Raw genomic sequence first — 115,343 nt, forward strand, 5'->3', positions numbered from 1 at the left:
ATTCAGGTGAAGCTGGTGATAACGTAGGTTTATTATTAAGAGGTATCGATAAAACAGATATCAAAAGAGGACAAGTAATCTGTAAACCAGGTTCAATTACACCACACACTGAGTTCAAAGCAGAAGTTTACGTATTAAGCAAAGAAGAAGGTGGTCGTCACACTCCATTCTTTAACAAATATCGTCCACAATTCTATATGAGAACAACAGACGTTACTGGTGAAGTTTCATTACCAGAAGGTGTTGAAATGGTTATGCCAGGTGATAACGTAACAATTACAGTAAAATTAATCTATCCAGTAGCAATTGAAAAAGGTTTGAAATTCGCTATCCGTGAAGGTGGTAGAACTGTAGGTGCGGGTCAAGTAACAGAAATTATTAAATAATTATATAACCGTCATTAGTCATTAGTCATTAGAGCTAATGACTAATGATTTAATAGACGGGCATAGTTCAATGGTAGAATAGCGGTCTCCAAAACCGTTGATCAGGGTTCGAATCCTTGTGCCCGTGCAAATAAAATGAATGAAATATGGACAAGCTAATAACATTTATCAAAGCATCTTATGATGAACTTTTAAATAAAGTTACTTGGCCAACTTGGAAAGAGTTGCAGGCTAATGCTATAATCGTTATTATTGCATCTTTCCTCATTGCGTTTTTAGTATTAGTAATGGATAAAGCTTCAATGTTTGCATTAAGTAATGTAATATATAATATTTTAGGCTAAAAACACTTAATCATAATAAAATGATAGCAGAAGACAAGAATTGGTACGTATTAAGAGTAATTAGCGGAAAAGAAAAAATGCTCCGTGAATATATAGAGAAAGAAGTAAAAATCTCTAAATGGGATCATATTATTACTCAAATAGTAGTGCCAACTGAAAAAGTGTATAAGCTAAAAGGTGGAAAAAAAGTAATTCATGAAAAAAACTTTTTCCCAGGTTATATTATGATCGAAGCAGACACTAAAAAATTTAATGGAGATATCGTTCAACATATTCAAAATATGACAAACGTTATTTCATTTATTGAAAGAAATAAACCAATTCCACTTAAAAAAGCAGAAGTTAATAGAATCTTAGGAAAAGTAGATGAGTTAGAAGAAGCTGGTGGAACAACAAATGAACCATTCTTAGTAGGTGAGTCTGTTAAGGTAATAGATGGTCCATTTAATGATTTTACAGGAACTGTAGAAGAAGTAATAGAAGATAAAAAGAAACTTCGTGTTACAGTAAAAATATTTGGAAGAAAAACTCCAGTGGAGTTGAATTTTATGCAAGTAGAAAAAATATAATAAAATGGCAAAAGAAATAGAAACTTTTATAAAGTTACAAGTTAAAGGTGGTCAAGCTAATCCAGCACCTCCAATTGGTCCTGCTTTAGGTTCAAAAGGTGTAAACATCATGGAGTTCTGCAAACAATTTAATGCAGCTACACAAGATAAACAAGGGAAAATTCTTCCAGTAGTAATTACTGTGTTTAAAGATAAATCTTTTACTTTCGTAATCAAAACACCTCCTGCTTCCGCATTATTACTAGAAGCAAGCAAAGCCAAAGCTGGTTCTGCTCAGCCACACGGTAATAAAATAGGAGCTGTTTCATGGGATCAAGTAAAAGAAATTGCAACGCTGAAAATGCCAGATTTAAATTGCTTTACTGTAGAGTCAGCAATGAAAATGGTAGCAGGTACTGCAAGAAGTATGGGTATTACCGTGAATGGTGATGCACCATGGAAAGCATAATTCGTTTGTTTTTGTTACGCATACGAAAAATGCAGAGAGAGTTTTGTGAAATTCAAAACGATATTATCTCACTAAAAATTAATTAAAAATGAAAGTATCAAAAAAAAGAAAAGCAGTAGACGAAAAATTTGACAAAGACAAAGTCTATTCTTTGGAAGAAGCAACTAATGTAATCAAATCACTGAACACGACAAAATTTAATTCTTCTGTCGATGTACACATTAGATTAGGTGTAGATCCAAGAAAACCAGATCAAGCATTAAGAGGCACAGTAAGCCTTCCACATGGAACAGGAAAATCTAAAACAGTATTAGTTTTATGCCCAGCTGAGAAAGAAAATGAAGCTAAGGAAGCAGGCGCAGACTATGTTGGATTAGATGAATATCTTGATAAAATAAATGGTGGATGGACTGATGTTGATGTTATTATTTCAACACCAAGTGTTATGCCAAAACTAGGTAGATTAGGTAAAATACTTGGACCAAGAAACTTGATGCCAAATCCAAAATCAGGTACTGTAACAGAAAATGTAGGTGACGCAGTAAGAGAAGTGAAAAAAGGTAAAATTGCATTCAAAATTGATAAATTTGGTATTATTCATACATCTATAGGTAGAATATCTTTCGATCCTACTCAGATTTCTGATAATGCTAAAGAGATGATTGGAACAATTTCAAAAATGAAACCATCTTCAGCTAAAGGTATTTACTTCAAAAGTATATATTTAGCTACTACCATGAGTCCTGCACTACAAATTGATGTGAAAAGTATTCCTGGAATTTAATTTTAACAGCTAAATTTATAAAAAGTATGACAAGAGCTGAAAAACAAGCAACGATAGATAGTTTAAAAGATACATTTGCATCAAATACATATTTCTATTTTACAGATACATCTGGACTTAATGTTGAAGATATAAGTAAACTAAGAAGAATATGTTTTGAGAAAGGTATTCAAATACAAGTTGCAAAAAACACATTTATTAAGAAAGCATTAGATGCATGTGGTAAATACACAGATGAGTATGAGCCAGTTTTACATGGTACTACAGCATTAATGTTTAGCGAAACTGGAAATCTTCCGGCAAAAGTATTGAAAGATTTTAGAGGAGATAAAGATAAACCAGTGCTTAAAGCAGCAAGTATTGATTCTGCACTATTTATTGGTGATAATCAACTAGCAGCATTAGTAGCATTGAAATCTAAAAACGAATTAATTGGTGATGTAATAGGATTATTACAATCTCCAGCTAAAAACGTAATCTCTGCATTAAAATCTAGCAGTAACAAAATTGCTGGTCTAGTTAAAGCATTAGAAGAAAGAAATAACTAATTTTAAACAATTTAAATTTTAATTAAAATGGCTGATATTAAAGCATTAGCAGAACAACTGGTAAACTTAACAGTTAAAGAAGTAAATGAACTTGCAGACGTTCTAAAATCTGAGTATGGTATTGAACCAGCAGCAGCAGCTGTAGCTGTAGCAGCAGCACCAGCAGGTGGTGGAGCAGCAGCAGCAGAAGAGAAAACATCTTTTGATGTAATCTTAAAAGATGGTGGCGCACAAAAATTAGGAGTAGTTAAAGTTGTAAAAGAACTTACAGGACTAGGACTAAAAGAAGCTAAAGAATTAGTGGATGGCGCACCTAAAGCTGTGAAAGAAGGTGTTTCTAAAGACGAAGCAGAATCTGTAAAAGCTAAGTTAGAAGAAGCTGGAGCAACTGTAGAGTTAAAATAATTCTTAACCTACCCAATATATGTGTCTGGCAGTCTTAGTACTGCCATGACGCATTTTAAATAATTGTTTCTTATTTCAAATATTTACGCATCGTATGTCTAAAATCCAAAAAGCACAAAACTTAACGCCAAGCGGTAGAATAAACTTTGGTAAAATTAATAACCAATTTGATTTTCCAAATTTGCTTGATATACAAATAAAGTCATATCAAGACTTTTTACAATTGGAAACAACTGCAGACAATAGAAAGAATGAAGGTCTTTATAATGTGTTTGCTGAAAATTTCCCAATTACAGATATAAGAAACATATTCTTATTAGAATTTTTAGATTATTATGTAGATCCACCTCGTTATACAGTAGAAGAATGTATAGAAAGAGGTCTAACATATAGTGTTCCTTTAAAAGCAAAACTTAGATTATCTTGTAATGATGAAGAGCATATAGATTTTCAAACAATAGTACAAGATGTATTCTTAGGAAACATTCCGTATATGACGGATAAAGGCACATTTATTATAAATGGTGCAGAACGTGTTGTTGTTTCTCAATTACACCGTTCTCCAGGCGTTTTCTTTGGTATGAGTTATCATCCAAATAGTACAAAAATTTACTCAGCAAGAGTAATTCCTTTTAAAGGTGCTTGGATGGAATTTGCAACAGACATCAATAATGTAATGTATGCATATATTGATAGAAAGAAAAAATTCCCTGTTACAACATTACTTCGTGCAATTGGTTTTGATACAGACAAAGATATATTGAATTTGTTTGGTCTTGCTGATGAAGTACAAGTAAATAAAAAGAATTTAGAAAAAAATATAGGCAAAAAATTAGCTGCTCGTGTCTTAAAATCTTGGATGGAAGATTTCGTAGATGAAGACACAGGAGAAGTTGTATCTATTGAAAGAAACGAAATTATCTTAGAAAGAGATACTTTCTTAGATGAAGATAATATCCAATTAATCTTAGATACAGATGTAAAAACAATCATCTTACAGAAAGATACTGAAGAAGAAGATTATTCTATCATATTCAATACTTTACAAAAAGATACTTCAAATTCAGAATTAGAAGCCTTACAACATATATATAAACAACTTAGAGGTACTGAGCCACCAGATGAAGACACAGCAAGAGGTATAATTGAAAAATTATTTTTCTCTGATAAGAGATATGATTTAGGCTTTGTAGGTAGATATAAAATCAATAAAAAGCTAGAGCTAAATATTAGTGATAAAACTATCGTTTTAACCAAAGAAGATATTGTATCGATAGTAAAATATCTAATCAAATTAGTAAATCAAAAAGCTGAGATTGATGATATTGACCATTTAAGCAACAGAAGAGTAAAAACAGTTGGTGAGCAATTATATGCACAGTTTGGTGTAGGATTGGCACGTATGGCACGTACTATTAGAGAACGTATGAACGTTAGAGATAATGAGGTGTTTACACCAATCGACTTAATTAACGCGCGTACATTATCATCAGTTATTAATTCATTCTTTGGTACATCACAGTTATCACAATTCTTAGACCAAACAAATCCATTGTCAGAAATTACGCACAAAAGACGTATTTCTGCACTAGGGCCAGGTGGTTTATCAAGAGAAAGAGCTGGTTTCGAGGTAAGGGACGTTCACTATTCTCACTATGGTAGATTATGTACAATTGAAACGCCTGAAGGACCAAATATCGGTTTGATTTCCACACTTTGTGTACACGCAAAAATAAATGATATGGGTTTTATTCAAACGCCATATCGTAAAATAAAAGACGGAAAACAATTAAATAGCGTAGAATTCTTAACAGCTGAAGAAGAAGATGAAAACATCATTGCACAATCTAATATTCATGTAAATGATAAAGGAGAATTTGTTGATAAGAAAATTAGATGTCGTTATCAAGGTGATTTCCCAATCATAGATAGTGAAGATGAAGATATGAACAACATATCTTACATGGATGTTGCACCAAATCAGATTGTAGGTGTGTCTGCTTCATTAATTCCATTCTTAGAAAACGATGATGCGAACCGTGCATTGATGGGCTCAAACATGCAACGTCAAGCTGTTCCATTAATTAGAACAGAAGCACCAATAGTTGGAACTGGATTAGAAGCAAAAGTAGCTCAAGATTCTAGAGTATTAATTAATGCTGAAAGAAGTGGTATTGTTGAATATGTAGATGCAAACGAAATCAGAATTAGATATGATAGAACTGAGAATGAGAAATTAGTAAGTTTTGATGATGATGTGAAAGTGTACAAACTAATTAAATTCTCTAGAACAAACCAAGCAACTTGTATCAACTTAATTCCAATTGTAAGAAAAGGCGATAAAGTAAAAGCAGGACAAGTACTTTGTGAAGGTTATGCTACACAAAATGGTGAGTTGGCTTTAGGTAAAAACTTATTAGTTGCATTCATGCCATGGAAAGGTTATAACTTTGAGGATGCTATCGTTATTAATGAAAAAGTAGTTAGAGAAGATATATTTACGTCAATACATATTGAAGAATATGAGTTAGATGTAAGAGATACAAAATTAGGTGAAGAAGAATTTACAAATGATATTCCAAATATTAGTGAAGATATTACAAGAAACTTAGATGAAGATGGAATTATCAGAGTTGGTGCTAAAATTAAAGAAGGTGATATCTTAATTGGTAAAATCACTCCAAAAGGAGAAACTGACCCAACGCCAGAAGAAAAATTATTAAGAGCAATATTTGGTGATAAAGCTGGTGATGTAAAAGATGCATCATACAAAGCACCACCATCAACAGAAGGTATTGTAATTAATACAAAACTTTTCAAAAAAGCTAAAAAAGATAAAAACTCTAAAATCAAAGAGAAAACTGAGCTTGAAAAAGCTGAGAAAGTACATTTACAAAATTTAGAAGAAATCAAACGTGCTTTAGTTGAGAAATTGATGAAATTAGTTGGTGGAAAAACTACTAATGGTATCAAAAATATTTTTGGAGAAGAAGCTGTTCCCAAAGGTGTTAAATTCTCGGAGAAATTATTTGGTGGATTAAATTATCAAAATCTAGACACTTCTAATTGGACTAAAGAAGAAGAAACAAATGATTTGATAAAACGTTTAATACACAATTACCTTATCAAACATAATGAAGAAAAAGGTAGATTTTTAAGAGATAAATATGCAATTACAGTAGGTGATGAATTACCAACAGGTGTCTTAAAACTAGCTAAAGTTTATGTTGCACAAAAACGTAAATTAAAAGTTGGTGATAAAATGGCTGGTCGTCACGGAAATAAAGGTATCGTTGCTAAGATAGTACGCGAAGAAGATATGCCATTCTTAGAAGATGGAACACCTGTTGATATTGTATTGAATCCATTAGGTGTACCTTCTCGTATGAACATCGGACAGATTTATGAAACCGTTTTAGGTTTAGCAGGAAAAGAATTAGGATTGCGTTTCGCAACACCAATCTTTGATGGTGCAACAGTTGATGAAATTGAAGAGTATATTGAAGATGCTAAATTACCAAGATTAGGACATACGTATTTATACGATGGAGAAACTGGAGATCGTTTTGACCAAAAAACTACCGTTGGTGTTATCTATGTAATCAAACTAGCACATATGGTTGATGATAAAATGCATGCTCGTTCAATCCAATATATTCATTAATTACGCAACAGCCATTAGGCGGTAAAGCACAATTTGGTGGTCAGCGTTTAGGTGAAATGGAGGTTTGGGCATTAGAAGCATACGGTGCATCTAGTATCTTACAAGAATTATTGACTATCAAATCTGATGATATACAAGGTAGAGCTAAAGCTTATGAAGCAATAGTAAAAGGTGATAATTTGCCAGAACCAGGAATTCCAGAATCATTCAATGTATTAGTACATGAATTAAGAGGCTTAGCATTATATTTAGATTTTGAATAATCTTATGTAGACTTTTAAGTCATCAGTAAATATAAAATAGGCTACCAATTTGGTAGCCTATTTTAGTTATGTATTAAATCTATGTATATTTTTATAATTCAGAAAATATACTTATTTTAGATAAAAACCATCTAATGTATAAAACTTTATTCATCTGCATTTTGCTATTATTCTTTCATTGTAATCTAAAAGCACAGCTGGTAGATTATAAATTAATAATGGACTCTTTAAATATTGCTTTAAAAAAGCTAAAGTAGATACTATTAAGGTAGAGATTTATTTGGAAATGGGCTACCAAACTGCAATGAATGGCAATAATGATAAAAGTCTATTATTTGTAGATACTGCAGAAAATATTGCTAAAAAAGCAAAATGGAATATAGGCATAATTAATGCTTATAGATATAAAGCAAATATGTATATGGCAAAAGGCGATAATGTAAATGCATTGAAGTTTTTTAAACTGTCATTAAAAGAAAGTGAAAGGAATAAAGATACACTTGGTAAAATCTTAGCCAATTATAATATTGGTAATATTTATCAACGTGAAAATAACCTAAATAAGGCATCGGAATATTATTTTAATGGAATAAATATAGCTCAAAAAGTTAATGATACTGATCAGACTGCGTTGGGATATTACTATGTAGCTATCATTTTTTTTATGCAATTTGCTTTGAATAAATCTAAAGAATATGCATATAAATCATTAGCATTTTTAAATAAAAAAAAAGATGCTGATTATGTATATTGGAAGGCACAAGTTTATGAAATAAAAGGTGCTGTGTATTCTAAAGAGAAAAAAAATGATTCAGCAATTTATTGTTTTACTAAATCTCTTGAAAAAAATAAAGCTGTAAATAGTTTAGAAGGCATTGGCAAATTGAATGTACAACTTACATCAGCTTATGAAAACAATCCAAAAATACAACTACAATACATAGAAGAAGCAACCAAAATTTTTGAAGCATATGGTGATAATCTTTATAAAATATATAATGATGGTAATCGTGGCTTGGTTTATAAAAATCTATACTTTCATCCAGAATTAATTAAAACATTGCCAGATAGCCTACAACTGTCAAAATCAGAATTTGGTTCAAAAGCAGATTATTATTTAAACTATGCTATCAATAAATCGAGAGAACTAAAATACTCAGACCTTGAAATACAATTTCTAAAACCTTACGCGAAATTGTTGGCAGACCAAAAAAAGTATGCAAAAGCTATTGAATATTATGAAGCATTTATTACACTGAATGATTCTGTTTATTCGCAAGATCTGAAAAACCAAATTGCTGGTTTATAAAGTAAAAGAGAAATAGAAACACGCGACAAACAATTACAAATTAATCAACTACAATTAGACAAAAATAGAAGTGAACGCATTATCCTTTTTTGTGGACTTGCTGCCTTATTAATTATTGGAACTCTATTGTATTATCAAAATAGAACCAGAAAAAAAACAAACGATACTTTGCGAAAGTTGAATGCCGAATTAGATAAAGCTAACCAACTAAAAGCAAGATTCTTTGGTATTCTCAGTCACGATTTGCGAAGTCCGATTGCTAGCTTAGTCAATTATTTGCAACTACAAGAAAGTAGTACAGAAAATTTGCCTGCTGAAATTAGAAATGAATGTAATCTACAAATAAAAAACTCTGCCAACGATTTGCTCAACAATATGGAATCATTGCTCACGTGGAGTAAATCGCAGATGCAAAATTTCAATCCAAAGAAAAAGCAAGTTTCAGTAGATGATTTATATGCATACATTCAAAAGTTTTATTCAGAAAGCAATATAAATCATATAAAAATACATTATCAAAATGTAGAAAACATTACAATAAATACAGACGAAAATTATCTGCAAACTATTATGTACAATCTTACAGCCAATGCAGTAAAAGCATTAAAGAATATAGAAAATGCGGAAATTATTTGGAATGCAAAAATAGAGCACAACCAAATTGTATTGTCAATAACAGACAATGGTAGTGGAATAAAGAGCGAACAAGTAGAAAATTTATATACAGAAAAAACAACAGCCAACACCAAAACAGGATTTGGTTTACACATTATACGTGATTTAGCCAATGCCATACAATGTAAAATTGTTCATGAAAACAATATACCTAATGGAACTATTTTTAAATTGTATTTGTAAAATATTTTATTTCTGAATGACTAAAGTATTCAGCCATTTTATCCATTGTTTTTGTATGGTTAATAGCTCTTTTTCTTTTAAACCTGGTTTTATAATTCCAAATTCATTTTTAGATAATCTTTTTAGAATCCAACTTGCTCTACCAGCCACAGTATAAATATCATCATCAATTTGATAATTGAGCGGATTGTGTGTCATTTGTCCAGTTTTTAGTCTTGCCCAAATAGTCACATCAGAAGCGTTAGTTAAGCCAATATAAGTTGTGTCTGTTAGTTTCAATATCAATTCAGGAATATACTTTGCATATCTTGCACTGTCCATTGCTATCCAAAATGGTATTCTAAAAATATATTCATAGTCTTTATTTTTATAAAGAAATTGGTCTATTTGCTCTGGCTTATAATTTCTGATGTCACGCATGGTAGAATCTAAACGCATACCATATGCCACTTGAAATTCTTTATTTACTAAATTAATTTGTTTTTTAAAAGGTAATGGCAACAAATTTTTAGGCAAAAAAGGCTTGGAACTTGGTTGTGCATTAGCATAACTTATAGAAATACATACAATAAAAAATAATATAATACTACTCTTTATTTTTAGGCTTTCTAAAGTTTGGCTTATTCTTTTGATTTTTGTTATGTCTGCGTTTTTTGTCATTTCGTTCTAAACTTGATAAAGAAATTTGTCCTACTAATTCTACAAAATTATCTTCTGTTTCTTTTACTGGAACACTTTCAGATAATTCGTTTAAGTCTGCTGGTTTCTTTCCTTCTTGGTTTAATGCAATTACTTTTTTTACATTCTCAAATGTTAGCATATAAAACTTACTTTGTTCTTTTACTTCGTAATGCATTATGCCTTTTAATACGTCAGTTTTTACCAATCTTGCTGTTCCAGTTTCAGTTTCTAAGAAGTCAGATTTTTTAGGCACATCTCTCAATGCATCTAAATAAGTATCTAATTCATAGTTTAAACAACATTTTAATCTACCACACTGACCAGAAAGCTTAGTTTGGTTGATGGATAAATTCTGATATCTTGCTGCTGTTGTATTCACTGACTTAAAACTTGTAAGCCAAGTAGAACAACACAATTCTCTACCACACGAACCAATACCACCAACAATGCCAGCTTCTTGCCTTGCACCAATCTGACGCATTTCTATCTTTATTTTAAATTCAGATGCTAATACTTTAATTAGTTCTCTGAAATCTACTCTGCCATCAGCAAAGTAATAAAAAGTAGCTTTTTTGCCATCAGCTTGGTATTCTACAGCACCTAGCTTCATATCTAATCCCAAATCACGTGCCAAAATACGTGCCTTTAGCATAGTTTCTTTCTCCAAATCTCTTACCTTGTCTAGTAATTGGAGTTCATGCTCTTTTGCCAAACGTATAATGTTTTTAAACTCGTAAGTTTTCTCATTGATTTTTTTCTTACGCATTTGTAGTTTTACCAATTCGCCTTTTAAGCTAATTGTGCCTATGTCGTAACCTTGTGTAGCTTCTACCAAAACTTGGTCGCCAATAAACAAGTCTAAATTCTTTTCTAATTTATAAAAGCCTTTGCGTGAGCCATTTTTGAAATTGATTTCAAAAATATTGTATGTTGTAAAATTATCTAAAGATATATCTGCTAACCAATCATATACTTCTAATCTAGAACAACCACCACTCGCACAATGCCCATTGCTTTTACAGCCTTTTGGTGTAGCAGCACTGCATCCTGAACATCCCATAATTGTTTTTTTATCAAAAATAAAGAAATTTTATCGAAATGTATAAAGTTTGTATCCATTTAACTAATTTTACTTTTTTAATGATATAAATTAATAGTGATGGAACAAAACACAAATACGAATAACACACAGCCAAGTACTTATGAAAAAGGAAAGAAGACAGTAAAAGGTTTCTTTTTGAAATTATTCTTAGTCTTGATTTTAATTGGAATTTTGGGTTTACTTGGGTTTATTGGTTATAGTAGTTTTACCTATAGTGATGGCAATAGAGCAGGTATTTTAATTAAGTTTTCTAAAAAAGGATATGTTTTTAAAACCTATGAAGGTGAAATGAATTTAGGTGGCATTAATCCTATGCCTGGAAATACAATTGCAAACAATTATTGGCAATTTTCAGTTGTTAATGATGATGTGGCATTAGCATTGGATACCTTGCAAGGAAAAAAGTTGCGTTTGCATTATAAAGAAAAGAAAGGTCATTTGTTTTGGCGTGGCGAAACCAATTATTTGGTAGATGAGGTGGTTGTAATTCCATAGTTGTGTTGTGTAAAAAAACATAGCCTTGCATGAAATGCAAGGCTATTGCTAACTAAAACTACTTGTGTATAATTCTGCGAAGCAGAATATATTTTATAAACCTGTGGTTATGCTATTTAATTGGTATTTGCCATTTGAAATGTTTGCTTGAACATTGTAACTTCCATTTATAATCCCTGCTTTGTCCTCGTATTTTATCCAAAAATATATGTATTCATTGCCTTTAGCTTCTTTCTTTCTAAAAACTATATAGCCTTTGTTTTGTATGGTAAATTCAAAGAGATCAGATGGGTAAATAAAGTATGTGTTATTAGAACTTATAATGTTTTCATCCCAATTATCATCAGTTGCCCAAATATTATTATCATCAATAGAAATATTATCATGTAGAATAAGATTATTTGAAAGATATGGGTTGTTGTAATTTAAAAATTCTAATTGAACTCCTTTGCCGTCTATACTGAAGCAAGTTAGACCAATAACTGTTTCTCTATAACCGAAGGTTCCCAAACGTGAAGTTAAATTTATATTGATTCTATCACCATCATATAGAATGATGTTTTTATCAACCGTAGATAGAAATAATTCTTGATTTAACACAGGATAATTTGTTTTCATATTTAATGTAAATTTCCCATTTTTTATATTTCCACCACCTGGTGTTGGAACAACACAGCCCGTAAAAATTGTTGCTGCAAAGGCTATGATAGCTGCTATCATTAATCCTTTTGTTTTGTTTGTTGTGTTCATTTTTATATTGTTTTAATTATTTCTGACCAGCTAATAATATTTCGTTCGGATTTTTACTAACAGCAGTTTCTAAAATTTTTGCAGTAATATCTGTAGTTACATTAGGAATGTGCAAACCAACTATTTGGTATTTTATCCAACCATAGAAATAGTTGCCATCTTTTAAAATTCTAAGCCCAGAAAATGCTGTTCCATCTGTATTTGTTTTTAGTTTATAATTTGCTATTTGTGAATTATATGTATATATATCTGTAAATTTAGCTGATGCCACTATTCCAGCACTCTCTCCTAAACTATTCGACCATAAAATATTAGGTAAAATAATTGACTTGTTTAGTTCAACATAATAACTTTTATTTTCAAACGTACTATTGTTTTTATTTAATAAACTATCAAATGCAAATTCAATATTATTACCTTCTGCATATATATAGTTACCTTTAAATATAACATAATGTTCTTGAGTCCATCTTTTGCAAATAAATTTAATATCAATAATGCTATCATTGTTAATATCAAGATTGTAGTTGTATGTAGTATCATTCCAGTTTAATTTTGAATTAATACTTAGATTCCATGTTTTGTGAATGATGTTTGGATTTGTTCCGCCGCCACCTGGTGTAGGTACACAAGCTGTAAAAATTGTTGCTGCAAAGGCAATAATACTTGCTATTATTAATCCTTTTGTTTTGTTTCTTGTATTCATTTTTATATTATTTTTTAGTTTAAAAGTTATTTCTACTATGCAAACTTATTACTAAAAAAATAAAATTATGAATATAAAAAAACGTCTTTGTCAATAAAAAATGGAAATATTTTTATTAATAAATTGGCTAGCTCTATGTTTATTATTTATTAAAACCTAATAAAAATATATTGTAATTGGTTCGTTTTGTGAAAATAAAAATACTTATTTGTCAATACTCAACTAATATTGGCAGATTTTTTGTGAAAAAAAATAATATTTCTATAGTAGATTTTTATGCAAATTCACTCAATTCTAACCAACGTAGTTCTTTGCCATCTAAGGTTTGAATGATTTGTTCTAGTTCAGTTGCAATTTCTTGTATGGCATCATGGCTAAGACTACCTGAGCTAAGTTTTTCTGTCAATTGTATTTTGAGTTGTTGTAGTGTGTCAATGTCTTTTTCTAATTGCAAGAATTCTTGTTGTTCTTTGAAGCTTAATTTTCGTTTGTCTTTTACAATATCTTTTTTTGTTTCTGTTTTGTTTTTTTCTGCTATGGCTAAATTCTCTTTTTCTATTCTTAGTTGTTCTTTCAAATCATCTCTATATTCTTTGTAGTTGCCTAAGAATGTTTTTATCTTTCCATTGCCTTCAAACACAAATAACCAATCTGTCAGTTTATCCAAAAAATATCTATCGTGTGATACAATGATTAAACAACCTTTGTATTCCAATAAAAAGTTTTCTAATACATTTAATGTTAGAATATCTAAATCGTTGGTTGGCTCATCTAAGATTAAAAAATTTGGCAGTTAGAATCCTTTTAATATTCTAATAAGTGTAGATTTGCCAGAACCATTTTTTGCTATGATGGCAATTTTCTGACCTTTGTCTTTTAGGAAAGTAATACTGCAGAACAACAAGCGTTCGCCGTAGTATTTAGAAAGATTCTGAACTGAACGGTAATTCGTAAAAAAAAATGAAAAATTTGAATGTTGCTAAGGTAATAATTAGTTGTATTAACAAAGAAGCCTTGCAGTTTTGCAAGGCTTCTTTGTGGTATTAAAATTTAGAAAGATTATTATTTCCCTGTGACTATACTATTTAATTGTTGTTTACCTTCGTAACAAGTTGTTTCTAACGACATATATTTTTTAACAGTATTTGTGCTTTGGTCAGTATACGATTTTACAACACTTTTTGAACCAATTCTTATCCAACAATATAAATATTCATTAGGTCCTTTGTATTTTCTAAACACAAAATATTTTGTAATAGTTCGAGGGACTAAGTTTACGGTATTTGTTATATATTTTTCTGCATATATATCATGCCAGTCATATTCATCAGGATATGCATCATTAGGATATGTAGTACTATTAACAGTTTTATCAGCAGCTAGCATACTTGTATTAGTAGCACCCTGCAATTGTTGCAAAAATATCATCAGCATAACTAGGTATATATAATGCTTGATAATTTCCTGCACCTTCTCCATTTATATTATTAATATTTACAATTGATACCATTTGCCCTTTTATTGAAAAATAATTACCTGGAACATACCCATCCATAGACGTTATTTTAATTTCTATGGAGTCTCCATCGAAAAGAAAAGTTTTTTTGCTGTTCTCGATGCAGAACAAGAATATGGACACATTAAACTTGAATATTCCCATACAGTATCTAAATTTACTGAAAATCCAATATTAAAAGCATCAGTAGGAAAAAATTGTTGCTGTAAAGGAAATAACAGCTGCTATTATCAATCCTTTTGTTTTGTTTTTTGTCTTCATTTTTTTATTTTATGATTTGTAATTTATTTCTTATAATGTAAAAATAATACTAAAACAATAAAAAGTAAAGTATAAAATACAAAAAAATGGAAATATTTCTATGAATAATACGATTGGTAGATTTTTTTGTTAGAAAAATAATATTTCTATAGTAGATTTTTATGCAAATTCACTCAATTCTAACCAACGTAGTTCTTTGTCATCTAAGGTTTGAATGATTTGTTCTAATTCAGTTGCAATTTCTTGTATGGCATCATGGCTAAGATTACCAGAACTAAGTTTTTCTGTCAATTGTATTTTGAGTTGTTGTAGTGTGTCAATGTCTTTTTCTAATTGCAAGAATTCTTGTTGTTCTTTAAAACTTAATTTTCGTTTTTCCTTTACAATATCTTTTTTTGTTTCTGTTTTGTTTTTTTTCTGCTAAGGCTAAATTCTCTTTTTCTATTCTTAGTTGCTCTTTCAAATCATCTCTATATTCTTTGTAGTTGCCTAAGAATGTTTTTATCTTTCCATTGCCTTCAAACACAAATAACCAATCTGTTAGTTTGTCCAAAAAGTATCTATCGTGTGATACAATGATTAAACAACCTTTGTATTCCAATAAAAAGTTTTCTAATACATTTAATGTTAGAATGTCTAAATCGTTGGTAGGCTCATCTAAGATTAAAAAATTTGGATTTTGCATTAAAATTGTTAGTAAATACAATCTGCGTTTTTCGCCGCCACTCAAAGTTGATACATAATTATATTGTTGGTCTGGTGTAAATAAAAATCTTTCTAACATTTGCGAAGCAGAAATCTGTCCGCCAGCTACTGGAATATATTCTGCAATGTCTTTAATAACTTCAATGACGCGCTTACCATCTTTGAGTTGCATGCCTTTTTGGTTGTAGTATCCAAATACCATTGTTTCGCCAAGTACAATATTGCCTTCGTCTGGTTTTTGGTTGCCTACAATAATATTTAGTAAGGTAGACTTTCCGCAACCATTTCTGCCTACTATACCAACGCGTTCGCCACGCTGAAATTTGTAAGAAAACTTGTCTAATAATATTTTGTTGTCGTATTTTTTGCTGATGTTGTGTAGCTCTACAATTTTGCCACCCATTCTGCTCATTTTTATTTCTATCTCTACTTTTTTGTCATCTATTTTTTTAGTAGCAGCATTTTGTACATTTTCAAAATTATCTTCTCTTGATTTGGCTTTGGTTGTTCTTGCTTTAGGTTGTCTACGCATCCATTCTAGTTCTTTTCTAAATACATTCTGCGCTTTCTCAAGATTTGAGCGTTGGTGTTCTTCTCTAATTTCTTTATTTTCTAAATATTTGCTGTAGTTACCACGATGTTTGTATAATTGATTGTCTTCAAGCTCAAGAATATCTGTACATATATTTTCTAAAAAATACCTATCGTGCGTAATCATTAATAGTGTGATATTGTCTTTAGATAAATAGCCTTCAAGCCATTCTATCATATCTAAATCCAAGTGGTTAGTAGGCTCATCTAAAATTAATAAATCTGGTTGTTGTAATAGTAAAATTGCAAGTGCCAAACGTTTGATTTGTCCACCAGAAAATGTGCTTACTTTTTGCTCTAAATCATCTATTAAAAAACGAGAAAGAATCTGTTTGATTTGTTGTTCATAATCCCAAGCTTGCAGTTTTTCCATTTCTTCCATTGCTTGGTTGATGTCGCCATGTCCAGCAATCGCTTTTTCATAGTTCAAACAAGCTTTAAGCATTGGATTGTCAGCATTCAAAATAGTATCATATACTGTTTTGTTGCCATCAAAAATTGGATCTTGAATTAAGTAACCAACTCTAATATCTTTATGGAATTTTACTTCACCAGATTCTGGTGGTTCTAATCCTTGTAATATTCTAATGAGTGTAGATTTGCCAGAACCATTTTTTGCTATGATGGCAATTTTCTGACCTTTGTCTATAAAAAAGGTAATATCGCTGAATAATAAGCGTTCGCCGTAGTATTTAGAAAGATTTTGAACTGTAAGGTAATTCATAAAAAGGAAAAATTTGAATGTTGCAAAGGTAAGGAAATAAACTTAGTTGTTAAGTGTCTACTCGCTTTCTACCCAAAATAGATTTTCTGTAATGTAGTCGCAGAATAGTCTTCCATTGTTGGTTAAAGTATATATGTTTTGGTTTTGCACTACCCAACTATTATCTATAAATGATTTGATTTCAAATTCAAAATGTTTTTTAAACTCATTGCCAAATTGTTTGTCAATATGATTTGTGTCAACGCCCCAAATTGTTCTTAGTTTTGTCATTATATATTCATTATACATATCAATGTTGCTTAGTGTTTCGCAACTTTGTGCCAATTGATGATGGTTAATTTGTTTGATGTATAATGCATTGTTATTGATGTTCCAGTATCTGTTTTTCCCATCAAATGAATGTGCAGATGGCCCTAACCCTAAATATTTACTGCCTTTCCAATAGTTGGTATTGTGTATGGCATATTGTTTATTGGTACAAAAGTTAGATATTTCATATTGTTCATATCCATGAGTTGCGCAAACATCTTGTAAAATAGAAAATTGTTCTGCAATCTTTTGTTCATCTATTTCAGAAATTATATTCTTTTGTATTTGATGGTGTAAAATGGTTTTTTCTTCAACTGTAATTGCATAGCAAGAAAAATGTTGGATATTATGATTGATGAGATACAATATATTTTCTTTCCATTGCTCATTACTAAGTGTAGGTGTACCATAAATTAAATCGCAAGTAATGTTGTTGAAGCCAATTTTTTGTGCAAGTTGTATGGCTGTTTTTCCTTCAGATGCATTGTGCGCTCTATGCATAAATTTCAAATCTTCATCAAAAAAAGACTGAATTCCAATAGATAAACGATTGATTGGTGTGTATTGTTTTAATTGTGTTAGATATTCTTCTGTTAAATCATCTGGATTGCATTCTATGGTAATTTCTGCTTTTGGTGTTACTGTGAATGTATTATATATTTTCTCTAATATTTTTAGAATATGATTGATGTCTATAAAACTTGGTGTGCCACCACCAAAATATATACTTTGAATGGTGGTTTCTTTCTGAAAGAAATTATTTTGTAGTTCTATTTCAATAATGATAGCTTGCACCATCTTTTCTATATAATCTGTTTGTGTAGAAAAATGGAAATTGCAATAGTTACATGCCTGTTTGCAAAATGGAATGTGTATGTAGATGCCTGCCATATTTTATGCAAATTAAAACAAATCCTTAATTATTGATATATTTGAAATACTTTTTATGTGCCAACTGAAAAAAATATATTTTTTAGTGTTGATTTTTGTTGCCTTGTATTCAAAATCAGAAATAATATTAACTATTAAATATGCTTCTGCTAAGAAAACAAAACAATTGAAATACAAGAATGTTGAAGATGCACAAAAGTATTTAGAACAATTAAAACAAGATAAAATAAAACAAGGCTATTGGCAGTTTTCAATAGATAGTTTTTATTGTGTTGATAATAATTGCCAAGCATATATACATACTGGAACTAAATATTATTTGCAACAATTAGAAATAGGCAATAAAAAATGGAATTATAATGATATTCAAAATATAAAGAATATTCCAGAGTCAATATTGAAAGCAAGAGAAGAAACTGGTTATCCTTTTGCAAATGTGGAAATGGATAGTTTAAATCTTCAAAATGATACCCTATATGTCAATTATAAAGTAAATAAAGCACAATTAGTTACCATTGATAGTTTTATTAATCATCAAAATGCGAAAATCTCAAAATCTTTTATAGAAAATTATACAGGAATAAAAAAAGGAAAACCATATGCTGAAAGTAAAATTCTGAATATTGATAATTTATTAAACAAGTTGCCTTACACAGAACTTACACAACCAACTGGAATAAATTTTAGAGGTGATAAGGCAGATATTCATTTATACTTAAAAAAGAGAAAGGTAAATAAGTTTGATTTTGTGATAGGATTTCTACCCAATAATTCAATTGCAGGAAAGTTTTTGATAACTGGTGAAGCAAGAATTCATTTGCAAAATGCATTTAAAAGAGGCGAGGAGCTATTCTTTGAATGGGTGCGTCTAAGACCAAACCAACAACGATTAAATATAAAATTTGCTTATCCATATTTATTTAAAACTCCTTTAGGTGTTAATACATCTTTCTTTTTAGACAAAAGAGATTCATCGTCATTAGATTTAAACATACAAGTAGGATTGCCATATTTTATTAAGACCAATAATTATATCAAAGGTTTTTACAAATATGCTCAGACAATAGTTTTACAAGCAGACACGCTTTATGCAAAAAATTATAAGCAATTACCTAATAATTTAGATGCAACATACAATCAATATGGAATAGAAATGTACTATGAAAATTTAGATTATCTATTTAATCCAAGAAAAGGTTTTGATATAAAGTTTTCAGCATCAGCAGGAATCAAGAAAATTAAACCAAATAATCAAATCATTACATTGCAATCAAATGATGGATTCGATTATGGTACATTGTATGATAGTATCAATAGAAAAAGTATAAAAGGTGATTTGTTTTGGCAAATTAATTATTATTTACCATTAGACAAACGCAATGTGCTAAAATTTAGCAACAGTGGAGGCAGTGTTTTAAATAATAATTTACTCAGAAATGAATTAATAAGAATTGGTGGCAGTAAATTGCTCAGAGGATTTGATGAAGAATCAATTTTAGTTAGCACGTATCTATTAAATATTTTAGAGTACAGATTTATATTGCAACGCAATTCTTATTTGGCAGTATTTTATGATTTTGCCTATGTGAGAAGAAAATTTAATAACGAATTAATTCAGAATTATCCATTTGGCTTTGGCGTAGGTATAAATATTGAAACAAAAATTGGTATTTTTGGACTTTCCTATGCACTCGGACATCAAAAAACAAATCCAATCAATTTTAGAAATTCAAAAATTCATTTTGGATACGTTATTCAATTTTAAAATCTGGATACTTGTTTTATTGCTTGGCAGTAATGTTGGTGTATTTGCAAAGCAAAGCAAAATATACAACCCAATTTGGGTAGATTCAATATTATCACACAAAAAAGATAGTGTGCAATTTGCCAAATTGTTGAGCAAAGTAGAAATTACAACAGAAAAAACCACGATAAATTTACCACAACCAATAAGGAATAGTAGTGTCCAATATACTTACTTAGCTATAGTTGCAGTAATATTTTTTCTTTTAGGTATATTGTTTTTCTTTTTTGATGATTTTATACAAACAATCATACAAAGCTTATACAATACAAAAAATATAATATATATTATACAGCACATAGATTAGACAATATATTCTTAAATCTAGTTTTTCTAATAATAAAAATGTCAATTATTGCTTATAGTACTTTGATGCTATTGCAACACATGCAAAATCATAAGCTTGAATTTAGTATAAATAACACAATTCATATTTTCGCATTAGTATTCATATTTTTAAGTGTAAAATACCTAATTGAGAATATAATAGTTTGGCTTGCCGCACAGCAGAAATTATACAGATTCTTAAATATTTATAAATTATACTACGACTTGTATTTAGGATTAATATTTATATTTGTTTCAATAGTAATATTGTATAATAGGGCAAACATATTATATACATATTTTTTGATATTTTCTGCCTTATATGTAATTATTTTATTATATAAGATAATTCAATTACAGCAATTTGTAAAAATTCATCATAAGATTTATTTTATTTTGTATATTTGCACCTTTAAAATTTTGCCTCTATTATTATTGACAAAATATTTGTGGTATAATTATAAAATAAACATTTATGGCTAAAAAAGAAGTAGCTAAAACTATCACAACAAAGAAAAGCAAAAGCACTGAAGGTGTTGATGCAAAATCTAAAGAAAAATCAAAACAAACAAGCAAAAATGCAGCAGTTACAACTACAAAAAAAACAATTGTAAAGAAAACCAAAACTGAAACTGTAGCTCCAAAGAAAGCAAAAACAGAAGTAAAGAAAAATGCTGAGACTACTTCTAGTAAAAAAGAAACTCAAACTACAAAGAAAAGTGCTGCAACAGCAAAAAAAGTAATTGCTAAAACTATTCAAGCACCAAAATCAATCCAAAAAGAAAAAAAATCTGAAGTTGATACTGAAAAAATTACTAAACGTAATAACTTAGCTAAAGATACTATCACACAAAAATCGCCAATAAAGGAAAAAAGAAAATACACCAAGAAAGAAGATAAAAAAGAAAACAAACCTATTGAGGTAGTATCGAAAAAAGTAGAAGTTGTAATTTCTGATGACAAGCCAAGAGCAGTAAAATCTATTTTAATTTCTTTGCCCAAACCAGAAACAGGAAAATCACCATATATTGATATTGCCAACCAATTTAAAATTAAATTAGATTGGAGACCATTTACTGAAGTACAACCAATAAAAATAATTGACTTTAGACTTCAAAAAATATATATAGAACAGTATAAAAATATAATTTTTTCAAGTAAAACTTCTGTAGAACAATATTTTAGAATCTTACAAGAGTCAAGACAAAAAATATCAGAAGAAAATAAATATTTTTGTATCAACGAAGCAATCGCATTATATCTTCAGAAATTCATCAACTATAGAAAGAGAAAAGTGTTTTTTGGTGATGGTAAGTTGCCAAAACTAATGGAAGTTATCATAAAAAACAGAGATAAAAATGGTAATTCCATGCACTTAATACCAAGCTCTGAAACAAAAGATAAAGCACTTACAGACACACTAAAAAAGTACAATATAGAATACAAAGAAGCCGTATTATATAGAACAATACCAAGCAATCTAGAAGATTTAAAAGATGTAAAATATGATATGTTGGTATTCTTCAATTCAATAGCAATAGACTCACTGTATAGCAATTTCCCAGATTTTGTACAAGACAAAACAAGATTGGCAATTTATGGAAATTCTACAGCAGAAACAGTCATGAAGCATAAATTAAGAATTGATGTATTTGCTCCAACGCCAACAATGCCATCACTTGCAGATGCAATTAAAAAATACATAACATTAGGCAATAAAAAATAATTAAGTTCAAATTAATATTTTTTAATACCTTTATCAAACAATGATAAAATTCATTAGAAGTATATTATTGATTACACTATTTGTATCAGGCATACAATTGCAACTCAATGCACAAGTAAAGCAAATATCAACGCATTTTAATGATCTAAAAGAATGGTACAATCCAGCATTTTACGGTATAGAGAAACAATACAAATTTGTTGCAAACTATAGAACACAATGGACAAAACTAGATGGAGTACCACAAACTATTAATTTTTTATCCAGTTTTGCATTGCCAAAAATTAAAAGTGGAATTGGTATTAATATCACACACGATAGAATTGGAGCAATACAAACAACTACATTACAAGCAGGATACAATTATATAATTCCAATTAAAGACAAACTAAAAATTGGCATTGGCGCACAGGCAGGATTCGAGTTTTCAAATTTAGATGGTTCAAAACTAATTACACCAAATGGTAATTATAGCTCAGGTATAAATCATAATGATGATGTCATTAATCAAGCAACTAATAAAACATTCAGACCATTATTAAATGTTGGCATAAGCTTAAATTCAAAACATATAAATGTAGGCGTTGCATATCTAAATGCAATAAACAATAAACTAAATTTTGATGGAACAGTTAGAAGTTTAAGTACACAACTTGGAAGTGTATTGCAAACAAGCATTAATTCTGAAATAAAACTACCTAAAGAATTTAAACTTATTCCAGTAATTGTTATTAATACAGACTTTGTAAATGTTCAAACAGATGTCCAAATATTAGCAGGCTACAAATATTTTGGAGCATTAGGTGTAAATGTTCGTGGCTACAACAAAAAATCTATAGAATCAGTTTCGCCAATTATCAAAATAACACCAATAAAAAATATAGGATTAGGATTTATTTATAGCTACGATGTAAATATAAATGCATTAAAAATTGCAAATAGCAATACACATGAAATTACAATTTTTTATAATATGAATTCAAAGAATATTTCTAAACATCTCAAGTTTATTAATAATCCGAGATTTCTGTGAAAAAATTGCTAAAAAATACCAAAAAACAATTAAAAAATTAGGTAGTTAAAATAAATTTATTATTTTTACGATGAATAAGAATATAAATTACATAAAAATGAAAAGAACTAGCTTCTCGTTATTGTTATTTTTTGCTATTATCCTAAGTGGATGTAAAGGTGGAAAAACAAATGATGGTCAATTAATAGGTTCTCAAGATAGACCAGAGTGGGATAACAACCTAATGCCTTATGGCATGGTGTATGTACCATCTGGTGTTATTCACATAGGACCATCTGATCAGGATATCAACTATTCATTCAATTCCAAAATGAAACAAATTTCTATTGTAGGATTTTACATGGATGAAACCGAAATTACCAACAACGAGTATCGTCAGTTCGTAGAATGGGTAAGAGATTCAATTGCACACAAAATGTTAGGTGGAGATCACTTAATCGAAGGTGAAAGTGGTGGTCAAGGAATTAATTGGGATATGCCTATCGATTGGTCTGGAGCAACAGAAGATGCAGAGCAGTTGGAGTCACTGTACTACACTGAAGCAGATAGAATTAATGGAAAAAAAGAATATGACCCAAGAAAATTGGTATATGAATATACTTGGTTCAGATGGAAAGAAGCTGCAGCTAGAGAGAATAAAGATAAACCAAGAAGCTCTTTCATGGATAAAAAACAAATATCTATCTATCCTGATGAATTAGTATGGATTAGAGACTTCTCATATTCTTATAACGAACCAATGACACGTGCATATTTTTCACATCCAGCATATGATGATTATCCAGTTGTTGGTGTAACTTGGGATCAATCTAATGCATTCTGTGTTTGGAGAACTAGACTTTGGAATGATTATAGACAAGATGAAGGGTTAGCACCAGTAGAAGAATTTAGATTGCCAACAGAATATGAGTGGGAATATGCTGCACGTGGAGGAAGAACATTATCGCCATATCCTTGGGGCGGACCATACATTAGAAATACAAAAGGATGTTTGTTAGCAAATTTCAAACCAGGAAGAGGAAACTATCCTGAAGATGGAGGTTTATATACAGTTGATGCAAAATCATACTGGCCAAATGACTATGGCTTATACAATATGGCAGGAAATGTTGCAGAATGGACATTAACAGCATATGATGATGCATCAGTGATGTTTATTCATGATAAACAACCAGATTATAGATATGATGCAAAAGCTGATGATGCTTCAGTAATGAAAAGAAAAGTAATTAGAGGTGGTTCTTGGAAAGATATAGCATTCTATTTGCAAAATGGTACAAGAGCATCAGAGTATCAAGATTCAGCTAAATCTTATATTGGATTCCGTACTTTATTACCTTTCTTAGGTAGAGGTTTAGAAGATTTCGGGAAATAATATATCATTTAACATTTTTTTTAAAATATTCCAAAACAATAAACGTATTTAAACTAAACAAAAAAAATAATTATGGCAAAGTTACTTAAAACCAAAGGATTTAAAAGACTCAAAAACGCTATTTTCGGTGTTGGAGCATCAGTAGTAATTTTAGGAGCATTATTCAAATTAATGCATTGGCCTTTTGCAAGTGAATTGTTAATACTAGGTATGTCAGTAGAAGCATTATTATTTGCATTCTCAGGTTTAATTCCACCAGAGCCAGACTACTATTGGGAAAAATTATATCCAGGTCTAGATATTTATGATGAAGACATGGAAATTGAGTCAGAAAAATTTGGACATACAAAAATTGCTATTAGCAATACTTCAGCAGTTTCTGATAAAAAAAGTTTAGCAGGTGAATTAGATAAAATGATGGAAGCCGCGAAATTAGATCAAAACTTAGTAAATAGATTTGGAGATAACTTAAAAGGTTTCTCTGATAATGTATCAAAATTAGGAAACTTAGCAGATGCTACTGTAGCTTCTAATGATTTCGCATCTTCTGCAAAATCTGCCGCAACGGCATTAAATGGTGTAAAAGACTCATTTTCAAGCGCTGCTGATGGTATGAGCAAATTAGCTGCTGCATCTGGTGATGCTTCTAAATACCACGAGCAAGTACAAGCTGCTTCTAAAAATTTAGCTGCTTTAAATGCTGTTTATGAGATGGAATTACAGGATACTAATAATCATTTAAAAACAATGAATAAATTTATCGGAAACTTAGGAACAGCTATGGCTAATCTTGAGACATCAATCTCTGATACTGATAAATTTAAAAATCAAATGAGTGGTTTAGCTAATAATTTAGAGAAGTTAAACAGCATTTATGGAAACATGCTTTCTGCAATGAAATCATAACATTTGTTGAACGAAGAGAAGGAAATAATTAGTAAAAATCAAAAGTAAAAAATTATGGCAATTCCTAAGGAGAACCGTCAGCAGATGATTAATATGATGTATTTAGTATTGACAGCGTTACTAGCATTAAACGTGTCAAGAGAAATACTTATCGCATTTCAAACAATAAATAAAAGTTTAGAAAACTCTAAAAAAATAGCAGACACTAATATTTCTACGACATATAATGGTTTTGCGTTGAAAAGAGCTAAAGAGCCAGCTAATACGGATGTCCAAAAATATCAATCAATGGCTGACCAAGCAAAAGGTATTTCAAAAGAATTATTAGATTATATTGCAAACCTTAAGTCTGAAATTGTAAAAAAAGCTGATGGACCAGATACAGAAGATGCAGATGGCATTATGGCTAAAAAAGATGATTTAGAAATAGGTAATGCATTTATGGTAGGTGAAGGCAAAGGAGAAGGTTACAAACTAAAAACTAAAGTTGATGAAACTATAAATAAGTTTTTAGGATTAGTTGATCCAGCGTTGAAAGATAAAATGACAGAACAACTGGGAATTACTACAAAACCTAATAAAGAAAAAGGTGATTGGGTAAGAGAGCAATTTTATCAAATGCCTGCAATAGCTGTATATTCTATGCTTACTAAGTTAGAAAATGATACGAAAAATGCAGAAAACCAAATGATTGCATATTTATATAGCAGAATTGGTGATGCAAAAGAATTAGAGCCAGAAGAAATTGTATTAGACCAATTCTCAGCTCAAATTTCTTCTCCAAGTGCCTATGTATTACAAGGAGAACCATTTGAAGCATATGTGTCTTTAGCAGCAGGTAGTTCTGAAAGTTCAGTTACTGTAACAGTAAATGGTAAATCAGTTCCAGTAAAAGATGGAGTTGGTAAATTTACAACAGGTACTGGTGGTGTTGGAGAGTTTCCTGTTAGTGGTGTTGTTTCTGTTAAAAATAATAGAACAGGTAAAGTAAATACATATAAAACTGCACCATTCTCTTATACAGTTGCTCCACCTTTTGCTTCTGTAGCAGCTGATAAAATGAATGTGTTTTATATTGGTGTAGATAATCCAGTTACAGTTTCTGCTGCTGGTGTATCTCCTCAAAAATTAAATGTTGGTATGACTGGTGGTAGTATTTCTGGTTCAGGTGGAAAATATACTGTAAAAGTATCACAACAAGGAAAAGCTTATGTTACAGTTTCTGCAAATGGAAAACAATATGCAAATGCTGAATTCCGTGTGAAAATGATTCCAGATCCACAAGCTGAAGTTGGTGGAAAACCAGGTGGTAGAATGCCAGCTGCACAATTTAAAGCACAAAATGGTGTGATAGCAGCATTGAAAAACTTTGATTTTGATGCAAGATTCCAAGTAATAAGTTATCAATTGTTTTACCAACCTAAAATGGCTGATCCAGCTATTATTCCAAATAATGGACCAACATTTGGAGGTGTCGCACAACAAGCTGTAAGCAAAGCAAAACCAGGTGATGTATATTATTTTGAAGAAATTAGAGTACAAGGACCAGATGGATCAAATAGAAAGATACCTGGTATCGCATTTAAAATAGATTAGTATAATATTATTTAGTATGAAATATATATTTGTTTTTATTTTCTCACTTTCATTTGCAAACTCAATATTTGCTGCAGACGGTGAAGTTAAGACTGAAATCCAAAAATTACCTTGGGAACAAGAAATTTCTGGTAAAAGAGTACCTATGGAAGACGTTTTTGTCCGCGAATCAGATGTGATGTGGTACAAAAATGTATGGCGTGTAATGGATTGTAGAGAGAAATTAAATCTACATTTTAAATGGCCAAAAAAACCTTTTATTGGGATACTTTTGGATGCAATCAAGTCTGGTAATGTTCCAGTATATTCTGGTTTAGATGAAGATTTTACTTCTCCAATTACTGCTGAAGAAGCATTAAGTGTAGCTGGAGGTAGTACAGATTCTATCTTAGTCCCAGATGCTGCAAACCCAGATGTAATGGTGTGGAAAGTAATTACAAATGAAGTGAATTGGGATAATGTGAACAAATATCGTATTAAAGAAGTATGGTATTTTGATAAACAACACTCTACAATGAAAGTTAGAATCATGGGAATTTGTCCATTGATAGATAACTACGACCCAACTACGGGTGATTTTAGAGCTGAAGTTCCTGTATTTTGGACGTATTTTCCTTCTATGAGAAGTACTTTAGTAAATAGTGAGGCTTTCAATCCATTTCCTGATGGTGTTAGATTAAACTGGGATCAAGTATTTCAACTTAGATTATTTACGAGCTATATTTACAAAGTAGATAATGTACAAGATATGCGTATTAAAGATTACAAATCAGGTATTGATATCTTATATGAATCAGAAGCACAGAAACAAAAATTGTTTCAATTTGAACATGATTTATGGGAATATTAATATCAAAACTTTTAAATATTTTAAATCGGATAAGTTTACTTATCCGATTTTTTTTTGTAATAATTTATTATATTTCTTGCATTTTTTTGTCCAACAATTTTTTCAATTTCATGCTCTAGTGCATGTGCTATCTTTTCAACAGATCCAAAATGCTGCAACAGCTTAGTCGCCGTTTTTTCACCTATGCCATCAATTTGTGTTAGCTCAGTTTGTAGCGTTTTCTTATCTCTTGTTTTTCTATGAAAGGTAATTCCAAATCTATGTGCTTCATCACGTAATTGCTGTATGATTTTTAGTGTTTCAGATTTTCTACTAAGGTGCAATGGTATTTCATCATTTGGATAATATATTTCTTCTAGTCGTTTTGCAATAGAAATTAGTTGAATTTTATCTTGCAATCCTAATTCTTTTATACTACTCATGGCTGCACTTAGTTGACCTTTGCCACCATCAATAACTACTAATTGTGGTAATGGTTCATTTTCTTCTAATTGCCTTTTGTATCTTCTATACACAGCTTCTTTCATGGTATCAAAATCATTTGGGCCAACAACCGTTTTTACATGGAAGTGCCTGTAGTCTTTTTTACTTGGCTTTGCATTTTTAAATACGACACATGCCGAAACTGGATTTGTACCTTGGAAATTTGAGTTATCAAAACATTCAATATGAAATGGTAAGACGTTTAGCTTTAGCTCTTTTTTCATAAGCTCTAAAATACGTTCATACTTTGGTCGTTTTTCATGCAATGATGATTTGTGCATTTGTATAAATGCATTTTTATTTGCTAAGTCAAGGATTTTTTTTCGTTCGCCAATTTTTGGAACAATTAAATTGAGTTCATCTATACTAAATTCTATGTCGAATGGAATTAATGCTGTTGTTTTTTTGTCTACATTGCCCAAAATTTCTACTAATGCAATACATAAGATATCTTCTTTTTCTTCCTCTATATTTTTCTGTATAAAAATATTTTTGGTTTTAACTATACTGCCATCGTATATGTATAAATAATTAATATATGATTTGTTTTCGTTTTCAGCATATCCAAAAATATGGCATTCTTTTATGTCTAAGTTGGTTACAATTGAATTTTCTATATATTCATTAATTGCATCAAATTGTATTTTTAGTTTTGCTGCATCTTCAAATTTTAATTCAGATACACAATTTTCTATTTCTTTTTTTATAATATCACGTACAGTTTTTGTTTTTCCACCTAAGATATTTCTGATTTGTTCTATATTGGCATCATAATTTTCTTTAGATTGTAATGCAACACATGGTGCTAAGCAATTGCCAATATGGTATTCTAAACAAACTTTAAATTTATTTTTCTGTATGCTTTCTTTTGTAAGGTTTAAAGAACAAGTACGAATAGGATACATTTTTCTGAATAATTCAAAAATATATCGAACATTATTTACAGATGTATATGGTCCAAAATATTCTGAGTTATCATTGATTTTATTTCTCGTAAAACTTATTCTTGGAAAATTTTCGTTGAATATTTTTATGTAAGGATAGCTTTTATCATCTTTTAGATTGATATTGTATTTAGGTTGTAATTCTTTAATTAACGAATTTTCTAATAGTAATGCATCTTTCTCATTATTGACAATAGTAAATTCTATTGAATGGATTTTTTTTACAAGTAATTTAGTTTTTGCATTGTGGTCGTCTTTTTGGAAATAACTATTTACTCGCTTCTTTAAATTCTTTGCTTTGCCAACATATAGTATATGATGATTGCTATCAAAATATTTATAGATACCAGGTAAGTTTGGTATTTCGTTTATGGTATTTTTTAGATTTATATTTATATCCAATATATTATTTCTTATATAATTCTGAATAATACTTGTAGAAATAAGGTATGGTTTCTATCCCTTTGAAATAATTGAATAGTCCATAATGTTCGTTTGGTGAATGTATGGCATCACTATCTAATCCAAAGCCCATTAAGACTGTTTTTAGTTCTAATATTTTTTCAAATAATGCAACAATAGGAATGCTTGCACCGTTTCTAACTGCAATTGGTTTTTTGCCAAATGTAGTTTCCATAGCTTTTTCTGCTGCTTTGAAAGCAATTGAATCTATTGGTGTTACATAAGGTTCGCCACCATGGTGTTCTGTTACTTTTACATGTACAGTATTAGGTGCTATTTTTTCAAAATATTCTTGAAATAATTTTGCAATATGATGTGGTGTTTGGTTTGGAACTAAACGCATGCTTATTTTTGCTTGTGCTTTTGCTGGCAATACTGTTTTTGCACCTTCGCCAATGTATCCGCCCCAAATTCCGTTTACATCTAAAGTTGGTCTTATGCTAAGTTGTTCTTGTAAAGTATATCCTTTTTCGCCGAAAGATTTTTTTAAACCAATACTATCTTCAAATTCTTTTTGATGTATAGGCACAGAATTTATTTGTTTTTTTTCTTCTTCTGATAATTCAATTACATCATCATAAAAATGGTCGATAAGTATTCTTCCATCTTCATCTTTCAATTTCGCTATTAATTGACATAATACATTTAATGGATTATCTACGCCACCACCATAAATACCTGAATGCAAATCTCTATTTGGACCAATGATTTCTACTTCCATGTAGCAAAGTCCACGCAAACCATTGCAAATACTAGGTGTTTCATTGTTGATGATGCCTGTATCTGAAACTAAAATAACATCAGCTTGTAGTTTCTCTTTATACTGAGTTAAAAATTCTTCTAAGTTAGATGAGCCGATTTCTTCTTCGCCTTCAATGATGACTTTTACATTACATGGTAATGCATTTTCTTTAAGCATAATTTCTAATGCTTTTACATGCATATACACTTGCCCTTTATCGTCGCAAGCACCACGTGCAAAAATGGCACCATCAGGATGTATTTCAGTATTTTTTATTACTGGTTCAAATGGTGGACTAGTCCAAAGTTCGTAAGGATCTGCTGGCTGGACATCATAATGTCCATATACTAAAATAGTAGGCAGCGTTTTATCTATGATTTTTTCAGCATATACCACAGGATAACCTTTGGTTGGCAACAGCTCCACATTTTCTAAGTTGATGTTTTTAAATTGTTGTGCTAAATATTCAGCAGCTCTTAATACATCATCTTTAAAGTTTTTATCAGCAGATACAGAAGGTATTTTTAACCATTCAATAAGTTCATTTAGATATCTTTCTTTATTAATTTCTATTACTTGTTTGATATTTTCCATATATAAAATTGAATTGTAAAAATAATACTTGTTGATGAACTAAAACTACTTTTATGGTTTTTTTAGAATTGAGTAAAATAAAAAAGCCTCACAAGGATGTGAGGCTCAAAAAGGGTAAAATGTTTGTATTACATCATGCCACCCATTCCGCCACCTGGCATTGGAGGCATAGCTGCTTCTTCTCTTGGTTTTTCAACGATAGCACACTCAGTAGTTAAAATCATGCTTGCAATTGATGCTGCATTTTCTAATGCTACACGAGTAACTTTTGTTGGATCGATTACACCTGCTTTGTATAAGTTTTCATAAACTTCTGTTTTTGCATTGTAGCCATAATCTTTCTTGCCATTTTTTACATTAAATACTACGATAGAACCTTCTACACCTGCATTTTCTGATATTTGACGTAATGGTGCTTCTAAAGCAATTTTTACTATTTCAATTCCAGTTTGCTCATCTTCGTTGCTTCCTTTTAGTTTTTCTAATGCACTTTGACAACGAATTAATGCAACACCACCACCAGGTACAATTCCTTCTTCAACAGCAGCTCTAGTTGCATGTAATGCATCATCAACTCTATCTTTTTTCTCTTTCATTTCTACTTCAGATGGTGCACCTACGTATAATACTGCAACACCACCAGCTAATTTTGCTAATCTTTCTTGAAGTTTTTCTCTATCGTAATCAGATGTTGTTGTTTCTATTTGTGCTTTGATTTGATTTACTCTTGCAGTGATGTCTGCTTTTTTTCCAGCACCATTAATAATTGTAGTATTGTCTTTGTCAATGACTACTTTTTCTGCTACACCTAATTGTGTAAGTTGAGCATCTTCTAATTTTAGTCCAATTTCTTCTGCAATTACTTCGCCACCAGTAAGTATTGCGATGTCTTGTAGCATGGCTTTTCTTCTGTCGCCAAAACCTGGAGCTTTTACAGCAGCAATTTTTAACGAACCTCTTAATCTATTAACAACTAATGTTGCTAATGCTTCACTTTCTACATCTTCTGCAATGATTAATAAACCTCTTCCTGTTTGTACAACTTTTTCTAGGATAGGCAACAAGTCTTTCATTGAAGAAACTTTTTTGTCATAGATTAAAATGTAAGGTTTTTCCATTTCACATTCCATGCTATCAGCATTAGTTACAAAATATGGAGAAATATATCCTCTGTCAAATTGCATACCTTCTACAACATCTACATAAGTTTCAGTTCCTTTAGCTTCTTCAACTGTAATCACACCTTCTGTTGTCACTTTTTCCATTGCTTGAGCAATTAAAGCACCAATTTCTTCATCGTTGTTTGCTGAAATTGTACCTACTTGTTTTATTTTACTGTAATCTTTACCTACTTTTTCAGATAATGATTTTAATTCAGCTACTACAGTTTGTACTGCTTTGTCAATTCCTCTTTTTAAATCCATTGGGTTTGCACCAGCAGTTATAGATTTTAAACCTGGCGCAATAATAGCTTGTGCTAATACTGTTGCTGTAGTAGTACCATCACCAGCAACATCATTAGTTTTTGATGCTACATCTTTTACTAATTGTGCACCCATGTTTTCAAATGGATCTTCTAATTCTACTTCTTTAGCCACAGTAACACCATCTTTTGTAATGTGTGGTGCACCGAATTTTTTCTCAATGATTACGTTTCTTCCTTTTGGTCCTAATGTTACTTTTACTGCATTTGCTAATGCATCTACACCAGCTTTCAATTTGTCTCTCGACTCTGTACTATAATTTATAATTTTTGCACTCATTTTTTGTTGTTTTTATTTTTATTTTTATTTATTATTTGTGACAATTTTTTAGATAATGGCTAAAATGTCAGATTCTCTCATGATTAAATAGTCGTTTCCATCAATATTTATTTCAGTTCCTGAGTATTTGCCATATAAAACTGTATCACCAACTTTTACAGTAGTTGGTTCGTCTTTTTTGCCTGGTCCAGCTGCAACTATTTCGCCTCTTTGTGGTTTTTCTTTTGCAGTATCTGGAATAATGATGCCTGATTTTGTTACTTGTTCTGCTTCTGCTGCTTTAACCACTACTCTATCTGCTAATGGTTGGATGTTTAATTTTGTTTTTGCCATAAAATATTTAGATTTAAATCGTTAATTAAATTATACCTCATTTATTACATAAGTTGTGCCAAGCATTTTTTGCTGACAAAATGACAAGGTTTGGTTGTGATAATAAAAAAGCCTAACAGAATTTGTTAGGCTATAGAAATTATCAAAGAATATTGATTTATTTTTTAAATAAATTGCCAAGGATACCTGCACCCATTTTAAGTGCATCATCCATCATGCTACCATCATTATTTTTATCAAATAATTGAGTTAAAATATCGTTGGCTTTTGAGTTTTGTTGCTTTTCTGTTGCCACAGTTTTTGTAAGCATTCCTGCTAAGTCTGATACATCAAAACCTTGTTGTTTTTGTTGTCCACCTAATGCATTTAAAACTATTGGAGCAAGTATTTGTAGTACTTGTGCTATTTGTGCGCCACCAATTCCTGAATTTTGAGAAATAGTTGATTCTACTTGTTGCTGTTGTCCGCCAAAAATATGACCAAGTATTTTTGCACCTTCGCCACCTAAGCCTAATTGTGCTAAGCCAGCAAGATTACCTAAGCCTGAGCCATCATGTTTATTTGTAATTGCATTAAATAATGATGCTGCACCATCATGTGTTGATGTGTTTTTTGCTAATGCATTAATTAGTGTAGGTAGTGCTAAACTTACAGCTTCACTAGCTTGTTGTTGGTCTAATCCTAATTGTTGTGCAACTACTTGTTGTGCTTGATTGCCTAAGGCACCATTTATTAAATCTTGAAGTTCCATTTTTTATTTTTATTTAGTGTAATCTAAGATAGTGAATATTATTTAGATATGATTACTTTATTTCGCAATGCAATATTTTTTGCTCGCAAATATAGCCTTCTAAAATATCGCCAACTTTTATTGATCCAACACCTTTTGGTGTGCCTGTGTATATTAAATCTCCTTGTTGTAGTGTAAAAAATTGTGATATATAACTTACAATTTTATCAAAAGAGAATAATAGCATTTGTGTATTGCCTTCTTGTACTATTTTATTATTTTTTTTGATAATAAATTCTATGTCGTGTTCTTTATTTAATTCTAAAAAGCTACCAATACATGCTGAGCTATCAAAGCCTTTTGCTATTTCCCATGGCCAACCTTTTTTCTTGTGTTCAGCTTGTATGTCTCTTGCTGTGAAATCAAATCCAAGTGTAAAGCTATCGTAATATTTATGTGCAAATTTTTCTTGAATTTTCTTTCCATTTTTACATACTCTCAATACAATTTCGCCTTCGTAATGTACATCTTTTGAGAATTCTGGATAGTAGAATGGTTGATTGTCTTTGAGTAATGCTGTAGGTGGTTTCATGAAAATTACAGGCTCTTCAGGATATGCAAAATGCTTCATTTCCTCAATGTGTTCTTTGTAATTTAGTCCGACGCAAAATATTTTCATTGTTATTTTGTTTGCTTTTGTGTTTTGTTTGGTAAGAAATATACTTCCGAAAAATCTCTATATTCCATTGAGTTTTGAGGACAGTTTTTGACATTTGGTTGTAGTATTCTAAAATCTATATCATAGTAATTTGGCAAAACTACTGCATCATCAATTGCTTGTTGGTCGGCTTTTGCATACATGGTATTTCTTTCATCAACATCAGTTATTGTAATTGCTTTGTCAAATAATGCATCAAATTCTGCGCTTTTGTATCTATATGAATTGATATAAGTTTTTTCTGTTGGATCTGATGGAACGTGTTTGCTGTGAAATAAATTTAAAAAACTTTCAGGATCTGGATAATCTGCAATCCAACCCAATCTGAAAAAATCTGATTTTGCAGCTTCTACTGCTTCTGTATGTTGTGCCCAAGGAATCATCAATAATTCAATTTTTACATTGAGTGTTTCCTCAATCATTTTTTTGATTGCTTCTGCTACTTGTGTATTTCTTGAACCACCACTGTTTAGTTGTAATGTAACTTTTGGGAAATTTTTTCCATTTGGATATCCTGCTTCTGCTAGAAGTGTTCTTGCTTTTTCTGGTTGGTAGGTGTAACCTTTAACTAATTTTGGGTTGTAAGTTCCTGTGCCTGGTGGCACCATGCCATAGATTGCTGGGAAACCTGAATTTCTTAAGGTGTATTTGCATAACTTTTCTCTATCTACAGCATAGCAAAATGCTTGTCTGACTTTTTTATCGTGAAATATTTTCCCTTGATGTAAAAAACCATAATATTGTAAAGACATAGATGGCATGTATTGTAATTGAAATTTTTGATATGCTGGTTTTAGGTTTGTGTTGATATCAATAATTTCATCTATCATTTCTAATGGAAATTTGTAGACTAAGTCTGATTTGCCAGCTGCAAATTCTTGAAGTTCTGTTTTCTTCTCGTGTATAAATGTAACTTTGATATTATCTAAAAAAGGTAATTTATTTCCATATTCATCTTTTGCCCAATATTTGTTATTCTTTGTAAGGAAAATAACTTGATTGTCTAATATTTTTTTGATATAAAATGGTCCTGTGCCTACACAATGTATTCTCATATCTGAGCCATATTTGTCAAATGCTTCTTTTGGATATACTTTTGCAAAGGTTAATCCAAGTCTTGCAAGAAATACAGCATATGGTTGTGTTAATTCTACTTGTAAAGTAGTGTCATTGATTGCTTTTACTCCACTAACGCCAGATACATCATTTTTATTTTTTTCTGTAATAGCATAGTATTCATTTGCACCTTTTACGATGTCTTTGAATATCCAAAAGCCTTGATTTTCTGAAGGATGGTTAAAGCAAACTTTGTCAAAGCAATATTTAAAGTCTTGTGCTGTTACTTTTCTACCTTTTCCGTCATTAAAACATTCATCGTCATGAAAAAAGACATCATTTCTTATGTGAAAAGTATATGTAAGTCCATCAGATGAAATGTCCCAAGATTTAGCAATGCTAGAAACAACTGCTAAAGTACTGTCATCGAATTTTACAAGACCTTCGTAAATTTGTTCTGCAATTCGATGTGCCGTTACTTCTGTAATATTAAGTGGATATAATGATTTTAAATATTCTTCTTCATTGTATCTAAATGTGCCACCATAATATCTTCCTCCTTTTGCCTCGGTAAAGACAAATTCTTTTTTCTTTGATTGACAGGAAAAAGCAATTATCGATAATATAATAATGATGTATTTGAATCTCATATTTTTATTTTTAATAATACAGGACAATGGTCTGAATGTACTATATTCATCAGTATTTTAGCATCTAATATATTCTCTTTCAATCTTTCAGATACATTAATATAATCTATACGCCAGCCTTTATTTCTACTTCTTGCACCAGCTCTAAAACTCCACCAAGAATATTGGTCTTTTAAATCTTGATGTACTTGCCTAAATGAATCTACAAATCCAGTATTAAAAAAATCTGTCATCCATTGTCTTTCTTCGGGCAAAAATCCTGATGAGTTTTTATTGCCTTTTGGATCGTGTATATCTATTTCTGTATGGCAAATGTTGTAGTCGCCTGCAATAATAATCTTGTCTTTTTCTTTTTTTAAATTGTCCAAATGAACTAGATAATCTGCTAAAAAATTCATTTTTATGGCTTGTCTTTCTTCTCCACTTGATCCTGATGGGAAATAAGTATTGATGATTGTTATGTCATTGATATCAAATTGAATGTATCTTCCTTCAAAATCATAACTTGGAATGCCTATGCCTAATTTAGTATTTTGTAACTCTAGATTATTTTTATACACAACACCAACGCCACTATAGCCTTTTTTCTGAGCTGGAAACCACATGTATTTATATTCAATTTCATCAAAGTATTCAGTTGGAATAGATAAAATATCAGCTTTTATTTCTTGAAAAAGATAAATATCATAACTTGTTTCTTTTATCCAGTCGATTAGTCCTTTACTAATTGCAGAACGAATTCCATTCAAATTATAAGAAATAATGTTTAATTCTTTTTGTACCATACAACTTTTTATATCAAAATTTCAACTTACTATGTATCTTCACAAGATAAATGTTTTCTACAAAAAAAAATATTTTTATTGCTACATTTTTGAGCATTTTGGGTTTTGCTTTGCATGCACAGCAATATATTGTAGAAGGTATTGTGCTTGATAAAGCAACAAAAGAGAGAATATTTTATGCTGATGTATATATAAAAGGTACGACAATTGGCACATCTTCTGATGATACTGGCTATTTTAAAATAATTTTAGATCAATATTATGATTCAATAGCTGTTTCTTTCTTAGGTTATAATGATAATAGCCAGAAGTTATTAAAACAAACAAGGCAATATATAAGTTTTGAGTTAGAAACTGCATCAAACGAACTTTTTGAAACAGTAATTTATGCTAATAGAGAATCGATAGAAGATTTTTTACTAAAAAAAATTCAGCAATATAAACCTAAGAATGATTTAAGAAGTCTACAGAATTATGCCTACAAAACTTATTCAAAAGTTGAGATTGATATAAAAAATATTTCTGAAAAAACTCAAGGTAGAAAAGTATTAAAACCATTTGCGTTTATTTTTAATAATATAGATAGCACATCTGAAGAAGAACCATTTTTGCCTATGATGATTGCAGAAACTATTTCTGATGTGTACTATTCGAAATCCCAAAATAAGCTTAGAGAAGAAATAATTGCCTCGAAAATATCTGGACTAGAAGATGAAAGTTTTTCTGAGTTTCTTGGTGCTACAGCTACTCAATATAATATTTATGATAATTCATATAATATTATGAATAAAGAATTTATAAGTCCAATAGCCCCAAATGGAAAAATGTTTTATGAATATAAAGTAATAGATACAATTTTATTGCAAAATATTATTCATTACAAAATGCAATTTAAGCCAAAAGGAGAAAGTTCTAATACATTTTTTGGCAGCTTAATAGTTTCAGAACACAATTTTGCTATTAAGCAAATGAATCTAAGTATGGCAAAACATGTGAATATTAATTTTATTAAAAGGATAGAATTAAAACAAAATTATGAGTTTGCAAATCAAAAATTTTGGATGCTGAGTGATGATTATATTGCAGTAGAGTTTATGCCATTAGAAAAAAAACCATCATTCATTATAAGAAGAAATACCACTCACAAAGATTTCCAAATAGAAGAAAGTCATATTGATGCGAAAGTTAAAAGTATGAAAGAAGATGTGGTGTATAATGAAGATCTAAAAAAGGATAACGCATTTTGGGATAGCACAAGATTTACACCACTCTCAAAAAACGAAGCTGCTGTTTATTATATGATAGATACACTTCAATCATTAAAACCATATAAGACGATATCATATTTCATGAATTTATTGATTAATGGGTATATAAAAGCCGGTCCAGTTTCATTTGGTCCAGTATTTAATGCAATTAGTTACAATCAACTCGAAGGTTGGCGATTTAGATTAGGCATGAAGACAAATGATAAACTGAGCAAAAGATTTGTGTTTGAAGGATTTGGTGCATATGGATTAAGAGACAAAGATTGGAAATACGGATTGTCTGGAGATTTTTTGCTAATGAAATATCCACGACAAGTACTGTCATTATCATATATAAAAGATGTAAGTAAACTAAGAAGAACACAAGAAGTAATATCAACAGATAATTTATTAAGTCAAGCGATTTTAAGAAATAGGAATATGAAATTGCTATTAGCAGAAGAAGCAAAAATAAGATATAATATTGAATGGAAAAAAGGACAAAGCCAGAGCATCACATTTCAGAATAGAAGAATACATCCCAAATTAGTACCATTTGTATATGCAAAAAATGATAATGAAATTCTGAATAACCAAGATATAATAAATACGACAGAAATAATATTGAATACTAGGGTAGCATTTGGCGAGAAATTTCTTTTTAGTAATGAAATATTTAGAAGTAGTATAAATCGTACATCAATTCCAGTATTGAACTTTGAATACGTAATTGGCATCAAAGATATTTTTAAGAGTCAATATAATTATCAGAAAATCACACTATCATTTGCACATCTAATTCCAATAAGACCAATAGGAAAATTAGAAATTAAATTGCAAACAGGAAAAGTATTTGGTAAGGTTCCATTTATTTTGTCTGAAGTACATGATGGTAATCAGACTTTTGGTTATAATAGCAATGCATTTAATTTAATGAATGATTATGAGTTTTATAGTGACCAATATTTTCAATGGATTTTGATACATCATTTTGAAGGATTCTTTTTAAACAAAATTCCAGGCGTTAGAAAATTAAAGTTAAGAGAATATGTAGATTTTAGAGGTGTTTGGGGTAATGCAAATGCTGCAAATAGAATTGCAAATTCAGAAAGTGGAATTAAAGAAATAGGAAAAACACCATATCTTGAAATTGGATTTGGCTTAGAAAATGTACTCAAGTTTTTTAAATTAGGAGCAGCTTGTAGATTAACACACAGAACACCAGATGCACCCAAATGGAGTTTTCTTTTTGGCTTGGATTTTGATTTCTAATCATTTCATGTTACTTTTAAACATAAAATATTAATGTGGTAGCAAAATCTTGTATTGAATATGAAATTCCATTATTGTATAATTACCATACTATTGGTGATGCAATAGATTGGTGTGAGCAATTCAATAGTAAATATGTATACATTGCAGATGAAAATAAATTATTATTAGGATATGCACCAACCAATCTTTTATATGAATTAAATGATGAAAATTTATTGTCTAATATAGAGCTACAGGAATTTAACTACGATTGTTTTGAATATTTGCATTTGTTTGAATTTTTAAAGGTTGCATCAAATATTGATACTTATATTTTGCCAATAATTGATAAACAAAATATATTACAAGGATTTAGTTCGCCAGAAAAAATATTACAAAACTATCTACAACAGAATCAAATTCTATCAGAAGGTGGCGTTTTAGTTTTGTCAATAGATCCAAAAGATTATTCATTATCAGAAATTTCAAGAATAATTGAAAATGATGGAGCAAATATTTTAAATGTTTCTATTGTACATAATGCTCAGACAAATACAATAGAAGCAATAATAAAAATCAATAAAACAGATTTAAAAGCTATAGAAGCTAGTTTTGAACGATATAATTATACCATATTACAACTTATTCATCAATCAGAAATAGAAATAGATTTGCAAAATAGGATAGATAATCTTATGAAATATTTACAGGTATAGATGGATAAACTATTTACACATTTGCAATCAAAATGGATTCAGGATATACTATTCATGAATGATATATATCTTGGAATTCCATTTCTTATTATTGTACATTTTATTTTAAAAAATCGAATAAAAAAATCGAATTCTGAAATACATAAAAAGTACTTAATGAGTGCTTGGTATGTAAGAGTATTTGGCGCAATCATGTCAGCATTAATGTACCAATATTATTATGGTGGTGGAGATACCACATCATATTTTAAGCTAGTGCTGACATTACAAAAAAGTATGTTTAGTGATTTTTCTAATTTTATTAGTGTATTTACAACTCCAGAGGACTCAAAAGATTACTTTAATATTATATATTCTATATTTGGAGGTTATTACACTTATTTTGCTGAAGAAGGTACGCGTAGTGTAATACTAATTTCATATTTCCTTAGTTTTTTTGCAGTTAATACATATATTATTATTTCTTTTTGTTTCTCAATGTTTGCTTTGTATGGATGTTGGAAAATATTTGAATTATTTTATGAGTTGTATCCTCATTTAGAAAAAGAACTTGCAATAGCATGTTTGTATGTGCCATCAGTATTCTTTTGGGGAACTGGATTGATGAAAGACCCACTTTGCTTGGGTGCGCTTGGTGTGCTACATTATTCTGTTTATCAAATTTTTCATAAAAGAAAAAATATATTTAAAAATGTAGTATTAATAATGTTATCTGTCTATATGATAAAAACTATTAAGGTGTATATTATATTAGCATTTGCACCAGCAATTGCAGTTTGGTTGTTTGCAAGGTATTCTGCAACAATACAAAATAAGTTTGTAAAAGTTGTGTCATTCCCAATATTAGTTGCTATTGGTCTTGGTTTTGGTGTGTTAATACTTAGTCAAATGGCGCAGTAGCCAATAGGTATAGTTTTGAGAATATGATGCGTACAGCGCAAGATACTCAAAACTGGTTAGTATATTCATCACAACAGCAAGGAGGCTCTTTTTATACTTTAGGAGATATAGAATATAGTGCGTTTGGTTTGCTAAAGGTTTTTCCTAAAGCTGTTAATGTATCTTTATTTCGGCCATATATTTGGGAAGCATTAAAGCCAACTCTGTTTTTAGCAGCAATTGAGGCAATAGTTACATTGTATCTTACAGTTATTTTATTTTTTAAATTCAGATTCAATATATTTAAGTTGTTTTCAAAAATAATTGGCAATACAGATATTCTTTTTTGTATAATATTCTCAATTATATTTGCATTTGCGGTAGGATTTACTTCTTTTAATTTTGGAGCGTTAGCTAGATATAAGCTTCCACTTATTCCATATTATTTTATAGGATTAGCTTTGTTATTCGATAGCATAAAACCAAAGAAAATACTATAATATTTTTATCTTTGTAAAAAAACAATATAATGAAAATAGCAGTTGTAGGTACAGGTTATGTTGGGTTGGTTTCTGGGACATGTTTGTCTGAAACAGGCAATCATGTGATATGCGTAGATATTGACCAACGAAAAGTAGAAAAACTACAAAATGGAGAAATAACAATCTATGAACCAGGACTAGATAATTTGTTTCATAGAAATATCAAAGAAGGAAGACTTAAGTTTACCACAAATCTTCAAGAGGCAATAGAGAATGCAGTTTTAATTTTTCTTGCATTGCCAACGCCACCAGGCGAAGATGGCTCAGCAGATTTGTCATATGTGCTTGGTGTAGCCGAGCAACTTGGTAAGATGATAAAAGACTATAAAGTTATTATTAATAAAAGTACAGTGCCTGTTGGTACAGCAGATAAAGTAAGAGCAGCTGTGTTAAAAAATGCAACTTGTGAATTCGATGTGATATCAAACCCAGAATTTTTAAGAGAAGGTGTAGCAGTAGATGATTTTATGAAGCCAGATAGGGTAGTGATTGGAACAAGTTCTGAAAGAGCAAAAAAACTAATGGAAGAATTGTATAAGCCATTTGTAAGACAAGGAAATCCAATTATTTTTATGGATGAAAAAAGTTCTGAGTTAACTAAATATGCCGCAAATTCTTACTTAGCAACAAGAATATCGTTTATGAATGAACTTTCATTACTAGCAGAAAAACTAGGCGCAGATATAGATAATGTGAGAATTGGTATGGGAAGTGATAATAGAATTGGGAAAAGATTTTTGTTTCCAGGAATTGGATATGGCGGAAGTTGTTTTCCAAAAGATGTTCAGGCATTAGTAAAAACTGCTGAAGAAAATCAATATCAATTTAGAATATTAAATGCTGTGACAACAGTAAATGAGAAACAAAAGCATGTGTTGTCAGAGAAAATATTTAACTATTATGGAACTGATCTAAGTAATGTAAAGATTGCAATTTGGGGACTTGCATTCAAACCCAATACTGACGATATTAGAGAAGCTCCAGCATTATACATTATACAAGATTTATTAGAGGCAGGCGCAAAAATTGTAGCATACGACCCAGAAGCAACATTAAATGTAAAAGCATACTTCGGTAAAGTAGTTACAAAAAATATTGACAATTTATCTTTTGTTGAGAAAAATATGGATGCATTAGAAAATGCTGATGCATTAGCAATTCTTACAGAATGGTCTGAGTTTAGAGGTGCTGATTTAAGTGAAATTAAAAGTAATTTGAAACAACCTGTTATTTTTGACGGAAGAAATATATATGATTTGGAAGTATTGGAACAAGCAGGATTTTATTACAACAGTATTGGTAGAAAAACAATTAACAAAATATAAATGAAGAGAATATTAATTACAGGTGCAGCAGGATTCTTAGGTTCGCATTTATCAGATAGATTTATAAAAGAAGGCTATCATGTGATAGCAATGGATAATTTAAGCACAGGAAATATAAATAATATTGAACATCTGTTTCCAAATAAAAATTTTGAATATTATCATCATGATGTAACAAAGTTTGTACATATCTCAGGAAAATTAGATTATATACTGCATTTTGCATCACCAGCATCTCCAATTGATTATTTAAAAATGCCTATCCAAACATTAAAAGTTGGAGCAATGGGTACATATAATTTATTAGGTTTAGCAAAAGAAAAAAATGCAAGAATCTTAGTTGCTTCAACATCAGAAGTATATGGTGATCCAGAAATACATCCGCAAACTGAAGAGTATTGGGGTAATGTAAATCCTGTTGGACCACGTGGTGTGTATGATGAGGCTAAAAGATACATGGAAGCAATCACAATGGCGTATCATAATTTTCATCAAGTAGATACAAGAATAATTAGAATATTTAATACTTATGGTCCACGCATGCGTTTAGATGATGGACGTGCATTGCCACAGTTTATGGCTCAAGCATTAAGAGGCGAAGATATTACAGTTTTTGGCGATGGCTCACAAACTCGTTCTTTTTGTTATGTTGATGATTTAGTAGAAGGTATTTATAGATTGTTATTGTCAGATTATCATCTTCCTGTAAATATTGGTAATCCTGATGAAATAAGTTTATTAGACTTTGCTAAAGAAATTCAAGCATTAACCAATACATCATCTAAAATTATTTTCAAAGAATTACCAAAAGATGATCCAAAACAAAGACAACCTAATATTACAAAAGCAAAAGAAATATTAGGATGGCAACCTAAAGTTGATAGAAGCGAAGGTTTGAAAATTACATTAGAGTACTTTAAAAACAAAGTAACCTATTAATTAAAATAAAAAAGCCATTGCAATTTTGAAACAATGGCTTTCTATAAAATTTGATTATATTATTCTATAATATATCTATCTGTCCGTTTGTAATTACTACAGAATCGGTTTGCAAAAGATTGTATAATACACCAGAAAAAGTACCTTCTACAAGTCTCATATTATCTGATGCACTACCAGCAATACTTGTGATGGTAAATGTAAGATGAGATTTTGCTGTACTTAATGAGCTGTATAATGCATCACCATCTTCCCATTGTGCAAAATTTAATGCTCCACCTATTCCAACTATATTGTAAGTTCCTGTTCCAGAAATTGCATCATAATTGATAGAAAAATCTTTTGTGCTAATGCAAGATCTAACTGAAATCTAGTCTCATTTCTTATATGAGCATCTGCTTCTTCTACATCAGTTCCGCCTGTGGTAACTGAATAGGAAACTCCATCTACATTGCATGAAATTTGTTGTTTTGTAGCAGTTGAATCAGAGTCATCTTTATTGCAAGAAATAAAAAATATTGCAGCGCAAATAATAAATGTCAGATTTAAAAATATTGATTTCATAGTTTTTGATTTTTAAATATTTTATATAATTATTGTGCAGTTAATAATGCTTTTTTCAAGTTTGCATCAATTGGATTGTCGCCTAACCAAATACCAAATAATGCTTTTTTAAAATCTTCGCCTTCTACAGTTGTAACAATTTTATTGTTTTTAGATGTTTTTACACCAACACCAGGTACATAATCTAAGATAAATACGTCACCTTCTTTTATATCTTCAGTAGAAAAAGCTGCGATAAAAGCATCTATTTTCCCTTTTAGTGGAGCAGTATTTCCATTCATAGATTTTTCAAAACCTTCTCTTATAGCTTCAGACATGTTACCACTGTTCACTACAGAAGATGTAATTTGTAGTCTGATAATTACTTCTTCATTTTTGTTGAGTATTGCTTTTGCGTCTTTTGTTTTTGCATTTGTATATAAGCCTAATACATATACTTTAAATACAGCTTTTTTTCTGATTCCAGCACCATTTAGTACTAGTTCGGATTTTGTTCCTTTAAATTTGTTTGGTAGTGTAACTCCATTTACAACTTGTTGTGCAAATGTTTGTAATGATGCAATAATTGCAATTAAAAAGAGTACTTTTTTCATTTTGAATATTTTTTGTGTTAAGTAAATTTAGACAATATTTTAAATAAATGTCTAAAAATATTAAACAAAAACTATGCTACTTTTTAATTTTTGCGGGTTTCTTAAAGTTAAATTGAGTAGTAATGCCAATTTGGAAAGACTTAGGTGTATTCTTTTTTAATGCAGTACCAAATCCTAGTCTAGAACCAACTGTCATATAAAAGTTTTTTGTCATAAATAAGTCAAAATCAACGCCACCATACAATCCAAATTCTCCTTTGTTGTATGCAGATTTGAAATCTTCTTTTTTATCATTGATTGTCGTTTTTTACTCAATAATAAATTGACTTGTGGTCCGAATAAGAAATTTACAATTACTGGTTTTGAATTATAGTTGTTGATGAAGTTGATTTTATATTTTACCATCAATGGTGCTCTTAAATATACCAAATCTAATTCTTTATTGACTTTCTGATTGTTGCTTGTAGTTTCTGTATATTTTTGTACTTGTTCGTTGTATGCAATCTCAGTTTGAATGCCCCATCTTGATGTATAATCAAAACCCAAATTAACACCAAAAGATTTTCCAAAATCTACTTTGTATTTTATTTGGTTGTTGTTTGATTCTTTATTTGAGTTTTTTGAGGTAAGCCAGTTGTTGTGTATACTTAACAAAACACCAGCATGGAATCCTTTTGTAACATCGACACCAGCAAATTCTTTTAGGTTTTTTAATTGTTTTTCTTTTTGTTTTTCGTATTCAGTTAGTGCGGCACCTTCATCAAGCGAAAAGTCTTTTTCTGGATAGAATGATTGTAGAATTTCTGCAGTAGTTTGTCTTGGTGTATTAATATTTGATGCTGGAATAACATCAATTGAAGCTATTAGATTTTCAGCATTTTGTTTGTTTAAATTATTTTCATAAGCTTGCATTGTTGAATTCAATACATCATCTTGAGTAATGTTATCCAAGTTTGCATTGTTTTCTGTAACAGTGTTCTTGTTTTTTACTTGTTTATTAGTTTTATTTGAATCATAATTTGTTGCAACAGCATCAGACTTGGTATTATTGATTTTTCCCTTCTGTTTTTTTGTCTTGTTATTGCTAGCTAAGTATTCAGTGTTGATATTGTTGTTTGAATTAGATGCTTTTTCAGTACTAATTGTTTGTGGTGTTTTGTATTGGTTAGTTGTTTTTTCTTTTTTAGCTGTAATATATTTCGATTTGTCATTCAACTCATTTGATTGAGTATTGTTTTTGTTTTTAGTATTTATGACTGAAAGTTGATTGTTGTTATTATTAGTTTTATTAGAAATAATTTTTGCTGAAGATTGGTTGTCTAATTGTGTTTTATTTTGAATGTTATTGCTATTATTATCTTTTTTTTCTGTTGAAGCAAGATTTTTTCTTTCAATTGTAGACTTCTCAAATTTTAAGATGTTATCTCTCAAAAAGCTTTCATATACGAATACACTTCCTGTTGAACTTGAGATAAATAATAACAACAGTAATAAATATTTGTATTTATTCTTCGGAGATGCTTGCTTTGGTAATTGCGCTTCAATCTTATTCCACAAATCTGGTGGCGGAGCAACCTCAGCATCTTCTAGCTTCTTTCTTAATATGTCGTCTAATTTATTTGGCAACGTTACTAATTTTAATTTTATTATTTTTTTCTACCATTTCCATCAATAAATACCTAGCTCTTGCTAACTGTGATTTTGATGTTCCTTCAGATATATTTAACATTTCTGCAACTTCCTTGTGCGAATAGCCTTCAACTACATAAAGGTTAAATACTGTTCTATATCCAGGTGACAAGCTATTAATCATATTGTAGATGTCTGCAACTTCCAAATCATCTCCAATTGTATCAAAATCAGTTTCTTTAACTTGCTCTTCAATGCTTACAATCGGATACATTTTTATATTCTTTCTGTAATATTCAACAGCTGTATTTACCATTATTCTTCTTACCCAACCTTCAAAAGAACCATCACCTCTAAATTTTTCCAAGCTATTAAATATCTTTACAAATCCTTCTTGCAAAATATCTTCGGCACTTTCTCTATCTTTTGCATACCTCAAACAAACAGCAAACATCTTTCCACTCATCATTTGATATAGCTTGTACTGTGCGTCTCTCTTTTTTTGTAGACACCCAGCTATCAACTGATTATATTGAGCATTTATTTGATTGTTTAGTTGCATTCTCTACTTTAAGGTAATGTAATTTATTGATTTTTTGATAAAAAAGCTACTAATTTTCTTGTTGCAATACCTCTGTGGCTAATTTCTCCTTTCTCTTTTTTCGATAATTCTGCCAATGTTCTACCATCAGCTAATCGAAATACTGGATCATAACCAAATCCTTCATCTCCATGTGTTTGTAAAGCTATTGTGCCTTCTAAAATTCCTTCAAATAGATACTGATTGCCATTCATCAATAATGCAATCACTGTTCTAAATCTAGCTTTTCTATTTTCAATTCCTGCCATATTTTTTAATAACAAGCTAATATTATCTTCATTACTTCTATGCGTTCCTGCGTATCTAGCACTTATTACACCTGGTTCTCCGTTCAATGCTTCAACTTCTAATCCAGTATCTTCAGCAAAACAATCAATATTATAATACGTTGTAACAAATGTAGCTTTCTCCACTGCATTTTCTTCTAAAGTATGATGCGTTTCGGGCAGTTCTTGGTTGCATCCTATTGATATTAAATTTTTTAGCTTTATATCTTGAGGAATTACCAGCTGAATTTCATCAATTTTATGTTGATTGTTTGTAGCAAATACAATTTCTATCATTTTTTATTTAATTTTTATAATCTCATTCCACATTGCCTTCTTTTTTTGACTGTCATTTAGAACATCAATAGCATTAAATGTGTAAATAATTTTTTTATTATTGATTTCTAACAATTTATTCAACGCGGGTTTTATATTCAAGCAAACTTGTTTAGGAAACAAATCCATTAAGATAATATTCTGTGCATTTTTAGGTAATTGAATAGTCTCTTTGTCTTGAATTTGTACAATGTATGTGTTGCTTACACTTAAATTCAAACCATTGCTGATGAGTTTCTCTATCATGTTCAAGCATGCCTCATTGTCTTCATTTTTGTCATACTTTTTCAGTACAAAACAAAAACCATTAGCTTCTTCATTGAGTGTTAAAAAAGGAGGAATGTGATATAGAGATTTTAAAGCTGTCATGTGTAATAAATGCTGATTTACAAATATACATAAATTATATAAAATATTGATTTGTAGCCCAAAATATTATGTTTTTGTGTGGATAAAACAAGCCATAGATTGTGTAAAATATTGCTTATAAAATTGTATCTTTGTATGCTTACGCACAAAAAATTATGAGTGAAATAAATAAGGCACAGTATGGTGCAGACAACATTACCGTTTTAGAAGGATTAGAAGCTGTTAGAAAAAGACCAGCAATGTATATTGGAGATATCAATGTACGAGGATTACACCACTTAGTATACGAAGTTGTAGATAATTCAATTGATGAAGCATTAGCTGGATATTGTAAAAATATACTAATAACCATACATGAAAATAATAGTATTACTGTTGCAGATGATGGTAGAGGAATTCCTGTAGATATGCACCAAAAAGAAGGTAGATCTGCATTGGAAGTTGTGCTAACAGTATTACACGCTGGTGGTAAGTTTGATAAAGACTCATACAAGGTTTCTGGTGGATTGCACGGTGTAGGTGTGTCTTGTGTAAATGCGTTATCATCATACTTAAAAGTAAACGTATATCGTGATGGTAAAGTGTATGAACAAGAATACAACATAGGTGCACCATTATATCCAGTAAAAGAAGTTGGTACAACAACAACAAGAGGAACTACAGTTCACTTTTTGCCAGACGCATCAATTTTTACAGTTACAGAGTACAACTATGAAACACTTGCAGCACGTATGCGTGAGTTAGCGTATCTAAATAAAGGAATCAGAATAACAATTACAGACGAGAGAGAAAAAAATGATGATGGAACTTTCAAAAAAGAAGAGTTTTATTCAGAAGGTGGTATTAAAGAATTTGTACAATATTTAGATAGAACAAGACAGCCAATCATTCCAGAACCAATTTATATGGAAGGCACTAGAGATAGTGTTGTTGTTGAAGTGGCATTTCAGTATAATGATTCATACAATGAGAATGTACATTCTTATGTAAATAATATTAATACAATTGAAGGCGGAACACACGTTGTTGGATTTAGAAGAGCAATAACAAGAATTTTTAAAAATTGGGGAACAAAAAACGATTTATTTAAAAATTTAAAAGTAGAGATAAGTGGCGAAGACTTTAGAGAAGGTATCACAGGTATCGTTTCTGTAAAAGTACAAGAACCATTATTTGAAGGTCAAACAAAAACAAAGTTAGGCAACTCAGAAGTAGATGGCATTGTGGCAGGTATTGTAGCAGAGATGTTAGAATACTACTTAGAAGAGCATCCAAAAGAAGCAAAGACAATTGTAAATAAAGTAATTATTGCAGCAACAGCAAGACATGCAGCAAGAAAAGCACGCGAGCTAGTTCAAAGAAAGAATGTACTTTCAGGAAGTGGATTGCCTGGCAAATTAGCAGACTGTTCAGAAAAGGATGCAAGTATTTGCGAATTATATTTAGTTGAGGGTGATTCAGCTGGTGGTACAGCAAAACAAGGAAGGAATAGAGCTTTTCAAGCAATTCTACCACTAAGAGGTAAGATTCTGAATGTAGAAAAGGCTATGGAACACAAAATCTATGAAAACGAAGAGATTAAAAATATCTTTACTGCATTAGGTGTATTCAAAGGCGTTGAAGGCGATGAAAAAGCACTAAATATTACAAAACTTAGATACCACAAAATCATCATCATGTGTGATGCCGATATCGATGGTTCTCACATTACAACATTAATTCTTACTTTCTTCTTTAGATACATGAAAGAATTAGTAGAAAATGGCTACATATATATAGCAAATCCACCATTGTACTTGGTAAAAAAAGGCAACAAACAACAATATGCATGGGACGAAACTCAACGTATAAATGCTGTTAAATTAATTGGCGGAGAAGGTAAAGAAGACAGTGTACACGTACAACGTTACAAAGGTTTGGGTGAGATGAACGCAGAGCAATTATGGGAAACAACCATGAATCCTGAAGTTAGAACACTTAAACAAGTAACCATAGAAAATGCAGCAGAAGCAGATAGAATTTTCTCAATGTTGATGGGCGATGAAGTTCCACCACGTAGAGAATTTATCGAAACACATGCCAAATATGCAAAAATAGACGTCTAAGCATTTTTAATCAATTTTACTATTTATATTATTCTTGAACCTAATATTTCTTAGGCTGATTAACTATTTATATTTCATTATATTTTGTATATGTATTGACAAAATGTCATAAATATTCCATTGGCATAAGTATTGATTATATGATAGTAAAATAAAAAAAATTAATAATATGGGAAAAATAATAGGAATAGACTTAGGAACAACAAACTCATGCGTTGCAGTAATGGAAGGCAATGAGCCAGTAGTAATTACTACTGAAGAAGGAAGAAGAACACTACCATCGATTGTAGGATTTTTAGAAAATGGAGAAAGAAAAGTTGGCGACCCAGCTAAAAGACAAGCCATTACCAATCCAAAAAATACGGTAGCTTCTATTAAAAGATTTATGGGTAAAAAATTCTCTGAAATCACAAAAGAAAAAGATTATGTAGCGTACGATGTTGAGCGTGGTGATAATGATACAGTGCGTGTAAAAATTTATGACAGATTGTATTCACCTCAAGAAATTTCAGCTATCATTTTACAGAAATGTAAAAAAATGGCAGAAGACTATTTAGGTCAAACAGTAACAGAAGCTGTAATTACTGTGCCAGCATATTTTAATGATGCAGAAAGACAAGCAACCAAAGAAGCAGGATTAATCGCAGGATTAGATGTGAAAAGAATCATCAATGAGCCAACAGCAGCTGCATTAGCTTACGGATTAGACAAAGGCGGAAAAGACATGAAAATTGCAGTGTACGACTTAGGTGGAGGTACTTTTGACGTGTCTGTACTAGAATTAGGCGATGGTGTATTTGAAGTAAAATCTACCAATGGCGATGTACACTTAGGTGGCGATGATTTTGACCAAGAAATCATCAATTGGTTAGCAACAGAATTTCAAAATGAAGAAAGAGTTGATTTAAGAAAAGATCCAATGGCGTTACAACGTTTGAAAGAAGCAGCTGAAAAAGCAAAAATTGAATTATCATCAGCTTCAGAAACTGAAATCAATTTGCCATATATCACAGCAGCTGATGGTGTACCAAAACACTTAGTGAAAAAATTATCAAGAGCAAAATTCGATCAACTTACAGAGCAATTAGTAGAAAGAACATTAGAGCCATGTCGTAAAGCATTAAAAGATGCAGGACTTAGCAAACTCAAATTGATGAAGTAATTTTAGTTGGTGGTTCTACCAGAATGCCAAAAATACAAGAAGTAGTTGAAAAATTCTTTGGGAAAAAACCATCAAAAGGCGTAAATCCAGACGAAGTTGTAGCAGTAGGTGCAGCAATACAAGGTGGCGTATTGACAGGTGATGTAAAAGATGTATTATTATTAGATGTAACACCACTTTCTTTAGGTATCGAAACTTATGGTGGCGTATTTACAAAACTAATTGAAGCAAATACAACAATACCAACTAAGAAATCTGAAACATTCTCAACAGCATCAGACAATCAACCATCAGTAGAGTTGAATGTATTGCAAGGCGAAAGACCAATGGCTAAATACAACAAATCTATAGGTAGATTCCACTTAGATGGAATTCCACCAGCACCACGTGGTGTGCCACAAGTAGAAGTTACTTTTGATATTGATGCAAATGGAATCTTAAGCGTAACAGCAAAAGATAAAGGTACAGGAAAAGAACAAAATATTAGAATTACAGCATCATCAGGCTTGAGCAAAGAAGAAATTGAAAAAATGAAAGCTGAGGCAAAAGCTAATGAAGCAGCAGATAGAGAAGCACGTGAAAAAGTAGATAAATTGAACGAAGCTGATGGCTTAATTTTCCAAACTGAAAAACAACTAAAAGAGTTTGGCGAAAAATTACAAGCAGATAAAAAACAAACTATCGAAGATGCATTAGGAAAACTAAAAGCAGCACACCAAGCACAAGATGTTGCAACAATAGATGGCGCTTTAGCAGAACTAAATAATGCATGGAGTGCAGCATCACAAGACTTGTACAATGCAACTCAACAAGCAGGTGGACCAGAACAAGGACAAGAGCAACAAAACAACCAAAGTGGAAGCGCAGGAGACAATGTAACTGATGCTGAATACGAAGAAGTAAAATAATAAAGTTTTTACTTGTGAATTATTTTTTAGGTGGATAGCAATATCCACCTTTTTTTATTTATTATGTTAGATAATTAGTCATATTATTATCTTTGTATCATTGAAATATATACTATACATACTTTGCTTTAGCTTTCTTATCGCTTGTCAGGAAAATGATATGGCAAAAATTAATGCCTTGATTAACGAACAAGAAGTAGGTATAGAAAAGGCAGACAGCATTATATTAAGCTACAAAGAAAACGAAGCACTGAAAGTAGAAGTATTTGGAAAGACAATTCATAGGTATATAAAAAATCAAAATAAATTGGAATTTCCTGAAGGTATAGAAGTAAAGTTTTATGAGCAAGGAGTACTTAGTGCAATATTAACTTCAGACTCAGCAGTATTTGATGATAGCAAAGGAATTATTATTGTAAGTGGCAATGTAGATATGTACAACAACAGACATGAGAATTTGATAACTGATGAGATGGAATGGAACATTAATGCGAAAACAATATATGCTAAAAATAAAATTATAATAAAAACAGTGCATGATGTTATTTATGGCATAGGCATGACAGCCAAGGAAGATTTTAGCCAATATAGTATAAAAAAAGTTACAGGCGTTGTAGCCTACAATAAAGATGATAATTTCAGATAAAAAATTTCCTATATTTGTATAATTATACACAATGGAAGTAGTCTATTTAATTATATTGCTAATGTTTTCTGCATTCTTTTCTGGAATGGAGATTGCGTTTCTTTCTGCCAACAAATTAAAAATAGAACTAAGTTATCAGCGTGGTACATTTAGCGGAAAAATCATCAATGATTTTGTCAAAAATCCATCGAAGTTTATTATTACAGTACTATTGGGCAACAATGTTGTCTTAATTGCGTTTGGTATTTTATTTGCCAATATGTTAGAGCCAGTGTTGGCAAATTACATAAGCGCACCATTCGTTGTATTACTTATACAAACAATTGTTTCTACCACTTTAGTATTGTTAATAGGAGAGTACTTACCCAAGGTAATGTTCAAAGTATTTGCTGATGATTTATTACCAATATTAGCATTTCCATTTAAGTTGATTTATTGGGTTTTATTGCCTGGTGTGTTTTTAATTAATTTAATATCTAAGTTTATATTAAAAATATTTGGTGTAGCAGTAACAGAAAAAAGTATAGAATTTACAAATATAGATTTAGAGAAGTTTATCAAAGAACATACATTATCCAACCATGAAGATGAAGAAGTAGATAAAGTTTTTTTCGAAAATGCACTAGACCTAAAAAATCTAAAAGTGAGAGATTGCATGGTGCCACGTAGAGAAATTACTGCCATAGATGTACACGATACCATTGATGATTTAAAGAAACTCATTATTAGCACCAACCATTCACGCATATTAGTGTATGATGATAATATAGATAAAATTGTGGGTTATGTGCATCATTTTGATTTGCACAAAAGATCAAATGATATTCGTTCTATACTGATGCCAATAAAAGTAGTAACGATGACAATGCACATCCAAAAGCTACTGAACGATATGATAAAAGAACAAAAAAGTATAGCTTGGGTAGTAGATGAATATGGTGGCACAGCTGGCGTTATTACCTTAGAAGATATATTAGAAGAAATATTTGGAGAAATTGACGACGAACACGACAAAGCAGAATTTGTAGAAAATCAATTATCAAAAAATGAATATATACTTTCTGGAAGATTAGAAATTAGTCATATCAACAAAGAATTTAATTTAGATATACCAGAAGGCGAATATGATACATTGTCTGGTTTTATTATTGCACACCACGAAACTATTCCTGAAAAAAATGAAATTATCGAAATAGATAAATTCAAATTTAAGATAATGGATGTATCTGAAACTAAAATTGAAACAACCAAATTAGAAGTTTTACCGAAAGAATAGGCTATCTTTTTAATGCTATTTTTCTACTACAAAAATACTATTATGATTGCTACATCTTATTTTTGAACTAGTAATAAAACCTGTTTGTCATAATTTTAATAAATAACCTTAAAGACAAGTCCAAACATGTATACAATAGTTATTATTGTAATTTTTTTATTATTTTTCTTCTTTCATTTAATACATCTAACCTATTTTCGAATTCTATATCAATAATATTGAATTTACTTTTAATATATAAGCTAGTTATTATTATATATAAAATTAAACTTATTACTATTATCATTTACGAGTATATTAAATATAATTAATAATAATATTTTTCTATTGTTGTGGCTTTTCATCTACCTAAATTAATATTTATTTTTAGTATTTGAGTAAATTTATTATGTAAAAAAAACTTCCGTTTGGAAGTCTATTTGTATCATTATCAGTTAATATTTTGAAGGTTTTTTCTTGGTGTGTCGTACTCGTACTATGTCTATCTGTTTTTCTCTTATTTTGTATGATATTCTTATTTTCTTATGTTCAAATGCACGATAATTCCCATTGTTATTCTTTTTGTATTCGTCTAATTTATATCGTTCTGCTTGTTCTTTAAGTGCTGTTACTTTTTCTACTATTTTATTGATTATTGTTTCTGCATTTTGTGGTGAGTCTTCTTCTATATATTCATATATTTTTTGCAATCCGTCTTTTGCTCTCTTTGCCCAAATTATTTTTATCATACTGCATTCTTTTTCCAGTTTTTTATTTCTGATAATATTTGCTCATGTGTATAATAATTTCCCGCATCTATTTCTTTTTCTGCATCTTCTATTTCTTTATTGTATTGTTCAATATTTATTATTTCTTCTTCAAACAAAGTATAAATAGCTTCTACTTTTTTATCTTCTATTGCTTCTATGTAATGATGTAGTTTTTCTCTAATAGCATCTATTGTTGCACTCATCTTGTTGTATTTATATCTAAAGTTAATCTTTTTATCGTTTTATGGTTGTTAATTTTTATTGTCAAATTCTGAATATTTATCAACTCGCTCTCATCTTTCATTTACATAAATTAATATTCATTTTCTATATCTGAATATTGAAGTTTTTATTTAATAAATAATGGATGTATCTGAAACCAAAATTGAAACAACCAAATTAGAAGTTTTATAGAAAGAATAATCTAATTTTTATGATGTAAATCATACTATGTGAAATTGCAAATGCTTAAATTTGGATATTGAAAAAAATAAGTATCATATTATTGATATTACTTGTGTTGACAGCAAGTTTTCAGCAAATTATTCTATTGTCTGTCTATCAACTCAATAAAGATTTCTTTACTAAAAACTTTTGCGAAAATATAAATGCACCAGAAAAAAAATGCAACGGACAGTGCTACATCAACAAGACAATTGCAAAACAAGAAGAACAAAATAACAAAGACTTAAATTTTAAATGGAAAGAAGTAGAAGTGTTTTTTAATACATCAGAAATAACAGTTGTAAAAAAAATAATTGCAAATAATACAACACAGTTATACTTTAATTATACCACAGAAACCATTGTTGGTATGTCTGCAAAAATATTACATCCACCACAAGCCTAAGTTTTACTAATAAATTTGAACTACATAATTTTTTATTATGTAATGTAATATTTTATCCATCAACAAAAATAAAATGAAGTATTTATTTATCGTACTGTTGTCTGCTGTACAGTACACTTATGCCTGCGATTTCTGTGGCAGTTCTTCCAATTTATCTAATGTAGATGTTGTCGGAACAGAAATGCAATCTTTTATTTCAGCTTCTATGATGTATAAGAAATTTGAATTTAAAGATGTAGAAAGTAGTGTGCAAAATAGTCATATGATGACCAATTTATTACAAGGTAGTTATGCACCAAAATCGTGGGTAGATATGCGCATCAATCTTCCATTAATTTGGTTAAAGAATAATTATTTTGAAAACAACACATCATTTTCAGAAAAGAAAATAGCACTTGGCGATATTCAGCTACTAAGTAATATTACAGTTTGGCAAAAGCAAAAAACAAATGCAAAAAAGATATACCAAAAACTAAATCTTGGATTAGGTATAGAATTGCCAACTGGAAAAAAACTAAACTCAAATTATGATATATTGCAAAATATAAATTTTGGCTCGCAGAGTGTAGATTTTCTGTTCAATGCATTGTATCTTATTAGTATAAAAAATTGGAATATAGTACAGCAAGCACAAACGAAAATAAACACCTACAACCAAGATAAGTTTAAGTATGGAAATAATTATGCTTATCAATTTTTAGTAAATTATATCTTCTATATCAAAAAGAGTAATATAACACCAGCTATGAGTACAAGAGTAGATATTGCATCTAAAAATTTAAACAACAATATCATTCAAAGTAAATCTGGTTTGTGGCTATGGAGCATGCAAGTAGGTGTAGAATGGAAGAAAAATAACTACCATTTGGGTTGTATGATACAACAACCAATTATGCAAAATACTTCAAATAAACTAATGCAACAAAAAACTTTAACCAATATCTATTTTAAATACTTAATTAAAAGAAATAAAAAATGAAAAGAATAATTTTAAGCATAATGATATTATCAATTATCGCATCGTGCAAAAAAGAAAGTGACACAGTAAACCCAATTGTAACAATTACTGCACCTACATCAGGTAGTATGTTTGGTATTGGCGATTCAATACTAATAACATTTACTGCAACAGATGCAGATATGCATGGCTACGATTTGCAAGTTATAAATACAGTAGACAGCACAGTTATTTTTGAAGCTGAAGCACACACACATGGAAATGTGTCATATAGTCAGAAATTCAAATCGCCAGATGTAGCAACAAATATGGAGCTGATAGTTACTGGCGAAGATCACAATGGAAATTCTGCTACACAAACTGTAATTTTTCATACGATGTAGATAATTGTCAAAGTCAAAATAAATATAGATATGCAGTTTTCAAGCGTATATTTATATTGTCGAATTAATTTATGATAAAAAATAGTATATATATTAGGTTGTATGTGGAGTTGTTAATTCTACGACTGATGGTATAGTACTATTTTTAATTTCTCAAAACTTATTAAATACAAAAAAATGAAAAAAATATATTTAGCAATTATAACATTAGCAATAACTACTATTATTTCATCTTGCAAAAAAAATGATACAACTACAGAAGGTACAGGTACCGTAAGCATGGTATTTGATAATCGTGCTGGTTTGGTAGATTTTAGATTAAATACTTCTTGGTACAAAAATGCAAACAATGATTCTATGAATTTCTCTTTATTCAAATATTATCTAAGCAATTTTGTTTTTACGAAAGAAGATGGTAGTACCTATATTGTACCAAAAGATTCATGCTATTTTCTTATTGATGAAGCCAGTGAAACCTCGCAAACTGTAGAGTTTTCTAATATTCCTGCTGGAAAATATACCGCTGTAACTTTTATGATTGGTGTTGATTCATTAAAATCTACTGCACCACAATCAGAAAGAACAGGCGTATTAGATGTTACAACAAACGCAGATATGTATTGGACATGGAACTCTGGGTACATATTTCTAAAGTTAGAAGGCAAATACTCAAAAGCTACAGATTCAAATTTTATATACCACATCGGAGGTTTTGGTGGCTACAGTTCTGCAACAATTAATAACTTAAAAACTGTAACCTTGCCATTCCAAAATACAATTAGCTTTGGTGCAAGCAATAGAATGAATATTCATACATATGTAGATGTACTAAAAATTGTGAACGGCTCTACAAATATTAGTGTACCAACAATGCCAGTAGTAATGGGTGGTGCAAATGCGCCAATTATTGCAGAAAATTATAAAAATATGTTCACTATTGACCATATTGAAGCAGAATAAAAATAATAGATGCATACACTTGGCGAATGCTAAATTAATTGCATTATCACTAAGTGTATGCCTTATTTAATATTACCAAAATAAGAATGTATGAAAAAGATTTATTATAGCTTTTTGATATTATTACTAATACAATGTACAAATAAAGAAGCTAACATTACTATAGTTGATGAAGGATTTGTTGCTCCATCAAATTTTCCATCAGTATTATATAATTTTAATGAAAATCCTTATTCTAATGAGAAAAGAGAATTAGGAAGAAAGTTGTTTTATGATACTCGTTTATCGAGAGACAATACTATATCTTGTGGTAGCTGTCACCAGCAAGCTGCATTTTTTGCACATGCAGGTCATCGTATTAGCCATGGAATTGAAAATAAATTAGGAACAAGAAATTCTCCAGCTTTATTTAATATGGCATGGCAATCTTCATTTTTCTGGGATGGAGGCGTAGGAGATTTAGACTTTTTCCACGTTAATCCAATTCAGAATCCAGTGGAAATGGATGAAACTATTCCTAATATTATAGAAAAACTAAAAACAGATAACAACTATTTATCTTTATTTAAAAATGTATTTGGTACATCAGAAATTACTCCAGTTCGTTTCAATCAAGCACTATCAATTTTTTTAGTTTCTATCGTTTCCAATCAATCAAAATACGATGATTATCTTGCAGGAAAAGTTGCATTAACTGCTGATGAAGCTGAAGGTCTACAGTTGTTTAACCAAAAATGTGCTGACTGTCATTCAGGAATTTTATTTACTGACTTTAGCTTTAGGAATAATGGTTTAGAAACAACTCCAGATCTAGGTAGATATAGAGTTTCAGTAATTGATACAGATAGTTTTAAATTTAAAGTACCTAGCTTACGCAATATCGAAAAAACTTCGCCTTACATGCATGATGGTAGATTTACAACACTAGATGAGGTTCTAAATCATTATTCTGCTGGTGTTGTAAATACAACAACAACATTAGATGCAATTTTACAAAGCAACACAACGCTTGGAATTCCATTAACAGATGCAGAAAAGAATAAAATCATTTCATTCTTAAAAACATTAACAGATACAAAACTACTTAACGATACAAGATTTTCAGAAATTTAGGTAGTATTTCACAAACGGTGTAAGTTGAAAATTCATTCATCTAAATTAATATTTATTTTTTGTATTTTTTAATATAAAAAACCGAACACTTTATAATATAAAAGTTGTAAAGGCTGCTGGGCATGCATTTGTTTGTTTTTTTGCAAGTGACGCTACGCTATAATATCTGTCAAGGTGCGAAGTGATACTTGAACAAGCTGGAGAAACTAGATAAAAAATAAAAATATGAAGCTGCTTTTAAATAATTTATTTATGATTATTTACAACCATAAATAAATTCAATAGCATCTGTTATATCTTCATTTTTATAATATTTTTTAAGTTTTCCATTTGAATAAAAAGTATACTCATACGTATATTCTTTTACACCATCATTATAAGGATCTGGGTCTGTTCTTGTTCTTATTTTAGAAATTAATTTACTATAATCTAATTGTTCTCCAAAAAATAATAATCTACAAACATCTATTAAATTACTTATAGATGCATCTGATTTTATTGGATTATTGATATTAGTATAAAATGTTGTGTCATAGTCTGTATACCATGACTCATAAACACCATCTTCTAAATATTGTGCTACTTCTTTTGTAGTATAATGATCTCCTGCTGAATTATAGGTATAATCAAATTTTGAAATATAGTATTGATTAATTGGTAAAATATAAATGTTTTGCGTAGAATCTCTTTCAGAAATCAATTTCCCTTCGTTGTTATATGTATATGTATATTTAGATTCAAATTTTTTAATACCATCAGTTATGTCATACCTAAATGACTGTATAATTTGATTGGAAGAATTATAAATAAATGTATCTATATATTCGTCGAAATCATCATAAATAGAAATTATATTATTGTTTGCATCATAGTTAATTTTTATTTCTAAAGAATCACTGCCTTCAAAATAAACTAATTTACTCACTTTGTCTCCATTGTATCTAATATCAAACTCAACTTCATTTTCTATAATTATTTTTGATACATATTCATCTACGCAATTGTTGTTCTCACTACTGTCTTCATCTTTTCCGCACGAGATAATGAAGATAGATAAAATAAATAATGCTAAATTTTTAATTGTTTTTTTCATAATTGTAATATTTAAATTTATATTGATATAATAGATTTTACTATAAAATAATAAAATAATTTAGTGTGTCAAAATTTTTGACTAAGTTTTTTTAAATACATATTTTATACTTATTTATTTGTTATAAAACGCCATCTACTTTTATTTAACTCATACCAGTCTCTGCCTTTGTTGTTTTTTACCAACAAACTACAATCTATATTTTATTGCAATTCAGTCATCGCCATTTTCAAAATAAAATCTTTCTCATATCAAATATACATTTGTATTATCTTAAATGCAAATATTATTGCTCTTAAGCAGGGCGTGGCTTTTTTATTAGTTGTTTTTAATATTTATTTTTTGTATGAAAAACTAACGTTTTATAGCATAAAAGCTGTAGAGGTTGCTGAGAGATTTCAAAGTAGATTACTTAACTTATTGATTTTTATTTATGTACGGATAACCGAACACTTTATAACATAAAAGCTGTAGAGGTTGCTGATTAATGCTTACTTACTTAAAACTGACCTACAGCAAAAATTAGCTGTGTAAAAACCCCTAAAACAAGCCTAAGCCAACTAAATTTATTGGCAGGTAAGGATACCAGCCAATAGATGAAAGCCAACTAAATTTATTGGCAGGTATGGATACCAGCCAATAAGCGAAACCTTTTATAGTAGACACTTCTTAGACATTGTTAGGTAAAAGTTACTTGTTTTTGTTACACTTCTTATTTAGATTGTTTTTAAATAAAATACTGAAATAAGCATAATTTTTTAATTTGTCTTTAAATTTCATATACATAAATGGTAGTGAAAATTTATTTTCAATCGCATTGCATATTTGATATATACTCATACAACTTTCAGTTAAATTCTTGCTATTCACTATATGTACACTCTGAATTTCACCAGTAGAATCAATCTTTATGTTAAACCCAATATCTATAAAATCTGTACTATCAATATAATATTTTGCTGTCACTATACTATCTAATACTTTAATAAACTCATCTGTTGATTTCAATACTCTACAATTAGAATAGTTTATACTTTGTTTAGCATCAGATGTAAGATTTAAAGCAAATACAATACATAATGTTAAAATTTTAATTTTCATATTATTAAAATTTATTCAGAATAATAATCACCATTATCAAGCCTCGGACCTTGAAGATTTTCATCATTAGCTATAGATTCTATTACAACTTTTTTTATGGCTCTTGCTACTGTACCAGAATTATCCTGTGTATAACTAGGTAATTCTTTTGTACCTGTTTTTTCTTCTATTTTTCTATAATAATCAATCCTTGTATTAACTGCTTCTGTAAAATCTTTATCAAATTTTTCTGTTAATACATTTTTGTCAAACCCATCTGGATATGTAGTTACAATTTCATTGACATCCCAACTGTAAAGAGTAGTTGGAATATTACCTATTGAATATACAATATTTGAACTCATTAAATCTCCTTCTGTTTCTCTTACTGATAAATCTTCTGGTGTGTAAACACCTAAATCACTTTGGTATGCGTGAAACATCTCCTGTGCAAGTGTTTCTATATCATCTATTGAAAAAATCTCTTTTGTTTCGTCATTGTAAGAACCGGAGCCACCATGTCCAGCACCAGCTTTAACTGTGTAAACAGTATTTGATTGAACTAATCTGTTATAAATTATTTTAAATAACTTACTTGCTGAAAGCAGTTGAATTGCTGCATCATAATTTTCTTTATCTGCCTTAGATAAACTATTCAAGTCGATTACTCTTCCATCTGGGTCTACAAATAGAATCGGATTGTTAGCAACAAAATTATATGGAGTTAAATTGGGATACTTTGTTTGCAATGGGTCTGTACTCAACCATTTACCTAATCTTGAATCATAAATCCTTGCACCAAAATCTAAGCTGTTTCCACTACCTTTCACTTCGTTATCCTTTTCCATACCGTTAAAGCCGAAACGGTACTTACTCAAAGAACTATTTTACCTTAATGGTATTGTATTACTTGCCTTTCAACTTCTTTTTAGTTGTTTTGTCAGTTTCATCTATCTCTGGATTTTTATCACGTATTATATCTTCTTTATAGAAGTCTGCTTGTTTAGCAAAATCAAACTTCAATGTAAATCTAAAAGTATTGTCTAATGGATTTCTTTGGCTATTTGTTGGTATTAAGTAAGAAAAGTCTAAGCCAAATACGCTATACTTTATACCTACACCTACTGCAAGAAATCTTCTGTTTCCTTTTTCTTTTCCTTCTAAGAAATATCCAAATCTTGCTGCTACCATCTGGTCGTACCAATATTCTGTACCAATGCCCATAGTCCATTCTTTTAGTTCTTCTTTAAACGGTGCATCAAAGAATGATGAGAACATACCTTTTAATGATGATTGCTCTCTGAAATCAGAAACACCATTGCTATCTGCATCACCAGCTTTTGGCGTTGGTACCATTAGTTTATTAAAGTCAGTATAAATACCTACTTCGTGTTGCTTGTGTGGTCTTATTCTAAAGCCAAAACCTAAGCCTAAGTTTGTTGGAATAAAATCTTTAGTTGGTGCATTGTCTGAGTAAGAAATTTTAGTACCCATATTAGAAATATTAAAACCAGCCATAATATTAGACTTCATTTTGTTTTTACCAACTTCCAAGTTTTTATTAAAAGTACCAGATAAATCTGCGCCAAATGCATGTCCAGGTTTTACTGGGTCGCTAAATGTTGCACCTCTACCTAAATTAGAATAAATATATCTGAAATTAACACCTAGTGAAAATAAGTTGCCCAATCTTCTTACATATCCAGCATCTAAAGTTAGTTCTCTTGGAGAGCCTCTTCCTATGTCTTCGCCAATATCGTTAGTATATTGTATATCACCAAGACTAAAGAATTTGAATGATAGGTTTACAGCATCATGTTGTGTGAATTTGTAGTATGCAGCCATATGTGCTAAGTATATATCTGTGATACCAAGGCTACGTAACCAAGGTGCATATGACATAGATAAACCTACTTTTTTTGTTGAGAATGCTAATTTTGATGGGTTGTAGAATGTTGCGTTTGGATCTACTGGTGTTGCTATACCAACATCACCCATTGAACTGCCTCTAGCATCTGGAATAATTCTTAAAAATGGTACTGCGCTATTTACTACTACAGTTGTTTGTGCGTTAGTTAAACTGTTTGTTGCTGACAGTAATACAAGGAATAAAATGGATAATCTAAAATTTTTAAACATTGACATAGTGTAAATATATAGTTTATAAAACGTAAATTAAGTAAAAATATTTAATTTTTTTTATTTCAATATCACTAATTTCTGGTATTGGCTAGTTTTTCCACCAAAATTATCCTTTAAAGACACTTTATACACATAAACGCCACGTCCAATTGGATCACCAAACTCATCTTTGCCATCCCAAACTATGTCCGACACTCTGTAGCCAACTGAATTTATAGTCTGAAAAATTGTCTTTACAATTTTACCAGTTACAGAAAATATTTCAATTTTTAAATCTAATTCTTGGTTTGGTTTGTTGTGCTCAAACATAAACGTAGTTTTTGTAGTAAATGGATTTGGATAGTTAAGTACATGTGTCAATGCCAAAGTTGCATTTTGTTCTACTACAAATTCTGTGTATGTTTTTCCATTATTATTAAATATATCCCAAGCTTCAATATTTAGTGTATGTCTTCCTTTACTTACTTTATCTAAAGGAAAAGAGACTTTACCTTTTCTTATATTGTTTAATTCTGGTTCGTAGTAATCATTTAATGTATAGATGTTTTTTGTATTGTTGTCTAATATTGCAGTAATATCATGTCCTATGCCATTTCCAGTTGTATTGATGCCATTTTCATCAAATAAAGTAAGTAGTAGTGTCGGATTTTCATCAGTGATGCCACCAAATGCAAAATTCTCATCATTTAAAAAAGCTTCTATGTCTGGTCCTTTATTATCTTGTATAGATGTGGTATCTATGCCACCAATTATAATATTATTGTCTACACCAATAGCATCTGTTGTATTGCTGTTTGCATAGGATGATATTTTTCCGTTTCCAAAATTATATTCAATATCTTTTGGTACAGTAAAATTAACTTGAAAAATACCATTTGTTACATTAGTCTTTGCTCTAACAATTTTATTTTTTTGCAGCTGAAATGGATATGCTGAGCTTTGTGGGTCATTTGCCAAAGTGTTCATGGTTTTAGATTTATCGTATATCGTAATTGTTGCAACGCCATTAAAATCTGACATTATATTGTTACTCATGTCTTTGACTGCACCAGTAATTGTAATGTTTTTTAGTGCTTTTAATGTATCAGTATTAAGACCATTGATAGATGTGATTTCTATATTATTTTTAGGAAATGCCAAACGCATAGCTGGGTCGCCAAATAATGAAAATTTTCTATTACCATCACCAGTAAATGTAACTCTTTTGGCTAATCTTAAGATATCTCCAATTTTTATATCAGTTTGCAAAGCTGCTTGTGTTATTTGTTGCATGAAATTTCTATTCATATCAAAATTTTCACTTGCAAACACTAATCTTGTAGTAGAAACCAATGCAGCTGAACCACTATTTTCTTTTAATATTATTAGTTCACCTGCAGAATGTTCATTAGGCTCATCGTATCTTGTAAATTCGCATGTGGCAGTAATAAATAAAGGTAGTTTGTTGCTGTTATTCCACTTTTCAATATCAGAAATTCTAAGTAATGCTTCTTGTGCCCATCCACTACCACCACCATGTCCAATATAATTTATTAATAGCGTACCACTAGATACTTTGCTATTCAGTGCAAGATTTGCGCCAGGATAAGTTGCACCACTGATGCTATTTTGTTGTGTAAATGCATCTAAATAAATTTTATCAATATTGTACTTTGGTATTTGATTTTTTGTGTATTCTGCAATATTATCAGCTTGTGTTAGGTGTAAATTTCCATCTTCATCATCTGCTATAAATGTAAGTTGTGTACGCCAATCTCCATAATCAGAAACTTCATAGTAGTTTTTTATTTTATCTGTGATTGCTTTTGCACTACTAGTACTGATTGCTGGTATTCTACCTACGCCAATATCTATTAAATCTAATGAAGTATTTTCAATGTTATTTCCTTCAGCATCATCTAAAATTCCAAAATAATCATCGCTTGTAAATGTTTGCAATGCTTTGAAAGAATTTTTACTTTGATAAGTTGGAAGGTTAAAATCGCCTAATTCTCTGTTGTTGTATGAGCCATCACCAAATAATAATAAGTATTTAGGTAAATCTTGACTTTGTGTTGCTCTATCGTAAAACATTTTTACAAAATTTCTAATTGCAGTAATGTCATTTGTGCCAGATGAAAATTCGTTATAGACTTGCTCAATATCAACAACCACAACACGCATATTTTCTTTACTTCTGTGTAGTTGTGCAATTTCTTCTGCATAAGATAGAAATTTTTGTCTTGTTATGATAACATAATCTTGAGCACTCAAAGCGTGTAAGTTTTGGTTGCCTACGCTACCTAAAGCAATTGGTGTATTGCTTGTATTTTCAAATACTGCAAATTCTTTTAAGCTATCTGTATTTGCTGTAAATACAGCTTGACTGCCTATTGTGGTGTAATTTATTTTTACAACATCGAATGGATTAGTAATATCCCAAATTTCTACATTACTATTAATGTTTGATATTGTGAACTTAGTGATTTTTGATGAACCAACACTTTGAATGTCTCTGAAATATAATGGTGTGCCATTATAGACTAAATTGCACCGTGCTTGTAAGTTTATATAATCTAAAAAGGCTTTGCCAGAAAAATCATTGGTTTGATAAATATAATTTAGTGTGTAGTTGCTACTTGGATTTGCAAATGAAAATGTTGCATCTTGAGGCATTCCATAGCTAAAAATTCCTTGTGTTTCTTGTTGTAATGGACTTAAATTTATATTTCTAATATTACTACCTTCTGATATTTGCATAATACTACTAGTGCCAGAAACTGCCACAACATTAGTCCAAATTTTTATTGCTTGTGATGGTATAATATTTGGGAAATTAAAAGTATAGTTTTTAGTTGTTTGGTTTGTAAATCTATCGCCAACAAAAACTCTACCAGAATGTGCTATATTTTCTGTTTCAACTTCAACAAATGCAAGTGCATCATAAGCATTAGAAGTATAATTTTCAGTTAATGCATTTCCATTAATTGAGTTTATTCTTTTTCCACTACCTAAATCTGTAGTTAAAAATAAATTCTGTGTAGCTGAATAAAGGTGTTTTGTTAATTTGAATTGTTGTTTCTGTATATCATATTTCCAAACATCTGGACCAGGCGTATACACCAAAATATAATCACCATCTTGGAACGTAGAACTATTGGCACTTACTACTTTTATAGCATATTCTTGAATGTCATCTGTTCTAGTTGCGCCAGCAAGTTCTGGAAGCATTCCACCATCTTGCCCAAAAATTCTTATATTATTTGGATTTAAGCTAGAAAGATTAACACCTAATTGTTTTAAAAAGCTATAGTCTAATTTGTGTATTCCTGCTTTTTCAACACCAAATTTATACCATTTACCATTTGCTAGCATTGAATTAGATGTATATGATTGTTGGCTTTCGCCTATTCTTAGTCCATCTGAATTCTCAAAAATATTTACTGTAAATGATTTTAAAATTTCTAATTTCCCAAAGTTTATTTTGTATGGATTGATGATTAGATTGCCTTTGTTGCCACTTTTCTCATTAGTTACAAACTTTGATATTACTAAAGTAGCAGGTAAATTTGAAATAGAACTAATATTAATATCAGAAGATTCATAAATTAAGTTATCAATCTGATACTCAAAATTATTGCTACTAATCTTGAAATTGTGAATATAGTATGGTAATATTTGTTGTAGATTTTCTTTATAAGCATTATTAAAACTAACATTATTGCCTATTATATTAGCATCTATTGTAATGTCATCTTTTGATATAGCAACTGAATTGTGTAAAAACAGGACTACAAATAGATAAATATTTGTTAAAAATAGATTTGTGTTTTTCGTTTGGTGCATTAGAATAGCTTATATATGATGTAAAAAACAAATAAAAAGTCCAATATACAAGGCGTTTTCATGATAAAAAACGTTGCACTAACAAATATACACTAAAAAACTATTTATTTCGTTTATTAAAAAAAATAAAACTAATTTGTAATATTAGAAGTAATTTATTATTTTTGTATCTTTACGATAATTAAACTTATACTTAAAAAACATTATGAGAAAAATTGTTTTTATATCAATAGTAGCTTTAATCTTTGCAAGTTCATGTAAAGGTGGAAAGGACAAAGCAGCAAGTTCATCTACTACAGGTTGGAACTACAACGACAAAGAATGGGGTGGTTTTCAAGTAGCTGAAGAAACTCAACAAATTACTGGACCAAATCTAGTATTAGTAGAAGGTGGTACATTTGTAATGGGTGCAACAGAAGATAACTTATTATATGAGTTTGATAACGTTCAAAGAAGAGTAACAGTATCGTCATTTTATATGGATGAAACTGAAGTAACAAACGTAGCCTACAGAGAATACACATATTGGTTACAGAGAGTGTTTGGTACAGATCATCCAGAGTTTGTTAGTGCTGCAAAACCTGACTCATTATGTTGGAGAAGAAATCTAGCTTATAATGAGCCATATGTAAAATATTATTTTACTCATCCATCTTACAATAGCTATCCAGTTGTTGGTGTAACTTGGTTACAAGCTACAGAATATTGCAAATGGAGAACAGATAGAGTAAATGAGTTCTTATTAATTAAAAAAGGATATTTAGCAAATAATCCAAACCAAGTTAATGAAGACAACTTTAACACTGAAGCATATATGGCTGGAATGTATCAAGGTACAACAGGCGAAAAACAAGGTATTGAAAACTTAGGACCAGAAGGTGGTGTAAGAAACGTAAACATGTCTGATGGTATTTTATTACCAGATTATAGACTACCAACAGAAGCAGAATGGGAATATGCTGCATTAGGTCTTAGAGGAAATATGCCATTACAAGGAGAAGAAGTAGTTTCTGATAGAAGAATTTATCCTTGGGATGGTGCTACATTTAGATACCAAATTCATGGCAAACAACAAGGTAATTTCTTAGCAAACTTTATGAGAGGAAGAGGTGATTATATGGGTGTTGCTGGTGCCTTGAATGATAATGCTGAAATAACATCAGATGTTTATGCAAACTATCCTAATGACTTTGGATTGTTTAATATGGCAGGAAACGTAAATGAGTGGGTACAGGACGTATATAGACCAATGACTGAAGCATTCGCTGATGACCTAAATACATTTAGAGGTAATGATTTCATGAAACAGTCTGAAGAAGAAGGATTAGACGAAAAAGGTAGAATTAAATATGTTCGTCAAAGTGATGAGGAATTAGCTAATAGAATAAATTATAGAAAAGCATTTGCATTAGATTACAATGACGGTGATTCATCTTCATTTGTTTCTTATAATTATGGTATATCTACTTTAGTTAATAATAAATCTAGAGTATACAAAGGTGGTTCTTGGAGAGATAGAGGTTATTATTTATCACCAGGTACAAGAAGATTTGTGAATGAAGATCAATCTTCTGATGATATTGGATTTAGATGTGCAATGGTTAGAGTTGGTTCTCAAGATGGAAACATGTTTGGTGGTCAAGCTTTTAAAGAAATGCAAAAAGTGGTTACTAAAAACCAAAAAGCAAGAAAATTATAATAAAGTAATAGAAACTATTTATAGAAAAAGTCTCGATTAATTTCGAGACTTTTTTATTTTTATGCATGATAAATAATATTTTCAATCTATATCAAAAGTTTTTAGAAAGCAATGGTGTTACAACAGATACCAGAAGTATAAAGCAAAACCAAATCTTCTTTGCTTTGAAAGGCGATAATTTTAATGCAAACCAATTTGCTCAAAAAGCTTTAGAAATAGGCGCATCTTATGTCGTTATTGATGATGAAGTATATAATATTGATGTAAGATGCATATTAGTTGAAAATGTATTACATACTTTGCAGCAGTTGGCATTACACCACAGAAGACAAATCCAATTAAAAGCATTGCTTGCAATAACTGGTTCTAATGGAAAAACAACTACAAAGGAATTGGTACATGCTGTTATTAAAGAGCAGTATAAAACGCACGCCACAAAAGGCAATCTAAATAATCATATTGGAATTCCAATTACATTATTAGAAATGCCATTAGATACAGAAATTGCAATCATAGAAATGGGTGCAAACCATCAAAATGAGATAGCACAATATTGCACATACACAGAGCCAACACATGGAATTATTACAAATATTGGAAAGGCACATTTGGAAGGTTTTGGTGGTGTAGATGGTATCATCAAAGGGAAAGGCGAGTTGTTTGATTATCTAACTAAAAATAATGGAACAGCAATTTATAATGCAGATGATGCCATTCTTTGCAAGATGATAGAAGATAAGCAAATAAAGAATAAATACGCTTATTCAGTAAATCAAGTAAATATTGTGCAAGAATTTCCGAATATTATTGTAGAATCTGATACGCAAAATATTAAAACAAATTTATTTGGCAAGTACAATTTAAGTAATGTATTGTGTGCCATAAAAATTGGTCAGTTATTTCAAATTTCAATAGAAAAAATCAAACAAGGTATTGAAAATTATTTTCCAAATAACAAACGTTCAGAGCTAATTGAAAAAGAAGGCTATCAATTGATATTAGATTACTACAATGCAAATCCAACGAGCATGCAGCATGCTTTAGAAAATTTTAGTTTAAGCAAGAATAAGAACAGAATTGTAATTTTAGGAGATATGTTTGAGCTAGGCAACAATGCATCTGAAGAACATCAACATATTGCTAAACTTGCAGAAGATTTGAACTTTGAAAAAATAGTACTTGTTGGAAAGAATTTTAAAAATGTAATTGTAAATAAAGCCATAAAATTCGATACTTCTGATGAAGCTAAAATATGGTTTAAATCTAAAGATAAATTGAATAGTGAAATTTTGATAAAAGGCTCAAGAGGTATGAAAATGGAAAATATTCTATCGGAATAATTTTACAAATTAATATAGAAATTAATGCCATCTATAATATCTTCTTCATCTATGCTAATGTTGTAAGCACACGCACCAATAGATGTTAATAATGCAGCTTGAATATCGTTTCCTTTATTCTTTTTATCCATCAACATCAATTGAATAATATTTTCAATAGGATATGAGGCTATGTCTTGCTTCGGGAAATATTGTAAAATCAATTGTACAATATCAGCCAATTCATTTTCTGATAAATCAGTTTTTTGATGTGATAAATATGCTTCTGCAATCATGCCAATAGCAATTGCTTCGCCATGCAAGAGTGGATGTGCTGTGTGTTCTATAGAATAGGCTTCAATAGCATGACCAATAGTATGACCAAAATTTAATATTTTTCTCAATCCTTTTTCCTTCGGATCTTCCTCCACCACATTTTTTTTAATCAATAAAGATTGATACATCAATGCAGAAATATCATCATTAAAAATGTCAATCTCTTTCAGTTGTTCCCACTGAGTTGAATTAAAAATCAAAGCATGTTTCAATATTTCAGCAAAACCATTAATGTATTGTCTTTTTTCTAATGTCTTTAGAAAATCATTATAAATAAAAACAAGAACAGGATTTTGAAATAGCCCAATTAGGTTTTTACCATACTTAAAATCTATACCTAATTTGCCACCAATAGACGAATCTACTTGCGAAAGCACAATTGTAGGTAATTGTATAAAATCTATGCCAGGTTTGTAGCAACTTGCAGCAAAGCCACCCATGTCACCAATTACACCACCACCCAAATTAATAAAAACAGCATTTCTATCTACAGTTTCATCAATTAGTGCTTTCCAAATCAATTCACAAGTTGTAATGTTTTTATTTTCTTCACCAGATTTTATTTCAATTATAACATCTATGCTTATGTTTTTTTCTAAGATTGGAAGACAATATTGTTTTGTATTTTCATCAACCAATACAATTTTTTTTGTGTACTGATTGATGGCTAAAAAAGATTTTAATTCTTCAAAATTATTGTCAAAAACTATATTGTAGTCTTGTAGTTGTATGCAATTCATGCCTATTTGTAATGCTTAATTTTTGTAGGTAAAAGAGAAGTTGCTTTCCAATCATTTATTAGTTTTTCCAAATCTTCTTTCCAAACTAAATATTTTTCCAATTCATACTTTTTGATTAAGCTATCAATATTAACTTGAACTTGACTTTTTGTTGTACTAACATTCTGATTGATGGCATAGAAAAAATCATCAATAATACGTTTGCCTTGTTCCTCAGTGTAATGTTGGTTTTGTATCAAATCTTCCAACAGTTCTTTAAATTTCTCTTGAAACAAGTGTGTTGTGCCAACTATATTATAAACGATATTTTTCATACAAGACATATATCTAACAAAAATACCATACTATTTTTAGATTTATGTAAAAATTACTTTATTATTTATCAATACACAGATATTTTATTTAACTTAGCAAGTTATGAGTGAGCTAAAAAGATGGATTTTATTAGAGGCAGAACAAGACAAAGTAGATGAGTTACAAAAAGCCTTAAATATTCATCCAATTCTTTGCAAATTATTAGTGCTAAGAGATATTACGACTTACGAGCAAGCCAAAAAGTTTTTTAGACCAAGTTTAAGTGATTTGCACGATCCATTTCTGATGAAAGACATGGATATTGCCATCAATAGAATTACAAATGCATTAGCCAATAATGAAAAAATACTAGTATATGGTGATTATGATGTAGATGGCACCACTTCTGTTGCCTTAGTATATTCATTTTTCAAGCAATTTTATACAAATATAGAATACTACATTCCAGATAGATACAGCGAAGGCTATGGTATTTCTACACAAGGTATAGATTTTGCCAAAGACAATAATATTACACTAATTATTGCACTAGATTGTGGCATTAGAGCACACGATAAAATAGACTATGCCAAAGAACGTAGTATAGATTTTATTATATGCGATCATCACTTGCCAGCAGACACAATTCCAGATGCAGTTGCCATTCTCGACCCAAAACGAGTAGATTGCAATTATCCATTCAAAGAGCTATCAGGATGCGGCATCGGATTTAAGTTAATTCAAGCATACACAATACAACATAATTTAGACATAGAAAATGTGTATTGCCAAATGGATTTAGTAGCCACAAGTATTGCATCAGATTTGGTACATATTGTAGACGAAAACAGAATACTTGCAAAATTTGGAATTGACTTAGTAAACTCAAAACCAAGACCAGGCATAAAAGCACTAATCAATGAATTAAAATTAAATAGAAAATTAGAAATTTCAGATTTAGTATTCATCATTGGACCAAGAATAAATGCAGCAGGAAGAATAGCACACGGCTCAGAAGCTGTAGAATTGCTAATAGCAGAAAACTTAGAAGTTGCTTTATCAAAAATTAAAAAAGTACAAGAAAACAACGATACAAGAAAAGAAGTAGACAAAGACATTACAGACGAAGCGTTCTATATTTTAGAAAATGATGAAACATTGTTGGCAAAAAAATCCACAGTATTGTTTAGACCACATTGGCACAAAGGTGTCATTGGCATTGTAGCATCAAGGTTAATAGAAAAATACCACAAACCAACCATCATTCTTACAGCATCAAACGGAAAAGGAGTAGGCTCTGGTCGTTCTGTACCAGGCTTTGATTTGCACGATGCAATAGATAAATGTAGCGAACACATCATTCAATTTGGTGGACACAAATACGCAGAGGATTAACTATTGAGTTAGAACAAATAGACGCATTTATAGAAAAATTTGAAGAAGTAGTACAAAATAATATTACAGATGAATTGCTGATTGCACCAATTGAAATAGATGCAGAAATAGAATTCTCAGATATTAATGATAAGTTTTATAATATACTAGAACAAATGGCACCATTTGGACCACAAAATATGCGTCCAACATTTATGACCAAAGATGTATATGATACTGGATTTTCTAAAATTGTAAAAGAATCGCATCTAAAAATAAACTTATTAAAAGATGGACAAAATCCTGTAAACGGCGTAGGATTTGGCATGGCACGTTTGTTTGAAGTGATGAATGAAAAAGAAACTTTTGATGTATGTTACCAATTATATCCAAACGATTGGAACGGACAAACTAAAATAGAATTAAGGTTGAAAGACATAAAATAAACTATGATACTAAAAGCTGAAAACTTATTTAAAACTTATGGCAATAGAAATGTTGTTGATGATGTTTCTATAGAAGTAAATCAGGGCGAAATAGTTGGATTGCTTGGGCCAAATGGAGCAGGAAAAACAACTACATTTTACATCACAGTTGGCTTAGTAGAACCAAACAAAGGCAATGTATTTTTAGATAACCAAAATATATCTAAAGTACCCATGTACAAACGTGCACAACTTGGTGTTGGTTATTTACCACAAGAAAACTCAGTTTTTCGTACACTAAGTGTCGAAGATAATGTAAAAGCAATACTCGAGTTCACACCATTAAATAAGCAACAGCAAAAAGAAAAACTAGAAATACTATTAGATGAATTTGGACTACAAAAAATAAGAAAGACAAAAGGAAAATTACTTTCAGGTGGCGAGCGTAGAAGAACAGAAATAGCAAGAGCATTGGCATCAGACCCAAAATTTATATTGTTAGATGAGCCATTTGCAGGCATAGATCCAATTGCAGTAGAAGACATACAGCAAATAGTAGAAAAGCTGAAAGAAAAAAACATTGGAATATTAATTACAGATCACAATGTACACGAAACGCTGTCTATTACAGACAGAGCATACCTTTTATTTGAAGGCAAAATCATCAAACAAGGTAGTGCCGAAGATTTAGCATCAGACGAAATGGTACGAAAAGTATACCTAGGACAAAGCTTTGAACTAAGAAGGAAATAAAAGTCAATAGATGAAACATTCAAGTGTCAATCCATGCTGACTGTCGACAGACGACTGCCATGCATTCAAGCGTCAGCACGTGGCGAAGAAAAATCGAAACGACTGAAATCATAATCTAAAGAGAAATAAAAAACGGCATTAGAAAAATAGCGTTAAGAAAATAAGCGTCGAGCGTAAGGAAAGTTTTGCATAAAAATACGTTCAAGCGTCAGCACGTGGCGAAGAAAAATTGAAACGACTGAAATCATATTCTGATATAAGAAATAAAAAACGGCATTAGAAAAATAGCGTAAAGAAAATAAGCGTCGAGCGTAAAGAAAGTTTTGCTGTTTGAAGTTCTGCTTTGTAGAAGCAGAACAAGTTTAAAAACTTTTAGCGAAGACGAATATTTTTAGCGTAATTTTTCGTAAGCCTTGATTTTTCTTTGTTACTTTCTTTGTATTAAGACAAAGAAAGTAAATGCACTTTTTCATCAAGAAAAAAATAGCCTTACTGTCATTACCACGAAAGTGGTAATCTCATTATTAATTAGAATTAGGAGATTGCCTTTTTCATGGCAATGACTTCAAACGATTTCATCAAAAATAGAAAAAACATTCAAGCGTTAGCACGTGGAGAAGAAAAATCAAAACGACTGAAATCATCTTCTGATAAGAAAAAGGAATTGGCATCAGAAAAATAGCGTTAAGAAAATAAAGAATAAAAAGAAGATTCAAGCGTCAATCAACGGCTGACTGTCGACTGTCGACTGACGACTGCCATGCGTTCAAGCGTCAGCACGTGGCGAAGAAAAATCAAAACGACTGAAATCATAATCTGATATAAGAAATAAAAAAGCATTAGAAAAATAGCGTTAAGAAAATAAACGTTGAGCGTAAAGAAAGTTTTGCTGTTTGAAGTTCTGCTTTGTAGAAGCAGAACAAGTTTAAAAACTTTTAGCGAAGACGAATATTTTTAGCGTCATTTTTCGTAAGCCTTGATTTTTCTTTGTTACTTTCTTTGTATCAAGACAAAGAAAGTAAATGCACTATTTTATCAAAAAAAAGTAAGTATTACACTCTTGTATCAAGACAAAGAAAGTAAATGCACTGTTTTATCAAGAAAAAAATAGCTTTACTGTCATTACCACGAAAGTGGTAATCTCCTAATCACTTAGAAATATGAGATTGCCTTTTTCAAGGCAATGACATTAAACAATTTCAATAAAAAATCAATAAAAACTGCCATAATGGCACAAAATTAACGCTTACCCCCACTTCCGAAGTGGGTACCCCCACCTATGGAAGTGGGGGGTACCACCCAATTTGTCAGTCCACGCAGTTTTTAAGTACCCCAGACCACTTCTAACCTAAGCCAGCTCAGTTCCGAACTCGGCCAGCTCACTTATTAAGTACCCCCAGCCACTTAAAACCTTAGTGACACTCAGTTTTTGTACCCCCTTGGCTAAGTTTTTACCTAAGCCAGCCTAGGTTTTAAGTACCCCAGGCCACTTCAAACCTTAGTGATACCCACTTATTAACTAAGCCAGCTCAGTTTTTAAGTGGGTAAACGCAGTAAAAACACGAGTCAGTCCACATAAAAAGTAAAAAGCCCGTCTAAAAAGACAGGCTAGGTAGGCTTTGAGCTAGATTGAGCCACTAAAAAAGTAAGCTAGCTAGGTGTATTATTATTTGTTGAATTGCTTGAGCTAGACTGCGTAGCAAAGCGAGTTTTTAGTGTATCGTACACGCTATCTGCACCAGGAATGCCCGCAGTAGGCTGGCCATATAAAATTTCTATAAGCGACCAATGCAGTAACATAAGCCTCAGAGCCAGCCAACATTTTAGTATCGTCTATAAGCTCGTGCAGTTTGGCAATTTCTTGCAAAAGAGGCTCTAATTGCTGAAAAAGTTCTAAGTCTTTTTCAGTTCTGCGGTGTTAAAATAAGCAGGCAATAGCGTAGGATTATTTTCCATGACGTTGATGGTATCCTCAACAAAAACTTTGTTGTTCACATCAATTTTAGGAATACTTTGTCGCTCTTCGGTAGTCAGTCCTATGAGCATGGGCAAATTAGATTTAATGGTGTTGATGGCAGTTTTTACTGCCGAAATTTGCGCTGCTGTAAGCATAGCAGACACTTTGTTGTTCGTGATGTTTGACATAATAATAAAATTTTAATAGTTAAAAAATAAGCCAGCTCAGGTTTGAAGTACCCCCAGCTATAATAATGACGCAAAAGCAGAAAAATTCCATAAATATTTATGTTAATTATTTGAAGAGAAAGCAAAAAACAAGTTGCGCATTTTGGATATACACAAATGAAATATGGATAAAACAATACGACAGGATATTCAAAATACGCAAAAACATATTTAACATAGAATATTGATAATAAGAAGATTATAAGGAAAAAATATTTTTAACAAAAAAATATACGCAACTCCATTTATTGCGTATATTTGTGTGTTATGTGTCACCCTATGACGACCGTACCAAATAGAAACGAACGACAAAAAGACAAATGCAAAAATATTCAGTAAACCAACATTTAATTGAAACAATTTTAGCTTGGGTAAATTCGGGCGAAATCGCAATTCCAGAAATTCAAAGACCTTTCGTTTGGGACAGCTCAAAAGTTCGTGACTTAATGGACAGTTTGTATCAAGGTTATCCAATCGGTTATGTAATCGCTTGGAGAAACCCGAACGTAAAATTGAAAGATGGTAGTTTAAGCGAAGGAAAAAAAGTTTTAATTGACGGACAACAACGTGTAACAGCTTTGACTGCTGCAATTCTTGGACAATATGTTATCAACAAAAATTATCAAAGAGTAAAAATAAAAATTGCCTTCAACCCTATTGAAGAACGTTTTGAAGTACAAAACCCTGCAATTTTAAAAGACAAAGTTTGGCTTCACGACATTACAGACGCTTTTTCTGGAAAAATTAGTTTACTAAAATTAGTCAGAGATTATTTGGCTCTTAATCCAGACATTGACGAAGATTTAATTGAAAACTCATTTTCAAGATTAATCAGCATTGTAAAAAAACCAATCGGAATGATAGAATTAGCACCTGAATTGGATATTGAAACCGTAACGGAAATTTTCATTAGAATAAATTCAAAAGGTGTTGTTTTAAGTCAAGCAGATTTTGCAATGAGCAAAATTGCATCTGACACAGAAAATGGCGGAAACGAACTGAGAAAAGCCATTGACTATTTTTGTCATTTAGCCATTGCACCAGAATTTTACAAGCAAATTGTAGATAACGACAAAGATTTTTCGAAAACCGATTTTTTTCAAAAAATGTCGTGGCTTAAAACTGAAAATGAAGATTTGTACGACCCAAGTTACAACGACTTAATTCGTGTTGCATTTACTTCGCAATTCAACAGAGGACGACTTTCTGATTTGGTAAGTTTATTATCGGGTAGAAATTTTGAAACAAGAAGCTACGAAACAGAAATTGCCGAACAATCATTTTTGAAATTGAAAACAGGTGTTTACAACTTTATCAACGAAACCAATTTCAAACGGTTTTTAATGATTGTGAAATCAGCAGGATTTATTTCGCCAAAACTTATCCGTTCGCAAAACGCATTGAATTTTGCTTATATTGTTTACCTAAAACTAAAAGAACTTGGCGTTAACTCTGTTGCCATTGAAAGTTATGTTAGAAAATGGTTGGTTTACTCGATTTTGACAGGACGATATTCAGGTTCACCTGAAAGTACATTTGACTTTGACATCAAACAAATTTCTCAAAAACCATTTGGCGAATATTTACAAGAAAAAGAAGACGGAGAACTTTCAGACGCATTTTGGAACGCATCTTTGCCACAAAGTTTAGATACTTCCGTTGCAAGTAGTCCATATTTTCACGTGTTTTTGGCTTCACAAGTAAAAGCCAACGACAGAGGATTTTTATCAAAAGACGTTTTGGTTGGCGACTTAATTTCTTTACGTGGAGACATTCATCATTTGTTTCCAAAAGATTATTTAAGCAAAAATGGACTTGACAGAAGCAAATACAACCAAATTGCAAACTACGTTTATATGCAATCGGAAGTAAATATTAAAGTGGGTAACAAACCACCTAAAGATTATTTTGAACTTATCAAAACGCAAATTCTTGACGACAACAAATTGGTTAGTGGACTTTCGACCGAACAAGAGCTTTTGGACAACCTAAAAATGAATTGCGTGCCAACAGAAATTATGGAAATGAGCATTGACGACTACCAAGACTTTTTGACTTTAAGAAGAAAAGTAATGGCTCAAAAAATTAAAGAATACTACAAAACATTATAATGCAAAAAGGGCGAACACATAACAGCAGTTTGGCAAAATGGCGGGTTCAGTGATAAATTCAATGGCAGTTCTTCGATTGAACTTTTGTGCAAAACGGAACATTTGTGCTTCGATTTCCGCCACTTCGCCAAGCTGCGAAACGTTAGCAGCAATTAAACCATTATACTATGAAAAAATTATTTTTTATCCTGACGCTAAGTTTTTATTCTAATCTCTTCGCACAAACTAATGCAGAAATTATAAAGTACATTAGTAATAAGCTCGAAGTACATGATGAATACGAAAATATAACTTTTAGTATTAAGAATTGCAATCTCATAATAAAATACGACCAATTTAAACAAGATCCAGAAGAACCCTTTTATGATCCGAAAGTCGTAGTCTATACTATTCCTATATCAGAAATTGATACTGATGCTATCAACTGGAAATTTATTAAGTATTCATATGGAACAGCATTAGAGGCATATTGCAAATTACTTAAGGGTAGCAAAAATTTTAAACGTGAAATAACACCTTACTCTACAGGAATAACAGAAACTGAATATGTTAATTCATGGATTCTAAGTTATCAATATCCAACAGATATAAGTCCAAAATTGAATTCATATTTCAAGAAACTAGTTGAAAACTGTAGTAAATAAAAAGAATTTGAAAGAGATTTTTAAAATAAAATTAAACGAAGCCCAGATTAAAAAGCAAATAAAGATTTTGCATAGGGGCATATCTAAAGAAGAAAGTTTTAATCAATTAGGTTTAGATGTTAGATACAACACATTAGCTCAATTTAAAGAAAGGCTATTTTTTTATGGGAATAAATCTAAATATTTTTGGAATAATGAATTCCTTAAAAGCTCATTTGAATTTGAGATAAATGAAGTATCAGACAAGATGTTTGAATTCATATTTAATAGTTTTAAGATTGTTTATAAAAGCCCAAAGAATTCTAATACAGAAAAGTACATTCAAAAAAATAAAGTTGCATTCGAATATTTTAGTAATGATGAAATGGAGAAGCATTTTTTAAGTAACATCAAAAAGCTTGATGACACCGATAAAATATATTTTAGAAATTACTACTTAACAATTTTGCATCAATTAGGCGATTTAAACTTTGCTAATAAATCTCTATTCCTTTCTTCAACTACAGATTTGGTGCAAGCACATAGATTTAGCAAGAAAGATAATTTGATAATAAATTTTTGGATTGTAAATGATAATTCTCGTGAAATAAATAAATCAACTAATTTACCGCTTTTTGCAGGGAAACCTTATAAACAACAGAAAGAAACTTCAATTTTCTTGTGTATTCTTCCACATTATATATACTCGTTCACTTACAGAAATAAAGAATATTTCAATCCACACCTCGCTATAAAGAATGAATATGACTATGATATTATCATTATAAATGGAATAGACGTTAATCAAAAAAACTTTAAAAATAAATTAAGAAATGAAACCAATTTTAAAAAAGGAGTAAGTTTAAATGCAGGTGTTTATAAAATAATTGATTGACTTTTGATGAATTTAACTGCTGCTAACAGCAAGCAAGCGCAAGTTGCTGCATTTATCTTAAAATAAAAAAGTGGAGCTCTTTTAGGCTTGTTTACTAAATTATTTAAACATACTACTTTTAAATCGTAACCTGCGCCTGCTTGCAACCGTTACATGCAAGCGTAAAAGACGACACCGTAAAACATAGTGATAGAAAATTACAAAGCTGACAATCCCCAAAATGCTAATTATAGTCTGTGGCACACGTTGTATACTAAAGGTAGCTTTGTGCAGACTTTAGTTAGCAATGATTTCAGAACATGACATACTAAACTTATTCGGAGAAAACGTCAGAAAACAGAGACGGCTTCTCAATATTTCCCAAGAAGAATTAGCACATCGTGCTGACCTTCACAGGACTTATATAGGTATGATTGAACGAGCTGAAAAGAACATAACGCTTGTAAATATGCAGAAGATTGCTAACGCTTTAGAAGTCAAAATTGAGGACTTACTAAAAATTAGCAAAGATGAAAATAAGCATTGAAGAACTTAACAAACTATTTAAAAGCACAGGCATTGAAATTCTTGAACTCAGAGAAGATTTAAAATCTTCGGAGAAGTACGTTGATGTTAGAATTGTTCAGGACAATGGTTTTGAATGGGCGGGCTCAATTCCTTATTTCTATCGAAGAACAGGACTTTTCATTGAAAATCCTGAAGACTTATTATCTCATTTAACTGCAATCAAGAAATTTTTCACAAAAGAGAGCATTGCGAAATTTCAAAAAGAAGAAAAGAAATTTTGGAAAGAAAACATGAAAGGAAGTGATGTTACAATTCATTTCTTCAACGAACTTGTGAAGATGAAATGGACATCAAATTTCCCCCAAAACGATAATCCGCAACGAAGAATACAAGACATCAAAGAAAAGGGTTACACAATTGCTTCTAGGCGTAACGGAAGAAAAGCTGAAAGGCTTTTGTTGCCAATTCCGAGAGGTGCGGAAACAGGCTACGAAATTTTTTCATCTGCTTTCAGAAAGAAAGCGTTGAAAACACTCAATGAAATAAATGTTTATGAATTAAGTTCGGCAAACAAACATGGTTTGCTACCTGACCATAAATTTCCTGAAATCAGGTGGGACGAAGAAACCCGTGCAGAAAATCCTGATGAAATGCCAGAAACTGAAATAAAAGAGAAGTTTCAATTGTTGGACAATCAACGGAACCAGCAAAAACGAGAAGTTTGTAGAAAATGTTTTCAGACAGGCGATAGAGGAAAACTTTTCGGTTTAAACTATTTCTATAAAGGAACTGATAAGTGGGACATCAAAATTCCCAAAGTTGGTAAAGAAGCTGAAAAAGGTTGTGTAGGTTGTGGTTGGTATGACATTGAAAAATGGCGAGACAGTTTGAACAAGTTAATCGAAAAAAGTCAAAAATAAACTTGCATACTATAATTAGCATTTGTAGTTTTGTAGAAAAAATGAATAGATGAATGAAGAAGTAACATTTGGTAGTGTGTGTTCGGGTATTGAAGCTGCACAATTAGCCTTCAACCCTTTTGGACTAAAACAAGTATGGAGTTCAGAAATTGCTGAGTTTCCTAGCAAGGTTTTAGACTTTCATTATCCACATATACCAAATGTTGGTGACATGACTAAATTGCCTAGTTTAATACTGGACAAAAAGTATTCTGCTCCTGATGTTTTTTGTGGCGGTACTCCTTGCCAAGCATTTTCACTAGCAGGTTGGAAAAACGGACTTTCAGATGAACGTGGACAGCTTACAATGACATTTATTGAAATTGCAAATGCAATTGATAAAATCAGAGAAACTGAAAACAAAAAACCTGCAATTGTACTTTGGGAAAATGTTGAAGGTGTTCTAAATGACAAGACTAATGCATTTGGCAACTTCATTGCAGGTTTAGCAGGTTATGACGAAGAATTGAAAATTAGTAAATGGTCAAAATCAGGTTTTGTCCTTGGAAAAACAAGAAATGTTGCTTGGCGTGTAATAGATGCAAAGTACTTTGGACTTCCTCAACAACGCAAACGCCTTTACGTTTTGGCAGGTGGCAAGGATTTCAGACCTCACCAATTATTATTTGAGTTTGACAATAAGAATGTTGAACTCCTTTTCAAAAACAATTCATCAAAACGAAAAAACGGCTCACCAACACTTTTTGATGACGACATTGAATTATCAGAAAACGAAGAACAAATAATTTTTAAAAACAATACAAAATTTGAGTTTTTTAGAAAATATACAGACTGTCTTTACTCTGCATACGGTACAAAATGGAATGGTAACGCAGCAGCTTACAATGGCTCTCTATACGTTGCACAAAACGACAGAATAAGACGATTTACACCATTAGAATGTGAAAGGCTTATGGGTTTCCCTGACAATTACACTCTTGTAAACGGAAACAGTGATACAAATAGGTATCAGGCTGTTGGTAATTCTTGGGCTGTTCCTGTGGTAAAATGGATTGGTCAACAAATAGCTAATTATTTTAAAGACGGACACAACGAAAATGTAGAATGGGTAAAATATGTGCGAGAACATAAAAACAACTTACACACAAAATTATTTTTACTTGAAGGTGTACACTCTTTGAGCAATGGTCAGTATTTGAATGCTTCAGCATTTCCAAATAACCCAATAGAAGGTAATCTTGCGGACATTGTTCAAACAGACGAAGTGCCTGAAAAATTCTATTTAAGTCCTCAAGCATGTAAAGGAATACTCAGACGAAAATTTGAGAGAGACATTAAAATGAATTCGGAACTTCAAAGATTGATGACAATAATTAGTGAAGAACTGAAATACCAAGACGCATGAAAAGAACGCCAGCATGTAACATGCGTTTGGCGCAATGGGGGGTGACGAGCAAAATTGAAAGTTCGTGCTTCTATTCAGCTTTGGTGCAGGTTGACAGTTTAGTGCTTCTAAGTCCCCCACTGCGCCAAGCGCAAAAACGTTATAAGCTATGGTAAAAAGACACCGACACCACATAAAACTGGTGGACAAAGAAAAAAGTAACGCCTTGACAATGCAGACAAGACCAAATATTTTTTGTGAAAATTCAACTCACAGACCGACACGCAGAGATTTAATTTTTGCCCGACCCGCAATTTTTTGTTTTTCTGCTGACACACAATGCAAGAGTGCGGCAAGCCCCAACCGCACAAAGCCGACCCTTCGGCTTTCCACACACTTGCACTTTTATCAACACTCAAATTATTTACAACTATGAAAATATACAGACTATTATTATTTGTTTTGCTCAACTCTTGTATGACAAGTAAAATAGCAATTAAGACAGGAATTGAAGAAATTAGCTTTGGGAACGGTGGCGGTTTTACTGGCGAAGTAAAAACTTATAAACTGACTGCTGACTGCAAACTTTTTGAAAAGGAAAAAGAGCTTAAAAAATTAGAGTCAAAAAAGACTTTGGAACTTTTTAACCAAGCTAAGGAACTGAAAGACCTAAATTTTAATGAACCTGAAAATATGTATTCATTCATTGAAATAAAAACAAAAGAAAAAACAAACAAAATTGTTTGGGCATACGGCTCAACAACAGTTGACAAAAAAGTAACTGAACTTTATAACGGACTATTAACAACCACTAAATAAATTAAAAATGGGAAAAAGATACCTAAAAACAATCGGAATAGTTGGAGCATTTTTTATTGAAAAGTAAACCATTGTGAAAGGACAGAAAAAAGAAATATTGACAAGACAAGAAAGCCGACACTCATGCCGACCCGATGTTTTTTATTTTTTGCCCACCGCACATTTTTTAAAACAATTGCCGACCCACATTGCACACATTGCCAAAGCCCCACGAGCCAACGCTACAACCAAAGCTTTGTCAAAGAGTGCAATTTTGCCGTCACACACAGAACAAGGAATGGAGGTTATATGTCATCCTAAGAGCAATTTTAGCTGTGATATTTCCACCTTTATATGTGGTTGGATATGGTTGTGGTTCAATTCTTATTGTTCTTATTTCAATTTTTGCGGGTTGGATACCAGGTATTATTGCAGCATTGATAATAATAAATAAAAAGAAATAACTAACCACTTAAATGAACACATATGTTTACAATACAGGTAATTGAAAAATCAACAGGAAAGCCCTCCTATTATAAAAAGGTTGGCGTAATCTTTAACGGCTGGACACGAGGATGTGCCAAAGACCAATATACTGATAAAAATGGTGAAGCACATTTTTCTGAGGACAATGGTAACGGAACAATTTATATTCAGGGTTCTAAGGTATATGAAGGTAAAATTGAAGGAAGAAAAATTATTTACATTTAACATCAAAAATCAATTTATATGGGAGAGCCAATATCAAACACTTTTGCTTCATTTAGTGATGAAGATTCAAAAGAAAATAAAGACATTATTCCTTCTGAGATCGAAAAGGATGAAAGTTTTAAAACAGAAAACATTGAAAAAACACCAGTTGAAAGTGTTGCAAGTATCCTTCCTACTGAAAAGGAGGAAGAAAAGCAAATTGATACCAAGGAAAGTTCACAAAAGGAATCAATTGTTAATCCTGAACTGACATTAATTAAAGACCTAATTTCAGATTTATCAGCTCAATTTGAATCAAAAATCAAGTATGATAAGCACAAAGAAGAAATAATTGATAAACTGCATAGCGAGAATCAGGCTTTTAAAAACGACTTATATAAAAAACTTATTCTGCCATTGGTAAATGAAATAATTTTCATGTTAGATGATTATTCCATTCTTTTTAAAAAGCATTCTGAATCCGAGATAAACGAAGTAGATGTGCCAAAATTATTAAAACAATTTGGTGGAATATCAGAGGATTTGGAAAATTTACTTTATAATAATGGTATTGATTGAAATGATTTGCGTCCTTGCATGTGCGAATATACGAAGAATAAACAAACATATGTTACATAAAAGTATTCTAAGTATATTAATATATAGTTATTTATACAGAAGATATAAAAATATCAAAAAAGTCATTATTTTTACGTTGTGCAACAAACACAAGGGTTTTGCGATAGTGGGGCGAAACTGCAAAGTTCAACGGAAGTTCTTCGGTTCAACTTTTGTGCAAAATAGAAGATTTGTACTTTGATTGCCCACCATCGCAAAGCCCAGAAACGATGTGCAAAAGTCTTCGCTACGCTTCGCCTTTTGCACATCGTGCGGCGGATTACATCCGTTGATGCGTTTAGGCTCGCTACGCTCGACCTTCAACACATCAACGGATTTGCAAAATTACTTCACTTGCAAACTTCGTTTGCAGTTCGTAACTTCGCAAATCCGCCGCACGTTATGCACAAGGCTCTCAAAATAGACGGCTAAATCAAAACAAACTTTTATAATCTAAAAACGAAAAAAAAATTCGTAAATTAGCGGATGAAATTTTGAATTGAAAATTGTGCAAAAACAAAAATTATATATTGACACTTCTGTATTTGGAGGATTCTATGATGATGAATTTTCTGAATTTACATTTCCTTTATTTGAGAGACTTAATAATGGTGAGTTTACACTACTCTTTTCAACTGTAACTCAAGACGAACTTGAAAATGCACCGAAAAAAGTAAAAGAGTTGGTAACTAAAATTAAAACTGAAAACACCGAATTTCTCGACACAACTGATGAAGCTGTTGATTTAGCGACTGAATATATAACTGAAAAAGTAGTTGGACAAACAAGTTATGCCGATTGCTTGCATATTGCTTTGGCAACAATAAATAAAGCAGACTACTTAATAAGTTGGAATTTTAAACACATTGTGAATGTCCAACGAATTAGAGGTTACAATGCTATAAACTTGAAAAATGGCTATAAATTATTAGAAATTCGTTCACCAAGAGATTTTGTAAATTATGAAGACAACGACTGAAAAACAATTTGACGCAGTAAAATATATGCGACAACAAAGGGAAAAGTTAAGCGAAAAATTGGCTAAAATGACTAAATCCGAAATCGTAGAATATTTCCGAAAAAGAAAATTAGAAACGCAAACAAAGCCCTGTGCATAACAAGGGTGGCAGATGCACAACGTGGTTTTTTGATGGTAGGATAAATATATATGTAAATTACTTCACTTGCAAACTTCGTTTGCAGTTCGTAACTTCGCAAATCCGCCGCACGTTAGCGGCAAGCGTATTGATCACTGTAATTTAAATAATCAACAATGGAATTAATATATGATTTAGCTCTTGAAACAATTACTCCACCTCTATTTATGCTTCCATGGATTGGACAAAATTTCAGTAAAACCAAGGTGCTTTTTCTAGGCGAAAGTGAATATGACGATGGCACAGAATTTCATAAGAAATGGAAAAGAGAATGGATAACCAGCCAAAGAATCACTCACATAAAAACTGATTCTAGACTCTTAAATAAAATTGATCAAACTATTTTAAGTAATAATTTTAGTGCGGAAAGTCAAAAAATATTATGGAGTTCTGTTGCATATACAAATTTAGTGCAAAGAGCAATGAACTGGCAAGAAAATAAAATTGACAAACCAACAGATGAAGATTTGATTGAAGGCTGGGAAACGATATTAAAAGTTTTGCTTGTAATGAAACCGACAATGATTGTAAAATGGGGCATATTAGGTGATGGAGTTTTACGAGGGTTTATCCATAATAAAACCTTTAAAGATTGGAAATTTGAAACAATAAATAATAATCGATTTTTATTGCTTAAACATAATTCCGGTTATTCTGCTCGCATATTATTTGTACATCATCCATCTTGGCGATTTTTTAATGCAAATAAGGTAAGTGAAACGATTAACACAAAATTACCAGAATTAAATTTATTAATTACTCAAAGTATGAATTAAATATGTATCACGCCTGCCGCTAACAAAAAATTTGTGTTATGGTTGGTAGAATTGGATAATATTCGTAATTTTATAAATTAACAGTTCGGTTGTAAGTTAAGTTTGTAGTTCTCACGCAACCACAACACAAATTTTCAACCGTTAGTAGGGCATTTTAAGACATACAACATATGAATAGAATTATTACAATTACAACATTCCTTCTCCTGACTTTTCAAGCATTTGGACAAGACTATAAATACGTCAATACCGAGACACTTAACATCAGAGAAGGTGCAGGCAAAAATAATAACGTTGTTGGACAAGTAAACAAGGGCGACAAGGTAACTGCACTTTCAGAAAGTGGCAGTTGGACGCAAATTGAAACTGAAACAGGTTTAAGCGGTTTTGTTGCAACAAAATATCTAAGTTCAACAGCAGACGAAACTAAAAGTAGTGAAAAAGAAGACAGAGAAGACAGTTCTTGGGTTAGTGTTTTGTTTATTTTTGGATTAATAGGATACGGACTATATAAAATTAAGAACTTCTTTTCGGGGTTCTTTAGTGGCAGTTCTTCAAGTGGCTCATCACCAAGGGTTATTTCAAAAGAAACAATTCTGAGATGGTATCATTGTGGTGTTTGTGGAACATTAATTAAACAGAGTAAGACACCAACTAATACAAATCGTAGCTGTCTTAATAAAGATTATCACAAATGGAAAGATTTGGGAAAAGTGGGTAATATAAACTATCAATGTAAAAGATGTGGAACAGTTGTTCAAACTTCTACAACACCTACAAATAATACAAATTGGAGTTGCTTAGGCAATGATTATCACAAATGGACCAAATTGTCTTAATTCATGAGACCAAATATTTTTGACATAGCAACCAAAGAACTTAACCAAGATGCTTTTATAACTTGGTTACTTAAATTTGCCGACAATAAATACAAAGCAACCTTCGCCGTTGTTGGTGTTTTTCACCAACAACAAAAATTCGCACATTACAGGCGTTATTGCGTTAGCGTCACCTGCCAACAAACAACCTTACATTATTTATGTAATAAAAAAATACTCAGAGTATTAGTTATTAACTCTGAGTGTCTTATTTTGTGGTTATAAAAGAAAATCAAACAATTTTTAATGACCACCACCTTGTGCTGCTGGATCTACTTTATAATTTTTTGCCAACATTACCAAAGGCAATGATATAATAATCAAGATTACAAAATATCTAAAAATATCTATGTAAGATAGTATCATTGCTTCTCTTTGTACAGCCATGTTTAATGCAGCATAACTTTGTGTAACAACTTTACTCATATCTGAGCTTGCTGTTGATAATAATGCACCATAACCATTCAGTCGCTGAATTAATAATGGATTGTCTGGTGTAATGTGCAACATGATATCTGCTCTGTGTTGTGCAGAAAAACGCTCTGTCATTGCACCAATTAGCGCCACACTCATTGAACCACCTAATTGTCTAATCATATTTGATAATCCAGATGCTTGTCCAATATCTTGACCAAATAGTCCACCCAAAGTAAGATTGGATAAAGGTACAAACAACAAACCTGTTCCAATTCCACGTATTAATAATGGCCAAAAGAAAGCTTCTTCTGGTGTTGATGTTGTAAGCAATTCAGATGACCAAAAAACAAAGCCTGCATTGATGGCAAAGCCTGCCATGATTAAAAATTTAGGTGGTACACCTTTAGTTAGCATTATACCAATAAACGGCATACACAAGGCACTTGCAATGGCACCAGGTGTAAACATTAGACCAGATTGCATAGCAGTAAAGCCTAAATAGCCTTGAAAGTATATTGGGAATACGAATACAGTACCAAATAAAATAAATCCTAATAAGAAATTTAGAAATGAACCTATGGCAACATTGCCTCTAATCATTACGGTTAAATCTACAATTGGGTTTTTAATAAATAATTCTCTAATCAAAAAACCAATAATACCTACAATGGCAACCATCGTAAATTTGATAATATAAGCTGATTCAAACCACTCTTCGCGTTCGCCTTGCTCTAAAACTAATTGTAATGAACCAACTCCAATAATTAATAAGATGATGCCTATATAATCTATACTTCCTTCTTGTTTTTCTTGATATGGATTGTCTTTTATGTATCTTAATGTGAGTATAATAGCAATAATACCTATAGGTACATTTACATGGAAAATAACTGGCCAATCGAAATTATCTACTAAATATCCACCTAAAACTGGACCAATTGTTGGCCCAACAATTACGCCTAATCCAAACATTGCCATTGCCATACCCATTTTTTCTGGTGGATATATTTCTTTTAGAATAGTTTGCGATGTTGCAAATAAGGCACCACCACCACCACCTTGTACAAAACGCCAAAATACCAATGTCCATATAGTAGAAGACTCACCACACATAAATGATGCAAATGTGAAGAGTGCTACAGAACCAGCAAAATAATATTTTCTACCAAACTGTGCAGAAAGCCAACCACTCATAGGTACTACAATAATATTGGCAATAGCATACGCTGCTACTACCCAACTTACTTCACTCACAGTTGCACCAAGGCTACCCATTAAGTTGTTGGTTGCAACGTTGACAATTGTAGTGTCTAAGATTTCTAATAATGTGCAAACAACCACAGTAATTGTGATAATGATTCTTCTAAAACCATATTCTACTAAGCTGTTTTGTTCTAATGTTGCTGTTGTTGCCATGTTAATGGTTTTATATAGTTGATTATTTTACTTTTACAGCTACTGATACATTCATCCCTGCACGTAGTTGTACATTTTTATTTTGATTTTTATCTATGATGATTTTAACAGGAATACGTTGTACTACTTTTACAAAGTTTCCAGTTGAGTTATCAGCAGGAATTAATGAGAAAGTAGAGCCAGTAGCTGCTTGTATAGATTCTACTTTTCCAACGATTTTTTCTTTAGGATAAGCATCTACCTTTACTTCTACTTCTTGTCCTGGTTGCATATTTGTAATTTGTGTTTCTTTGAAATTTGCGACTACCCAAAGTGATGTTTCATCTACAATAGAGCAAACTGTTTGTCCTGGATTTAATAATTGACCAATTTGTACATTTTTTTTAGAAATATAACCATCATAAGGTGCAATAACATAAGCATATGATAGTTGTAATTTTGCAAAGTCTAAATCTGCTTGTCTTTGTTTAATGGCAACTTCAGCAACATTTACTTGTGTATTGATGCCATTTACTTGTGCATTTGATGCTAGTGTTTGTTGTTGAGCAGATTTTAATTGTGCTTTGGCAACATTTACTTGTTTTTCTGCAATATCAACTTGTTTATCTGCTGCATTTTTTTCTGTTAGTGCTTGGTCATATTGTTGTTGCGTAGCAGAGGTTTGAGAGAATAGTTGTTGAAAGCGTTTGTAATTTTCATTAGCATTCCAAGCACGTACTTTGGCTGCTTCTACATTTGCTTGTGCTGTTGCAATATTTGCTTGTGCTGTTGCAATAGAAGTTGATGTTGCACTCGCAGCAGCATCAGCAGAACTTACATTGCTTTTTACAACAGATACATTTGCTTTTGCAGTTTCTAAAGCTATTTCTGCTTGTTCTACTCTAAGTTTTAGATCTCTGTCATCTAGTTTTATTAAAGTGTCTCCAGCTTTTACAATTTGATTGTCTTTAATAAATATTTCAGTTATATACCCAGACATTCTTGGTGCAATAGGTACAATGTTTGTTTGAAGTTGAGAGTTTTCTGTGTCTTCATTGTGCATTGAGTAGCTTATTTTTTTATAGCTAAACCATATAGCACCTATTACCAATAAGATTCCTACAATAGAAAAAATTACTTTTTTACTTTTTTTATCTTCTACTGTTGCATTTGTTTGTTCTATATTATTTTCCATGTATATTAATTTAAAATTTGATTTGTTTAATAATTGTATAGTTTGTTATTTTTATAATTGACCTAAGCTCTTTTGTAATTTATAGTTTGCAATGATAGCTTCAGCTTGTGCGTTTAATAAGTTTGTTTTTGCTTGTAATAAAAAGACATCAGCATCTAAAACATCAGTCAACAATGCTACTTGAGCATTAAATCTATTGTCTAATATTCTTTTATTTTCTGTTGCTTGGTCTATTGCTTTTTGTGCTAGTTCTATTTTTGCTTGAGCTACTTTTATGGCTTGCATATTTGTATTTACCTCAATAGAAATGTTGTCTTTTAATTGCTCTGTTAATATGGTAATTTGTGATTTTTGGTTTTTTGCATCATTCACAACTGAACGTGCAGTATATAATTGCATAATATTCCAACTTAAACTAATGCCAACATCCCAAGTTGCTTTGAATACAGATTTCGGAGGAAACATTCTTTGATTTGGATTGTTGTATTGTCCATTTGCTGATGCACTAATTGTTGGCATATATGCAGCTTTTGATGCTTTAATCATATAATCAGCAGATTTTGTACGATAATCTTGAGCTTTAAACTCAGGTCTATTGCCATATGCTATAGATTGCAATTGTAGAAATTTGTCTAATGTATTGTTTGTACTCTCAGGACTCTCGGTATTTATTTTTGTTTCAGGATCAAGTCCAAGTAAAATGTTTAAGTAAAAATTGATGGTTTCTATATTACTAACTAAATTTACTTTTTCCACTTCAAAATTATTTTTCTGCAATTCAGCACGCATTACTTCATTGTTTAAGATGATGCCAGCATCTTTTAATTTTGATAAGTCATATACACGCGACTGTGTTTGAATAATTGTAGAGTCTAATAAAACAACTCTTTGTTGCAATGCAAAAAGATTGTAGTAGTACTGAACAACTAATAATTTTACATCATTTTTGTCTTTTAATGCATCAAAATCAGCAGCTATAGCTTGTTGGTCTAGTGCTTTCATCGTATTCCAGTTTTTCAAACCTTGAAAAATTGGTTGTTTAATGCTTGCAACATTTGCAAATTGATTCGGAATATTAGTTTGAATATCAAAGCTACCAACACCTGGGACACTAATTGTAAATGGATCGATGTTATCACTTAGTCTTGTGTACGCAGATGTGACACCAACCATTGGCATAATGGCAGCTTTAGTTTGTTCTTTCTTTATTTGTAAAGATTGTTTTTTTAAACTGTCTAATTGCAGTTGTTTACTGTTTTGTACGGCCATATCCAATGCCTCTTGGATGGGTATTTTTCTGATTTCCTGTGCTTGAGTTGAAATATACATCCAACAGCATAATGTTATAAATAGTATTTGTTTCATAAAAATTATTTTATACCTAGATAATTTGTTAATAGTTCTTTTAAATATTTTTTTAGTCTTAAGCTTGTTTTGTCATTATAAACATCATTTTCATCTTCTATCTTTAATACTTTACAAGCTATAGATCCTGAAGTAGTGTATATTTTTATCACACCAAGAATAGTCATTACAGTAAGTTCTACATCTACCTTGTTGAATTCTTTGTTTTTAATGCCTTTGTGAATTACATCTGTAATTACACTAAAATTCTGATACAGTCGATTGGTGATTAATTCAGTCATTTCGGTACGTTGTCCCATCGCCATTTCTCTGAAAATGATATTTTGATAGTGTCTTCTTTCAAAGAATTTATTGATAAACAAATCAACAATTGCGAATAACTTATCAGCATATTTTTTATGTTGTTCAATGTGATGTAGAATTAACTCTGAAGATATTAACTTGCGAATTACAACTTCTTCGTACAATTTTTCTTTTGAGCCAAAGTAGTAAGAAACCATTGCAATATTAATATTTGCTGCTTTTGATATTTCACGTACGCTGATAGCTTCAAAACCATTTTCGGCAAACAGTTGTTCTGCAACATCTAAGATTTCTTCTCTCTTGTCATTAGTTTTATTTTCTTTCATTTTTAATTAAACGTTTGTTTAAAAACCCGATGCAAATTTAATTAAACGTTTGTTTAATTTGCAAATTAATTTTATGTTAAGTTCAAATAATTGATTGACATCAAGAATAGGGACAAATTTAAGTTGAATGATTTGGTATAAGTAATGGTGTGTATTAATCATTTTATCCCAAAATCTAAAGACAATGCATAGCTCAATATACATTAGCCCAAAACAATTTCTTAAAGATTTAATTTAGTATTCAAATACATACAATAGGAATAACTTATTTTTGCACCATGTTACAAGCAGCAAATTTATCCATCATATTCGGAAGTCGAATTTTATTTGATAATGTTACATTTACGATACAGCCACGCGATAGGATTGGTTTAGTAGGTAGAAATGGCGTTGGCAAATCTACATTATTAAAAACTATCAATGGAGAAATTTCAGCACAAGAAGGAAGTATATCAAAGCCAGGTGGCTATACCATCGGATTTTTAAAGCAAGAAATAAGAGCACAAAATGAACCAACAGTTTGGCTTGAGGCACAAACTGCATTCAAAGACATTAATATTCTTCAAGAAAAATTAGATAAAATACAACATCAGTTAGAAACAAGAACTGACTATGATACCGACGATTATATGAATCTTTCTCAAGAATTCTGTGATATTAATGATAGATTAGTTCATTTAGATATTGATGACAAGGATAAAAAAACAGAACTTGTTTTGCTAGGTCTTGGTTATAAAAGAGAAGATTTTGATAAAGCACCAGCAACATTTTCAGGTGGATGGGCAATGCGTTTAGAATTAGCTAAACTATTGTTGCAAAATCCAGATTTACTCATGCTCGATGAGCCAACCAATCACTTAGATATAGAATCAATTATTTGGTTGGAAGATTTTTTCCAGAAGTACGAAGGTGCAATTATTTTAGTATCGCACGACAAAACTTTTTTGGATAATGTATGTAATAAAACTATAGAGTTGGAATTGGGAAAAATGTATGAGTACAAAGCCAATTATTCTAAATACTTAATTCTAAAAGAGGAGAGAAGAGAAAAACAATTGCAAACATTTAAAAACCAGCAAGACCAAATAAAGCAAATAGAACGCAATATCGAAAGGTTTAAAGCTAAAGCAAGTAAGGCAACAATGGCACAAAGTTTAGTAAAAAAGCTAGACAAAATGGAAGTTGTAGAAGTAGAACAAGAAGATACAAGAGCTATGCGTTTTCAATTTCCAATGGGATAACAAAGTGGAAAAATTGTAGTATTGGCAAAAAACTTAGCTAAATCTTATGGTGAAAAAAGTGTTTTCCATGATGTAAATATTGAAATTGAACGTGGCGATAAAGTTGCGTTTATTGGAAAAAATGGAATGGGAAAAACGACTATGGCAAAAATAATTGCTAAAGAAATTGAATACAATAGTGGAGAACTAACCATTGGACACAATGTAAAAAATGCATTTTTTGCACAGCACCATGCAGAGCAATTGCCAAAGGAATTGACCATTTTGCAATACATGGAAGATACGGCACCTAATGAAATTAGAGGACAAGTAAGAAATATTTTAGGTGCATTTATGTTTACTGGCGATGATGCTACAAAAAAGATTTCTGTATTAAGTGGAGGAGAAAGAGCAAGAGTTTGTTTGGCAAATTTATTATTGAACCCAAGTAATGTTCTGATTTTGGATGAGCCAACCAATCACTTAGATTTAAAAGCAAAAGATGTATTGAAAGAAGCCATTGCAAAATATCCAGGAACAGTAATTGTTGTTTCGCATGATAGAGATTTCTTAATTGGAATGACGAACAAAGTTTTTGAATTTAATGATGGTGTTGTAAAAGAATTTGTGGGTGATGTGAATGATTTCTTTGAAGAACGCAGATTAGCAAACTTTAGAGAAGTGGAAATGAATGCACCAACTACAACTGAAAGTGCGCAGAAGAAAGAAAGCTCAACTCCAAAATCTCAAAATTCAAACTCAAATCAAGACAAACAATTAAAGAATAAAATTTCCAAAATTGAATCAGATATAGCAGTAGTAGAATTAGAAATTTCTGAGATAGAAGCAAAAATATCATTATTGTCTGAGCAAGGAAAATATGATAACACTTTAATTCATGATTTAGGATTGAAAAAATCTAAATTAGAAGAATTAATGCAAGATTGGGAAAGCTTACAAGTTTAGTTATATAGAAGTATAATAATTGTAAATTTTTATACATTCCATAGCTTCTTTTACATCATGTACACGCAAGATATTTGCACCATTTTGCAAAGCAATCATATTTAAAATGCTTGTGCCATTTAGTGCAAATTCTGGACTTGAATCTAATAATTTATAAATCATACTTTTTCGAGAAATTCCAGCTAAGATTAGTTTTCCAAGTAATTTGAATGATGCCAAGTTTTTTAGTAATGTATAATTATGTTCCAATGTTTTACCAAATCCAAAGCCAACATCACTAATGATGTCGTGTACATTTTGTTGTCTGCAAAATTCTAATCTTTCTATAAAAAAACGCATCACATCAATGCTTACATCATCATAAGTTGGTTGTAATTGCATAGTCTTTGGATTTCCTTGCATGTGCATCAAAATAATTGGAATATTATGTTCAGCACAAACACGAAGTATTTGTTCATCATATGTAGCAGCATAAATATCATTAATAATAGATGCACCATTTTCAATAGCTTGTTTAGCTATTTCACTTCTAAATGTATCAATAGAAATTATAGTATCTGGAAAATGTTTTACTATAGATTTTAAGGTAGGAATTAATCTATGATATTCTTCTGCTTCGCTTATTTCATGGGCATTAGGCTTTGATGATACAGCACCAATATCTATAATAGTTGCACCATCATGTAGCATTTTTTCTACACTTTGTAATATGTCCAAATCATTAGCATACTTACCACCATCAAAAAACGAATCTGGTGTTAGATTGAGAATGCCCATAACAATTGCTTCTTCTATACACAATAGTTTTCCGTTGCAATTAAGTGTATGTGTCTCTCGTGTATTCATTAATCAATCAAAAGTAAAAAATATATCCTACATTGAATTATTAAAATGTGTTTAAAACTTAGTACACAAATCAAATTCATTTAAAATAATTTTGAGCATTATTCAAAAAATGCAACATAGATATTTAATTTTTATTGGAATTATAGTAATAGCGTCATTCCAATTTTGCCAAATCAAACAAAAAAGAGATAATTCTAATTTCTTTCATCTCAATCTATCTGCTGGACTAACATCATTAGACCCAGCATTTGCCAAAGACCAAGTAACCATGTGGGCAGACAATCAGTTGTATAATGGCTTAGTACAAATTGATGATGATTTGAATATTATTCCAAGTATAGCAAAACATTGGAATATTAGCAATGATGGTTTGGTATACACATTTTATATTAGAAATGATGTCTATTTTCATGATGATGTATTATTTAAAAACGGAAAAGGTAGGCGTGTTACTGCACATGATTTTGTTTATTCTTTTAATAGAATAATTGATACAACAGTTGCATCAACGGGCGCATGGTTATTTAATGGAAAAGTAAAAAACCAACAACCATTTGTAGCATTAGATGATACTACATTCGTCATTAATTTGCAACAACCATTCTTGCCTTTATTAGGTATGCTTACATTGCAATATTGTTCTGTTGTTCCAAAAGAAGTTGTAGAGCATTATGGAAAAGACTTTAGAAAACATCCAGTTGGAACAGGGCCATTCAAATTTGTACGTTGGGAAGAAAATAATGTATTGATACTACATAAAAATGAAAAATACTTTGAGACAGATAGTCTTGGTAATAAACTACCATATATTGATGGTGTTAGATTTGATTTTATTACAGACAAAGGCATAGAGTTTAATCAATTCAAACAAGGAAAAATTGACTTTATGACTGGCTTAGATATTTCTTATAAAGATGAGTTGCTTACTAAAAATGGAGAATTAAAAGCAGTGTGGAAAGATAAAATTAATTTCATTAAAATGCCTTATATGAATACTGAGTATATCGGAATTTCTATGGGCAAACAACCAATTGAAGCTTTAAAGAATAAGAACGTAAGGCAGGCAATCAACTATGCAATTAATAGAGAAAAGATGATACACTACCTAAGAAATGGAATAGGTGTGCCAGCAGAAAGTGGAATGATACCAATTGGAATGGCTGAATATAACGCAGAAAAAGTAAAAGGATATACTTACAATGTGGCAAAAGCAAAAGAACTATTAATAGAAGCTGGATATCCAGAAGGAAAAGGCATTGAAGAGATAACTATATTTTCAAATCCAACATATCAAGATTTAATTACAAATATTGCGAATGAATTGAAAGTTATTGGTATCAATCTGAAAATAGAAAATACGCCAGCAGCATTTTTAAGAGAAGCAATGCGCAAAAATGAAGTGCAATTATTTAGAGCATCTTGGATTGGCGATTATCCAGATGCAGAAAACTATGTAGCCTTATTTTATAGCAAATATGGTGCGCCACCAAATTATACATTTTACAAAAATGAAAAATACGATAGACTATACGAGCAAGCAATTTCATCAACCAATAGCGATGTAGCAAGAGAAATTTATCATCAGTTAGAGAAAATGATTATTGAAGATGCACCAGTCATTCCTTTGTTTTATGATCAAATTACAAGATTTACACATAAGCGTGTAAAGAATTTGCCTAATAATGCAATGAATTTATTGATATTGAAAAATGTAAAATTAGAAAAATAGTATCAGTACTAAGCTCTAAGTTTTTTGAATCTTCCAGTTTTTGATGTTATCTCATTAAACAACATTTTTGCAAGTACTACCCAAACACTTTCATTTGGCAATGGTCTATGTCCTGCGCCAATTCTTTTTAATTGATTAGTGTACCAACTAACTTCCATCACAGCCATATTGTCTATTGCTTTTATACCAGTTTTCTTTGGTGTTACTTCATGTTCTGGATTTTTTCCAGATAATATCTTATTTGGTGCATCTGGTTCTATTGCTAGCAATCGAGCAATGCCTACAAAATCTACGGCATTAGATGATATTGCTTGTGCCATGCCATCAACAGAGCGGAAACCACCAGTTACTGCTAATGGACAAGTACATATTTTTCTTGCTTTCTCAGCAAAATCTATAAAATAAGCTTCTCTTTCTTGCGTACTTTTCTTTTGTTTTACGCCAGTCATTGCTGGTGCTTCATATGTTCCACCAGAAATTTCAATTAAATCCATGCCTAAATCTGATAGTGTTTTTATGGTATCTAATGATTCTTCTTCAGTAAAACCACCACGTTGAAAATCTGCTGAATTTAATTTAATGCTAATTGGAAAGTCTTTGCCAACTTTTGCACGCATTGCAGAATATACTTCTACAACAAATCTTCTTCTATTTTCAGGATTTCCGCCCCATTTATCTGTACGTATATTGTGGTGTGGCGATAAGAATTGACTCACCAAATAACCATGTGCTCCATGTATTTGTACACCAGAAAATCCTGCTTCTTTCACTATTTCGGCAGCAGTTGCAAACCTTTGAATTATATCTAAAATTTCGTTTTCTTCCAATGCTCTTGGCGTTGCAAAAAATGTTTGCATACTTTCTTTGAATGGAATTGCAGATGGTGATACATTTTCTTTATTCAATCCTTTTGGTGATTGTTTTCCAGGATGATTGAGTTGTACCCAACATTGTGTATTGTTTGATGTGGCTGCTTTAGCCCATGTTTTTAAAGCATCTATGTTGCTCTTGTCTTCAATAATTACATTGTTTGGTTCTCCCAATGCTCTTTTATCTATCATTACATTGCCAGTAACACAAATACCAATTCCACCATTTGCCCAAATTTCATATAGCGTTGCTAAATCATGTTTAGGTGCACCATCTTTTGTGCCTAAGGTTTCACTCATAGCAGATTTTAATAATCTATTTTTTACAACTACACCATTTGGTAAAGTAAATGGCTGATTGATAATTTCTTGTTTTTTCATGTTTATTAAAATATTTTGATAGATTTTTTGCCTGGAAATTCATAGCAATTTATTGCCTTAGATTTTTTCTTTGGACTTTTTATTCCGACATTATTGAAATTCATTCGGAGTGAAATTTCATGCTGTCCTCTACTTTTTGTACTAACGCCTACGAAATCTATTTGATAGCTATAGCCAACATTGAGTGTCATCATATCATCTTTGCCCAAATCCCAATCTACACCACCAAGAATTATTAAGCCATGTGTATTGCTAAATTTGTATTTACTGAATTGATACATAATTCCAGTATAAATTGGCTTAAATGTAGTATAAAATCCAGAATGGTATGAACGTATTTTGCTCTGAAAATCAAATTTAAAAACAGGAGAAATGTAAAACATTGGGTCTCTGTTATACATTTTTCTAGAATATATAGGAAACATACTACCATAATGAACAGTAAATCTCATAGGTATTTTAGTTTCAATATTTAAGAATGATTCATCAGGTCTTGTTAAATGACTAACAGCAAATCCCAAAGAATTATGTACAGGTTTGTCATTAATATCAAATTTGAATCTCAGTAATGTTCCAGCGTCCAAATCAAAATAATTTACTTTTCTGAGTGGTACATTGGTTGCAGAAGACGCACCACCATTTGGTCCAATATCTGGGTCAAGTTGATCTGAAAAAAGGAGTTTAGAATTATCAATACTATTATTTACAAATGCTGCTCTTATGCCAAAATGTAAATTTATATTTTTAGATATTCTTACAATATAAGCATATGATGCTCCAACATAATTTCTTACTAATAATTGAGATTCAACATTTCTGTAAGCCATAATTCCAATTCCAGAAGAAACTCTATTGCTTTGAACGTCAGCACTAATACCATAAGTATTAAATCCACCTGGAACATAAAACCATTGGTTTTTATATATCATGGCAACATTTAGTCCTCTCTCTGAACCAGTTGTCGCTGGATTAAGGTATGTTCTAAAATTTAAGAATTGCGCAAAACTTGGGTCTTGAGCATAGACTTTATTTGAAAAAAAGTACAAACATAAGATAACAATACAAGCAACATATCTTCTATACATATAATTTCGTTCGGAAGTTAGCTACACAAAGTTAGTAAAAATTAAATTAAAATGAATTTTTTAATATTTATGTTATAAATTTGCAAAACACTTTAACAAAATTTTAGTATATGGAGCTTCAAACAATTATGCATTTACACATGGGATTTGGTATTTTATTTCTTCTAACCTATGTGCCAAAATCAATTTTATTTTTATCAGGTAATAATAGTTTTTTACCTTTTAAACAAAAAACGTTTTTAATTGAAACAATTTTTTCAGTTTTATTTTTATTATCAGGTGCTTACTTATTAGTATTTAGAATAAAAGCTGGGTATCCACCTGAGTACCATAAGTGGCTAGACCCAAAAATTACATTGGCATTGTTAGCAATTCCATTAGGTATCGTAGGTTTTAAAAAAGCAAATAAAACATTAGTGGCATTATCTTTGCTATTCTTTTTAGTAGCACTTACGCTAGGATTATTAAATTTTAAATAACAAGTATATGAAGAAATCATTTTTATCAATCGGCTTATTTCTTGTTTTGGCAATTAGTTTTGCTACAAATACATTGAACCTAAATGTAAAAGGAATGCATTGTGGTGGATGTGAAGCAAAATTTAAAACCAAAATTCAAGATGTAAAAGGCGTTACTGCTGTAAAAGAAGTAAGCGCAGCAAATTCAGTTGCAGTGTTAGAATACAATCCAGCTGAAACATCAGAAGAAAAAATCATCAAACAATTGACTGAGTCAAGTGGCTACACTATTGCAAAAGTTGATAGTAATGAGAAATCTGAAAGCACAGCTCCAAAAAGTTGTTGTAGTAAAAGCGGACAATCATCATGCAAGAAACCATCTTCTTCTTCATGCGATAAGTCTAAATCAAAAAAATAATATTTTTATCTTTTATTAACGAATGGAACAGAATTATTCTGTTCCATTTTTTTATCTTAAAACCAGATATTTTTTATTTGGCTAAGTTTTTGTTTAACTAATTTTATAATGAGAATTCTATTTACATTTCTGTTTATCTCCTTTGGATTGTTATTTGTTAATGCACAAAAACAAACAAGTAACACGAAATCAGGCGTCCCACCATTTCTAATAAATACCGACAATCTGTGGGTTGATTCTATGATGAACTCAATGACATTAGATGAAAAAATTGGTCAGCTATTTATGATTGCTGCTTATTCCAATAGAGATGAAACTCATTATAAAGAAATTGAAAATTATATTCAAAAATATAAAGTTGGTGGTTTGATTTTCTTTCAAGGAACAGCAGAAAAACAAGCAGAACTTACAAATAGATATCAGACGTTGAGTAAAAATAAAATGTGGATAGGTTTTGATGGAGAATGGGGCTTGGCTATGCGTTTAAAAAACACTATCAATTATCCAAGACAAATAATGCTAGGCGCTATTGAAAACGAACAAACAATTTATGATATGGGTGCCGAATTTGCAAGGCAAATGAAAAGAATTGGTATTCATATCAATTTTGCACCATCTGTTGATGTCAATAATAATCCAAATAATCCAGTAATCAATGATAGATCATTTGGTGATAATAAATACAATGTAGTACTAAAATCTAAAGCATATATGCATGGTATGCAAGATAATTTTTTAATGGCATGCGCAAAACATTTCCCAGGTCATGGTGATACTGATGTAGATTCACACTACGATATGCCAGTCTTGCAACACAGTGCAGAAAGATTAGATAATATAGAATTATATCCATTCAAAGCAATGATAAGAAATGGTGTGAGTAGTGTAATGGTAGCACATATGAATGTATTGGCTTATGATAACACACCAAACTTGCCATCTACATTGTCGCCAAAAGTGGTGCAAGGTAAACTTATTGATGATTTAGGATTTAATGGAATTGTTTTTACTGACGCACTAAACATGAAAGGTGTAGCAAAATATTTCCCATCAGGAGTTGCAGAAGTAAAAGCATTACAAGCAGGAAATGACGTTCTTCTATTTTCTGAAAATGTAGATGCAGCAATTAAAGGAATTAAAGCAGCAGTATCTTCTGGTGAGATTACAGAAGAAAGAATCAATAAAAGTGTAAGAAAAATTTTATTAGCAAAATATTGGGTTGGATTAAATAACTATCAGCCAATAGATCTGAATAATATAAATGCTGACATCAATAGCGAGCAAGCAAAAAACATCAATAATAAATTGATTCAAGAAGCAATTACAATTGTAAAAGATGATAAAACATTGTTGCCAATTATAGATGTACGTGAAAAAATTGCACATATTGCAATTGGAAATGGCAAGGCAAATACTTTCTCTAATAGGTTAGATAGTTATTCAGAGATTGACCATTTTTATATTTCAAAAAGCGAAACAAATACAAATTTTGTAGCATTAATAAATAAACTAAAAAAATACAAATTAGTTATTGTAGAGATAAGTGATATGGTACGTGCACCATCAAAAAATTATGGATTAACCACCAACCAAATAGAAGCAGTAAAATCAATAAACCAAAAATATGATGCAATAAATGTTGTGTTTGGATTGCCTAATAGTTTGAAAAATTTTCAAGCATTACATAATATTGTTGTAGCATACAACGAAGATAGTGTAACGCAAGATATCACTGCACAAATATTATTTGGAGCAAGACCAGCAAGTGGTACACTTCCTGTTACTGTCGGAAAGTATGAGTACAGTTCTGGTGTCTGTTCTCAAGGTAATTTGAGATTAGCTTATGGTTTGCCAATTGAAATTGGTATTGACAAAAGTAAACTTTCTAAAATTGATAATATTATAGAAAAAGCAATCTCAGATGGTGCTACACCAAGCAGTCAGATATTAGTTGCAAAAGATGGAATGATAGTATATCAAAAAACATTCGGCAATATGACATACAGTAGTAAAATTAATGTAGATAATAATGATTTGTATGATATTGCTTCAATCTCTAAAGTTGTTGCTACAACACCAATTATGATGCGTGCCTATGAAGATAAAATTATTGATATCAATAAAACATTAGGCGATTATTATAGCTATCCAGATTCTTGTAACAAATACAATATAAACTTCAAAGATTTATTAGCACATCAAGCTGGATTGCCAGCTTGGATACCATTCTATAAAAAAACCTTAGATTCATTGAATAATGCAGATACTACTTGGTATGCCAAACAAAAAGACAGCCATTTCAATATAAAAATTGAAGATGATTTGTATCTGAGAAATGATTTTATAGACAGTATTCGCAATACAATATATAATTGTTCGTTAGGTTCAAAGTCTTATAAATATAGTGATTTGGGTTATTATCTGCTGAAAGAAATTATAGAAAAACAATACAGAGAAGCATTTGAGCCAGTAGTTCAAAAATACTTATGGAGTCATCTTGGAATGAACCATACAATGTATAATCCATTGGATAAAAATATCAACTTAAATCAAATAGTACCGACAGAAGATGAAAAAGGATTTAGAAATAGACTGATACATGGCACAGTACACGACCAAGGCGCAGCATTGTTAGGTGGCGTTGCAGGACATGCTGGCGTATTTAGCAATACTAATGATTTGGCAAAATATTTTCAAATGTTGTTGAATAATGGACAATATGGTGGAACGAGATTTTACAACAAGTCAACTATTGATTTATTTACAACATCAATTTCAAGTAGTAATAGAAGAGCATTAGGTTTTGATAAGCCATCAAAATCTGGAGATAGTGGACCAACTTGCGATGCTGCATCAAGTCAGTCATTTGGACATACTGGATTTACAGGTTGTATTGCTTGGGCAGATCCAAAATATAATTTGATCTACATATTTTTATCAAACAGAATAAATCCAAGTGCTGATAATAAGAAACTAATTAATCAAAATATTAGACCACAAATACAGCAAGCAATTTATGATGCAATCATCAAAAAGTAAATCTTTTTAATGATAAAATTAATAGAATAGCATTCTTTATATTGTTTATTTAGATTTGATTATCTAAGCAATAAAAAGGTGCCTTTCTCTTTATATGTTTTTTTGTTTTCTCTATCTTGGAAAGAGATAAAGTAAGTATAGCTATCAAAAGGAGCAATTTCACCTTTGAATATTCCATTCCAAGATGCATTGATGTCATTTGTCTTAAATACTACTTGATTCCATCTATTAAAAATGATGAACTCATAGTTGTCTTCTGATGCAAATAATAAAAATGGTTTAATTGTTTTATTGTGTCCTTCTGGTGCAAAAGCATTAGGGATAAAAGCTTTTGGTGTAGGTACATTACAAATAACATTAGATTTGCTTTGCAGCACACTGCGTGGTGTAGCATCTGATAAGTGATAATAATTTGTTACTACATAGTAACAAACACTTTGTAATTCTTTGTTATCTGTATCGAAAAATTGTGGATCAATGTATGAATTAGTATTTCTATTATTTATGGTAGTAAGCAATTCATCTGTTGTGTCATTATCAATTGTTACTTTATGAATTTGGTAATTGATAAATTGAATATTTGGAATATCAAAACCAGCCCAAGAAATATTTGCTTTATTACCAATTTCTTCTACCACTTGTGTGTATAAAGTTTGTACAGTGTCAGTATATAATTTATTTCCACAAGAATCTCTGTATTCTATTCTGTAGTAATATGAATTTTGTGCTGGATTGCTACTTTTATCATTAAATAATAAACTATAACTATCTGCAATTACAGTTGAGTTTCCAGCATTTTGGAATGCACTCAGTTTAAGTGTTGTTTGTAGGTTTATAGGGCTTTTCATAGGCGATGCACCTAGATCTTTAATGTATTCTATGCTTACACTATTATCTTCCAATACTGAAATATTTCTTATATAGTCATTTTCAATTGGAATAACAACTTCTGATAGAAAAGAACTTTCATTTGAGTATGCAAAACTACCATTGGGTAAATTGATTTTTAAACGCACGTATACGCTGTCTTGTGGTGTTATATCTTGAATAATATATGTTGTTGCTGTATTCGGTTGTGTGCCAACTGTTTGAAAAGATGTGCTTGGCGTGCGCATTTGAATTTCATAATTGCTAACATCAGAATCTTCGTATTTATATTTAAACCAAGCTACACTTGCAGTTTTGTTACAAGCATTTGTGTTTACAATATTCATGGTTGCAGATGTATGGTCTTTGCTATCTGGTGTGATGGCACCATCTGCATCACAAGTCATTAATGTTCTAATCTTATAGGTGTACTGTATATTTGCTACATTTACATCAGTATCAACGTATGTGCTTATGTTATTTCCAAATACAGTATCTATTGGTGTGTTAAATTGGTTTGTTGGCGTTTTATTAGAAAAAATTAAATAACCTTGAAGTTCTCTATATGTCTTAGGTACCCAACTAAGTTCAATTGTGTTGTTAATTACAGAAGCACTTTTTAGTTCAATAAATGGAAAACTAAGGCTATTGTCTAGTGTGTCTGAATATTTTACAGTTGAAGTATTTGTATTTGTGCAAATTCCTCTTTGTAATATATAAAAGTACGTCGTTTGGCTAGATGCTGGGTTATTTATTATTGTGTCATCTTGATTTGAATCATTAATACTAGTAAGTAAATTGTAAGTGCCATTTTTGTCACCAATTGAATAGTAGATTTCATAAGCAGAAAAACAAGAACTTATTGTAGGTAAATTCCAAGCCAATGCAATATCTGTACTTCCAAAATTTCTGACACAAAATAAATCTGGTGCTTCAAAGATATTGCTTTGAGAAAAACTTTTTAATTGTAGCAATAGCACAACTAAAAAAAGATATTTACTGATATAGTTTTTTGTCTTCATTTTTAACCAACAATTATTTGGTGCATAGTGTCTAAAGTTAGGTATTTTTGAGCAATTTCTTGGAGATTTTTAGCATCTGCTTGTCTAATTGTCTCAATAAATGTACCAAAATGCTCAATGCCAACTTCTTCGATATAATAACTTTTGTATGTTTCAAGTAAATTAAATGCACCATCTGTGCGTTTTAGAAATCTACCTAATAAGTAATTTCTAGCTAATTTTATCTCATCATCATCAATTAGATTTTCTAGAATAATATTGATTTCTGATTTTATTTCTTGCATGCAAATGTCTAGTTTTTCTAAGTTTGTATCTGTGTAAATTGCCCAAAAACCATCAAACTTTAATGGTTGCAATGCTGAATAAATGCCATAAGTCAAGCCTTTGTCTTCTCTGATATTATTCATTAATCTTGAGCCAAAATAACCACCAAAAATTGTGTTTAACAACATAAACGCACCATAGTCTTCATTGTGTTTATTAAACATTCTTTTGCCTAAAATGATAGATGCTTGAGTTGAATTTTCTTTGTTTATTCTTATGTTTTTTGGTGGATTTTCTACGATAGGTATGTGGCTATTTATAGTTATTTTTAGTGCTGAGTTTTTGACCCAGTTGCCTAAGTTTTCTTCTATATATTGCAATGCTTCTGTTTGTACATCACCAGCAATAAATACACTGCAATTATTTGGTACTACAAAGTTGTTATAGTATTGTATAATTCCAGATTGATTAATGGCTTCTATACTTTCATTATTTGCTGTGTAACCATATGGATGTTGTTTTCCAAAAACTGATTCTTTGAAAAGTGTATCTGCTAAAAAGTCTGATTTTTCTAAGTTTACAGCAAGTTTTGCTTTGGCATTTTTTTGGAATAATGATAACTCATGTTCTGGGAATTGAATATCATTTAAACAAGTCATGATTAAATCTAGGCATGGTATTAAAAACTGACTTAAGCATGCTAATGATACTGTAAATGTATTGTAGCCTGTTGATGCTTTTATGGTAGCACCATAAAAATCAATTTTCTCATTCAATTGGTAGGCACTCAGATTAGATGTGCTACTTTTACATAAAGCAGCTACAGCATCAGCAGTTAGTTGCTTGTTTTCTACCCATCTTCCTGCATTAAATACAATATCTAATTTTAAAATATTTTGTTTATCATCTAAAAATATAAAAACTGGAATATTGTTTTTTAGTGTAATTTTTTCAGGAAGTTTGAAATCTATTTTTTGAATATTATGTATCGTTGGAATTGTCATTGTTGTTATTTTTTTAAATAATATAAAGTGTTTGATCTTTCTGTTGTGAAATATTGTTTTGCAAAATTTTGTATTTGCTGTGGCGTTACTTCCTCATATTTTTGTACCTCTGTGTTGATTTGTGAAGCATCGCCAAGTAATTGAAAATAGGCTAGGGCAATGGCTCTGTTTAATAAATTAGCTTCAGAAAATTGCATATAGGTTAGCATCTTATTTTTTATTTTTTGCATTTCTATATCATCAATCAATTGATTTTTTATTTTCTCAAGTTCTTCCCAAACTGCTTCTTCAGCAACAGACATTTCAATGTCGCTAGCTATTTTTCCTTCAATAATAAATAAGCCAACATCATTATTTGCAGTAATGTATGCATCTATTTCTACAAAAAGTTTTTTTGTTTTTACTAAGTTTTCATACAATCTTGATGAAGTTCCAGTAGATAGTATATCTGATATAGTATCTGCTGTATAAAAATCTTTGTGCTTCTTTTCTGTAACTTTAAATGCTAAGTAAAATGCACTAAGTGGTACTTTTTGGTGTACAGTTAATGATTTTGCTTGTTCTTGTTCTGGCTCATCAAATGTATTATGTGTCACTGGATTTGATGGCAATGCATCAAAATATTTTTTAGCAAGCTCAAATGCAAGCTCTTTTTCTATGTTTCCTGCAATAACCAAAATAGCATTATTAGGTTGGTAGTATTGTTGGTAAAATTGTGTTACATCATCTAGTGTAGCATCTTCTATTTGTTGTAGATTTTTTCCAATAGTTGGCCATTGATATGGATGTTTTTCATAACACATATTTCTTAATAGATGCCATACATCACCATATGGTTGGTTGATGTAGTGTTCTTTAAATTCTTCGCAAACTACTTTTTTTTGTACATCTAATGATTTTGGATTAATGTCTAGTTTTGTCATTCTATCAGCTTCTAAACACAATGCAATTTCTATATTTTCTTTTGGCACTACGTTGTAGTAGTTGGTGTAGTCATTATTTGTAAATGCATTATTTTCTCCACCAGCCTCTTGAAGTGGATGGTCGAAATTTGGAAATAATTTTGTTCCACCAAACATTAAGTGTTCAAATAAATGTGCGAATCCAGTTCTGTCTTCTTTTTCGTGTTTTGCACCAATATTGTATAATGTATTTACTACAACAAATGGTGTTGTATCATCATAATGGTGAATTACTGTAAGTTGATTGTCTAATACAAATTTGTCAAACTTTATCATGCCACAAATGTACAATTGTAGATGAATAAATTGAATAAGAATAAGTTATTTTATCAAAAATATTATTTCATCTTTTTTGCTAAATATTGCAAGTTTTTGTCATTTGAGTCTGCTAGTTTTTGTTGTATACTTGCTCTATCTCTTTGTGATTTGTTTTGTGATAGCTTTTCTTTGCATTGTAGCTCATCTACTTCAATCTTTAATGCCACAATGCCATCGAGTAATCCTTGTGTATATGTTGAATCAAGTTGTTCAAATTGTTGCTTAAATGATGGTTCGTAAGTTTTTATTTGTTGTTGTAGAATTTCTAGTTTTTCTTCATTGGTATTTGCTATTGTAACTTTCCCATATATATGCACTGCAATATAATTCCATGTTGGAACATTCTGTTGGTGTTCATACAAGGTAGGTGAAATGTAGGTATGTGGTTCAGAAAAGATGGTTAATACTTTATCTTGTGTAAATGTGCTATGTTGAGTATTTGCCTTAGAAAGATGCGTATATAATGTAATATGCGCACCATTTCGTAAAACAACAAATGGAAGATGTGTTGCTATTGGTTTTTGTTCATCAATAGAAATTAAAATTCCGAAAGGATATGTTTCTATAAACTTGATTGCTTCATCAATATCTTCTTGTTTAAATGCTTTTGGAATATACCTATCGCAAAAATATTATTCCCAAGTAGAAATTGTTTTTATAATTAGTGAGTCATTACATTCAGTTGTTTTTTCAATTGTTCTGACTTTGATATTTCCATTTCCTGCAAACTCAATTAGATTTTGTCTTGAGTTAAATACTTCTGAAGATGGTGCAACAAACTGCGCTGTTTTTTTCCATTCACCTCGTTTGTATGTATATAAAATTGTATTGCCAATGTCGCCATTTGGTTTTTTTATTACAATAGAAAAGTCATCAGCACCATCACCATCAACATCGTTTTCATTCAATACATTTACACCAATGCAATTTTCAATATTTATTTCTGGCAAGTTTAAATTTGTAAAAGAAATCTTTGTTGTTGTTGAAGTGTAATTGCCTGATGTATCTTGTTCTGGCTTTATTACGATTAATTCTTCTTTTTCGCCATCTCCATCAAAATCACCTGATGATGTAGATTCACTTTCTTCAAACTTATCAAATAAACTTGCAAGTTCTGGTCTTAAGTCAGATTCTTTGTCACTTTCTACAATTATTTTCCAAGCATCATTTATCTTTTTAAAGATTAAATAAGTATGGTATACCTTTGGCTTATTATCTAAGTTTACTAGTTTTAAAAATTCAACTTTATAATCTCCAGTATCAGATGGATAAATACCTATTCTTCCAATGATAAGTTGTCTGTATTGTTTTGCTTTTTTTAGTCTATATTTTTTTGTTTGAATAACATTCTGTTTACTAAAATTCTTTTTGTAGAACAATACATTGTCGCTGTAGAAACTATCTAATACATCTATGTTTGTTGTGTCATGTAGTTTATTCCATTCATAAACCAACGCAATTACTTCTTGTTGTTCTGTTGGTAATAATTCATAAACTGTTTTTAGAGAATCTTGAGTAACATTGTTGAATTTCTTTTTATTGCCACATGATGTGCAACTATAAATTGAACTAGAAATTACAAACAAAATAATTATATAAACAATATTTTTCATCCTTTGAAATAATAGATTTTTTAAGCGCAGAAAGATACGAATAAACTAAATGAAAATCTATATTCAATTAAAAAAATAAAGCAAACAAGCTGAAATACATGAATAAGTGTAAAAAAATATCCACAATCATTTTTTTGTTTCTATCAAATAGACTGTGCGTTTAGGCATATTGTAATATATTGTTTTTTAGTTTAATAAATTTTATATCTTAATATAGTTACTATTAAAATGTCAATAAAATATAACGTAATATAAAAATTACATCTTGTTCACGTAAAAAATATTTATTGAATTTATTTTGTATGTTGTATTGTTTTTTTATAAAAATTCATTGTTACTATTATCCACATTATCAACATTCTATATTTTGGAAAAATCACAAAACACTTGTAATCTATTATATATAGTATAATTTTATGGTAAGGATAATTAAAAGAATTTTTCAACCTATTTAAAAAATAAAAAATTCTACAGTAAAAGTTTCAGCTGTAACAAATGAAACTAAAAATTAAAGTAGTCATAAAATGGCAAAGAAAACAGTAGCAAAAGCTCCAGCTAAAAAAAGCAGCGACTCAAAAAAGCGTGACAAAAGCTCCAGCTAAAAAAGCAGACTCAAAAAAAGCATGACAAAAGCTCCAGCTAAAAAGCACAGCTCAAAAAAAGCGACAAAAGCTCCAGCTAAAAAGCAGCGGCTCCAAAAAAGGCGACAAAAGCTCCAGCTAAAAAGCGACTCAAAAAAAGCGACAAAAGCTCCAGCTAAAAAAGCAGACTCAAAAAAGCGTGACAAAAGCTCCAGCTAAAAAAGCTCCAGCTAAAAAAGCACCTGCAAAGAAAAAATAATTATAAATTTCTGCGCAGAATAGTAAGTCCGATATTTTCTATCGGACTTTTTTTTTATTGTTTTTGTTGTATGTCAGCACTTCGTTTTCCAATATTGTTGTAGCCACCCAAATCTTTTATTAATGGCTTTTGAGTACTATTGCTCGTGCTTTCCCAAGAAACAAAATTATTATTTCCTTTGATATGTATTTCATCAACTGATTTGATGTTTACATCATTTCCTTTTCCTGTAATTAATATTTTCTTGCAAAGACCTTCAATGTTTATCATGTTATTGTTTCCAGCAATTAGTATGTCTTGATTGTCTGCAACAATATTCAATTCAAGCTCTTCGTTGTCATTGATGATGATTGCATTCTCATCAAGTGTAACTAAATTCTTTGATATTGGTGCTGTTAATTTAGGTGGCGTTGCATTAGTATTTAATGTGCCAACAATAAAGCTAATGATAAGTATTTTTTTCATAGACAATTATTTTAATTTATTTATTCCAATATATACCATGTAAGGTATAGGTACTGTTTTAAGTTGTACTTCTGTGTATGGATATGTTTGTAGTAATTCTTTCTTCAATGCCGGAGAAAATTTTACATCTAAAAAACCAACTTTTTCTATACCTATTTTTTGAATTGTATATCCTATTTTATTCAACTCAATTTCTAAACATGCATATACATTGCCTTCTTTCATTCTTTTAGAAATTAGTTCATAATCTAAGTTTACAAATTCCTTTTTTAAGTTAGATTTATATGATGTATAATACTTTTGCCAAGATGTGTCTTTAACAAAGAAATTAATTTGGTTGGCAAGCACATCTGCGTATTGCATAGGATAGCCAATGTTCATATTCCACAAATCTAATTTTATTTCTTTTGATGCTGTGTTATAAAAATCAACCAAAGGAAGCACTTCATTACACAATGTATTATTTGGTAATACTTCTTTTTTAAATGAGATAGTTTGACTTTCATCTTTAAAAGTCATTATTTTTAAATTGATAAACGTATCATTCTTACCTTTGTTGAAATAATAGTAATAATCAGTATTACCTATTTTTTGATTGATATCATAAGTGTATTCTGTTTTGTTAATTGTTTGTGCTTTTAAACTTGCACATAATAATATCATTGAAATAAATAAAAGGAATTGACGCATATTGTTGAATTTAAGTTTTTTGTTTTTTCTTTTTAGCAGCAGGAAATAATATGTTGTTTAATATTAGTCTATAGCCTGGAGAATTTGGATGTAGATTCAAATCTGTTGGTGGATCGCCAACTCTATGTTGGTAATCTTCTGGGTCATGTCCACCATAGAATGTCCAAGTACCTTTGCCATTTGTACCATGTATATATTTTGCTTCGTTTAGACTTTTATTTTCTCCTAAAATTAAAACATCAGCTTTTATATAATTATTTCTGAAGGCTGTTGTTTGTCCCATAAAGCCTTTGATTAATTTCTCATGATTTTGTGTAAGCATAGCTGGAACTTGATCCCATTTTGCAGAAAAATCAAATAACGTAAAATAGTCTGTGTTTTTATCTCTTCCAAGTGGCAATGCATCTATAGATGAATATTCGTATTCCCATGGTGTTGTGCTAAGTACATAGTTCTGAAATGCAAATGATTTACTATAATCTATTTTTTGCTGTGCATGTGGATCCATGCCATCACCATCAAACATATGTTCACAAATATCAATTCCATTTGTAGCTAATGCAATATCATAACTATCAGTTGCGCTACACATAGCAAACATAAATCCGCCACCTAAAACAAAATCTCTAACTTTGAGCGCTACTGCTCTTTTTTCATCAGATACTTTTGAAAAGCCTAATTTTTTAGCTCTTAATTCGTAATCAGCAACTTGGTTGATGTACCAATCTGCATTTTGATAGGATGCCCAAAACTTTCCATATTGTCCAGTAAAATCTTCATGATGCAAATGCAACCAATCATACAATGGAAGTTTATTGTCTAAAATTTCTTCATCATAAATAACATCGTATGGAATTTCAGCATAGGTTAATGCTAATGTCACTGCATCATCCCATGGATTATTTGTTTTCGGCGAATAGACTGCAACTTTTGGTGCTTTTTCCAATCGTACTACATCCATGTTTATTTCAGGATTAGAAATCTCTTCTAAAATAGATGCCATTTTTGCATCAGCAATTAACTCATAACTTACATTTCTTATCAAGCATTCTTTTTCAATTGCTGTTTGTTGTTGTATGGCAAAAGAACCACCTCTGTAGTTGAGCAACCAATCTACAGGAATATCTTTTGTGAGTGACCAATAAGCTATGCCATATGCTTTTAAATGATTCTTCTGAGCATCATCCATTGGAATTAATAAGTATGCTTGCTTTGCTTTGGGCAAAACATACAAACATAAAGATGCTAAAAAGTGAATATCTCATTTATTTTGATAATGTTACAAATATAATACCATAAAATTATATTGTTTAGTGATAAATCATTTGTCTTACTACTGTTTGTGTGAATTATTGTTATTTTTCTTAATTGCTTATGCAAATAAAAAAGGTATCATACAAAGATGATACCTTTTGATTGTAATATTTAATGAGTTTTTTAAGCTATAGCAGCCTCGTATCTTGCAGAAACTTCTACCCAATTGATTACATTGAAAAATGCATTTATGTAATCTGGTCTTCTATTTTGATAATTTAAGTAATAAGCATGCTCCCAAACATCTATTCCTAAAACTGGTGTTCCAGGACATTCAGCAATATCCATAGTTGGATTGTCTTGGTTTGGTGTAGAACAAACACATAATGATTTGTCTGATTTTATACATAACCATGCCCAACCAGAACCAAATCTTGTAGTTGCTGCTTTTGCAAACTCATCTTTAAATGCTTCAAAAGAGCCGAATGTACTTTGTATAGCCTCAGCTAGTTTTCCACTTGGTTCGCCACCACCATTTGGCGACATAATTGTCCAAAATAAACTGTGGTTAAAATGTCCACCACCATTATTTCTAATAGCTGGAGATAATTTTGAAATGTTACGCATTAATTCATCTAAAGTTTTTCCATCATTTTCTGTGCCTAGCACAGCAGCATTTAAATTATTTACATACGCTGCATGGTGTTTCCCATGATGAATTTCCATTGTCTTGGTGTCAATGTTTGGCTCTAATGCATCGATAGCATAAGGCAATTGTGGTAGTTCGAAAGCCATATTTTATTTTTTTTTGATTAATAATGATATATTCTTTGGCTAAAATAGCAAAATGAAATAAATAATGCAATTCATTAACCTATTTTATGAATGGATATGATATAAAATAGACTTTTGTGTTATGTGGTTGATTTTTAATTTAGATATAATAATTAAGTTTAATAAACCATATATCATCTTGATATTAGTCAATTTTATAAAATTATTTAGCACAATAATTGTTATATTTACAATAATGAGAAAATTGGTGTTTTTATTTTTTATTTGTCTTTCTTGTACAAGTCAAATGTTTGGACAAAATGAAGAAGAGGGTATTTATGAAAATCTAGAAAGTGCTTTGAAAAATCCATTTAATGTTAAACAATTAGTGTTGACTAATTTGCAAATGAAAGAATTGTCAGATACCATTTTAGCATTTCCCAATTTAACAGTATTAGATATTTCATCCAATCAACTAAAATCATTGCCGAATTGGATAATACAGCTTTCTAAATTAGAAAGTATCAATTTAAATTATAATAATTTTGATACAATACCAGATATTTTATTTTACTTGAGTAATTTACGCTACTTAACTATAAATAATAATTGTCTTAAATTTGTTCCTGATAAAATTAGAATTCTCTATAATCTAGAATATTTAGATATATCTAATTCAGAATTTTCTGAAATACCATCATCGATTTTTAAATTAGAAAAATTAAGACAATTAATATTTATGAGTTCACAGTTGACTGGAATATCAAAGGAGATAGGTAATTTAAAAGAATTAGAAAAAGTAATATTCACAGTTAATAAGATTCAACATATTCCAGATGAATTAATTTTATTGCCTAAAATGAGATATATTGGGATTGGGAATAATTTACTAGAAACAATCAATCCCAATATTTGCAAAGCAAAGAATCTAAACTATGTTGCTTTCTTAGGAAATAGACTAAAAGAATTGCCAGACTGTTTCTTTGATTTGCCCAAAATTCAATATATCAATGCAGGTGATAATATGTATTCGGAAGATAAAATAAAGAAATATAGATCAATATGTGAAAAGCTTGGACTA

General features: G+C 30.7%; 105 protein-coding genes, 1 tRNA gene and 5 pseudogenes (2 of these 111 only partly in view). 60 read left to right on the forward strand and 51 right to left on the reverse strand.

Going from position 1 to position 115,343, the window contains the following annotated elements; genetic code table 11:
* The 11 genes and pseudogenes from tuf to IPK18_09595 all read left to right on the forward strand — a co-directional run.
* Positions 1–386, forward strand: partial view of an elongation factor Tu gene (tuf, locus tag IPK18_09545; protein QQR97127.1) — the final stretch only. It extends 802 nt beyond the left edge of the window; 386 of the gene's 1,188 nt are visible here — the last part of the coding sequence; its start codon lies beyond the left edge, outside the window; its stop codon occupies positions 384–386.
* A gap of 56 nt (positions 387–442) precedes the next feature.
* Positions 443–513, forward strand: a tRNA-Trp gene (locus tag IPK18_09550).
* A 19-nt stretch (positions 514–532) separates the two neighbouring features.
* Positions 533–730, forward strand: a complete 198-nt coding sequence (secE, locus tag IPK18_09555; GenBank protein ID QQR97128.1) for a preprotein translocase subunit SecE — start codon at positions 533–535, stop codon at positions 728–730.
* A 20-nt stretch (positions 731–750) separates the two neighbouring features.
* Positions 751–1,299, forward strand: coding sequence for a transcription termination/antitermination factor NusG (gene nusG, locus IPK18_09560; protein QQR97129.1), 549 nt, complete (start codon positions 751–753; stop codon positions 1,297–1,299).
* Between the two features lie 4 nt (positions 1,300–1,303).
* Positions 1,304–1,747 (forward strand): 50S ribosomal protein L11, encoded by a 444-nt coding sequence (rplK, locus tag IPK18_09565; GenBank protein ID QQR97130.1) that lies wholly within the window; start codon positions 1,304–1,306, stop codon positions 1,745–1,747.
* A gap of 88 nt (positions 1,748–1,835) precedes the next feature.
* A complete protein-coding gene (locus IPK18_09570) occupies positions 1,836–2,531 on the forward strand; it encodes a 50S ribosomal protein L1 (protein ID QQR97131.1) in 696 nt (231 codons plus the stop codon).
* Positions 2,532–2,557: 26 nt separating this feature from the next.
* Complete coding sequence (locus tag IPK18_09575) at positions 2,558–3,079, forward strand: 50S ribosomal protein L10 (protein ID QQR97132.1); 522 nt, start codon at positions 2,558–2,560, stop codon at positions 3,077–3,079.
* Between the two features lie 27 nt (positions 3,080–3,106).
* Positions 3,107–3,484 (forward strand): 50S ribosomal protein L7/L12, encoded by a 378-nt coding sequence (gene rplL / locus IPK18_09580; GenBank protein ID QQR97133.1) that lies wholly within the window; start codon positions 3,107–3,109, stop codon positions 3,482–3,484.
* A gap of 94 nt (positions 3,485–3,578) precedes the next feature.
* Positions 3,579–7,411: pseudogene (rpoB, locus tag IPK18_09585) on the forward strand (DNA-directed RNA polymerase subunit beta).
* A 286-nt stretch (positions 7,412–7,697) separates the two neighbouring features.
* Positions 7,698–8,720, forward strand: a complete 1,023-nt coding sequence (locus IPK18_09590) for a tetratricopeptide repeat protein (protein QQR97134.1) — start codon at positions 7,698–7,700, stop codon at positions 8,718–8,720.
* Between the two features lie 177 nt (positions 8,721–8,897).
* Positions 8,898–9,578: a HAMP domain-containing histidine kinase gene (locus IPK18_09595; GenBank protein ID QQR97135.1), complete on the forward strand. Its 681-nt coding sequence runs from the start codon at positions 8,898–8,900 to the stop codon at positions 9,576–9,578.
* Positions 9,579–9,584: 6 nt separating this feature from the next.
* Here IPK18_09595 and IPK18_09600 read toward each other — a convergent pair whose 3' ends face one another.
* Entirely contained in the window at positions 9,585–10,238 is a 654-nt protein-coding gene (locus tag IPK18_09600) for a hypothetical protein (GenBank protein QQR99368.1), read from the reverse strand.
* The gene (locus IPK18_09605) at positions 10,165–11,319 is read right to left on the reverse strand and encodes a hypothetical protein (protein QQR97136.1); all 1,155 of its coding nucleotides are present in this window, start codon (positions 11,317–11,319) and stop codon (positions 10,165–10,167) included. The genes IPK18_09600 and IPK18_09605 overlap by 74 nt, the downstream gene beginning before the upstream one ends.
* Before the next feature lie 99 nt (positions 11,320–11,418).
* Here IPK18_09605 and IPK18_09610 point away from each other — a divergent pair, with 99 nt between their 5' ends.
* On the forward strand, positions 11,419–11,856 hold the full coding sequence (locus tag IPK18_09610; GenBank protein ID QQR97137.1) for a hypothetical protein: 438 nt from the start codon (positions 11,419–11,421) through the stop codon (positions 11,854–11,856).
* 93 nt (positions 11,857–11,949) lie between these two features.
* Here the strand turns inward: IPK18_09610 and IPK18_09615 are convergent, their stop codons facing one another.
* From IPK18_09615 to hemW, 8 genes and pseudogenes are all read right to left on the reverse strand, one after another.
* Positions 11,950–12,606 (reverse strand): hypothetical protein, encoded by a 657-nt coding sequence (locus tag IPK18_09615; protein ID QQR97138.1) that lies wholly within the window; start codon positions 12,604–12,606, stop codon positions 11,950–11,952.
* 16 nt (positions 12,607–12,622) lie between these two features.
* Positions 12,623–13,312 (reverse strand): hypothetical protein, encoded by a 690-nt coding sequence (locus IPK18_09620; GenBank protein ID QQR97139.1) that lies wholly within the window; start codon positions 13,310–13,312, stop codon positions 12,623–12,625.
* A gap of 274 nt (positions 13,313–13,586) precedes the next feature.
* Positions 13,587–14,027, reverse strand: a complete 441-nt coding sequence (locus tag IPK18_09625; protein QQR97140.1) for a hypothetical protein — start codon at positions 14,025–14,027, stop codon at positions 13,587–13,589.
* 78 nt (positions 14,028–14,105) lie between these two features.
* Positions 14,106–14,216, reverse strand: coding sequence for an ATP-binding cassette domain-containing protein (locus tag IPK18_09630; protein QQR97141.1), 111 nt, complete (start codon positions 14,214–14,216; stop codon positions 14,106–14,108).
* A gap of 158 nt (positions 14,217–14,374) precedes the next feature.
* Positions 14,375–14,731, reverse strand: coding sequence for a hypothetical protein (locus tag IPK18_09635; GenBank protein QQR97142.1), 357 nt, complete (start codon positions 14,729–14,731; stop codon positions 14,375–14,377).
* The gene (locus tag IPK18_09640; protein QQR97143.1) at positions 14,706–14,867 is read right to left on the reverse strand and encodes a hypothetical protein; all 162 of its coding nucleotides are present in this window, start codon (positions 14,865–14,867) and stop codon (positions 14,706–14,708) included. Before IPK18_09640 ends, IPK18_09635 begins: the two co-directional genes overlap by 26 nt.
* Positions 14,868–15,248: 381 nt before the next feature.
* Positions 15,249–17,109 (reverse strand): annotated as a pseudogene (locus tag IPK18_09645) (ABC-F family ATP-binding cassette domain-containing protein).
* A gap of 57 nt (positions 17,110–17,166) precedes the next feature.
* Complete coding sequence (gene hemW, locus IPK18_09650) at positions 17,167–18,309, reverse strand: radical SAM family heme chaperone HemW (protein QQR97144.1); 1,143 nt, start codon at positions 18,307–18,309, stop codon at positions 17,167–17,169.
* A 166-nt stretch (positions 18,310–18,475) separates the two neighbouring features.
* Here hemW and IPK18_09655 point away from each other — a divergent pair, with 166 nt between their 5' ends.
* From IPK18_09655 to gldN, 9 genes are all read left to right on the forward strand, one after another.
* Complete coding sequence (locus tag IPK18_09655; protein ID QQR97145.1) at positions 18,476–20,074, forward strand: BamA/TamA family outer membrane protein; 1,599 nt, start codon at positions 18,476–18,478, stop codon at positions 20,072–20,074.
* Entirely contained in the window at positions 20,052–20,420 is a 369-nt protein-coding gene (locus IPK18_09660; protein QQR97146.1) for a hypothetical protein, read from the forward strand. Before IPK18_09655 ends, IPK18_09660 begins: the two co-directional genes overlap by 23 nt.
* Positions 20,375–20,923 carry a DUF4271 domain-containing protein gene (locus IPK18_09665; GenBank protein QQR99326.1) on the forward strand — a complete coding sequence of 183 codons (549 nt, stop codon included), beginning with the start codon at positions 20,375–20,377 and terminating at the stop codon, positions 20,921–20,923. The genes IPK18_09660 and IPK18_09665 overlap by 46 nt, the downstream gene beginning before the upstream one ends.
* Positions 20,916–22,166, forward strand: a complete 1,251-nt coding sequence (locus IPK18_09670) for a uroporphyrinogen-III synthase (protein ID QQR97147.1) — start codon at positions 20,916–20,918, stop codon at positions 22,164–22,166. The genes IPK18_09665 and IPK18_09670 overlap by 8 nt, the downstream gene beginning before the upstream one ends.
* A 40-nt stretch (positions 22,167–22,206) precedes the next feature.
* Positions 22,207–23,199 carry a PorP/SprF family type IX secretion system membrane protein gene (locus tag IPK18_09675; protein QQR97148.1) on the forward strand — a complete coding sequence of 331 codons (993 nt, stop codon included), beginning with the start codon at positions 22,207–22,209 and terminating at the stop codon, positions 23,197–23,199.
* A gap of 97 nt (positions 23,200–23,296) precedes the next feature.
* Complete coding sequence (locus tag IPK18_09680) at positions 23,297–24,574, forward strand: SUMF1/EgtB/PvdO family nonheme iron enzyme (protein QQR97149.1); 1,278 nt, start codon at positions 23,297–23,299, stop codon at positions 24,572–24,574.
* 72 nt (positions 24,575–24,646) lie between these two features.
* A complete protein-coding gene (gene gldL / locus IPK18_09685) occupies positions 24,647–25,480 on the forward strand; it encodes a gliding motility protein GldL (GenBank protein ID QQR97150.1) in 834 nt (277 codons plus the stop codon).
* A gap of 54 nt (positions 25,481–25,534) precedes the next feature.
* Positions 25,535–27,076 (forward strand): gliding motility protein GldM, encoded by a 1,542-nt coding sequence (gene gldM / locus IPK18_09690; protein ID QQR97151.1) that lies wholly within the window; start codon positions 25,535–25,537, stop codon positions 27,074–27,076.
* A 16-nt stretch (positions 27,077–27,092) separates the two neighbouring features.
* Positions 27,093–27,926: a gliding motility protein GldN gene (gene gldN, locus IPK18_09695; GenBank protein ID QQR97152.1), complete on the forward strand. Its 834-nt coding sequence runs from the start codon at positions 27,093–27,095 to the stop codon at positions 27,924–27,926.
* A gap of 35 nt (positions 27,927–27,961) precedes the next feature.
* Here the strand turns inward: gldN and IPK18_09700 are convergent, their stop codons facing one another.
* The 8 genes from IPK18_09700 to xth all read right to left on the reverse strand — a co-directional run bounded on the left by IPK18_09700 (position 27,962) and on the right by xth (position 37,186).
* The gene (locus tag IPK18_09700; protein ID QQR99327.1) at positions 27,962–29,749 is read right to left on the reverse strand and encodes an excinuclease ABC subunit C; all 1,788 of its coding nucleotides are present in this window, start codon (positions 29,747–29,749) and stop codon (positions 27,962–27,964) included.
* Positions 29,750–29,759: 10 nt separating this feature from the next.
* Entirely contained in the window at positions 29,760–31,151 is a 1,392-nt protein-coding gene (locus tag IPK18_09705; protein ID QQR97153.1) for a dipeptidase, read from the reverse strand.
* Positions 31,152–31,279: 128 nt separating this feature from the next.
* On the reverse strand, positions 31,280–32,914 hold the full coding sequence (gene groL / locus IPK18_09710; protein ID QQR97154.1) for a chaperonin GroEL: 1,635 nt from the start codon (positions 32,912–32,914) through the stop codon (positions 31,280–31,282).
* 48 nt (positions 32,915–32,962) lie between these two features.
* Positions 32,963–33,247 carry a co-chaperone GroES gene (locus IPK18_09715; GenBank protein ID QQR97155.1) on the reverse strand — a complete coding sequence of 95 codons (285 nt, stop codon included), beginning with the start codon at positions 33,245–33,247 and terminating at the stop codon, positions 32,963–32,965.
* A 157-nt stretch (positions 33,248–33,404) separates the two neighbouring features.
* Entirely contained in the window at positions 33,405–33,998 is a 594-nt protein-coding gene (locus IPK18_09720) for a DUF937 domain-containing protein (protein ID QQR97156.1), read from the reverse strand.
* A 52-nt stretch (positions 33,999–34,050) separates the two neighbouring features.
* Positions 34,051–34,656, reverse strand: a complete 606-nt coding sequence (locus tag IPK18_09725; protein ID QQR97157.1) for a fumarylacetoacetate hydrolase family protein — start codon at positions 34,654–34,656, stop codon at positions 34,051–34,053.
* Between the two features lie 2 nt (positions 34,657–34,658).
* A complete protein-coding gene (locus IPK18_09730; protein ID QQR97158.1) occupies positions 34,659–36,401 on the reverse strand; it encodes a peptide ABC transporter substrate-binding protein in 1,743 nt (580 codons plus the stop codon).
* On the reverse strand, positions 36,398–37,186 hold the full coding sequence (gene xth, locus IPK18_09735; protein ID QQR97159.1) for an exodeoxyribonuclease III: 789 nt from the start codon (positions 37,184–37,186) through the stop codon (positions 36,398–36,400). Before xth ends, IPK18_09730 begins: the two co-directional genes overlap by 4 nt.
* 50 nt (positions 37,187–37,236) lie before the next feature.
* Between xth and IPK18_09740 the strand changes: the two genes are divergently transcribed.
* Genes IPK18_09740 through IPK18_09765 form a run of 6 tightly spaced genes read left to right on the forward strand, consistent with a single transcriptional unit; the run spans position 37,237 to position 44,088 of the window.
* A complete protein-coding gene (locus tag IPK18_09740) occupies positions 37,237–39,705 on the forward strand; it encodes a carboxypeptidase-like regulatory domain-containing protein (protein QQR97160.1) in 2,469 nt (822 codons plus the stop codon).
* A gap of 35 nt (positions 39,706–39,740) precedes the next feature.
* Positions 39,741–40,403, forward strand: coding sequence for a hypothetical protein (locus IPK18_09745; protein QQR97161.1), 663 nt, complete (start codon positions 39,741–39,743; stop codon positions 40,401–40,403).
* Entirely contained in the window at positions 40,404–41,303 is a 900-nt protein-coding gene (locus tag IPK18_09750; GenBank protein ID QQR97162.1) for a hypothetical protein, read from the forward strand.
* A 23-nt stretch (positions 41,304–41,326) separates the two neighbouring features.
* Complete coding sequence (locus IPK18_09755) at positions 41,327–41,782, forward strand: hypothetical protein (GenBank protein ID QQR97163.1); 456 nt, start codon at positions 41,327–41,329, stop codon at positions 41,780–41,782.
* A 29-nt stretch (positions 41,783–41,811) separates the two neighbouring features.
* Positions 41,812–43,149: a UDP-glucose/GDP-mannose dehydrogenase family protein gene (locus IPK18_09760; GenBank protein QQR97164.1), complete on the forward strand. Its 1,338-nt coding sequence runs from the start codon at positions 41,812–41,814 to the stop codon at positions 43,147–43,149.
* Positions 43,150–44,088 carry an SDR family oxidoreductase gene (locus IPK18_09765; GenBank protein QQR97165.1) on the forward strand — a complete coding sequence of 313 codons (939 nt, stop codon included), beginning with the start codon at positions 43,150–43,152 and terminating at the stop codon, positions 44,086–44,088.
* 288 nt (positions 44,089–44,376) lie between these two features.
* On the opposite strand, the gene IPK18_09770 is transcribed toward IPK18_09765, so the two are convergent.
* The 7 genes from IPK18_09770 to IPK18_09800 form a co-directional block, all read right to left on the reverse strand.
* The gene (locus tag IPK18_09770) at positions 44,377–44,652 is read right to left on the reverse strand and encodes a hypothetical protein (protein QQR97166.1); all 276 of its coding nucleotides are present in this window, start codon (positions 44,650–44,652) and stop codon (positions 44,377–44,379) included.
* 29 nt (positions 44,653–44,681) lie between these two features.
* The gene (locus IPK18_09775; GenBank protein ID QQR97167.1) at positions 44,682–45,245 is read right to left on the reverse strand and encodes a chalcone isomerase family protein; all 564 of its coding nucleotides are present in this window, start codon (positions 45,243–45,245) and stop codon (positions 44,682–44,684) included.
* Positions 45,246–45,321: 76 nt separating this feature from the next.
* Entirely contained in the window at positions 45,322–45,459 is a 138-nt protein-coding gene (locus IPK18_09780) for a hypothetical protein (GenBank protein ID QQR97168.1), read from the reverse strand.
* The gene (locus tag IPK18_09785; protein QQR97169.1) at positions 45,456–46,871 is read right to left on the reverse strand and encodes a PorT family protein; all 1,416 of its coding nucleotides are present in this window, start codon (positions 46,869–46,871) and stop codon (positions 45,456–45,458) included. The genes IPK18_09780 and IPK18_09785 overlap by 4 nt, the downstream gene beginning before the upstream one ends.
* The gene (locus IPK18_09790) at positions 46,861–47,436 is read right to left on the reverse strand and encodes an RNA polymerase sigma factor (protein QQR97170.1); all 576 of its coding nucleotides are present in this window, start codon (positions 47,434–47,436) and stop codon (positions 46,861–46,863) included. The genes IPK18_09785 and IPK18_09790 overlap by 11 nt, the downstream gene beginning before the upstream one ends.
* Positions 47,437–47,459: 23 nt before the next feature.
* Positions 47,460–48,035, reverse strand: a complete 576-nt coding sequence (rdgB, locus tag IPK18_09795; GenBank protein ID QQR99328.1) for an RdgB/HAM1 family non-canonical purine NTP pyrophosphatase — start codon at positions 48,033–48,035, stop codon at positions 47,460–47,462.
* A gap of 6 nt (positions 48,036–48,041) precedes the next feature.
* Complete coding sequence (locus IPK18_09800; protein QQR97171.1) at positions 48,042–48,446, reverse strand: hypothetical protein; 405 nt, start codon at positions 48,444–48,446, stop codon at positions 48,042–48,044.
* 155 nt (positions 48,447–48,601) lie between these two features.
* Between IPK18_09800 and gyrB the strand changes: the two genes are divergently transcribed.
* The 4 genes and pseudogenes from gyrB to IPK18_09820 all read left to right on the forward strand — a co-directional run bounded on the left by gyrB (position 48,602) and on the right by IPK18_09820 (position 54,543).
* Entirely contained in the window at positions 48,602–50,551 is a 1,950-nt protein-coding gene (gene gyrB / locus IPK18_09805; GenBank protein QQR97172.1) for a DNA topoisomerase (ATP-hydrolyzing) subunit B, read from the forward strand.
* Positions 50,552–50,720: 169 nt separating this feature from the next.
* Positions 50,721–52,621, forward strand: a pseudogene (gene dnaK / locus IPK18_09810) (molecular chaperone DnaK).
* Positions 52,622–52,721: 100 nt separating this feature from the next.
* A complete protein-coding gene (lptC, locus tag IPK18_09815; protein QQR97173.1) occupies positions 52,722–53,267 on the forward strand; it encodes an LPS export ABC transporter periplasmic protein LptC in 546 nt (181 codons plus the stop codon).
* A gap of 31 nt (positions 53,268–53,298) precedes the next feature.
* The gene (locus IPK18_09820; GenBank protein QQR97174.1) at positions 53,299–54,543 is read left to right on the forward strand and encodes an HlyC/CorC family transporter; all 1,245 of its coding nucleotides are present in this window, start codon (positions 53,299–53,301) and stop codon (positions 54,541–54,543) included.
* 434 nt (positions 54,544–54,977) lie between these two features.
* On the opposite strand, the gene IPK18_09825 is transcribed toward IPK18_09820, so the two are convergent.
* Together IPK18_09825 and IPK18_09830 are read right to left on the reverse strand one after the other, a co-directional pair.
* The gene (locus tag IPK18_09825) at positions 54,978–55,271 is read right to left on the reverse strand and encodes a type II toxin-antitoxin system RelE/ParE family toxin (GenBank protein QQR97175.1); all 294 of its coding nucleotides are present in this window, start codon (positions 55,269–55,271) and stop codon (positions 54,978–54,980) included.
* Entirely contained in the window at positions 55,268–55,495 is a 228-nt protein-coding gene (locus tag IPK18_09830) for a hypothetical protein (GenBank protein QQR97176.1), read from the reverse strand. Before IPK18_09830 ends, IPK18_09825 begins: the two co-directional genes overlap by 4 nt.
* Positions 55,496–55,773: 278 nt before the next feature.
* On the opposite strand from IPK18_09830, the gene IPK18_09835 reads away from it, so the two are divergent.
* The 5 genes from IPK18_09835 (at position 55,774) to IPK18_09855 (ending at position 59,556) form a co-directional block, all read left to right on the forward strand.
* The gene (locus IPK18_09835; GenBank protein ID QQR97177.1) at positions 55,774–56,142 is read left to right on the forward strand and encodes a hypothetical protein; all 369 of its coding nucleotides are present in this window, start codon (positions 55,774–55,776) and stop codon (positions 56,140–56,142) included.
* 73 nt (positions 56,143–56,215) lie between these two features.
* Positions 56,216–57,121 carry a hypothetical protein gene (locus IPK18_09840; protein ID QQR97178.1) on the forward strand — a complete coding sequence of 302 codons (906 nt, stop codon included), beginning with the start codon at positions 56,216–56,218 and terminating at the stop codon, positions 57,119–57,121.
* A complete protein-coding gene (locus IPK18_09845) occupies positions 57,118–57,483 on the forward strand; it encodes a hypothetical protein (protein QQR97179.1) in 366 nt (121 codons plus the stop codon). Before IPK18_09840 ends, IPK18_09845 begins: the two co-directional genes overlap by 4 nt.
* Positions 57,484–57,660: 177 nt before the next feature.
* Positions 57,661–58,443 carry a hypothetical protein gene (locus IPK18_09850; GenBank protein QQR97180.1) on the forward strand — a complete coding sequence of 261 codons (783 nt, stop codon included), beginning with the start codon at positions 57,661–57,663 and terminating at the stop codon, positions 58,441–58,443.
* A gap of 90 nt (positions 58,444–58,533) precedes the next feature.
* A complete protein-coding gene (locus IPK18_09855) occupies positions 58,534–59,556 on the forward strand; it encodes a cytochrome-c peroxidase (protein ID QQR97181.1) in 1,023 nt (340 codons plus the stop codon).
* 256 nt (positions 59,557–59,812) lie between these two features.
* On the opposite strand, the gene IPK18_09860 is transcribed toward IPK18_09855, so the two are convergent.
* From IPK18_09860 to porU, 5 genes are all read right to left on the reverse strand, one after another.
* The gene (locus IPK18_09860; protein QQR97182.1) at positions 59,813–60,649 is read right to left on the reverse strand and encodes a hypothetical protein; all 837 of its coding nucleotides are present in this window, start codon (positions 60,647–60,649) and stop codon (positions 59,813–59,815) included.
* A 690-nt stretch (positions 60,650–61,339) separates the two neighbouring features.
* Entirely contained in the window at positions 61,340–61,750 is a 411-nt protein-coding gene (locus IPK18_09865) for a hypothetical protein (GenBank protein QQR97183.1), read from the reverse strand.
* Between the two features lie 11 nt (positions 61,751–61,761).
* Positions 61,762–62,577, reverse strand: a complete 816-nt coding sequence (locus IPK18_09870; protein ID QQR97184.1) for a hypothetical protein — start codon at positions 62,575–62,577, stop codon at positions 61,762–61,764.
* A gap of 58 nt (positions 62,578–62,635) precedes the next feature.
* Entirely contained in the window at positions 62,636–63,868 is a 1,233-nt protein-coding gene (gene porV, locus IPK18_09875) for a type IX secretion system outer membrane channel protein PorV (GenBank protein ID QQR97185.1), read from the reverse strand.
* A gap of 60 nt (positions 63,869–63,928) precedes the next feature.
* Complete coding sequence (gene porU, locus IPK18_09880) at positions 63,929–67,696, reverse strand: type IX secretion system sortase PorU (protein QQR97186.1); 3,768 nt, start codon at positions 67,694–67,696, stop codon at positions 63,929–63,931.
* Between the two features lie 205 nt (positions 67,697–67,901).
* Here porU and IPK18_09885 point away from each other — a divergent pair, with 205 nt between their 5' ends.
* Both IPK18_09885 and IPK18_09890 read left to right on the forward strand, forming a co-directional pair.
* A complete protein-coding gene (locus IPK18_09885; protein QQR97187.1) occupies positions 67,902–69,395 on the forward strand; it encodes an SUMF1/EgtB/PvdO family nonheme iron enzyme in 1,494 nt (497 codons plus the stop codon).
* 65 nt (positions 69,396–69,460) lie between these two features.
* Positions 69,461–70,735 (forward strand): UDP-N-acetylmuramoyl-tripeptide--D-alanyl-D-alanine ligase, encoded by a 1,275-nt coding sequence (locus IPK18_09890; protein ID QQR97188.1) that lies wholly within the window; start codon positions 69,461–69,463, stop codon positions 70,733–70,735.
* Positions 70,736–70,737: 2 nt separating this feature from the next.
* On the opposite strand, the gene aroB is transcribed toward IPK18_09890, so the two are convergent.
* Positions 70,738–71,790: a 3-dehydroquinate synthase gene (gene aroB, locus IPK18_09895; protein QQR97189.1), complete on the reverse strand. Its 1,053-nt coding sequence runs from the start codon at positions 71,788–71,790 to the stop codon at positions 70,738–70,740.
* 2 nt (positions 71,791–71,792) lie between these two features.
* Positions 71,793–72,104: a hypothetical protein gene (locus tag IPK18_09900; protein ID QQR97190.1), complete on the reverse strand. Its 312-nt coding sequence runs from the start codon at positions 72,102–72,104 to the stop codon at positions 71,793–71,795.
* 103 nt (positions 72,105–72,207) lie between these two features.
* On the opposite strand from IPK18_09900, the pseudogene recJ reads away from it, so the two are divergent.
* Positions 72,208–73,904 (forward strand): annotated as a pseudogene (recJ, locus tag IPK18_09905) (single-stranded-DNA-specific exonuclease RecJ).
* A gap of 3 nt (positions 73,905–73,907) precedes the next feature.
* Positions 73,908–74,636 (forward strand): LPS export ABC transporter ATP-binding protein, encoded by a 729-nt coding sequence (lptB, locus tag IPK18_09910; GenBank protein QQR97191.1) that lies wholly within the window; start codon positions 73,908–73,910, stop codon positions 74,634–74,636.
* A gap of 1,893 nt (positions 74,637–76,529) precedes the next feature.
* Here the strand turns inward: lptB and IPK18_09915 are convergent.
* Entirely contained in the window at positions 76,530–76,781 is a 252-nt protein-coding gene (locus tag IPK18_09915; protein ID QQR97192.1) for a hypothetical protein, read from the reverse strand.
* 359 nt (positions 76,782–77,140) lie between these two features.
* On the opposite strand from IPK18_09915, the gene IPK18_09920 reads away from it, so the two are divergent.
* The 13 genes from IPK18_09920 to IPK18_09980 all read left to right on the forward strand — a co-directional run bounded on the left by IPK18_09920 (position 77,141) and on the right by IPK18_09980 (position 88,138).
* Positions 77,141–78,931 (forward strand): DUF262 domain-containing protein, encoded by a 1,791-nt coding sequence (locus IPK18_09920; protein ID QQR97193.1) that lies wholly within the window; start codon positions 77,141–77,143, stop codon positions 78,929–78,931.
* Positions 78,932–79,098: 167 nt separating this feature from the next.
* Positions 79,099–79,575, forward strand: coding sequence for a hypothetical protein (locus tag IPK18_09925; GenBank protein QQR97194.1), 477 nt, complete (start codon positions 79,099–79,101; stop codon positions 79,573–79,575).
* A gap of 67 nt (positions 79,576–79,642) precedes the next feature.
* Positions 79,643–80,449: a hypothetical protein gene (locus IPK18_09930; GenBank protein ID QQR97195.1), complete on the forward strand. Its 807-nt coding sequence runs from the start codon at positions 79,643–79,645 to the stop codon at positions 80,447–80,449.
* 286 nt (positions 80,450–80,735) lie between these two features.
* Positions 80,736–80,975, forward strand: a complete 240-nt coding sequence (locus IPK18_09935) for a helix-turn-helix transcriptional regulator (GenBank protein QQR97196.1) — start codon at positions 80,736–80,738, stop codon at positions 80,973–80,975.
* Positions 80,959–81,876, forward strand: coding sequence for a restriction endonuclease (locus tag IPK18_09940; protein ID QQR97197.1), 918 nt, complete (start codon positions 80,959–80,961; stop codon positions 81,874–81,876). The genes IPK18_09935 and IPK18_09940 overlap by 17 nt, the downstream gene beginning before the upstream one ends.
* Positions 81,877–81,925: 49 nt before the next feature.
* Positions 81,926–83,281, forward strand: coding sequence for a DNA (cytosine-5-)-methyltransferase (dcm, locus tag IPK18_09945; GenBank protein QQR97198.1), 1,356 nt, complete (start codon positions 81,926–81,928; stop codon positions 83,279–83,281).
* 456 nt (positions 83,282–83,737) lie between these two features.
* A complete protein-coding gene (locus tag IPK18_09950; GenBank protein ID QQR97199.1) occupies positions 83,738–84,079 on the forward strand; it encodes a hypothetical protein in 342 nt (113 codons plus the stop codon).
* A gap of 293 nt (positions 84,080–84,372) precedes the next feature.
* Positions 84,373–84,522, forward strand: a complete 150-nt coding sequence (locus IPK18_09955; protein ID QQR99329.1) for a YqaE/Pmp3 family membrane protein — start codon at positions 84,373–84,375, stop codon at positions 84,520–84,522.
* A gap of 22 nt (positions 84,523–84,544) precedes the next feature.
* Positions 84,545–84,769, forward strand: a complete 225-nt coding sequence (locus tag IPK18_09960; protein QQR97200.1) for a hypothetical protein — start codon at positions 84,545–84,547, stop codon at positions 84,767–84,769.
* Positions 84,770–84,787: 18 nt separating this feature from the next.
* Complete coding sequence (locus IPK18_09965; protein ID QQR97201.1) at positions 84,788–85,327, forward strand: hypothetical protein; 540 nt, start codon at positions 84,788–84,790, stop codon at positions 85,325–85,327.
* A gap of 544 nt (positions 85,328–85,871) precedes the next feature.
* The gene (locus IPK18_09970) at positions 85,872–86,345 is read left to right on the forward strand and encodes a PIN domain-containing protein (GenBank protein QQR99330.1); all 474 of its coding nucleotides are present in this window, start codon (positions 85,872–85,874) and stop codon (positions 86,343–86,345) included.
* 294 nt (positions 86,346–86,639) lie between these two features.
* Positions 86,640–87,299: a hypothetical protein gene (locus IPK18_09975; GenBank protein ID QQR97202.1), complete on the forward strand. Its 660-nt coding sequence runs from the start codon at positions 86,640–86,642 to the stop codon at positions 87,297–87,299.
* 170 nt (positions 87,300–87,469) lie between these two features.
* The gene (locus IPK18_09980) at positions 87,470–88,138 is read left to right on the forward strand and encodes an SH3 domain-containing protein (GenBank protein ID QQR97203.1); all 669 of its coding nucleotides are present in this window, start codon (positions 87,470–87,472) and stop codon (positions 88,136–88,138) included.
* A 282-nt stretch (positions 88,139–88,420) separates the two neighbouring features.
* On the opposite strand, the gene IPK18_09985 is transcribed toward IPK18_09980, so the two are convergent.
* Genes IPK18_09985 through IPK18_10000 form a run of 4 tightly spaced genes read right to left on the reverse strand, consistent with a single transcriptional unit; the run spans position 88,421 to position 93,178 of the window.
* Positions 88,421–90,010 carry a DHA2 family efflux MFS transporter permease subunit gene (locus IPK18_09985; protein ID QQR97204.1) on the reverse strand — a complete coding sequence of 530 codons (1,590 nt, stop codon included), beginning with the start codon at positions 90,008–90,010 and terminating at the stop codon, positions 88,421–88,423.
* A 22-nt stretch (positions 90,011–90,032) separates the two neighbouring features.
* A complete protein-coding gene (locus IPK18_09990; GenBank protein ID QQR97205.1) occupies positions 90,033–91,184 on the reverse strand; it encodes an HlyD family secretion protein in 1,152 nt (383 codons plus the stop codon).
* Between the two features lie 51 nt (positions 91,185–91,235).
* Complete coding sequence (locus IPK18_09995; protein QQR97206.1) at positions 91,236–92,549, reverse strand: TolC family protein; 1,314 nt, start codon at positions 92,547–92,549, stop codon at positions 91,236–91,238.
* A gap of 5 nt (positions 92,550–92,554) precedes the next feature.
* Positions 92,555–93,178 (reverse strand): TetR/AcrR family transcriptional regulator, encoded by a 624-nt coding sequence (locus IPK18_10000; GenBank protein QQR97207.1) that lies wholly within the window; start codon positions 93,176–93,178, stop codon positions 92,555–92,557.
* A gap of 278 nt (positions 93,179–93,456) precedes the next feature.
* On the opposite strand from IPK18_10000, the pseudogene IPK18_10005 reads away from it, so the two are divergent.
* Positions 93,457–95,364: pseudogene (locus tag IPK18_10005) on the forward strand (ABC-F family ATP-binding cassette domain-containing protein).
* Here IPK18_10005 and folP read toward each other — a convergent pair.
* The gene (folP, locus tag IPK18_10010) at positions 95,365–96,141 is read right to left on the reverse strand and encodes a dihydropteroate synthase (GenBank protein QQR99331.1); all 777 of its coding nucleotides are present in this window, start codon (positions 96,139–96,141) and stop codon (positions 95,365–95,367) included.
* 160 nt (positions 96,142–96,301) lie between these two features.
* Here folP and IPK18_10015 point away from each other — a divergent pair, with 160 nt between their 5' ends.
* Positions 96,302–97,939, forward strand: coding sequence for an ABC transporter substrate-binding protein (locus tag IPK18_10015; GenBank protein QQR97208.1), 1,638 nt, complete (start codon positions 96,302–96,304; stop codon positions 97,937–97,939).
* Between the two features lie 8 nt (positions 97,940–97,947).
* Here IPK18_10015 and IPK18_10020 read toward each other — a convergent pair whose 3' ends face one another.
* Positions 97,948–99,189: an NADH:flavin oxidoreductase/NADH oxidase family protein gene (locus IPK18_10020; protein ID QQR97209.1), complete on the reverse strand. Its 1,242-nt coding sequence runs from the start codon at positions 99,187–99,189 to the stop codon at positions 97,948–97,950.
* Between the two features lie 5 nt (positions 99,190–99,194).
* Entirely contained in the window at positions 99,195–100,274 is a 1,080-nt protein-coding gene (locus IPK18_10025) for a PorP/SprF family type IX secretion system membrane protein (protein ID QQR97210.1), read from the reverse strand.
* A gap of 110 nt (positions 100,275–100,384) precedes the next feature.
* On the opposite strand from IPK18_10025, the gene IPK18_10030 reads away from it, so the two are divergent.
* The 3 genes from IPK18_10030 (at position 100,385) to IPK18_10040 (ending at position 104,189) form a co-directional block, all read left to right on the forward strand.
* Positions 100,385–100,753 (forward strand): SirB2 family protein, encoded by a 369-nt coding sequence (locus tag IPK18_10030; protein QQR97211.1) that lies wholly within the window; start codon positions 100,385–100,387, stop codon positions 100,751–100,753.
* A gap of 7 nt (positions 100,754–100,760) precedes the next feature.
* Complete coding sequence (locus IPK18_10035) at positions 100,761–101,150, forward strand: heavy-metal-associated domain-containing protein (GenBank protein ID QQR97212.1); 390 nt, start codon at positions 100,761–100,763, stop codon at positions 101,148–101,150.
* Between the two features lie 108 nt (positions 101,151–101,258).
* Positions 101,259–104,189: a serine hydrolase gene (locus IPK18_10040; protein ID QQR97213.1), complete on the forward strand. Its 2,931-nt coding sequence runs from the start codon at positions 101,259–101,261 to the stop codon at positions 104,187–104,189.
* 59 nt (positions 104,190–104,248) lie between these two features.
* On the opposite strand, the gene IPK18_10045 is transcribed toward IPK18_10040, so the two are convergent.
* The 5 genes from IPK18_10045 to IPK18_10065 form a co-directional block, all read right to left on the reverse strand.
* Positions 104,249–106,078, reverse strand: a complete 1,830-nt coding sequence (locus IPK18_10045; protein ID QQR97214.1) for a gliding motility-associated C-terminal domain-containing protein — start codon at positions 106,076–106,078, stop codon at positions 104,249–104,251.
* Between the two features lie 2 nt (positions 106,079–106,080).
* Positions 106,081–107,346 (reverse strand): insulinase family protein, encoded by a 1,266-nt coding sequence (locus tag IPK18_10050; protein ID QQR97215.1) that lies wholly within the window; start codon positions 107,344–107,346, stop codon positions 106,081–106,083.
* Positions 107,347–107,351: 5 nt separating this feature from the next.
* Positions 107,352–108,584, reverse strand: a complete 1,233-nt coding sequence (locus IPK18_10055) for an insulinase family protein (GenBank protein QQR97216.1) — start codon at positions 108,582–108,584, stop codon at positions 107,352–107,354.
* 62 nt (positions 108,585–108,646) lie between these two features.
* Entirely contained in the window at positions 108,647–109,240 is a 594-nt protein-coding gene (locus IPK18_10060) for an FMN-binding negative transcriptional regulator (GenBank protein ID QQR99332.1), read from the reverse strand.
* 18 nt (positions 109,241–109,258) lie between these two features.
* Positions 109,259–110,239, reverse strand: a complete 981-nt coding sequence (locus tag IPK18_10065; GenBank protein QQR97217.1) for a hypothetical protein — start codon at positions 110,237–110,239, stop codon at positions 109,259–109,261.
* Positions 110,240–110,862: 623 nt separating this feature from the next.
* Here IPK18_10065 and IPK18_10070 point away from each other — a divergent pair.
* Positions 110,863–111,039, forward strand: coding sequence for a hypothetical protein (locus tag IPK18_10070; protein ID QQR97218.1), 177 nt, complete (start codon positions 110,863–110,865; stop codon positions 111,037–111,039).
* Between the two features lie 94 nt (positions 111,040–111,133).
* On the opposite strand, the gene IPK18_10075 is transcribed toward IPK18_10070, so the two are convergent.
* The 4 genes from IPK18_10075 to IPK18_10090 all read right to left on the reverse strand — a co-directional run bounded on the left by IPK18_10075 (position 111,134) and on the right by IPK18_10090 (position 114,283).
* Positions 111,134–111,544 (reverse strand): DUF3060 domain-containing protein, encoded by a 411-nt coding sequence (locus IPK18_10075; GenBank protein QQR97219.1) that lies wholly within the window; start codon positions 111,542–111,544, stop codon positions 111,134–111,136.
* 6 nt (positions 111,545–111,550) lie between these two features.
* The gene (locus IPK18_10080) at positions 111,551–112,234 is read right to left on the reverse strand and encodes a hypothetical protein (protein ID QQR97220.1); all 684 of its coding nucleotides are present in this window, start codon (positions 112,232–112,234) and stop codon (positions 111,551–111,553) included.
* A gap of 10 nt (positions 112,235–112,244) precedes the next feature.
* A complete protein-coding gene (locus tag IPK18_10085; protein QQR99333.1) occupies positions 112,245–113,492 on the reverse strand; it encodes an asparagine synthetase B in 1,248 nt (415 codons plus the stop codon).
* Between the two features lie 179 nt (positions 113,493–113,671).
* Positions 113,672–114,283 (reverse strand): superoxide dismutase, encoded by a 612-nt coding sequence (locus IPK18_10090; protein QQR97221.1) that lies wholly within the window; start codon positions 114,281–114,283, stop codon positions 113,672–113,674.
* A 286-nt stretch (positions 114,284–114,569) separates the two neighbouring features.
* Here IPK18_10090 and IPK18_10095 point away from each other — a divergent pair, with 286 nt between their 5' ends.
* Positions 114,570–115,343, forward strand: the 5' portion of a protein-coding gene (locus tag IPK18_10095) for a leucine-rich repeat domain-containing protein (protein QQR97222.1). The gene runs 48 nt beyond the window's last position; the window shows 774 of its 822 coding nt (coding positions 1–774); the start codon lies at positions 114,570–114,572; its stop codon lies off the right edge, out of view.

The organism is Sphingobacteriales bacterium (assembly GCA_016699615.1).
GTDB lineage: Bacteria > Bacteroidota > Bacteroidia > Chitinophagales > JADIYW01 > JADJSS01.

What these genes read in the sequence shown, in the direction of transcription:
- secE (QQR97128.1), top strand. Translation starts at nt 533, where the DNA reads ATGGACAAGCTAATAACATTTATCAAAGCATCTTATGATGAACTTTTA.
- nusG (QQR97129.1), top strand. Translation starts at nt 751, where the DNA reads ATGATAGCAGAAGACAAGAATTGGTACGTATTAAGAGTAATTAGCGGA.
- rplK (QQR97130.1), top strand. Translation starts at nt 1,304, where the DNA reads ATGGCAAAAGAAATAGAAACTTTTATAAAGTTACAAGTTAAAGGTGGT.
- IPK18_09570 (QQR97131.1), top strand. Translation starts at nt 1,836, where the DNA reads ATGAAAGTATCAAAAAAAAGAAAAGCAGTAGACGAAAAATTTGACAAA.
- IPK18_09575 (QQR97132.1), top strand. Translation starts at nt 2,558, where the DNA reads ATGACAAGAGCTGAAAAACAAGCAACGATAGATAGTTTAAAAGATACA.
- rplL (QQR97133.1), top strand. Translation starts at nt 3,107, where the DNA reads ATGGCTGATATTAAAGCATTAGCAGAACAACTGGTAAACTTAACAGTT.
- IPK18_09590 (QQR97134.1), top strand. Translation starts at nt 7,698, where the DNA reads ATGGGCTACCAAACTGCAATGAATGGCAATAATGATAAAAGTCTATTA.
- IPK18_09600 (QQR99368.1), bottom strand. Translation starts at nt 10,238, where the DNA reads ATGACAAAAAACGCAGACATAACAAAAATCAAAAGAATAAGCCAAACT.
- IPK18_09605 (QQR97136.1), bottom strand. Translation starts at nt 11,319, where the DNA reads ATGGGATGTTCAGGATGCAGTGCTGCTACACCAAAAGGCTGTAAAAGC.
- IPK18_09610 (QQR97137.1), top strand. Translation starts at nt 11,419, where the DNA reads ATGGAACAAAACACAAATACGAATAACACACAGCCAAGTACTTATGAA.
- IPK18_09615 (QQR97138.1), bottom strand. Translation starts at nt 12,606, where the DNA reads ATGAACACAACAAACAAAACAAAAGGATTAATGATAGCAGCTATCATA.
- IPK18_09620 (QQR97139.1), bottom strand. Translation starts at nt 13,312, where the DNA reads ATGAATACAAGAAACAAAACAAAAGGATTAATAATAGCAAGTATTATT.
- IPK18_09640 (QQR97143.1), bottom strand. Translation starts at nt 14,867, where the DNA reads ATGGATGGGTATGTTCCAGGTAATTATTTTTCAATAAAAGGGCAAATG.
- hemW (QQR97144.1), bottom strand. Translation starts at nt 18,309, where the DNA reads ATGGCAGGCATCTACATACACATTCCATTTTGCAAACAGGCATGTAAC.
- IPK18_09670 (QQR97147.1), top strand. Translation starts at nt 20,916, where the DNA reads ATGGCTAAAAAAGAAGTAGCTAAAACTATCACAACAAAGAAAAGCAAA.
- IPK18_09675 (QQR97148.1), top strand. Translation starts at nt 22,207, where the DNA reads ATGATAAAATTCATTAGAAGTATATTATTGATTACACTATTTGTATCA.
- IPK18_09680 (QQR97149.1), top strand. Translation starts at nt 23,297, where the DNA reads ATGAAAAGAACTAGCTTCTCGTTATTGTTATTTTTTGCTATTATCCTA.
- gldL (QQR97150.1), top strand. Translation starts at nt 24,647, where the DNA reads ATGGCAAAGTTACTTAAAACCAAAGGATTTAAAAGACTCAAAAACGCT.
- gldM (QQR97151.1), top strand. Translation starts at nt 25,535, where the DNA reads ATGGCAATTCCTAAGGAGAACCGTCAGCAGATGATTAATATGATGTAT.
- gldN (QQR97152.1), top strand. Translation starts at nt 27,093, where the DNA reads ATGAAATATATATTTGTTTTTATTTTCTCACTTTCATTTGCAAACTCA.
- IPK18_09705 (QQR97153.1), bottom strand. Translation starts at nt 31,151, where the DNA reads ATGGAAAATATCAAACAAGTAATAGAAATTAATAAAGAAAGATATCTA.
- groL (QQR97154.1), bottom strand. Translation starts at nt 32,914, where the DNA reads ATGAGTGCAAAAATTATAAATTATAGTACAGAGTCGAGAGACAAATTG.
- IPK18_09715 (QQR97155.1), bottom strand. Translation starts at nt 33,247, where the DNA reads ATGGCAAAAACAAAATTAAACATCCAACCATTAGCAGATAGAGTAGTG.
- IPK18_09720 (QQR97156.1), bottom strand. Translation starts at nt 33,998, where the DNA reads ATGGAACTTCAAGATTTAATAAATGGTGCCTTAGGCAATCAAGCACAA.
- IPK18_09725 (QQR97157.1), bottom strand. Translation starts at nt 34,656, where the DNA reads ATGAAAATATTTTGCGTCGGACTAAATTACAAAGAACACATTGAGGAA.
- IPK18_09730 (QQR97158.1), bottom strand. Translation starts at nt 36,401, where the DNA reads ATGAGATTCAAATACATCATTATTATATTATCGATAATTGCTTTTTCC.
- xth (QQR97159.1), bottom strand. Translation starts at nt 37,186, where the DNA reads ATGGTACAAAAAGAATTAAACATTATTTCTTATAATTTGAATGGAATT.
- IPK18_09740 (QQR97160.1), top strand. Translation starts at nt 37,237, where the DNA reads ATGTTTTCTACAAAAAAAAATATTTTTATTGCTACATTTTTGAGCATT.
- IPK18_09750 (QQR97162.1), top strand. Translation starts at nt 40,404, where the DNA reads ATGGATAAACTATTTACACATTTGCAATCAAAATGGATTCAGGATATA.
- IPK18_09755 (QQR97163.1), top strand. Translation starts at nt 41,327, where the DNA reads ATGATGCGTACAGCGCAAGATACTCAAAACTGGTTAGTATATTCATCA.
- IPK18_09760 (QQR97164.1), top strand. Translation starts at nt 41,812, where the DNA reads ATGAAAATAGCAGTTGTAGGTACAGGTTATGTTGGGTTGGTTTCTGGG.
- IPK18_09765 (QQR97165.1), top strand. Translation starts at nt 43,150, where the DNA reads ATGAAGAGAATATTAATTACAGGTGCAGCAGGATTCTTAGGTTCGCAT.
- IPK18_09770 (QQR97166.1), bottom strand. Translation starts at nt 44,652, where the DNA reads ATGAAATCAATATTTTTAAATCTGACATTTATTATTTGCGCTGCAATA.
- IPK18_09775 (QQR97167.1), bottom strand. Translation starts at nt 45,245, where the DNA reads ATGAAAAAAGTACTCTTTTTAATTGCAATTATTGCATCATTACAAACA.
- IPK18_09780 (QQR97168.1), bottom strand. Translation starts at nt 45,459, where the DNA reads ATGACAAAAAACTTTTATATGACAGTTGGTTCTAGACTAGGATTTGGT.
- IPK18_09790 (QQR97170.1), bottom strand. Translation starts at nt 47,436, where the DNA reads ATGCAACTAAACAATCAAATAAATGCTCAATATAATCAGTTGATAGCT.
- IPK18_09800 (QQR97171.1), bottom strand. Translation starts at nt 48,446, where the DNA reads ATGACAGCTTTAAAATCTCTATATCACATTCCTCCTTTTTTAACACTC.
- gyrB (QQR97172.1), top strand. Translation starts at nt 48,602, where the DNA reads ATGAGTGAAATAAATAAGGCACAGTATGGTGCAGACAACATTACCGTT.
- IPK18_09820 (QQR97174.1), top strand. Translation starts at nt 53,299, where the DNA reads ATGGAAGTAGTCTATTTAATTATATTGCTAATGTTTTCTGCATTCTTT.
- IPK18_09825 (QQR97175.1), bottom strand. Translation starts at nt 55,271, where the DNA reads ATGATAAAAATAATTTGGGCAAAGAGAGCAAAAGACGGATTGCAAAAA.
- IPK18_09830 (QQR97176.1), bottom strand. Translation starts at nt 55,495, where the DNA reads ATGAGTGCAACAATAGATGCTATTAGAGAAAAACTACATCATTACATA.
- IPK18_09840 (QQR97178.1), top strand. Translation starts at nt 56,216, where the DNA reads ATGAAGTATTTATTTATCGTACTGTTGTCTGCTGTACAGTACACTTAT.
- IPK18_09845 (QQR97179.1), top strand. Translation starts at nt 57,118, where the DNA reads ATGAAAAGAATAATTTTAAGCATAATGATATTATCAATTATCGCATCG.
- IPK18_09850 (QQR97180.1), top strand. Translation starts at nt 57,661, where the DNA reads ATGAAAAAAATATATTTAGCAATTATAACATTAGCAATAACTACTATT.
- IPK18_09855 (QQR97181.1), top strand. Translation starts at nt 58,534, where the DNA reads ATGAAAAAGATTTATTATAGCTTTTTGATATTATTACTAATACAATGT.
- IPK18_09860 (QQR97182.1), bottom strand. Translation starts at nt 60,649, where the DNA reads ATGAAAAAAACAATTAAAAATTTAGCATTATTTATTTTATCTATCTTC.
- IPK18_09865 (QQR97183.1), bottom strand. Translation starts at nt 61,750, where the DNA reads ATGAAAATTAAAATTTTAACATTATGTATTGTATTTGCTTTAAATCTT.
- IPK18_09870 (QQR97184.1), bottom strand. Translation starts at nt 62,577, where the DNA reads ATGGAAAAGGATAACGAAGTGAAAGGTAGTGGAAACAGCTTAGATTTT.
- porV (QQR97185.1), bottom strand. Translation starts at nt 63,868, where the DNA reads ATGTTTAAAAATTTTAGATTATCCATTTTATTCCTTGTATTACTGTCA.
- porU (QQR97186.1), bottom strand. Translation starts at nt 67,696, where the DNA reads ATGCACCAAACGAAAAACACAAATCTATTTTTAACAAATATTTATCTA.
- IPK18_09885 (QQR97187.1), top strand. Translation starts at nt 67,902, where the DNA reads ATGAGAAAAATTGTTTTTATATCAATAGTAGCTTTAATCTTTGCAAGT.
- IPK18_09890 (QQR97188.1), top strand. Translation starts at nt 69,461, where the DNA reads ATGATAAATAATATTTTCAATCTATATCAAAAGTTTTTAGAAAGCAAT.
- aroB (QQR97189.1), bottom strand. Translation starts at nt 71,790, where the DNA reads ATGAATTGCATACAACTACAAGACTACAATATAGTTTTTGACAATAAT.
- IPK18_09900 (QQR97190.1), bottom strand. Translation starts at nt 72,104, where the DNA reads ATGAAAAATATCGTTTATAATATAGTTGGCACAACACACTTGTTTCAA.
- lptB (QQR97191.1), top strand. Translation starts at nt 73,908, where the DNA reads ATGATACTAAAAGCTGAAAACTTATTTAAAACTTATGGCAATAGAAAT.
- IPK18_09915 (QQR97192.1), bottom strand. Translation starts at nt 76,781, where the DNA reads ATGTCAAACATCACGAACAACAAAGTGTCTGCTATGCTTACAGCAGCG.
- IPK18_09920 (QQR97193.1), top strand. Translation starts at nt 77,141, where the DNA reads ATGCAAAAATATTCAGTAAACCAACATTTAATTGAAACAATTTTAGCT.
- IPK18_09925 (QQR97194.1), top strand. Translation starts at nt 79,099, where the DNA reads ATGAAAAAATTATTTTTTATCCTGACGCTAAGTTTTTATTCTAATCTC.
- IPK18_09935 (QQR97196.1), top strand. Translation starts at nt 80,736, where the DNA reads ATGATTTCAGAACATGACATACTAAACTTATTCGGAGAAAACGTCAGA.
- IPK18_09940 (QQR97197.1), top strand. Translation starts at nt 80,959, where the DNA reads ATGAAAATAAGCATTGAAGAACTTAACAAACTATTTAAAAGCACAGGC.
- dcm (QQR97198.1), top strand. Translation starts at nt 81,926, where the DNA reads ATGAATGAAGAAGTAACATTTGGTAGTGTGTGTTCGGGTATTGAAGCT.
- IPK18_09950 (QQR97199.1), top strand. Translation starts at nt 83,738, where the DNA reads ATGACAAGTAAAATAGCAATTAAGACAGGAATTGAAGAAATTAGCTTT.
- IPK18_09960 (QQR97200.1), top strand. Translation starts at nt 84,545, where the DNA reads ATGTTTACAATACAGGTAATTGAAAAATCAACAGGAAAGCCCTCCTAT.
- IPK18_09965 (QQR97201.1), top strand. Translation starts at nt 84,788, where the DNA reads ATGGGAGAGCCAATATCAAACACTTTTGCTTCATTTAGTGATGAAGAT.
- IPK18_09975 (QQR97202.1), top strand. Translation starts at nt 86,640, where the DNA reads ATGGAATTAATATATGATTTAGCTCTTGAAACAATTACTCCACCTCTA.
- IPK18_09980 (QQR97203.1), top strand. Translation starts at nt 87,470, where the DNA reads ATGAATAGAATTATTACAATTACAACATTCCTTCTCCTGACTTTTCAA.
- IPK18_09985 (QQR97204.1), bottom strand. Translation starts at nt 90,010, where the DNA reads ATGGCAACAACAGCAACATTAGAACAAAACAGCTTAGTAGAATATGGT.
- IPK18_09990 (QQR97205.1), bottom strand. Translation starts at nt 91,184, where the DNA reads ATGGAAAATAATATAGAACAAACAAATGCAACAGTAGAAGATAAAAAA.
- IPK18_09995 (QQR97206.1), bottom strand. Translation starts at nt 92,549, where the DNA reads ATGAAACAAATACTATTTATAACATTATGCTGTTGGATGTATATTTCA.
- IPK18_10000 (QQR97207.1), bottom strand. Translation starts at nt 93,178, where the DNA reads ATGAAAGAAAATAAAACTAATGACAAGAGAGAAGAAATCTTAGATGTT.
- folP (QQR99331.1), bottom strand. Translation starts at nt 96,141, where the DNA reads ATGGGCATTCTCAATCTAACACCAGATTCGTTTTTTGATGGTGGTAAG.
- IPK18_10020 (QQR97209.1), bottom strand. Translation starts at nt 99,189, where the DNA reads ATGAAAAAACAAGAAATTATCAATCAGCCATTTACTTTACCAAATGGT.
- IPK18_10025 (QQR97210.1), bottom strand. Translation starts at nt 100,274, where the DNA reads ATGTATAGAAGATATGTTGCTTGTATTGTTATCTTATGTTTGTACTTT.
- IPK18_10030 (QQR97211.1), top strand. Translation starts at nt 100,385, where the DNA reads ATGGAGCTTCAAACAATTATGCATTTACACATGGGATTTGGTATTTTA.
- IPK18_10035 (QQR97212.1), top strand. Translation starts at nt 100,761, where the DNA reads ATGAAGAAATCATTTTTATCAATCGGCTTATTTCTTGTTTTGGCAATT.
- IPK18_10040 (QQR97213.1), top strand. Translation starts at nt 101,259, where the DNA reads ATGAGAATTCTATTTACATTTCTGTTTATCTCCTTTGGATTGTTATTT.
- IPK18_10045 (QQR97214.1), bottom strand. Translation starts at nt 106,078, where the DNA reads ATGAAGACAAAAAACTATATCAGTAAATATCTTTTTTTAGTTGTGCTA.
- IPK18_10050 (QQR97215.1), bottom strand. Translation starts at nt 107,346, where the DNA reads ATGACAATTCCAACGATACATAATATTCAAAAAATAGATTTCAAACTT.
- IPK18_10055 (QQR97216.1), bottom strand. Translation starts at nt 108,584, where the DNA reads ATGATAAAGTTTGACAAATTTGTATTAGACAATCAACTTACAGTAATT.
- IPK18_10065 (QQR97217.1), bottom strand. Translation starts at nt 110,239, where the DNA reads ATGAAAAATATTGTTTATATAATTATTTTGTTTGTAATTTCTAGTTCA.
- IPK18_10070 (QQR97218.1), top strand. Translation starts at nt 110,863, where the DNA reads ATGACAAAAGCTCCAGCTAAAAAGCACAGCTCAAAAAAAGCGACAAAA.
- IPK18_10075 (QQR97219.1), bottom strand. Translation starts at nt 111,544, where the DNA reads ATGAAAAAAATACTTATCATTAGCTTTATTGTTGGCACATTAAATACT.
- IPK18_10080 (QQR97220.1), bottom strand. Translation starts at nt 112,234, where the DNA reads ATGCGTCAATTCCTTTTATTTATTTCAATGATATTATTATGTGCAAGT.
- IPK18_10090 (QQR97221.1), bottom strand. Translation starts at nt 114,283, where the DNA reads ATGGCTTTCGAACTACCACAATTGCCTTATGCTATCGATGCATTAGAG.